Origin of the sequence: Fundidesulfovibrio putealis DSM 16056 (assembly GCF_000429325.1) — a bacterium.
Classification (GTDB): Bacteria; Desulfobacterota; Desulfovibrionia; order Desulfovibrionales; family Desulfovibrionaceae; genus Fundidesulfovibrio; species Fundidesulfovibrio putealis.
In genome coordinates, this window is the sequence record NZ_KE386885.1 from 1 (window position 1) to 95,089 (window position 95,089).

Consider the following 95,089-nt stretch of genomic DNA (forward strand, 5'->3'; position numbering starts at 1 on the left):
GCCACCGCCCGCACCGCCCCGTCGCGGCTCTCCAACTACTGCCAGATCCTTGAGGACTCCTTCAAGATCTCCGGCACCCTGGACGCCGTGACCCCCATGGGTCGCCAGCGCATCAAGCGCTACGAGTCCGACAAGAGCCTCAAGTACCTGAACACCGAACTGGAATACGCGGCCCTGAACAACGCCACCGCCAGCGCCGGTGACGCCGGGACCGCCCGGCAGATGAAGGGCATGGAAGGTTTCATCTCCACCAACGACAAGTCCTACGCCTCCTACGCCGCCGGCAACGACTTCTCCGAGGCCAAGCTCCTGGAGATGTCCCAGGCTTGCTACGAGGCGGGCGGCGAACCCAGCATGATCCTGGTGGGACCGGTGCAGGCCCGCAAGATCGCCAACTGGAACCAGGCCGGGCGCATCACCGTGAACACCTGATCCTCCGAGCAGATCGCCAGAGCTCTGGGCTATGGCCGTCATGGTGCTGGAGCCCCTCTTCGGGCACATGAGGGTCATCATCGACCGCTACCTGGCCAAGGACGACGACGCCGGGACCAAGTACGACCGCGTGTACGTCTACGACCCCAGCCGCTGCTCCATGGCAACCTCACTCACCTTCACGTTTGTGGAACAGGCCCAGACCGGCGACTCCATCACGTTTCAGTCCATCGTGGAGGCCACCTTCGTGAGCTTAGGCGAGAAGTCCGCCGCCAAGTGCAAGAAGTGCGCGACCGACTAACGGACTGATCAACACCTAACCCCAACGGGGCGGGCCGCATGGCCCGCCCCCCTCCCATAGGATGAGCGATGATAGAACACCGCATAACGTTTACCGAAGAAGAGTTGGTGGCCTCCGCCACTCAGGACAACCTGTCCATCCTGGCCCTGACCAAATTTCTGCGCAGCCTGCCCAGCGACCAGCGAGGGTTCTTCAAGGACTGCCGCATCGAGGCCGTGATCCCCATCTACATGCCGCGCACATCTGCGGAGCGAGTTCAGGCCTGTCTCTTCCATGGAAAGTGAGAGCGTGTGAGGGGAGGGCAACGAATACTCAAATGAGAGCGCAAAAAGAGAGAACGGGAGCGCCGAAGCGGCACTCCTTCCAGGGGTAAGACCTCTATCGAAATCCCGACCGACCGGATGAACCGACCGGGATCGACGGCGAGACCAATCAGCCGCGACGGCTTGAATAGTAGCCGAGAGCACCGGTGTGCTCATCCAACGGTGGCTGGAAGGATATGCCCATTTCGTTGAATTGGCTCCACATCACCATGTAGCTGACGCCTTTAAGGTACTTGTAATCGTAATGGTCGTCCTTCACGACACCCTGTTTTCCCGTGAGACTGCTCTCCGGGAAGCTGAGCAGCCTGAAGTTGGCCCCTCCCCGGCTGATGTCCATCAGCTGTGCGTTGTACAGTTGACCATCGATCTCAATGTCGTAGTCATAGCCGTTGGCGTGTCGTTGCGCGAAAGTGCGAGCATAAACCCTGCGTTCATTCATAGCGCCTCCTGTGCGCCGAGTGTGTCCGCCGTACAATCCTCTTTGCCCGTCGGTATCCACCCCAGAGCAAAGCCCATTGAAACGCAGCAAAATGCGAACCAATATCGCATAGAATTTTCACACACTATTTCAGCCGCATACTTAACATCGTACTGGAAACATGTCGCCATCTCCGACCTGACCGTCGAAGAATTTTACACTCTTTTGAATCATCTCCCAAACAGCCGCCTTGCCACAAAGTGGACCATCAGGATTTACCGAATGAATTATCCGCGATTCAACCTCCCTCCTTCTACATGCCTGGAACTCTGAGCCGACGACCTCCAGGCGTATTGCTCATTTTCCGCATTCCCTCTGGCAACGCCGCACGAAATCCCGTAAGGTAAGCGCAGAACCCCCTTAAGGAGACCATTATGCGAATCGGTTTGGCTGGCCTTGGCCGAATGGGAATGAACATGGTCCGCCGCCTGCTCCAGGGCGGCCACGAAGTCGTGGCCTACAACCGCACGCCCGCGAAAGTGGACGAGATCGCCTCCGAGGGGGCCATCGCCTCCTACTCGCTGGCCGAGATGGTCTCAAAGCTGGACGCGCCGCGCGTGGTCTGGCTGATGCTGCCCGCAGGGGCCGTCACCGAGGAGCACATCGAGGAATTGAAGCCCCTGCTCTCTCCCGGCGACATCGTGATCGAAGGCGGCAACTCCCGTTTCACCGACGACGTGCGCCGCGCTCCCGAGTTCGCCAAGCTCGGCGTCACCTACCTGGACGCTGGCGTGTCCGGCGGCGTCTGGGGCCTCAAGGTGGGCTACTGCACCATGGTGGGCGGCCCGCTCCCGGCCTTCACGCACATCGAGCCGATCTTGAAGACCCTGGCTCCGCCCGAAGGCTACATGCACTGCGGCGAGACCGGGTCCGGCCACTATGTGAAGATGATCCACAACGCCATCGAATACGGCATGATGCAGGCCTACGCCGAAGGCTTCGCCCTGCTGGACGCCTCGCGCTATTCCGAAGGGCTCGACTTCGCCAAGCTCTCGCACCTGTGGAACCAGGGCAGCGTGGTGCGCTCCTGGCTGCTGGAACTGTGCGAGGACATGTTCGCCAAGGACGCCCGCCTCTCCGGCCTCAAGGCCTACGTGGACGACTCGGGCGAGGGCCGTTGGAGCGTGCAGGAGGCCGTGGACAACGCCGTTCCCGCACCGGTGCTGACCCTGGCCCTGATGGAGCGGTTCCGATCCCGCAAGGAGAACGACTTCGGCGACCGGGTGCTGGCAGGCCTTCGCAACGAATTCGGCGGACACGCCGTAGTCAGGAAGGAGAAATAGCCGTGGCGTTCGATCTGAAGAGAGCCGACGACGCGCCGGGATGCCGGATGACCGAGCGCCCCGAAGACTGCACCATTGTCATCTTCGGCGCTTCCGGAGACCTCTCCTCGCGCAAGCTCTTCCCGGCGTTGTCTCGGCTCTTCGAGGTGGGCGGCCTGCCCGGCAACTTCGCCATAGTCGGCACGGCGCGCACCCAAATGAGTACGGACGAATTCCGCGAGAAGGTGCGCAGCTGGCTGGAAGCCAGCGGCAACCTGGCCTCCATGGACTGGAACGTCTTCGCCCCCAGGCTGTCCTACCAAGCCCTGGAATACGACGCCCCAGCCAGCTACCAGGAGCTGCGCGGCGCCATAGAGTCGGCGGAGACGCAGCTGGGCCTTCCCGGCAACCGCATGTTTTACCTGGCCATCCCGCCCACGCTCTACGAGAGCGTTTCCGGCATGCTGGGCGTCGCCGGACTTGCCAGGAAAAAATCCAAGGAACTCTGGACGCGCATCGTGGTGGAGAAGCCCTTCGGGCGCGACCTGGACTCCTCGCGCGTGCTGGATGCGGCCATGCACGAACACTTCGAGGAAGAGCAGATCTTCCGCATCGACCACTACCTGGCCAAGGAGACCGTCCAGAACGTCCTGCTGTTCCGCTTCGCCAACTCCGTGTTTGAGCCGGTCTGGAACCGCAACTTCGTGGACTACGTGTCCATCCTGGCCGCCGAGGAGCTGGGCGTAGAGCACCGCGCCGGATACTACGAAGAGGCCGGGGTGCTCCGGGACATGTTCCAGAACCACATGATGCAGCTTCTGGCCATGGCCGCCATGGAACCTCCCTCGGTGTTCAGGGCCAGGGAAGTGCTGGACGAAAAGACCAAGCTCTACAGGAGCCTGCGTCCGTTCGATCCGGCCAAGGGCTTCGGACAGCTTGTGCTGGGCCAGTACGCGGCGAGCGAGGACGGGTCCAAGATCGGCTACCGGCAGGAGCCGGGCGTCTCGCCCAAATCCAACACTCCGACTTTCGCCATGCTGAAGACTTACGTGGACAACTGGCGCTGGCAGGGAGTGCCGTTCTACATCTGCTCCGGCAAGCGCATGGAGCGCAAGATCACGCGCATCGTGGTGCAGTTCAAGGAAGTGCCCCACTCCATCTACCGCGACATCGTGGGCGAGCACGTCCAGGCCAACCGGCTGCTCATGGAGGTCTACCCCAACGAGACCATCAACCTGACGCTCCAGGCCAAGAAATCCGGCGAAGGCTTCTGCCTGCGCACGGCAACCATGAGCTTCAACTTCAAGGACGGCTACGAAGGCCCGCCGCTGGACTCCTATGAGAAGGTCATCCTGGACTGCATGCTGGGCGACCACATGCTCTTCTGGCGCCAGGACGGCGTGGAGCTCTCCTGGACCTACCTCACCCCCATCCTCCAGATGTGCGAGCAGTGCGAAACCATGGACGAGAACCTCAAGTTCTACCCGGCTGGCAGCTGGGGTCCCAGGGACGCCAACATGATCCACCTCAACTACCTGAAGGACCTGCTGATCAATGAACGCCGCAGAGCTTGAGCTGTTCCCGGACCTGGAATCCGCCTGCGCCCGCGCGTCGTCGCTTACGGCCCGCGCGGCCAGGGATGCGGTCGCAGCGCGAGGCCGCTTCACCCTGGCCCTGTCCGGCGGCTCCACCCCGGCCCGCTACTTCGAGCGTCTGGGCGCGCAGGACCTGCCCTGGCAGGCCGTTCACGTGTTCTGGGCGGACGAGCGGCTTGTGGCGCACGACGACCCGGCCAGCAACTACGCCCTGGCGCGCGCGCATCTGTTCACGCGCGCCCCCATCCCGGCGGAAAATATTCACCCCATGGCCGACCCCGCCCTGCCGCTCGAAGCACTGGAGGCCCAGGCGCAGGCCTGCGAGGCCATGTTGCGGAGCTTCTTCGGCGCAGGCGGCTTCCCGGCGTTCGACGCCGTCCATCTGGGAGTCGGCGATGACGGCCACACCGCATCGCTCTTTCCGGGACAACCCGCCCTGGACGAGAGCACGCGCTGGGTCCTGCCCGTGGTCTACGACAAGTCCAAGCCGCCTGTCCCGCGCCTGACGTTGACCCTGCCGGTGCTCAACGCGGCTCGGCTGGCCTTCTTCCTGGTGTCCGGGCAGGGCAAGACGGCGCTTGCCAGGGATATCCTCGAGGGACGCGGCGCGGGATATCCGGCGTCGCATGTGCGCCCGGCTGGGGAGCTTTTCTGGCTGGCAGGGGAATAAGACGAGCGGGCTGAACGTGATTCCTGCAGGGCGTGACGCCAACGGCGCCGGAATCATCAGGGACTATTGGACCGCCTTTGCGGCGATGGCAGGGCCGAGATGCGGCAGCACGGTTTCGCGCATGTCGTCGGGCGTGTTGGGCTTGCCGTCCGGACCGGCGGAGCCGATGGTGTCTTCGGGGCACCATGAACCGTATTTCCCGCAGCTCTGTTCGGACAGGTTCAGCATAAGCGGGGAATTCCACGGATCCCGAAGATTGGCCTCATCCAGCTTCGAGCCGCCTTCGCCGCTGGACAAGGTCCAGACCCTCTCCATGGCGCTCCGCAGGGTGGCGGCGCAGGGTGAATCCGCAGGAAGGGACCGAAGGTCCTCCAGACCGAGGCATTTGTCTTCAGTCCCGGTTATCCCAGGGATATCCGCGAGAAGTGCGTTTTGAGTCACCTTGGTCAGATAAAGAGCCAGTGACAACTGCTTGAGCCGCAGCCGGGCATCCATGACGGCGTCCGCATTCGCCTCAGCCCTGGTGGCGGCAGGCAGTCCCGCCAGGCGCGTCTCGCGCCAGCCAAGCCACCCCGCAGCGACCAGCAGCGCGCCGCACAGGCACAGCGCGTACAGGCGCACGCCGCGCAGGGCCGCGCGCTCCCGGCCGGATATCCACGCCGACAGCTCCATGACCTAGCTCTCCAGAACCTGCTTGATCCGGCACACCCCGCACATTTCCTGCGAGGACGGGAACCCGCAGTGCGAGCATTCGTTCAGCGGCGGGGCGCTCTCCTGGATGGCCTCGAAGGCGGGCTTTCCGCGCTCCAGGAAGTGGCCGTAGAACTGCATCTTCATGCCCGGGCTGTTCTCCTCCAGGCTGGCCAGCAGCTTCTTGTGCCCGGTGAAACTCGCGCCCCCGGAGTAGGGGCAGGCGGCCAGCACGTGCTCGATGCCCTTCAGGAAGCACCACACGGCGGTCTCGTATTCGGTCAGGCGGCACAGAGGCTTGACCTTCTTGACGAATTTCCCCTCGGCTGGCTTCACCGGTCCCTGCCCGGCCAGATAGGCCCGGTCCCAGCGCAGGGTGTTGGCGAACAGGCGGGCCACCTCGTCGTCCAGGTTGTGTCCCGTGGCCAGCACGTTGAACCCGTTCTCGTAGGCGAAGCGGTTGAACCAGTGGCGCTTTATCTTGCCGCACACCGAACAGATGGGGCGGTTAATGTGCTTCTTCACCAGGGGGATGGGCAGGCCTTTGCTGGCCGTCTCCAGGATGTGATACTCGATGCCGTGCTTTTGGCAGAACGCTTCCACGGTGGCGCGGGCGCACTCTGAGGACACGGGGATGCCCAGGTCGATGTGCAGGGCGGTGATGGAATAGCCCAGCTCCGTGAGCGCCAGCAGCAGGCCCAGGGAATCCTTGCCCCCGGACACGGCCAGCAGCACGCGGTCTTCCGTGGTGAACTGTTTGTGGTCGTGGATGCCGCGCTCCACCTGCTTCAGGAAATAGGTCTCGAAACAGGGCGCGCAAAATCCGGTGTGATGGCTGGGGAGGGCCACCTGGGCGACTTCCCCGCAACGGCGGCACTTCATGGACCTACCCCCTGGACACGACGTGGCGCACGCGGATCTCGCCCTCGTGTCCAATGGTGCGGTCCGGCGTGAGCAGTTCCCTGCCCCGGATGACCAGCACTTCGCCCGGCTTGAGTTTCAATTTGTTGAGCAGCTGCGTGACGGTGTTCAGACGGCGGAATTCCAGCCGTTCGCCCGTGGTTTCTATGAAGACGCTTACCATACGTCTGGCTCCTATCCCGACCGTCTCCGGAGGGCAAGCCTCCAGGAGGCCCGGAAACGTGTTGACCGCATCGGGGTTTTTGAGCATACCCTCAACATGTAAGAGCGCGATACGCGCCAAGCTTTGGAGGTTTCCATGACAGCGAAGAAGGTCCTTGTGGTGGACGACGAAAAGCACATCCGCATGCTCTACCAGGAGGAACTGGAGGGTGAGGGATATGTCGTGGCCACCTCTGACGGCGAGGAAGCCATATTGTCCGTGCTGGAGCGCGAGAAACCCGCAGTGGTTGTCCTTGACATCAAGCTCGGGCCTAACCGGTCGGGCCTGGACCTGCTCCAGGAGATTCGCGGCAAGGATCAGGCCATCCCGGTCATCCTGTCCACGGCCTACGACTCCTTCCAGCACGACCTCAAGTCCATCGCCGCGGACTATTATGTGGTCAAATCGGTGGACCTGACCGAACTCAAGGCCAAGGTGACCCTGGCCCTGGAAAAAGCAGCAGCCGGAGCCTAGCGTTGCCCCCTCAAGGCAAACACCGTTTATTTTGAGGATAATTATCTAGTTTTATTTCTCTTGTCCCAGAACGACAGTTCCAGATTGTTCCGGGACGCGACACGAGAGCCCGCCATGCACCGTCGGCCTGCCCCTGCGACCGCGCAGGCCGACCGGAACAGGCCGGGGCCGGCCCCAGGCCATCCGGGCCCCGGTCGCCGGGTCTGAAACATTTTGAGGTGCGCCTGCCGCACGCGTCGCGACGCGCCCTGCTCCCCTTGCCCTCACCTGGGCTTCGTGCTAGCCCCCCACCATGAATTTCGACGACCTGAGCCAGTTTCTCCTGAAGTTGGCCATCCTCGCTCCTCCCATGCTCATGGCCGTCACCTTCCACGAGGTCGCCCACGGCGCCGTGGCCGCCCTGCTGGGCGACCCCACCGCCAGGCTGGCCGGGAGGCTGACGCTCAACCCCATCAAGCACCTGGACCCCATGGGCCTTCTGGCCTTCGTGCTCACCCAGATGATCGGCTGGGCCAAGCCTGTTCCTGTGGACGGTCGCTATTTCAAGAACCCCCGCGTGGGCATGATCCTGGTCTCCGCCGCAGGCCCCGCCTCCAACTTCGTGCTGGCTGTGCTCTCCGCGCTGTTCCTGGGCGTCCTGGCCTTCATGCTGAAGTTGTGGCCCGGCGGGTTCTTCCAGGCCTACCTGCTGGCCCCGCTCTGGTTCATGACCAAGGCCAGCGTACAGGTGAACCTGGCCCTGGGCGTGTTCAACCTGCTGCCCATCCCGCCGCTCGACGGCGGCCATCTGCTCATGGGATTGCTCCCCAGGCGCTGGGCGTATGAACTCTCGCGCCTGGAGCGCTGGGGATTCGTCATCGTCATCCTGCTGGCCCTCACCGGGGTGCTCGGGCGTCTGCTCGGCCCCGTGGTGTCGTCACTGTACAACCTTCTGATCTAGCGAGCCTCCATGAAAGCCCTGAACCGCATCGTTTCCGGCATGCGCCCCACCGGCCCCCTGCACCTTGGACACTATTTCGGCGTCCTGGACAGCTGGGTGGAGTTGCACCAGGACCACCAGTGCTTCTTCTTCGTGGCCGACTGGCACGCCCTGACCACCGAATACGCCGAGCCCCAGAAGATCAAGGGCTTCGTTCCCGACCTGGTGAAGGACTGGGTGGCCGCAGGCCTGGACCCGGCCAAGTGCGTCATGTTCCAGCAGTCGCAGGTGAAGGAGCACGCGGAGCTGCACCTGCTGCTCTCCATGATCACCCCCGTGAGCTGGCTTGAGCGCAACCCCACCTACAAGGACGTGCGCGACCAGCTCGACGGCACCAAGGATCTCTCTACCTACGGCTTCCTGGGCTACCCGGTGCTCATGGGCTCGGACATCCTGATCTACAAGCCCAACCGCGTGCCCGTGGGACACGACCAGCTGCCCCACCTGGAGCTCACGCGTGAGATTGCCCGGCGCGCCAACTACCTCTGGGGCGACACCTTCCCCGAGCCCGAGGCCAAGCTCACCCAGGCCTCCAAGCTGCAGGGCCTGGACGGGCGCAAGATGTCCAAGAGCTACGGCAACGCCATCTCGCTTGGCGAAAATCTGGACGAGGTGCGCAAGAAGGTCTCCACCATGCTCACCTGCGCCAAGCGCATGCGCCTGAAAGACCCCGGCGAGCCCGACGAGTGCAACCTCTATCCGTACCACCTGCTGTTCACCCCCGCCGAGCAGAACGTGCAGATCGCCAAGGACTGCCGCACCGCCGCCATGGGCTGCGGGGACTGCAAGAAGATCATGGCCGACAACCTGATCAAATTCCTGGAGCCCTTCCAGGTGCGCCGCGCCGAGTTCGACCGCAACCCGGACCTGGCCTGGGATATCCTGCGCGACGGCAACGAAAAGGCCAGGGAAGCCGCCAGGGCCACCATGGATGAGCTGCGCTGCAAGCTGAATTTCAACTTCTAGCTTTTATGCGCCGGGGTGGTCGGGGGAATAGCCTCCGGCGGCCAAAGGGACGAGTCCCTTTGGAATCCCCTATTGGGCTCTGACGATGTGAGGCCGCTCCGAAGTGGCCAGGACGAAATAAAATGCAAAAGGCCGGGGAGACGTTCCCGGCCTTTTTTCATGCTTGCGTCAGCCCAGCTTTAACTTAGAAATAGCGTTTCAGTCCCACAGTCAATGTACATGCTACAAAGGACATTACTTTGAATTGATCGGCTTAGGCGGAACTGGTTTCGGAATTTGGGATCCACCCTTAATTCGCTCAAGCGGTGGAGGAGAGGGTGGAGGAGAGGGTTTACCCCCAAGATGTCTCATATTGGCTCCTGCTGTTTGCTTTTGATAGCTGAGAAGACACAAATAAAACGCACTTCCCTTAGAAGTTAACGCCCTCTCGGCGGAACAGGCCGTGGCCTAGGTGGCACTGGTCGTTCTATTCCCTCTCGTATGTGCTGCAGATCGGGAGGACTTGGCGGCGGCGGTGGCGTTGGTGGATTTGGGTTCTGAGCCACCCGAGAATGTACATACATGACATACCCCTATTGTAATTTTGCTGCCAACTGTGACAAAACAAAGCTACACATCAAACACAAAACAGACCCAATTGACCACTTATTAAAGTTATGCAACATATATGTTCTTTCTTTGTTCATAAACCCGTTATCTGTTGACGCAGTCACCATCCACTGGAAAATTTCCCCTTTGAGCTTATCTTCAACATATCGCTGACTACAAGCAATATCCTTATAGTACTCCACCATGTCTGCACGGTACTTTTCAATATGCGTCGGATATGGCAATACATAGTAAGAATTACTCACGTACGACCTTACAAAATAATAACAGCTGACAAGTATGCCGCCATTTCCAATAATAAACAGGATGGTCGACAGTGCAAACAAATTGTCAAATGCCCATTTATTAATCCCTGAAAAGATATACCCACTGAATGACAATAAACTTACGATAACAACAAGTGGAAACTGAAGCCGAGAATTATATTTCTCCTTTGTTTCAAGCTCATGAAAATACAACTTACTATAAAAATCAAACAGTTCATTTTTATCCATATACACCCCCGAAAACAAAGTACCCCCCTACGCAAAACGACGTCAACAAAAATCAAAAACCTCCCCCAAAATACTCAAAACAAATATAATAAGTCGAAACAACTACCACACCACTAGCAATGGTACGCAATCTCGAACAGCCAGTCGTGTTGCGACATGATTTGTTTAACCTCACAAATAAGCTGTGTGCGGCTACGCATGCGTAGCCGCACACAGCGACAGACTCTTATTTCGTTTCTCTTGCGCTCTCCGTTGGTTTCCAGGCCATCAACCCGGCAGAAGGCAGGCGGCGTAGCCCATGCGCAGGGCCGTGTTGCGGCGCTCCGTGGGCGTCAGGGTTGTCATTGCGACGTTTTCCCGCAGGCCGAGGGCCGTTTCCTGGCCGGGCGCGCGCGTCGTGGCCCGGACAAGGCCGAGCACTTTGGCCGAGCCGACCTCGTCGTCGTCATCCGCCGCAGCCTTCTGCTTCAAGTGCTCAGGCGCGGCCACGCGAATTCTCATCACATTCACTGCGAGCATTGCAGGTTCCTTCTCAAACAATCGCGCCGGGCTATTTCTCCGCCAGCGGCACATTGATCTCGGTCAGCAGTTCTTCGGGCGGCGTGGTCTGGGGGGAGTTCAGGTACACCTCGTAGCACGGCTTCGGGGAGGCCTCCCGCCCGGACTTGGGCAGCCATTCGCCGTACAGCCACATGTACGTCCGTTCCAGCTGCTCGTAAGGCCCCTTGTGGACCACCGTGGCGTATTCGCCGCCGGGAATTTCCGTAACGAAGCTTTCCGTGTCGTCCGTGCCAGGCTGGAAATCCGGCCCCACGGTGATGCAGGCGTCATAGCGGATGAGGTCCGGCGTGGTTGCGCCCGGATCGTCGTGCCCCACGCCGATGAAGCGCGTCTGCGGCCCGAAAAGCCCCTTGGGTCCGGCCCAGGCCATCATCTTGCCCCAGGCTTCCATGGACGACTCCCTGTACGGCCCGGTGGCCCGGATACACGCGACACGAACGGCTTGTTTGCGGCCTATGATCACATCCACGGCGATGGCTCCTGTCTGGTTGTGGTTGAGAAAGTCCTCGGGAAAGGGGAACAGCGCGGCCACCCGCTCCTTGCGGCGCAGGCGCGACAGTTCCCGGAAGTGGCTGGGCGATTCGCCGTAGTGGGCCTTGAAGGCCCGGCTGAAGGCCTCGGGGGCCTCGTACCCGGCTTCCATCCCGGCATCGGTCACGGACATGTCCGTGAATTCCATACGATACGCGGCGCGCGTCAGGCGCAGGCGGCGGATGTGCGCCCCGATGGTCTCCCCGGTCATGCCCAGGAAGATGCGGTGGAAATGGTAGGGCGAAAATCCGGCGATGCGCGCCAGGCCTTCCAGCGTCAGTTCCGCGTCCAGGTTGTCCTGGATGTGGGCCAGCACGGTGAGCATGCGGCGGCGGTAGCTTTTCCCGTTATCGATCATGGGGGGCTTCTATCGCATTCTGTTCGCGAATGCCTGACATTTTTTGCCCTTTCGCACCCGCGTTGCTGCGTCCAATTCTGAAAATCATCATCACGACTTCCCCATAAAGCCCGCAATGGTATACAGGCGCGCCATGAATCCCCAATCCGACGCCCACGGCGAAAAATCCGGCGCTGCGCTGAACTCCCTGTTCGCGGCGGTCTTCCTGACCGGCCTCAAGCTCGCGGTCGGGCTCTCCACCAACTCCCTGGGCATCCTCTCCGAGGCGGCCCACTCGGGGCTGGACCTCCTGGCCGCCGCAGTCACCTTTTTCGCCATCCGCTATTCGTCGCGTCCCGCTGACACGCGCCACCCCTACGGCCACGGCAAGATGGAGAACCTCTCGGCGCTGATCGAGACGCTCCTTTTGCTGGTCACCTGCGTGTACATCGTGCACGAGGCCCTGGACCGGCTCCTCTATCACCCCGAAGCCGTGGACGTGACCTGGTGGAGCTTCGGCGTGATGGCCGTGTCCATCGTCATCGACATCTCGCGCTCCCGCATGCTCAAACGCATGGCCGAGAAGCACAACAGCCAGGCCCTGGAGGCTGACGCCCTGCACTTCTCCACGGACATCTGGTCCTCGGCGGTGGTCATCCTGGGCCTTGGCTGCGTGTGGCTGGGGCGGACCATGCCCGAGGGCTCGGCCCTGCGGGGTGTCCTGGAGCGCGCCGACGCTGTGGCCGCGCTTGGCGTGTGCGTGATCGTGGTCTGGGTGAGCGTGCAGCTCGGGCGCAGGGCCATCGACGTGCTGCTGGACGGCGGCTCCGAAAACCTGACCGAGGACATCCGCGCGGCGCTGGCCGACATTCCCGGCGTTCGCGGCGCGGAGCAGGTGCGGGCCAGATTGTCCGGCCCTTCGGCCTTCGTGGACCTGACCCTGGACATCGACCGTCAGGCCAGCTTCGAGCAGGCCCACCAGATCGGGGCCAGGGCCGAGGAGGCCGTGAAGAGCGTCACCCCGGAAGCGGACGTGGTGGTGCACTTGAAGCCCGTGGCCTCCCAGGAGCGCGACCTGTTCGAGCTGGTGCGCGGGCTGGCCGCGCGCCACGCCTTGGGCGTGCATGGCCTGCGCGCCCATCAGACCCCCAAGGGGCTGCACTTGGAGATGCATGTGGAGGTGCCCGACGGGCTGAGTCTGGCCGTGGCCCACGAGAAGGTGACGGAGCTCGAGAACGCCGTGCGGGCTGCGCTTAACGAACCCGTAAGCATCGTCAGCCACATCGAGCCCGTGGGCGAGGCCGACCTGGGCAGGCTGCCGGAGGCGGACCTGTCCGAGTCCATCACCCTCCATGTGGAGCAGCTGGTGGGCAAGGCGGGCGGCGTCAGCGACTGCCACGGCGTGGCCGTGCACCGCGCGGACGGCAAATATTCGGTCAGCTTCCACTGCCGCATGGACCCGGCCATCCCCATCGGTGAAGCCCACGAGATGACCGCCCGCCTGGAGGACATGATCCGGGCCAACGTGGGGAACGTGGGCCGGGTGGTGATCCATGTGGAGCCGGAGTCCGGCAGCTCCGTGAAGGGCTACCCGGCCAAGGGGCCGTAAGCACGTAAGATTCAGCGCCTGGACGTGACGCGCGGACCGGTATCCGGGCTGTCCCACTCGGCGGTTATCGCCCCCTGATAGGCCGTGGAAAGCGGCTGCGCGCCGGACTGCTCCAGCGCCTGGACAATTTGCGGCGCGGGGAAGCCGAAGGTGTTACCGCGCCCGCAGCTGATGAGCGCCCATTTTGCCCCCACACGTGAGTAGAACCCTGGCGACAGGGCGCTGGCGCTGCCGTGATGCGCCGCCACCAGAACGTCTGCGGCCAGGGAGTCATCCGGCGAAGTCCCCGTCGCCAGCAAGTCCAGCACGGACTGGCCCGCGTCGCCGGGCAGCACGGCCAGCCCCCTGCCCTTCCAGACCAGGCGCAGCACCAGGGACGCGTCGTTGCCCCGCCTGGGATAGCCCGCCGACGGGTGGAACACCTCCAGGGCCAGATCGTCCCCCAGGTCAACGCGCTGTCCGGCCCGCCAGGTTTGCGGCGTCAGGCCGCTCTCGGCCAGGGCGGCCTGGAAATCCCCGGCCTGGGGCACCTCGCCGTTGCCCGCCAGAAATCCCACCCGGAACGAAGCCAGCAAGTACACCAGCCCCCCGGTGTGGTCGCGGTCCGCGTGGGACATCACCATGCCATCAAGATGCGGCAGCCGCCCCCAGGTCAGGGCCGGGGCCACCACGGCGCGCCCGATGTCGAATGTGCCCGACGTCGTCCCGCCGCCGTCCACCAGCCAGCGCCTGCCGCCGCGCGCCTCGATCAGCACGGCCTGGCCCTGCCCCACGTCCAGCACGGTCAGGCGCACCCGGTCCCGGCTCTGGTCCCAGACCCGGAACAGGCCCGGCCCGGTCAACAGCATAAGACACAGGAACAGCCAGCAGGCTCGCCGCCGCGCGTCGAAACTGCGAGCCCAGACCAGCCCGCCAAGCAGCACCACGTAACCCAGCACCTCGGGCTGCCAGGGCCGAAGCACCGGGTACACGGTCAGGAGGCCGCGCGCGTCCATGTCCCGCAGGCTTTCAAGCATCAGCGAGCAGACCCAGCCCGCCCCGGCCAGCAGTGCATTCCCAAGGCCAGGCAGCCACAGCACGGTCAGCGCCCCCAGGTAGGCCAGCGGTTGCGCCGCCCACTCCACCACCGGCACCCAGAGCAGGTTCAGGTACAGGTGCGGGCTGGCCTCGCCGAACACCGAGAACTGGATGGGCAGCACGGCCAGTTGCGCGGCCAAGGTCACCAGGAGCCAGCCCAGCGGGATGACCCCCAGCCAGCGCCACACGCTACGCTTCGGAAACAGGCCGAAGAGGGGGCGCGCCAAGGGCATGAGGAGAATCAGCCCTGCCACGGCGGCAGCCGAGAGTTGCAGGCCCACTTCGAAAACGCATAGCGGGTCCCAGACGAACATCAGGAGCAGCGCCGCGAACAGGCCGTCCAGCAGCACGCGCTCGCGCCCCATGAGCAAAAGCACCCCCCAGCAGGCGAACATCAGCCCGGCCCGGGTAAGCGACGGCTCGAAGCGCCCCAGCCACAGATAGCCAAGCGCCAACGGGAACCCGATGAGCGCCGCGAGCTTCGGCCTGGGCAGGCGCAGGTACGCGCCCGGCCAGACAATCCCGACCAGCCAGGCCGCTGCCCAGCCCATGGCCAAGACGGCGGCCAGGTTCATGCCGGACACTGCCAGGAGGTGCGAGAGCGACGCCCGGCGCACCCGGTCCAGATCACTGGTGCTGATGGCGAAGCGCTCGCCCGTGACCAGCCCCAGCGCCATCCCGGCTGCGGATGCGTTTTCGCCCCCCGCGCCCGCCAGCACGGCCTCGCGAAGGCGCACCCTCCAGGCTTCAATAGGCGACAGGGGAGCCTCGGATTCCACCCGTACGTTCTTGGCCCCCATGGTGAAGGTCCGCAGGAACACCCCCCGCGTGCGCCAGCGCCAGCCCCAGTCCGTTGTGCCGGGGTTGTCGAACCCGCCGGTGGCGTGCGGACGCGCGGCCAGGGCCACCCGGCTGCCCGGCGTCGGCCGCGAGGCCGGGTCCTGCCAGGTCCAGACCAGTGTGCCGGGAAGGGGAATGGGCTCCGGCGACAGACCGGATGGGCGGGCCGAGTCCTCGAAACGAAACCGCGCACCTTCCAGCATGATCTCCAGGCGGTTTCCCGGCTTCTCCTCCACGGAGGAGGCGGTGCCGGACAGCACGCCCTTGGGGCGCTGGTCTATCCACTCGGGCCACTCCAGCAACTCGGGCACAGCGGACAGACGCGCGAAAGCGTACCCCAGCCCCAGCAGGAAGGCTGCGGGGAAATAAAAAACGCGGGGCGTCGAACGCCCCGCGATCAGATTGCAGATGGCCACCACGGCCAGGGCCAGCCCCCCGGTCAGGGGGTCGTGCACGGCCCAGGCTCCGCAGGAGCAGGCAAGGAAAAGCGCCTGCCAGGGAAGGAGCCCCGGAACGGCTTTCACGGCGCGACACCGCCAGCGTCCCCGAGCGCATCGGCGACAATCCGTGCGGTAGTGCCGCTCGTGACGGATTCACGCTCCACGCTCCGTCTTGCGGCCCCGGAGGCGCTCATGCCCACGCAAACGGCCCCCATGGACGCGCCCAGCCAGTCCGGCCCGGCTATTCCTTGGCCCGCTTGATGCGCGCCCCCACGGACTGGAGCTTCACTTCCATGGCCTCGTAGCCCCGGTCCAGGTGGTAGATACGCTGCACTTCCGTCGTGCCGTGGGCGGCCAGACCGGCCACCACCAGCGAGGCGCTGGCCCGCAGGTCAGAAGCCATCACCGGCGCTCCGGTCAGGCGCGGCACGCCGTGCACGAAGGCGTTGCGGGAGCTCACCTGGATCTTCGCGCCCATGCGCACCAGCTCCGACACGTGCATGAAGCGGTTCTCGAAAATGGTCTCGCGGATGGTCCCCGCCCCGGAGGACACGCACATGAGCGCCATCACCTGGGCCTGCATGTCCGTGGGGAAGCCCGGATAGGGCATGGTGGTCACGTCCACGCAGGTCAGCTCGCCGCCCCGGCGCACGGAAAGGCCGTCGGCGCGCTCGTCGATGACAAGGCCCATCTCGCGCAGCTTGGAGAACACCGCGTCCATGGCGTCGCAGGGGCAGTTGTCCAGGATCAGCTCGCCCCCGGTCATGGCGGCGGCCACCAGATAGGTGCCTGCCTCGATGCGGTCGGACATGATGGAGTAGTCGCAGCCGTGCAGCGAGGTCACGCCCTCGATCTTGATGACGGGCGTGCCGTGGCCGGTAATTTTTGCACCGCAGGCGATGAGGAAGTTGGCCAGGTCGACCACCTCGGGCTCGCGCGCGGCGTTCTCAAGGATGGTCTCGCCCTCGGCCAGGGCGGCGGCCATGAGCAGGTTCTCGGTGCCGCCCACGGTGACCTGGTCGAACACGATCTTGGCCCCGTGCAGGCCGCTGGTCTTGCCCGCGATGTAGCCCGAGTCCAGGTCGAAGCGCGCGCCCATCTTTTCCAGGGCGGTCAGGTGCAGGTTCACGGGCCGGGCTCCGATGGCGCAGCCGCCGGGGAGCGCCACGCGGCCCTCGCCCAGGCGCGCCAAGAGCGGCCCGAGGCACAGCACCGAGGCACGCATGGTCTTCACCAGGTCGTAGGGGGCCTCCGGGTTCAGGGTCTGGCCGGGGCTGACCGTGGCCTGCCCGTTCTCGAAGGAGGTCTCAAGCCCCAGGATGTTCAGGAGCTTCAGGGTGGTGTGGATGTCGCGCAGGTTGGGCACGTTGGAATAGGTGACGGGCGTGTCCAGCAGGATGGACGCGAACAGGATGGGCAGGGCCGCGTTCTTGGAGCCGGAGACGCGCACGCGCCCGCGCAGGGGCAGTCCGCCTTCGATGATCAGTTTGTCCATGGGTCGCCTCGGAATGTGTAGGATGGCAAGGCGCATCTCTAGCCCGAAGCGGCCCCAGGCTCAAGAGCTCAGGGGCGTAAAAAGGTGTTGACCTGCCCATCCGGCTCCTGTACTGACCTCAGTTCGACGGTGGGTGTAGCTCAGTTGGCAGAGCACCAGGTTGTGGCCCTGGGGGCCGTGGGTTCAAGCCCCATCACTCACCCCATCGAAAACGACGAGATCCCGGACAGGCAACTGTCCGGGATTTTTTCGTTTCAACCGGTTTCAGCCCCGTTTCAGCCAGCTTCAGGGCATCAGCCGCTCAAGCCTTCTGCCGAGCGCGCCGGACAGGGGCAGGGGCACGACCTCCTCCCCCCGGCGGTCCATGGCCGAATCCACCAGCGCCTGTGCTTCCAAGCGCGAGAGCGCGCCTTCCCGCCGTGCGGCCACCCGCCGGGCGAGCAGCATGCGCGCATCGGCATTGGTTCCTTCTCTGGCCACTTCTCCCGAGAGAAGCTCCCGCGCCGCGACCCGCTCCCCCATGAAATAGCTCTTGCCAGCCAGATAATGCAGCACCGGCATATCCAGGGTCTGCACCGGACCGCGCAGAGGCGGCGGCGCGATCTCGCGCGCCAGCAGGCTCTCAAGCGACCCCAGGCCGATCTCCTCAAGCGAGCGGGCCACGGCAGCGTTGGAGGCAAGCGTCGCGGCGGCAGCCTCCAGGCGTGCGTCCGCGATATCCGCAGACGAGGCCAGCAGGATGAGGTCGTTGGCCTGGCTCATGAAAACGCGCACATGCGCGAACTCGGTCTTGAGCGTCTCCAGGACCGAGCCCAGCACCGTGGCCGAGGCGTCGTAGATGTGGATCCACTGCACGAAAAGACCATCCGGCGCGAGGCGTCCCCTGGCCAGACGGTAGAACTCCCTGGTGAACAGCGCGTCCACCCCCTGCACCCAGGGGTTGCTGGGCTCGGACACGATCAGGTCCCAGCGCTCAGCGGACCGGGCCAGGATGCGGAACGCGTCCCCGTGCAGGACCGCGTGCCTGGGGTCTTGGTGCACGTTCCCGGTGAAGGCCCCGAACAGGGGCAGCGCCTTGATCACCGACGACGAGATCTCCGCCGTGCCGATTCGGGCCACGTCCGGGTACAGGGCCAGCTGCCCGGAGGTGACCCCGGTGCCCATGCCGATCACCAGGGTCCGGGCGCGTCCAGGGGACAGGAGCGCGGGCAAATGCGCCAAAAGCCGCAAGGTGGCCATGTCGGCCACCGTGGAGGAATCGGACTTGCCGTTCACCATGATGGCCAGGGGCGCTTCGGGGTGCCAGGGCTGGCGTGGGGCGCGCACCACGGCGGCGGAGCACTCGGGGCCGTCCTCCAGGAACAGGCCCTGCGCGCCGTCCAGGAACTCCCGGTAGAACGCTCCGGGCGGCAGCTGCGAATAGATCAGGGGCGTCTGCACACGGAAGGTGCCCACCATGAAACGCTGCGGGTCGTAGGCCGGATTGGACGGTATCAGGGCCACGGCGCATGCTGCCGCCAGGGCCGTGCCCCAGCGGGCCGCGCGCGAAAGCTCCCAGGCGGCAAGCCAGGCCCCGAACAGGGCCAGCACCGCGCACAGAAGATATATCTGCCCATTGTTCAGAAACGGATGGAGCATGAGCCCGGCAATCAGGCTGCCGGAAAGGTTGCCTATGGTGTTGGCGCAGAGAATCCGGCCGCTCAGGGCTCCCACAGTGGCCAAGTCGCTGCGCAGACGGTTGAAGATGAGAGGCACGGCAGCGCCGATGAGCATGGCCGGAAGCCCCGCGACAAGGGCCAGCGCTGCGAACTCGGCAGCCTGGAAGCCCCAGAACCCGGCCAACGTCGGCGCGAACACGAGGCGCAGCCTGTGGGTCCAGTAGGGCCAGGTGTCCAGGGCGGGATACAGCAGCAGGAGCAGGGCCGCGATAAGAAGCTGGTTCACCCACATGGCCGAAAGACCCAGGCGGGAGAATCTCCCGGCCAGCAGCGCACCTGCGGCGATGGCCAGCACGAACATGCCCACCACCATGGTGAAGGCGTAGGTGGAGCCGCCCACGGACAGGGCCACGAACCGCACCAGCACGTTCTCCAGGCCCATGGCCTGGAAGCCGTTCAGCAGGGCCAGGGCCAGAAGCGCCGCCACGGGGGAGCGCCCTGCGGACATCTGCGGACGGGACTGCACCGGTACGGAGGTGAACGAGTGCGCGGGCGCGAGCCAGAACCAGCAGGCGGCCAGCAGGTTGAAGGCCGCCGCGAGCCTGAGGCTCCCGGGCAGGCCCAGCTCAGGCACGGCCACGTAGCCCGCCGCCACCGCCCCCAGGAAGGCCCCGGCGGTGTTCACGCCGTAGAGAACGGCATGGACCCGGCCCGAGGATTCCAGGTCCCGGCTCAGGGCCTGGGTCAGCAGAGGCACTGTCGCGCCCATGCACACCGCAGGCGGCCCGATGAGCACGGCGGCCAGCCCGAACCCCTGGAAGGCCAGCCCCAGGGGCGGCTCCAGGGCCAGCCCCGCGCTGGCTGACTCCACCAGGGAAAAAATGACGGGGAAGGCCAGTCCCCACAGCCCGATGAAGGCCTCGGCCAGGGCGTAGGCCCGAAAGGGCCTGGACACGCGACGGGCCAGGCGGCCAAAGGCCCAGTAGCCAAGCGACAGCCCGCCCAGGAACGCGGCCAGCACCACCGCGGTGGCGGCCGCGTCGCCGCCCAGGAGCCGGGCCAGATAGCGCTGCCAGACCACCTCGTCCATCATGGCGGACGCGCCGGTGAGAAACACCAGCGACGCAGTGGCCGCAGACGCCGGGAAAGACCGGGCGAGCGCCTTCATGGGCGCGTCCTTGCCCGGAGCAGGGCTGTGGCCAGCCGCATCGAAGCAACCATTCTGTATCCTTGCGAAAGTGGCCCCGCTTTTGCTCTACCGGGCATCCTTGCCCCGGGTCAAGGCCGAAACCTGCGGCATGATCCTGAATACAGGCAGGCTCCCTCCGGTCTCTCCCGGCCTGCGGGGGAGGCTCCGAATCCAGCGGCCCCCTGCAGAAGACTCAATGCCGGACGAATCGCTTTCTCGCATTTTCGTTTGACACAATCCCCGCCTCCGGTTGAGAGAATGGACGCAAACGGGCTTCACGCCCTGGCGATGCTCCAAGCAAAGGAGGTCCACGTGGACAGGTTGGAAATTCTCGCGCGCGCCTGGACGGTCGGGACCAACGTCGAAGGCCTGGACAAGGTGGACGCCATCCGCGCCATCCAGACCGCCGAAGGGTACGAAGCCTGCTTCGGGTGCGGCTGTTTCGCCACCTGCGGCCAACCCCACTGCGCCTTCCGGGCGGACTGCGAGCAGATCACGCTCATTGAGGACCCCTGTGAGGTGGTGGCCTGCGACATCGTCCCCCCCGGCAAGAAATAGTCCGACAACAGTCCGGGCGGATTGATTTTTCCCAAACAAGACTTGACCGGTCGTGTTTTTCTCCCTATATATTGAAAGCATTGTGGGCCGAGTGCCTGATTCAAGGGCTTATGCCCTTCATTCTGCAGCGCTCTCCCGTCCTGGACAATGTTGATTGAGTGCATATTTTCTATTGCGCTCGTTGTAGTAGTTTTGTTTTTTGCCAAACACGAGCGACAACCCGGAGATTTGCATGAACAACATTCGCGTCGGAGTCCGTCTTGTAACCGCATTCCTGCTCGTCGCCCTGCTGACAACTCTGATCGGCGTGCTGGGTTACACGGGTCTTAACTCCACCAAAGCCTACCTGGACAGCAGCAACAAGGACTCCATTCCGGGGATAACCTATCTGGCGACCATGCGCTTCCAGTTGCGCAACCTCGTAGTGGTGCAACGCACCCTGCTGAACGACAAGCTCCCCCCCCAGGAGCGCCAGCGCCAGCGCGACAACTTCGACGAATCCCGCAAGGCGTACCGTGAAGCCATGGAAGCCTATGAAAAGCTCCCGCTGAGCGCCGAGGAAGCGGTCGAATTCAGGGTTTTCAAGCAGAGCATCGAAGCCGGGCGCGTGATAAACGACCAGATCATGAAGCTCATCGGGGAGTGGGAAAAGGACCCCAAGAACGAAGCTCTCTTCTCTGCGCTCTCTGACCAGGTGATGGACAAGGGCGTCGCAGCCAACCGAGCCATCAATGACTCGGTGGGCAAACTCATGGCCATCAGCGTGAAGAACGCGCAGGCCGACACGGCCAAGGCGGACAAGGAGGTCGACTTCCTGTCTGCGGTGATGCTGGCCCTGGCCGTAGGCGCGCCCGTGGCCTCCATCCTGCTGGGCCTCTACATCACCCGCACCATCTCCCGGCCCCTGAAGCAGAACCTGGATTTCGCCGACTCCGTGGCCCAGGGGAACCTGAACGCGACGCTCAACGTGACCGGCTCGGACGAGACCGGCAAGCTGGCCGACGGCCTGCGCACCATGGTAGACACCCTCAAGAAGAAGATCGCCGAAGCCGAAGCCGCCAGCGCCCAGGCCCTGCGCGAAACCGAGAACGCCCGTCTGGCCACTGCCGAGGCCGAAAAAGCCAAGGAGATGGCCGAGCGCGCCAAGCAGGAGGGCATGCTCCAGGCCGCAGGGCGCATCGAAGGCGTGGTGGAGGTTGTCACATCGGCTTCCGAACAGCTTTCCGCGCAGATCGAACAGTCCAGCCGAGGCGCCGAGAATCAGGCCCAGCGAGTCGGCGAGACCGCAACCGCCATGGAAGAGATGAACGCCACGGTGCTGGAGGTTGCCCGCAGCGCTTCCCAGGCCGCCGAAACATCAGCAACCGCCAGGGAAAAGGCCGAGGAAGGCTCCAAAACCGTGGACCGGGCGATGCAGGGCATCGGCGAAGCGCAGCGGCAGGCTCTGGCCCTCAGAGACGGCATGACCGCCCTTGGCAAACAGGCTCAGGGCATCGGCCAAGTGATGAACGTCATCTCCGACATCGCCGACCAGACCAACCTCCTGGCCCTGAACGCGGCCATTGAAGCCGCCCGCGCGGGTGACGCCGGTCGCGGATTCGCCGTGGTGGCCGACGAGGTGCGAAAGCTCGCCGAAAAGACCATGACCGCCACCAAGGAAGTGGGTGACTCCATCGGCGCGGTTCAAGAGGGCACGCGAAACAACATCGCCAACGTTGACCGGGCCGTCAGCAAGATAGACGAAGCCACAGTGCTGGCCGGGGAATCCGGCGAGGCCCTGCGCGAGATCGTCTCCCTGGTGGAAGCGGCCTCGGACCAGGTGCGCTCCATCGCCACGGCCAGCGAGCAGCAGTCAGCCGCGAGCGAGGAGATCAACCGCGCCATCGAGGAGATCAGCCAGATCTCCTCCGAAACCTCGGAAGGCATGCGCCAGTCCGCCTTGGCCGTGTCCGAACTGGCCGATCAGGCCCAGGAACTCAAAGGTCTGGTGGACGAGATGAAGTCCGGCGACGATCACCATCATACGGCGCTGTCATCGGCGCGCGCCCACACTCGTCAGGCCTCCCTGCCTGCATCGCGCGTTCAACCGCGCCTGACAGGGAGCGCAAGCCCGCGCAGGCTCGGCTCATAGGAGCCGCTGTCCGCTTCTTTCAGAGGCCCGTCCGGAGTTGTCCGGGCGGGCCTTTTGCGTTTCAAGGAATGTTTCACGTTAAGTTTCAAGCTACGTCCCGGCTGCCTGCATGTGCCTCCTGGACTCGCGAAAGTCGGTTTTCCGCCCCCAAAAACGGATTTTCTACGCCTCCCGAGGGCCACGAGCCCCGCAAACCGTGGCAATTTCCCCACCAATACGATAGACATTCCCCCATGAGCCCAATCAGCACATCAGTCTTCGAACTGTTCAAGATCGGCCCCGGCCCTTCCAGCTCGCACACCATCGGCCCCATGCTGGCCGCCCATGATTTCCTGGAGGACGCCCGCAGCCTGCCGCCGGACCTCCTGGCGCGCGTGGCCTCGCTGGAGGTCCGCCTGTACGGTTCGCTGGCGGCAACGGGGCGCGGGCACGGGACGGTGCGGGCCGTGCTGGCCGGGCTCCTGGGCCATCGCCCGGAGACCTGCCCGCCGGACATCCTGGACGCCATGAGCCGCTTCGACTCCGGCGCGGTCAGCCTGGACGGACGCCAGATCGTCATCTCCGAAGACACCGTGGTGTTCGACTACCTCACCGTGCCCGACCACCATCCCAATACCATCCGACTGCGCCTCAAGGACGACTCCGGCGCGGTGCTGCATGAGCGCGAAGCCTACTCCGTGGGGGGAGGCTTCATCGAGTGGCAGGGCCAAGCCCCGCCGGAACGCCCTGAAGTGCCGCACCACTATTCCAACATGACCGAGTTGCTGGAGATCATCGCGAAAACAGGCCTCTCCCTGCCTGAGGTGCTCATGGCCAACGAGATGGCCCTCACCGGGCTTTCGCGCCAGGACATAGCAGGCAAGCTCGAGCACGTGATGCGCGTCATGGAGGACGCTGTGGAGCGCGGCCTGGAGGAGGAAGGCCCCCTGCCCGGCCCGCTCGGCCTGCACCGCAAGGCCAAGGCCCTGTTCGAGCGCTACCGCCAGGACCCCCAGATGCAGGACCGGCCCATCCTGGCCCTGTGCGCCTGCGCCTTCGCCGCCTCCGAGGAGAACGCCGCCGGGCACACCATCGTCACCGCGCCCACGGCGGGAGGCTCCGGTGTTCTGCCCGCCGTGCTGTACGTTACCAAGAACCTGCGCCCCACGGCGGGCGTATTCCGGAAGGACCTGCGCGAGGCCCTGCTGGCCGCTGCCGTGGTGGGCATGCTGGCCAAGCACAACGCCTCGGTGAGCGGCGCTGAAGTGGGCTGCCAGGGCGAAGTGGGCGTGGCCTCGGCCATGGCCGCAGCGTTTCTGGGACAGGTGTACGGCAATCCCGCCCACGTGATCGAGAACGCTGCCGAGACCGCGCTCGAGCACCACCTGGGCCTGACCTGCGACCCGGTGCAGGGCTACGTGCAGATCCCATGCATCGAGCGAAACGCCATGGGCGCGGTGAAAGCCTTCGCCGCCTACCAGATCGCCGCCGCAGAAGTGCCTGGGCACCACATGGTGGGCCTGGACCAGGCCATCAAGGCCATGGCCGAAACCGGGCGCGACATGTGCGCCAAATACAAGGAGACCGCCCAGGGCGGGCTGGCCGCCAGCGTCCGCTGCTGATTACGCAATCACGCCCGTGCCGGTTCCCCTGTGAACCGGCAATTTCATTTGTTCGACGCCTAAGCTTCACAGGGCCATGCTGGATAGGGAGATCACTTCACCCTATCCGGAGGTCCCCTCATGAACTTTTCCCCTGACCGCAGGCGCGTGCTGGCCCTCGGAGCCGCTGCCGGAGCCGTCCTGGCCGCCGGGGCGGTCCTGCCCGGCCACGTCCACGCCAAAACCACCCAGGCCACGCTGGATGAATGCCTGTCGCTCACTCCCGAGCAGATGGCCCGTAAATCCCCCCACGTGACCCACTCCTGGGATTACATCAAGAAGTCCGTGGGCGCCGTGAAGGACGCCGGGCTGCGCGCCAAGACCATGGCCATCCTGGACAACCCCGCGCCCTCCCTGGCCGCCCGCCTGGACGCCAAGTCCCGCGCCGAGGTCTTCGCTGAGCTTACGGCCAAGGGCTACCTGAAGGACTCCTCGGAACAAACCTTCCTGCCCGCCACCAAGGACCCGGCCAAGTCCTCCCAGCCGTTCCTGTCCGCCCCGGGCAGCGGCTACCAGAGCCACCACTCCTACCCCGGCGGCCTGGCCACCCACACCGCCGCCAACCTGATCATCGCCCTGGCCATCCACGACGCCTACAAGGACATCTACGGCTTCAGCCTGGACCGCGACGCCGTCGTTGTGTCCCAGGCCCTGCACGACCTGCACAAGCCCTGGGTGTTCCAGTGGGAGGCATCGGGCGAGTCGCGCAAGGAGAACCCCCTGGCCGGAACCGGCGAGCACCACGTGCTGGGCGTGGCCGAGAGCATCGTGCGCGGCCTGCCCGCCCAGGTGATCATGGCCCAGGCCTGCGCACACAACCATCCGGGCACGGATAAGGACGAGGCTGAAGTGGTCGGCTGGCTGAACGCCGCAGCCATCATCGCGGGCGTGGACCCGGTGAAGGCCGGGCTTCTGGCTCCCGGCGGCAAGACCCTGCCCGAACCCAGACGCATGGAAGGCTTCGTCACCCACCTGGGCGACCACGACTTCGTGCTCACCGTGCCTGCGGCCAAGTGGACCATCACGGCCATGCAGGACGTGGCGCGCAAGCAGTACGGCATGTCCGAAGCCGACCTCACGGGCGCGAAGTTCAACGCCCTGCGTAACTACGCCTTCTCCCAGGTGACCGTGGAAGCGCTGTACCGGGCCTACTCCACCAAGGGAGCAGACGGTCTGGCCGCCGCCGTGGGCAGCGCGGTCAAACCCGCGTAGTATTTCCGAAAGACGCGAGAGCCTGGGCGATCGCGCGCCGCATCCGGCGCACGTTTCCATAAAAACGCCGCCGGCCTCCCCGGAACTTCCGGGGCGGCGCGGCGGCGCGCTCTTTCCCAATATTCCCGGCTATCTTTTCTTGGGCGACAGCTTCGCGGAAATCCAGGCCGCATTGTCGTCCACGTAGGCGGCCACCTTCACGCTGAAATACCAGCCCAGCGCGCCCAGCACCACGAACTTGAGCCAGGGCGAGAACGAGGCCACGGGCACGTCCAGGTAGCTGAGTATCGGCTGGTGCAGGAGATAAATGGCGTAGGACGCGCCCGAGAGCCACAGCACCTTGGGGTGCGCCCCCAGGCGGGTGGCGAGCGGCAGGGCGAACAGCACCACGAACACGGCCAGGGTCCAGGCCACGTTGGCGAACCAGGGGCGCGGCACGCCAAGCATCCACAGGACAAGGCTCACGCCGCAGGCTCCGAAGATCAGCCCGCCGAGCTTGGCGTCAATGGGCCAGACCCGTTCGGGGCGTTCCTTCCAGAGCTCGGCCATCCACATGCCGATGAGAAACTCCGGCAGGCGCGACGGCAGGTTGAAGCTGGAGAGAAAGGCCAGGGTGTCGCCGATGCCGCCGGGAGCCGTGCGGCCCCAGATTTTCAGCGCCTCGGTGAGGGGCCAGACGACGAGCGTGACGGCGATGGTCAGTTTTGCCGCGCCGAATTTGCGGTACTGCTTGAGGAGCCACGGATAGGCCAGGGTGAACTGGATGAGCAGGCCCAGCCACCAGTAGGCTGCCGTGTTGGACATGAAGGACTGGGGCCTCAGCGGGTCCAGGAAGAAGATGTGCGACAGGGTCGAGGGCAGCCAGGCCGACAGGTCGATGACCCGGTAGACCACGGCGTTGCCCAGCACCACCAGCGCCACGGCGATGTAGTAGTGCGGGCACAGGCGCGCCAGGCGCTTGGGCAGGAAATCGCGCAGCGTGGGGATGGGGGCGGGGTTTGCGCCCACGTAGGGCATGGCCAGCAGGAAGCTGGTCATCACGTTGAAGACCACCACCCCAAGGGCCATGTCCAGGAAGGCCTCGCCGATGAGGGTCCCGGCCTGGGCGTCGCGCAGGGGGCCTATTCCTTGAAACAGATGGTGCAGGAAGATGCCCACCATGGCCACGGCACGGATGAAATGCAGTTGGGGAATGTCTCTCTTCACTGGGAACGCCTCCTGATGGTCTCCAGGGACGATACCCGAGCCCCCATACCCCTGCAAGGGCGACCTCCCGCAATGACGCTGGATTGTGAAATTTACAACAATGTAAGAATTATTCTTGCCATCGGTTTGTTCCCCGGATAAATCCGCCTACCATTGAGAAGTGGCGTTCCGGTCCGGCTGGGCAGCACGGACCTTGCCTTCACGGCAACGTCAGCGACAGGCAGCACGAGACACATTGCGACACCAGGTCACCCGGACGCGTCCCAACAGCGCGAACGGGCGAGTTTTGCCAAACGAAAATCCGCCCGAGGGCGGCTGGGAAGAGGTGCGTCCAGAGTGGTCACCATTGCGGAAGAATGGCTCAATTCGTGTTCGGGCTGCGAAATCGCCCTGCTGAACCTTGGCGAGACCCTGCTTGATCTCCTGCCGGACCTGTCCTTCGTGCACATCCCCGTGCTCGCAGACAACAAATACTACGGCCAGACCGGCGAGCGAAGCGCCCTGGAGATCCCCAAGGCCCAGGTGGGCATCATCTCCGGGGGCGTGCGCAACGAAGAGCACCTGGAAGTGCTGCACGTCATGCGCAAACAGACCGACATCCTGGTGGCCCTGGGAACCTGCGCCACCGAGGGCGGCATCCCGGCCCTGGCCAACCTGACCTCCACGGCCTCCATGCGCGAGATGGTCTATCGCGGCCAGCCCTCCACCGTGCCCGGCCCCGATCCGGACACCGAAGCCCACCACCTGCCGCGCATGCTGGAGCGCTGCGACGCCCTGCACCAGCACGTGGCCGTGGACCTGTCCATCCCCGGATGCCCGCCGCATCCCGACTGGATCGCCGAGGCCATCGGGGCGCTCCTGGCCGGACGCGCGCCGAAGTTGCCCAGCCGCTCGGTCTGCGACGGGTGCCCCACGTATCGCACCGGCAAAAGCAGCTCCCCCGCCCTGCACCGCCTGCTGGACCAGCCCGCTTACGACGCCGACCAGGGCCTGGACGCCATGCAGTGCCTGCTGGAGCAGGGCTTCATGTGCCTTGGCCCGGTGACCCGGCGCGGCTGCGGAGGCCGCACGGGCTCGCCGCGCTGCATAAGCGCGCGCGTGCCCTGCCGGGGCTGCTACGGGCGCATCTCCGCGCACACCATGCCCATGGTGGACTACGTGGGCGCGCTCACCTCGGTGGGCCAGAATTTCGCCGCCATGCCCGACAAGCAGGGGTATCTCTCCCGCTTCGACGGGTCCGAGGCCATCCTCAAGAAGTTGGAGGACTAGACCGACATGTCACAGACCATCCGCATCGCGCCGCTCACGCGCATAGAGGGCCACGCCGCCCTGGACATCCACCTGGACCAGGACGGCGACGTGTCCGAGGCCCGCATGACGGTCATGAGCCTGCGCGGGTTCGAGAAATTCGTGGTGGGACGCCCCGTGGAGGAGGTGCCGCGCATCGTCACCCGCATCTGCGGCATCTGCCCCTGGCAGCACCATCTGGCCTCCACCAAGGCCGCCGAGGCCTGCCTGGGGGTCACCCCCACGCCCACGGCCACCAAGCTGCGCGAGCTCTGCCAGATGCTGGCCACCATCCCCGACAAGATCCTGCACTTCTACTTTCTGGCCGCCCCGGACTTCGTGCTCGGCCCCGACTCCGACCCGGCGGGCCGCAACGTGGTCGGGCTGGTGGGCGCCGCGCCGGAGCTGGCCCGCAAGGCCGCGCTCATGCGCTACAAGACCCAGATGGGGCTCGAAAAGTTCGCGGGCAAGGTCATCCATCCGGTGGCCGTGCTGGTGGGCGGCTTCTCCAAGCCGCTCATGGAGGAAGACCGCCGAGAGCTGACCGCCCTGGCCCAGGAAGCCCTGGCCTTCAGCCTGGAGAGCGTGAAGCTGGCGCGCGAGCAGATTTTCCCCAAATACCTGAAGCTCTTCCAGGAGCTCGGCGAATACCCCAGCGCTTACCTGGGGCTCGTGAACCCAGACGACGGGGCCATGGCCCTCTACGACGGCATATTCCGCCTCATGGATCAGGACGGCTCCTACGACGAGTTCCCGGCTTCGGACTATCTGGCACACCTGGCCGAGAAGGTCGAACCCTGGAGCTACCTGAAATTCCCGTACATGCGAAAGTCCGGCAGGCTGGTCATGGACGAGAAAGCGCCCGTCGGCGTGTACCGCACCAACTGCCTGGCCCGCGTGAACGTGTGTGAGGGCATCTCCACCCCCCAGGCCCACGGCGAGCTGGAAATCTTCCGGCGCGAGTTCGGACGCCCCGCGCACCAGGCCTTCCTGTACCACTGGGCGCGGCTCATCGAGCTGGTGCACTGCTGCGAGCGGGCCCTGGAACTGTTGGCCGACCCGGAAATCATGGGCCGCGACATCCGCACCCAGCCCATCGCGCCCCGCGCGGGCGAAGGCGTCGGCTGCGTGGAGGCCCCGCGCGGCAGCCTGATCTATCATCTGAAGACCGACCACGAGGGCATGGTCACTGCCGCAAACCTGCTGGCCGGAACCACCCACAACAACGCGGGCATGAACCTCTCGCTCAAGCAGGCGGCCAAGACGGCCATCCGTGGCGGCGTGTACGACCAGGGCCTGTTGAACACCGTGGAGATGTGCGTGCGCGCCTACGACCCGTGAATGAGCTGCGCCACGCACCGCCTGGACGGCGGTGTCGACATGACCGTGCGGCTTCTGGATACCAAGGGCGAGGTGCTCGACGTGCTGAGGCGTTCCTGATGGACTGGTCCGCCATGTTCAGCGCGCCGGTCGTGGTGCTGGGCTGCGGCAACACCCTGTTCGGCGACGATGGCATCGGGCCGAGGGCCGTTGCCGAGCTGGCCGACGAATGCCATCCAGACAGTGGAGCCGTATTCCTGGACGCGGGCACCTCGGTGCGCACGCTGCTGGCCGACCTGCTGCTCTCGGGCGCGTCGCCCAGGCGGCTGATCGTGGTGGACGCGGTGATGGAGCCGGACCGCGAGCCGGGGAGCATCCTCGAGTGGCCCCTGCGCGACAGTTCAGACCCCGGCAAGCGCCCCGCCAGCCTGCATCAGGCCCCCACGCCGATGCTGCTGGAGGCGGTGCGCAGCCGCCTGGGCTGCGAGGTGCGGGTGCTGACCGTGCAAGCCGCGCGCATCCCCGAAGAGATGGACGAAACCATGAGCCCCGAGGCCCTGGCCGCTCTCCCAGAACTCAAGGCCGCCATCAGGCGGCTGTGCAGCGCTTCAAGGAGTGACGCATGAACCGCATCGACCATCCGTCCCTGTCCATGGACATGGACCGCCTGATTCACGACTTCTCCCTCTGCCACGGCTGCGGCCTGTGCGGAGAGGTCTGCCCGCGCGGGGCCATCACCGTGGACAGCGTGCGCGAGCCCTCCGGGGGCCTGGGCAAGCACCCCCACCTGGACGAGAGCGCCTGCATCCACTGCGGACGTTGCGGCTCGGTCTGCGCCAGCGGCGCAATCGGCCAGGAGAAGTTCACGGAGCTGGTGGAGCAGATGCAGGCCGGGAACGAGGATCATCTGGTGTTCTTCTGCCGCGCGCTCAACCTTGCCCAGCCAAGCATCCTGGAATCCGGCGAGTTCGGCCTGAACACGCCCCTGGTGAACGTGCGCAAGGTGCCCCAGCTCTCGCGGGTCGCGCTCCCTGACGGCGTCAAACTGGTGGACGTGCGCTGCACGGGACGCATCGGGGCGCGCACGCTGCTGTCGCTGTTGCTGGCCGGGGTGAAGGGCGTTTTGATCTTCGCCTGCCCACCCCACGACTGCGAATACGGCAGGGACACCTGTCTGGCCGCGCTGCACGTGGATGGTCTGCGCTCTCTGCTGAAGGCCTACGGCATGGGGGATTCGCGGGTGGAGATACTCTTCGAGCAGCCCGCCAGCCCGGCGGAGGTGGAAGCCGTGATCGAGCGATTCCGCCAGGGACGCCTGAAGGTGACCGGGCAGGCCCTCCGCAAGGACTCTTCAAACAACCGGGTCAGCGGCTTCTGAGCCCGACTTCGACGCACTGAAACCCGAAGCCCCTTTCCGGTCCGCCGGGCAGGGGCTTCGCTCTTTTGCGGCTTATTCGAACCGGATGACCACCAGGGTGACGTCGTCTTCCTGCGCGCCGCCGTCCAGGAACTCGCGCCAGTCTTCCGTGATGGCGTCCAGGATTTCCTGGGCGGACTTCCCAGCATCCTGAGCGGCGCTGCGCCTGATGACCTCGCGCAGGCGGTCCTTGCCGTACATCACCGAGCCGTCGGGGCTGAAGCTCTCCCACAGGCCGTCCGTGCCGAGCACCAGCACCTTGCCCTGGGGCCATTCCCCCAGGCGGCGGGCCATGTAGGAGCTCTCCTGGTCCACGGCCAGGGGCAGGCCGCGCCCCATCAGTTCAGAGAACTCGTCCGTGGCCGGGTCGTAGATCATGGCAGGGTCGTGCCCCGCGCGCACCCACTCCAGGCGCTTGTTCACCGGGTCCAGCACCAGCATGAACATGGTGATGAAGTGGCTGCTGGAGGCCACGTCGCGGGACAGGTGGCGGTTCAGGGTGGTCACGATGCGCGAGGTGTCCGACAGGCACAGCGCGGCCTGACGCAGGAATCCCCTGGCAGAGGCCATGAGCAGGGCCGAATCCACGCCGTGGCCGGATACGTCCGCCACCACCACGGCCAGATTGTCCCCGGCCAGCTCCAGAAAATCGTAGTAGTCGCCCCCGGTCTGGCCGGAATAGATGGCCGTGGCGGCCATCTCCATGCCGGGGCGCAGGGGGATCTTGCCCGGCAGCAGGCTTTGCTGCACGGCCTGGGCCTGATCCAGGGCCTTCATCAGCTCGGTGCGGTGCCGTAGCCCCTCGATCATGGCGTTGGTGCGCGCGGCGATCACCCCGAACTCGTCCGCCGTGGCCACGGGGATGAACTTGCTGAGGTCTCCCCGGCTGACGGCCTCCAGCACTGTGGTCTGCTCACCCAGGAGGCGACGCAGGTTCTCGGAGTAGCGCATCACCAGAAGGGCCACCGCCACCAGCAGAATCACCGTGACGTACACCACTTCCAAGGTCACGGCGCGCTTGGCCTCGGCCAGGGCCGCCGGGCTGCCGGTCTGCCCGGCCAGCCAGTCCACGCCGTTGGTCAGGATGACGGTCAGGAGCGCCGAAACCACCACGGCCGACCCCAGGCCCGCCACGGCGAACTTGCGGGCCATGGGGCGGATGCGCTCCGGCGGGATGCGCCAGTTCTTGGTGCAGGCCCGGTCGATTATGCGCCGCTGGCGCGACAGGGTGGAATCCATTGCCAGGAAAAAGGCCAGGGCGGCCATGCCGATCCACAGCTTCACCCCGCTGAACAGGGGGAAGTCCAGCACGATGGCCTCAAAGCTGAGGGCGAACGCCCCGCCCAGGAATCCAAGGCTGAAGTCCAGCACGAACTGCCAGCGGGGTTGATCGAAAATGTCGCGGCTCTCCACCAGGGCCTTTTCCAAAGGCGACCGGAAGAGCAGCGGCAGCGAGAAGCCGCCCAGGATGATCGCCCCCAGTTCCACGGGGGGCAGGGCATCCATGAAGGGTCAGACCCGGCCTCCGTAGATGGCCAGAAGAACCGACCCCAGCAGGTAGCCAAGCCAGAGGCGAAGCGTCGGAGACATTTTCATGCCCTTTCAGATACCCCAGAGCGCTGCGGTAGGGAATATCAAAATCATCCAGCCCCGCTCGTCTCAAGCCGTTCGCATGCCCCGCGAAGCCCACTGAGGGTCCAGGGGGATCATCCCCCTGGCGGGTCCAGGGCAGCGCCCTGGCGGGTCCGGGCGGAGCCCGGTGTGAATGAATCCGGCTTCTATCTGAAATTCTTGCTCTTTATATCGTCAAGAAAGCCTCCGGCGGCCAAAGGGCTTCGCCCTCTGGACACCCATATAGGAAGGCCGGGTTCTCTGCTGGTGTGCAAAGAACCCGGCCTGAACCGATACGTCAAGACGAGAAGCGTTTATGCGTGCGGTTAGCGTCCGGCCATGGCGCGCAGCCTGCGGATGCGCTCCTCGGTGGGCGGGTGGGTGGAGAACAGCCCGGCCACTCCGCCGCCGCTCAGGGGGCTTATGATGAACATGTTCTCCGTGGCCGGGTTCGCGCCATGCATGGGGATGGCGTGGGCGTAGTCGTCCAGCTTCTGGAGCGCTCCTGCCAGGGGCAGCGGGTTTCCGGCCAGCTTCGCGCCGGTCTCGTCGGCCAGGTACTCGCGCGAGCGCGAGATGGCCATCTGGATGAGCATGGCCGCGATGGGGGCCACGATGGCCATGAGGATGGCTCCGAAGGCTCCGCCTCCGCCGCCCTCCTCGTCGCTCGAGCGGCCCATGCCGAAGATCGCGCCCCACTGGAGCATGGTGGCCACGCTGGTGATGGCTCCGCCCACCACGGCGGCGATGGTCTGCACCAGAATGTCGCGGTTCTTGATGTGAGCCATCTCGTGGGCCAGGATGCCTGAGAGTTCCTCGGGCGACACCAGGCGCAGGAGCCCTTCGGTCACGGCCACGGCTGCGTTGGCGGGGTTTCGCCCGGTGGCGAAGGCGTTGGGCTGTTCCTGGGGAACAAGATAGAGCTTGGGCATGGGCAGGCCCGCGTTGGCCGCGAGCTGTCGCGTCAGGTCGAAGAGGCCCGGCGCGTCTTCCTCGGAGAGTTCCTGGGCGCGGTACATGGACAGGACGATCCTGTCCGAGAACCAATAGCTGCCCACGTTCATCACAACGGCCATCACCAGGGCTATCACCAGCCCGGTCTTGCCGCCCATGGCAGAGCCCATGAGCACCAGCACGGCGGTCAAAAGGCCGAGCAGAAGGCCCGTCTTCAACTGACTGGTCATCGTCTCCTCCCGATCCGGAAGCGGTCTTTCCTGAGTTTTTCGATACGGTCCGTCGCGCAGCGGGCCGCCCCGCCGCGTGGCGGACGGGGCGTCGCCCGAGGCGATCAAAGCCTAGAGAATCTGGATGCGCCGACAGCGGGCCTCGTGGCATTCCTTGGGCAGGGATATCTCCAGCAGGCCGTTCTTGAACACGGCTCCCACGGAGCTGCGGTCCACGCCCTTGGGCAGCACGAAGCGCCGGGCAAAGGGGCCGTAGGACCGCTCCAGCGAATGGTACACGGCTTCGGCCTCGCCCTCGCACCCTTTGGCGAAGCGGCGCTCCCCGTAGACCCACAAGGTGCGGGTCTTGACCTCCACGGCCACGTCCTCGCGCTCAACGCCGGGCAGTTCAACGGTGATGACGTAGGCGTCTGCGGTCTCCAGAACATCGGCGGCTGGCGCCCAGAAATACGCCTTCTCGCTCACGCCGCTTGGGGCGCGGCCCCTGCGGGCGGCCTCGGACATGACCCGTTCCACTTCGGCCTTCATGTCCGCCAGCCCCATCCAGGGATTCCAGTTCAGCTTGGCCATGCGTCACCACCTCGATCCATATGGGGATTCATCAGCATTCAGGGTATTTAACCAGAGCGCGCCCCATGTCAAGCATCAGGATTTGGCCTGGCGCTCTCCGGCCTGCCAGCGGGAAAGCTCCACGGCTTCCTCGATGAGCATGATGGGGATGTCTTCCCGGATGGGATAGACCACGGCGCACTTGGCGCAGACCAGGCCGTCGCCTTCGGGGGTGAGGGCGATGTCCGACTTGCATTTGGGACAGGCCAGGATTTCCAGCAGTTCAGGGGCGATTGGCATGCGAGCCTCCGTTTCGTTTGTGGATGTCATACGCGAGCTTGGCCCGCGCCTCAAGGCTTGCGTTGACGCTCGCGCCGATTGCCCCTACCCTTCCTGAACAATGACAATCATCGACCTGCACACCCATTCCAACGCGTCAGACGGCGAAATGGCCCCCGCCGAGGTCGTCCGGCTGGCCGCGAAGGCCGGTCTGGCCGCCGTGGCCCTCACCGACCACGACACCCTGGACGGCCTGGAACCGGCCCTGGCCGCCGGGGTGGAACATGGCATCGAGGTGATCCCCGGCTGCGAGCTCTCCGTGGTGGACGGCTCGCGCGAATTGCACATCCTGGGGCTGTGGGTCCGCCCCGGCGACGGGGAGCTTGAGAACATCCTGGAGTATCTGCGCGACGGCCGCGAGGAGCGCAACCGCATCATCGTGGACAAGCTGACCAAACAGGGCATCGCCATCGAGTACGAGCAGGTGCTGGATCTGGCCCAGGGCACGGTGGGCAGGCCGCACATCGCGAAAATCCTGGTGGAGCGCGGCATCGTGCGCACCTACGACGCGGCGTTCAAGCGCTTCCTCGGCCGCCAGGGCAGCGCCTTCGCGCCCAAGCGCGAGCTGGAACTGGGCACGGCGGTGGCAGCGCTGCGGGCAGTTGGAGCCACGGTGGCCCTGGCCCACCCGTACCTGCTGGGCGAGAACGGCAAGAAGCTGGAAGACCTGGTGCGCGGCTACAAGGAGCTCGGCGTGGACGCCATTGAGGCGCACTACACCGAGCACTCCGACCAGAAGACCAGGGAGTTCCTGGAACTGGCCCGCCGCCTGGACATGGGCGTGTGCGGCGGCTCGGACTACCACGGGGCCATCAAGCCCGGCATCAAGCTGGGCGTGGGCAAGGGCAGGCTGGCCGTGCCCGTGGCCGTGCTGGACGCCCTGAAGGACAGACGCCGGTCGCAGGGGCTGTGGGCCTGAACCGCGCAGGGCGCTCCCGAATCGTCAAACATCCTTCACTGCATCTCAATATCCGCGAGCTACCAAACCTCCCTACACTCTGAGGGAGGCGTCATGCTGCACACGTTTTTCCTGGGCAACCTGCCCTACCAGACCGACGAGGACATGATCCGCGAACTGTTTCGCCCTTACGGGACCGTGGACGCCGTCAACCTGGTGGGCGACCGCAAGAACGGCGTGTTCCGGGGCTTCGGGTTCCTGAAGATCGACACCCCCGACCCACAAGCCATCATCGCCAACCTGGACAACATGCCCCTGGGGCAGCAGCGGCTCATCGTGCAGGAGCTGCACAACACCGACGTGACCAGACCCGCCGCCGAGTAACGCAGCCCCGGAATGCAAAAGGGCGCGGACCTGCGCCCGCGCCCTTTTTGCGTTGTAATTGCCGCCCTAGCTGCCCGTTGAAGAAGTCGATTCTTGCCGCCTGTTCAAAAACCTCGCTGGCAAGGCGCAGGAAAAAGTCAAGCCCGATGCGTATTTGGCATACGTGAGGGTTTGGCTTTTTCCATGCAACGCAGCCAGCGAGGATTTTTCAACAGGCTGCTAGCGCAGCAGGTTGGCCACGAACTTCACCCCGCGCTGCTTGTGCGCGCAGGACGGGCAGAGCTCCTGGTCCATGCGCGCGCTCGAGGCCAGCTGCTCGCCCATGCGCTGGCGCAGGTGCTCCAGGTACTGTTCGGCGGGCAGGGGTTCGCCGCACTCCGCGCAATGCGGCGTATGGATCTCGCTGATGGCGTGGCCGGTGAAGGCGATGGCCGTCTCGCCCTTTTCCAGCACGAGGCGCATGGCCCCGGTGGGGCAGATGCGGGTGCAGGCCCCGCAGCCCACGCACTTCTCCGTGGGGCGGTCGAAATCCTCGAAAACAAGACGTCCGCCCACATCCTTGAAGCGCAGGGCGTCGCCCCCCGCCTCCGAACACACCAGCTGGCACAGGCCGCAGCCGATGCACACGTCGCAGCGCAGGCAACGCCGGGCCTCGGTCTCGGCCATGTCCTGGGTCAGGCCCAGCTCCACCTGGTCGAAGTTCAGGGCGCGCGCCGCCACCGTCATCATGGGGATTTCCGGTCGCACGTGCTCGGACCAGCCGCACCCGTGGGAGGAGCACAACAGTTCCTGCTCCCAGCGGGGTTTGGGCTCCACGCTGGCCGGGTCGAAAGGCTGGCCGGTCAGGAAGGCGTCGATGGCGTAGGCGGCACGCTTGCCATCGCGGATGGCCTCCACCACTGTGGCCGGTCCCTGGGCCGCGTCGCCGCCCGCGAACACGCCGGGGCGGTCCGTGGCCAGGGTGGCGGGGTCGATCTGGATGGTCTTCCACTTGGTCAGGCAGACGTCGCCCAGGGTGCCGTCGCTGCCCTGGCTGAAGGATTCGTCGCAGAACTGGCCGATGGCGGAGATGATCATGTCGCAGGCGATCACCCGCTCGGACCCGGCCTTGGGCTCCGGGCGGCGGCGGCCAGAGGAGTCGGGTTCTCCCAGGGCCATGGTGACCACCTCCATGCCGGTGAGCTTGCCGCCCTCGCCTTCCAGGCGCGTGGGCGCGGCCAGGAAGGTGAAGTGCACGCCCTCGTGTTCGGCCTCCTCCACTTCCTCTGGCGCGGCGGGCATCTCGGTGCGCGAGCGCCGATAGACCACGCGCACTTCCTCGGCCCCCAGTCGGATGGCCGTGCGGGCGCAGTCCATGGCGGTGTTGCCGCCGCCGACCACCACCACCTTGCGGCCCACGGCGGGCTTGCGGCCAAGGCCCAGCTCCACCAGGAACTCCGTGCCGGAGACCACCCCGGCCAGGATGCGCTCGCCCTCCAGGCCCAAGGCCCGGCTGGTCCACGCGCCAAGGCCCAGGAACACCGCCTCGAAACCCTGCGCGGCCAGGTCGTCCAGGGTGTAGTCGCGCCCCAGGGCCTTGTTCAGCACTACCTCCACGCCGTTGCCGGTCACGGTGGCGATCTCGGCGTCCAGGATGGCCTTGGGCAGGCGGTACTCGGGGATGCCGTAGCGCATCATGCCGCCGAGCGCGGGCATGGCCTCGAAGAGCGTCACTCCGTGCCCCTGCATGCCCAGGTACGACGCGCAGGCCAATCCGGCCGGGCCGCCGCCCACCACGGCTACGCGTTTCCCCGAGGCCGGAGCCTTCTGGCACACCGGGGGATAGCCGCCGGTGGCCTCCATCACGGCCCTGGTGGACACGGCCTTCATGGCCCGGATGTGGATGGGCTTGTCCACCTTGCCGCGCAGGCAGACCTTCTCGCAGGGGGCCGGGCAGATCAGGCCGCAGGCGTAGGGCAGCGGGTTGTCGCGCACCATGATGGACACGGCCTTGGAGTGCTCGCCCCGCCCCGTGAGGGACAAAAAGTTGGGGATGTCGATGCCTGCGGGGCAGCGTTCCTGACAGGGGGCCACGCGCCTGCCCCGGCAGGCTCCGGGGGTGCAGTTGCCCGCCGCGTGGTCGATCCATTGGGCGGAAAAGGACGCAAGCGAGCTGCGAAGCGTCCTGGCCGCCGCGAGCCCCGCCTCTTCCAGCAGATGCGCCGCCTGTTCCAGCTCGATCAGCTGTTCGGGGCCGCCGCGCCCCAGGGCAAGCTCCGTGGCCAGCCGGGCTGCGCGCGCCAGAAGCCCGCGATGGGGATGGCCTTCGCGCACCGCCGCCATGCGCCAGTGCTGGTACAGGGCCTGGCGGGCGAGATCCACCGGGCACTCCTTCGCGCCGATGGCCCGCACGCGGCTCACGCCCGGATTAAGCCCCAGCCCGTCCATGAGCTCCGGGTCCAGGGGCAAGGGGGCTCCTGCAGCCGAGAAACCGGAAAGTCCTTCGTCCAACGCAAGATCGCCGGTCTCTCCCAGAGCCTGGGCCAGATCGGCCCCCAGGGGGACCTCCACGGGCTTCTGGCCGTGCAGCAGAAATCCGGCGCGCGCGGCGTCCGCGCCGCAGGCTGCCGCCGAGGGCATCCGGCACCAGGCCCGAAGCCCCAGCCGCAGCTCAGAGGGGTCCAGGCAGGGGACGCCATACTCCGGCGATCCCGGCTCCGAGGCCACGATGAGCACGAGCCCGGAGCGTGATACGCCCGGCAGGCTGCGCGCCTGCTCCAGCCGCTCGGACAGTTCGCGGCCAAGGGCCTCGCGCCCCGGCGAGACCAGGATGCGCACCTGGCGTCTGCCCAGGGCCAGCCCGGCCAGGGTAAGAGCTTCCAGCAGCGCGAAGGGGACCGAGCGCAGCAGGTATTCCGGAAGCGGGTCTCCCTGGCAGGCATCGCGCGCGTCCACGACCAACATTCCCGAGCCCGCCTTCTGGACGCCAAGCGCCATGAACACGGGCCAGCAGGGCGCGCGGTCGTCCCGAAGGCCGCTTGCGCGCAGGGCCACGGCCAGCGCAGTGCGCGACAGTGCCTCGGAGCCGGACAGCGCGGAGAACCCTCCGGCGTCGAGGTAAACCTGGAGATCGGCTCCGGCGCGCGACTCGCACATGGTCAGAAAGGATGCCTGCGCGCAGGCGGAAGTGTTCCGTATATCGGACATGAAACCCCCCGGGGATGGTAGTTCTTTCGACATGTCAAGCGGATGCTGCTCCGGGAGCGGTCGGCGTCAATCGGGGGAGGACCGATCGGCGTCGCCGTTTCCGGGCATGGCGGCTGGCTGGCAATCAAGGCGGTATCGGCAGGCCTGCGCGCGTCGCGCCCGGGCCGGTCCTTTCCATCTGTCCGGTTTCAGCGCTTGTGGAACGCCACCCGGTTTCTTCCACCCTGCTTGGCCTGGTACAGGGCCTCGTCAGCGGCGTTGACCAGCCGCTGCTCCAGCATGTCGCTCCATTCGTCTTCCAGGCAGGCCACGCCCAGGCTGATGGTCAGCTTGACGCCGGATTCGAGAATCTCTCCGTCCACGTCGCGGATGACGAAGTCGTAGTTCTCCACGCGCATGCGGATATGCTCGGCCAGGGACATGGCCTGCTTGAGGGCCATGCCCTGGGCGATGACGGTGAACTCCTCGCCGCCGTAGCGGGCCGAGAAGATCTGGCCGCCCCGCTCCACCACCTGGCGCTGGCATTCGCGGATGACCGAGCCCACGGCGCTCAGGGCCTGGTCGCCCACCAGATGGCCGTGGCGGTCATTGAAAATCTTGAAGTGGTCCACGTCGGCCATGATGACGCACATGGGCCTTCCCGACCCGCGCGCCTGCCCCACGGCCTTGGCCAGCGCGTCCTCGAAGGCCCGGCGGTTGGAGAGGCCGGTCAGGGAGTCGGTGTAGCTCAGCTGTTCCAGCTTCTCGGCGTCCTGCTCCATCAGGCGGATGACGTCGTGAAAGCCCTGGCGGATCTCGCTCAGCATGGCCTCAAGGTCCTTGCCGCCCTGCACTGTGGCCACGGTGGTCGTTTCCAGCTGCTGGATGTCGCCCTTGCGCTTGCGCAGGATGCCCCGCGACTCGGAGATGGCGTGGGACAGGTCGTCCAGCGCGTTCTTGAGCTTGTCGCGCCACGGCCCGGAGAGGATCTCCTCGTTTCGCTGCGACATCTCGGAGAAACGCTCCTCGCTCAGGTCGCGGTCCTTCAACACCTCCACGACCAGCTCCTGCACCTGGCGCTTCTGCTCCGGGGTGTAGATGTCGTAGTCCCTGATGGAGCGCATGAACAGGATGAGCGCGCGCCACTTGGAGTTGCGCGGCACTCCCAGCTTGTTCATGGTCTCGCAGATGCCGTCGAAACAGTGCTGGGACGCGCCGGATCCGTGAGGGTGCTGATTCATGCGCAATCAAGTACCGGATACCAGCTTTGTTGCCAAGCCCTCCGCAGCAATCCTCAGCGCCATCCCAGGCGAATTCTGGCCGGGCCGCCCAGGGCCGCCACCACCACATTGCCGGGAGACTCGATGCGGGCGGCCTGACCGGCGCGCAACTGCACGTCCCTGCCCTCGGCCGGGCAGGTTATCCAGGCCGCTCCGGCCAGGCATTCCACCGTGGCCGGGAGGGCGCCGTCCAGGGCCAGGCACTGCCCCTTTTCCAGGGTGGCGCTCATCCGGCCTCCTTCGGTTCCAGGAGAAGCGGAGCCCTGGCCCCACATCGCAGCCAGGAACCTGCCAAGCCGCCCGAACAATCCGGCGCGCCGCACCGCGTCCGCCACGTCGTCCAACAATCCCCGGGGCTCCGACGGCCACCGGGAGGGTGTGCTGTCCTTGGACATGATGTCCTCCTTCTGTTCATTTGCCGACGCTTTTGCCTGCTGCCGGACATTCTCGAGGGTTTCCGGGCTTAAGCCGATATCGCGCATCAGCCGTTCGCAAAGGCTCCCCCCCAGCGCTTCCAGGTCCATCCTGCGTTCCATGCGGGCCCTGGGTCCGGGCCTTCCCGTGCGTGTCTTCTCCGGAGCCATGGGAGCCTCCTCGCTTTTTCCTGCTTCTCTTCAACCACTTGATCTGTTACCGGTACAGACACAGATTGCATAAAAATCAACCGGAACAGATACCATGCCATCCGAATCCTTCCGCTACGAGGCCGTGCGCCAGAGCGTCGTGGACCTGATCGAATCCGGCGCGCTGGGACCGGGCGACAAGGCCCCCTCCCTGAGAAACCTCGCCGCGCGCATGCGGGTGAGCCTGTCCACCGCGTCCCTGGCCTACGGCCAGCTGGAGAGCGAAGGCGTGCTGGAGGCGCGCCCCAAGTCGGGCTTCTTCGTGCGGGCCGCCCGCGCGGGCCTGCCGCCGCCCAGCGCCCCGGACTGCGAGGCCAAGACGCCCGAACCCCTCAACCGGGCCATGATCATCCACAAGGTGCTCGCGGACATGTCCCGCCAGGACATGGTGCCGCTTGGCGTTGCGCGCACCGCCGAGAGCCTTTTGCCCCTGGCCCAGCTGAACCGGATTCTGGCCCAGGTGCTGCGCGACGAGGGCGAAAAAGTGGGCTTTTACGGCTCCGTGCAGGGCCATGAGCCGCTGCGGCGCCAGATCGTGCTGCGCGCCCTGGAGGCCGGCATCGAGTGCGCCCTGCCCGAGACGCTCATCACCAGCGGGGCCATGGAGGCGCTCTACATCGCGCTGCGCTGCGTGGTGCGCACCGGGGACACGGTGGCCATCGCCTCGCCCACCTACTATTGCTTCCTGCAACTGCTGGAGAACCTGGGGCTTCGGGTCATCGAGATCCCCTCCCGCCCCGGCGAGGGCGTTCGCCCGGCGGATCTGGCCCAGGTGGTGGACCGCTTCCGGGTTTCGGCCTGCGTGCTGACCCCCAACTTCAACAATCCCGACGGCACGCTCATCCCGGACGGGGCCAAGGCCGAGATCGTGAGCCTCCTGGCCCGCCACGACATCCCCCTCATCGAGGACGACGTGTACGGGGACATCCACTTCGGCCCGGAGCGCCCCAAGTGCAGCAAGGCCTTCGACCGCAAGGGGCTGGTGCTCACCTGCGCGTCCTTCTCCAAGACCCTCGCGCCGGGCTACCGAGTGGGCTGGCTCCTGCCGGGGCGCTTCATGGACAAGGCCCTGGAGGTGAAGGCCACCACCAGCGTGTGCACGGCCACGCCCACCCAGATGGCCATCGCCGAGTACCTGGGGGCCGGGCACTACCACCGCCACCTGAAGCGCCTGCGCCCTGCGGCCAAGGCCCTGATGCTCTCCATGCACGACCTGGTGGGCCGCCACTTCCCGCCGGGAACCAGGGCCAGCAAGCCGGGCGGCGGCACGGTGATGTGGGTGGAGCTGCCCGGCAGGGGCGACGGCGTGGAGTTCATGCAGCGCGCCCTGGCCAAGGGCATCACGGCGGCTCCGGGCGCGATCTTCTCCTCGCAGGGGTGCTTCCGCCATTTCGTGCGCCTGAGCTCCTGCGTGCCCCAAGGCCCGGAGCTGACGCACGCCGTGCAGACGCTTGGGGCCATCGCCCAGGATTTGCTGGTCAAGGGACATGAGGACCGGATACCAGACCCCTGGGCGGACGATCCAATCGCAATGCCTGAAGTCTCACCCAAGGATTCGTGAAGACCATGGAACTCTACCACCTGCGCACCTTCGTCACCGTGGCCGAGGAGGGCAACCTGTCGCGCGCGGCCGAGCGCCTGCATCTGTCGCAGCCCGCCGTGAGCGCCCACGTGAAGTCGTTGGAAGAGGAGCTTGGCGTGAGCCTTTTCAGCCGCACCGCCAGGGGCATGGCGCTTACCGACAGCGGCAGGCGGCTGACCCTCACCGCCCGCGAGGCCCTGGGCTGCGCGCGCGACCTGATGGAGCAGGCCAGGGCCATGCGCCAGGGCATCTGCGGCGAGATAATCCTGACCCGCAACACCGACGCGGATTACCTGCGCCTGCCCCAGGTGCTGGACCATCTGTCCGGCGCGCACCCGGACTCGGTGGCCCGCGTGGACTGCCGCGACTCCTATGAAGTGGCGCGGGCGCTCAAGGACGGAGCCATGCACGCGGGCTTCGCCTACGGGGATTTCTCCGGCGACCCCCAGGTTACGGCCCTGCCCCTGGGCATGGCCTCGGTGCGGGTGGTCGGCCCGGCAGAGTGGGCGGACAGACTGCAAACCGCCACGGTGCGCGACCTGGCTGCGCTCCCCTGGGTGTGGTTCCACGAGAGCTGCCCCTTCGTGACCATGGCCGAGAAGCTGCTGGCCGAAGAGGGCGGCAAGCCCAAGACCGCCGCCGTGATAAACGACGAGCACACCATCCGCGCCCTGGTGGCCTCCGGGCGCGGCCTGTCGCTTCTGCGCGAGGACTTCGCCCGCGCCGACGTGCTGGGCTGCGAGCTGGCCGTGTGGCCGGGCGGCGCGCTGCCCATCGCCATCAGCCTGGTGGCCCTGACCAGCCGCCTGGGCGAGCCCGAGGTCAAGGCGGCCATGGACGCCGCCGCGTCGGCCTGGGGCCTGGGCCGGACCTTGGACGGCATCGTGAATGAAGGAGCCGCCCGGGCATGACGACCTTCCCCCACGGCGGCGACGTTCGCGGGCTGGCTCGCGCCCTGGGGTGCGACCCCGGCGACATCCTGGACTTTTCGGCCAGCATAAATCCCCTGGGGCCGCCCGAATGGCTCCGCCCGGCGATCTCGGCGGCGGTGTCGGAGCTGGTGCACTACCCGGACCCCCACTGCCGGGAGCTTCTGGAAGCGGCCAGCGTCCGACACGGGATCCCCACGGGCCAATTGCTGGCGGGCAACGGCACCAGCGAGCTGCTCTTCGCCCTGGCCCAGGCCTGCGGACACACGCGGGCCGTCATCCCCGTCCCGTCATACTGCGACTACCGCACCGCTGCCGAGCGCGCCGGGATGGCGGTAGAGCTCTTCCCCATGCGCGAGGCCGACGATTTCGTTCTGGACGTTCAGGCCCTGTCGCGCCGCCTGCACGAACTGCCCGGCCCGGCGGCGGTGTTTCTGGCCAGCCCCAACAACCCCACGGGGCGCACCGTTCCGGCTGTGGCCATCCGGGAACTCGCCGGGAACCATCCGGACTGCCTGCTGGTGGTGGACGAAGCCTTCGGCTCCTTCGTGGAGGGCTACCAGAGCCTGCTCGGAAACCGCCCGGCCAACACGGCCCTGCTCCTGTCGCTCACCAAGATGTTCGCCATCCCGGGGCTTCGCCTGGGGCTTAGCTGCGCGGACGAGACACTGGTGGAAGCCACGCGCCAGCGCATCGCGCCCTGGTCCGTGAACACGCTGGCCCAGGCCGTGGGGCTTCGCGCCGTGGCCGATGCGGACTTCGAGGCCCGCACCCGTCTGGCCGTGACCGGCCTGCGCGCCGGGATGGCCACGGAACTGGCGCAGATGCCGGGAGTCACGGTGTATCCGGGCGCGGCCAACTACCTGCTGTGCCGCCTGGACGAGCCCCGCGTGCCCGAACTGCGGGCGAAACTTCTGGAAAAACGCATGGCCATCCGGGACTGCTCCAACTTCGCGGGCCTGGACGGGCGCTTCTTCCGGCTGGCCGTGCGCGCAGAGGCGGACAACCAGCGTTTGCTGGACGCCATGCCCCAGGCTCTGGCCGGGGTGATGCCCGGATTCGGAAATGTGCCCCCGCGCGCGCCCAAAAAACGCCGCACCCCGGCCCTCATGATGCAGGGCACGTCCTCCAACGCGGGGAAATCCGTGCTCACGGCGGCGCTGTGCCGGATTCTGCGCCAGGACGGCGTGCGCGTGGCCCCGTTCAAGTCCCAGAACATGTCGCTCAACTCCTTCGTCACCGCCTGGGGCGAGGAGATGGGCCGCGCCCAGGTGCTCCAGGCCCAGGCCGCCGGGCTCACCCCCCAGGCGCGCATGAACCCCGTGCTCCTGAAACCCTGCTCGGACACCGGCTCCCAGGTGATCGTCATGGGAAAGCCTGTGGGCACCATGCGCGTGCGCGAGTACGTGGCCTACAAGCCCACGGCCTTCGAGGCGGCCAAACAGGCCTACGACTCCCTGGCCGATGAATTCGACGCCGTGATCCTGGAGGGCGCGGGCAGCCCGGCCGAGGTGAACCTCAAGTCCCACGACATGGTGAACATGGCCATGGCGGCCTACGCGCGCTCGCGGGTGCTGCTGGTGGGCGACATCGACCGGGGCGGCGTGTTCGCAGCCCTGGCCGGGACCATGGAGCTTTTGCCCGAGTCCGAGCGCGCCTTGGTGGGCGGCTACGTGCTGAACAGATTTCGAGGCGACCCCACGCTTCTGGACCCGGCGCTCTCCTTCATGCGCGAGCTTACCGGCAAGCCCGTGCTGGGCGTGATCCCCAACCTGAGCGACCTGGGCCTGCCCGAGGAGGATTCCGTCAGCTTCAAGGCGGGCGGCTTCGGCGCGGGCAAGCCCGGCTTCGCGCAATGCGACCTGGACATCGCGGTCCTCGACCTGCCCCACATCTCCAACTTCACGGACTTCGACGCCCTGGCCGCCGAGCCGGACGCGGGCCTTCGCGTGGTACGCCGCGCGGACGAACTGGGCCGCCCGGACGCTGTGCTGCTCCCCGGCAGCAAGAACACCCTGGCCGACCTGGCCGCGCTGCGCGAAGCGGGGCTTGACCGGGCGCTTGCGGCCCTGGCCGACACTGCGTGCGAGATCGTGGGCATCTGCGCCGGGCTCCAGATGCTGGGCGAGACGCTGCTGGACCCGCTGAAGCTCGAATCCGGCCTGGGTGCGGTTCCGGGCCTCGGGTTCCTGGCCCTGGAGACGGAGCTTTTGCAGGAAAAGACCCTGTTGCAGTCCACGGCCACGCATCTGCCGTCGGGCCTTGGCCTCACCGGCTACGAGATCCACCACGGCGTCACCCGCACGCTCCGTGACAACGCGGCGGCGCTGGCCGTCCGCCCGGACGGGCAAAGTGTCGCCTGGGGCCGTGCGGGGCGCGTCTGGGGGACCTATCTGCACGGGGTCTTCGACTCCGGGGAGTTCCGGCGCTGGTGGCTGAACGGCCTTCGCGAACGAAAAGGCCTGCCGCCGCTTCCCGCGTCCGGACCGGGCGTGGGCCTGGACGCAGCGTTGGAATCGGCCCTGGACCGACTGGCGGCCACGGTGCGCTCCAGCCTGGACATGGGCGCGGTGTATGCGCTTTTGGGCCTGTAGCCGCATCGACCGGGGCACGTGACGCTTGAACCCGGTCAGGGAAGAGTCTAAGGGAGTGTACAGGTCGAGCCTTGCTCGGCCCGCAACCACACCATGAACACCCAGACGCCGCGATCCACCCCGAGCCTTCTTTCGCGCCTCCCCGTGAGGCGGCTCCTGGCAGCAGCAGTGGTGCTGGTCGCGCTGGCCTACGCCCTGCCCCCGGCGGCCACGCGCGTCATCGGGCAGGAGGTCCTGCGCGCCCACGCCCAGGCCGCCCTGTCCGCCGCCCTGGACCGCAAGGTGGACGTCTCGGGTGACGTAAGCCTGACCATGGCGCCCTGGTTCGGGCTGCGCACCGGCCCGGTGACCATCCCCAACGATCCGGGCTTCGGGCCGAAACCGCTCCTGAGCGTCGACTCGATCACCATCGGGCTGGACCTGTCCGCCCTGATCACGCGCCGCATACTGGTGGACTCCATCTCACTGGCCCAGGCGGAGCTGAACCTGGGACGCGACGAGACAGGCCGGGAAAACTGGCGCATCCCCCCTCCCGAACCGGGCAGCCTGCCCCAGGCCCCCAGCGGTTGGAAGGTCGAAACCCTGCCCACTGGCCTTCGCCTCTGGAACGCCTCGCTCTCCTTCACCGACCGCATCACCGGACACACCGTGGAGGTGCGCCGCCTCAACCTGAACACAAGTCAGTCGCGCCCGTTCGATTTCTCCGTGTCCTGCGAAATCTCCGTGGATTCGCTGGGCGTCGCCGGGGAACTCCACGCCCAGGGCGTGGGCAGCTACGGCTCAGGCGGCGGCCACGTGCATGTTCACTCCTCCGACGCCGCCGGGTGGCTGACCCTGCCTCCAATGGACGGCATGCCCGCACAGCGCCTGGACATGTCCGCCAAGGTGATGGTGCACGGCGAGGCCGGGGCCTTCGAACTGGGAAATCTGGTGCTGGACGGTCTTGGCGTGCACCTGACCGGGCAGGTGAACGCGGCCGGCCTGTACGAAGCCCAGCCTTACGTCCACCTGAATCTGGCGGCCATGGGCGAACGGCTCGGGGCCTGGGCAAGGCTCCTGGGCGTGGCCCCCGCGCCGCCCGTGCGCCGACCCGTTTCGGGCGCAACTCCCTCCATCACTCTGCCGACCACGGCAGACCCCGTGCAGGCGGAGCTGGTGCTCTCTTCCACTCCCAGCGGCTGGCTGGCCAGCAAGGCCGTGCTGCGCGACGGCGCGGGGAGGCTCGAAGGTACGGCCAGGAACATCGGCGGACACCTCTCCTTCGACGTGACCGCCTCCGGCCTGGACATAAGCTCCTGGGTGCCAGGCCGGAACCTGCTGCAATTCGACAAGGCCACCGGCGTTTCAAGCGTCCGGGGCCGCTTCACCGGAAACTCCCTCAAGCTGGGCGAACTGGACATCCTGGACATGGAGGTCTCCACAAGCGGCGACAAGGGCGCGCTGCGCCTGTATCCCTTCACGGCCCGCAGCCATCTGGCGCTTTTGACCAGCGACATCCGGTTCAGGCCTTCGGGCGCGGCCACCGCGTTCTCCGGCACGGCCCGCGTGCAGGCCCTGCCCCCAGACGCGGCCCCGACAGCCGGACACACGCCGCCCGTGACCGTTCTGGAAGCCAGCCTGTCCGGCGAGGCCGGAGCCCGGGGCATTTCCGGCAAGGCCTCTGCCAAGGTTGCGGATTATTCCAGGCATTTCAAACCGGCCTGGCTCTCCGAGGACACCCTGAAAGCCTGGGAGCTTCTGGGCGGCGGCAGCGCCGGGGCTTCCTTCGCGGTGCAGGGCGGCGCGGACTCTTCCGGAGGGGCGGCCAGAGACCTGGCTTGGGAGATCACCGACCTGGACCTGAAGACCTCCGCCTCCCACATCACCGGCCGGGTTTCCGACGCCGGGAAGAGCGGGGACAAGCCCCGCAAGACCACCTTGGACCTCCAGGCAGACCGGCTGGAGCTTGCGCGCCTGCGCCAGTTCGCGGCCATCTTCGGGTATCAGGATACCGACGGCGGTTTCGCTCCCTGGCCCATCGACGCCAAAATCGCGGCCAAGCGCTTCGTGGCCCAGAACAACATCGCCATAGACGACCTCCAGGCAGCCGTGCAGGTGTCGCCGGACGCCATCAAGGTGTCGTCGCTGTCCGGCTCGACCCTGGGGGGCAAATTCACCGGCGGGGCGGACCTGGAGAACGCCGCCGGGCGCAGGACGCTCACGGCCACCCTGGCCCTGGCCGGAGTGCAGAGCGCCCACCTGCACCAGTTCTGGCCGGATCTCCCCAAGTCCAGCGGCCCGCTGGAGTGCCGCCTGGGTCTGGACGCCACTGTCCAGAACGACACGCCTCTGTGGCAGGCCATGCGCGGACAGGCTGAGCTCCAACTGGGCCAGGGGACCGTCACCTTCTCTCCGGATCAGGGCGATTCGCGGCCCTGGCCGGTGACCCGGAGCTCGGCCAGCCTGAAATTCTCCACCAAGCCTGTGCCCCCAAATCCCCAAGGCCAGGACAAACCGCGCGAAGCGGTGCTGGCCGACGTGGCCGGAACGCTGCGGGTGGATTCGCCCGGCGTGGTGCGCTCTTCACAGCTGGAGATCAAGGGCCAGGCCGGGCTGGACGGGACCGGAAAGCCCCTGTGGTACCGCCAGCCCCGCGTCGAGGGCGCGCACACACTGGCCCTGCCCTTCCTCCCGGCGGGCAGGTCCACGCGCGCAAGCTGGGCCGGACGCTTCGAGGCCGACATCGAGCGGGGAAGCTTCACCCTGGCCGGGTTGGAGCTGAACGTGGGGGGCGTTCCGGGCCGGGCCAGCCTGAACGGGCAGCCCGTGCAGGGCGCGACCGCGCTGACCGGCTCCCTGGACATCCCCGAGTTCAACCCGCGCGATGCGGCCCCCCGCCTGGGCCTGACCGTGCCCGAGCGCTCCGACCCCGCCCTGTGGCGGCGCGCGCGATTGTCCGCAGAATTCGGCGGCACCCTGAAGGAGGTGCGCGTGAACCATCTCCAGGCCGCCCTGGACGACATGACCATCACCGGACTGGCCGCAGTCAGCGGCCCCAGAACGCGCCTGGACCTGGCGGTCAACGCCCTGGACCTGGACCGCCTGGCTCCTGCCGCGCCCCAGAGCCCCAACCCGGCCAAACGTCCGGAGACGCCGCTGCCCCTGGCGGAGCTGCGCGAGCTGTCCCTGGACGCCAAGGTGCGCTTCGGGCGGCTGGTGAAGGACAAGCTGACCTGGGAGAACGCGCTAACCGAGTTTTCGGCGCAGGGTGGGCGCTTCCAGCTGCGCCAGACTTCGCCGCAGTTCTACGGCGGGCCGTACTCGCTGGACATCAGGGGGGACGCGCGCGGGCAGGAGATGAAGGCGCACATGGAACTCAAGCTGTCCGGGTTCTCGGCCACGAACCTCCTGCGCGATCTGGCCGGGGGCACCAGCCTCCAGCAGGGGCTGACCAACTTCTACGTGAACGTGGAGACCCACGGAGCCACGGACCGGGCGCTTCGCCGCCACGCTGACGGCAAGGCCGGATTCGAGGTGCTGGGCGGCAGGCTGTCGGTGCGCGAAGCCGGCGGCAGGAAGCAGAGCACGACCCCCGCGCCGGGCGTGATCAGCAACCGGGACGACGCCCCGCCTCCGTCTCCTCCCACGGACGGCCTGCCCTTCACGCGCATGGGCGCGGACTTCACCGTGCGCGGCGGACTGGCCATAACGCGGGACTTCGTGCTTGCGGGAACGGGAATCACCGCCAAGGGCGACGGCTGGGTGAACCTGGACGACGAGCGCATCGACCTGTACCTGAGCGCCACCGTGCCCGACGTGGGGGACATCCCGGTGCGCATCAGCGGCAACCTCTACGATCCCCACATGGACATCGACAAGTCCAAGATCCTCGGGGACACCATCGTGAACATATTCAAGGGCGTGTTCAGCATCCCCGGCGATGTGATGAATCAGCTGCGCAGCATTTTCTAACTCCCCGGTTTTATAACACGGGGAAAACCCGCCCCCTACATGTTCAGCTGGGCCAGCAGGTCGTCCACCTCTGACTGCGACACCTTGGCCTTGGCTTCCTTCTTCAACTCTTCCAGGGGCTGGGCCGGAGCCTTCTCCTTGGCCTTCATCAGGATGCCCGTGGACACGTAGAGCTCGGCCACCATGTCGCGCACCTTGCCCAGCATGTCGATGACCCGCTTGATGCGCTGGCCGGTGAGGTCCTGGAAGGACAGGCAGGTCATGATGCCCACCATGTCCTCGGAGAGCCTGCGGCACAGGGCGTCCGCCTTTTCACGCGCGGCGGGGTCGGCCACGTGTTGCTGGACCAGGGCCTGAAGCTCGTCGGGAGCGCCCATGTTGCGCTCCACCAGCTCGATGATTTCGAAAGTGGCCTTTTCCGTGGCCTGGATCACCTGGTCCAGCCGCTGGGAGGCCTCCACCATGAGCCCCTGGGCCTGGGCCACGTTCTCGGGGTTGCCCTGGACCCCGTTCGGGGTCTGGAAGGTGGATATCTCGCGGTAGATGTCCCCGAGGCTCCCCATGATCTCCTCGTTCAGGCGGCGGAAGAAGTCCTCGCCCGCGACCTCCTTCCCGGCGATCTGGGCGATCTCGGCGCGTACGGCCTCGCGCACGCCGGTCTGCACCACGTCGCACACCGTTTCCCGGATGAGGGGTTTCAGGGCCTGGGCCAGCTGCGCCGCCAGGGCGTCGAAAGATGCCGTGTCCATGCTCTCCCCCTCACTCGAAATAGTTGGATTCATTGTAGAAGGAGTAGCCGTTCTTGCCGGATTTCTTGGCCACGTACATGGCCTCGTCAGCCTTTTTCAGCAGGGTTTCCGGGTCGGAGCCGTCGGTGGGGGCAACGCTTATGCCAAGGCTCGCGCTCACGCTCACGGTCCTGCCTTCCCAGGCGATGGGCTGGGTGATGGCCTTTATGGTGCGGGTTCCGGTCAGGCCCGCGTGCAGGCCGTTCTTCAACTCCCCCAGCACCATGACGAACTCGTCGCCGCCGATGCGCGCGGCGGTGTCGTCGCTGCGCAGCACCGCCTGAAGCCGCCGTGCCGTGACCCGCAGCACCTCGTCGCCGCACTCGTGGCCGAAGGTGTCGTTTATGGGCTTGAAGCCGTCCAGGTCGATGAACATCACGGCGGCGAAATCCTGATGGCGCTTCACCCTGGCCAGGGTCTGGCTCAGGCGGTCCAGCAGCAGCACCCGGTTGGGCAGGCCGGTCAGGGCGTCGTGCAGGGCCATGTGCTCCACGCCCTCGGCCGGGATGAACGCCGCCGTGGGGCGCAGCACCAGCGCCAGGCGGCCGCTGTCCTCCAGGCGAAGACAGCGGGCCTCCATGGGCATGAAGACGCCGTCCCTGCCGCGCATTTTGAAACGCTTGAGCAGCGATTGCCCGCTCCCGGCGTTGCGCGATATCTCCAGGAAGCCGGATTGCCCGATGAGCCCCGGCAGGGTGACCCCGGCCAGATCGCCCGGCGAGAGGCCGAAAGCGTCCTGGAACGCCTCGTTCACAAAGAGCAGATGGCCGTTGGAATCGGCCAGACAGGCGGGATCAAAACTCAGGTTGAGGATTTCGCGAATAACCATGGCGGAACTCCGGCGGACAGATCGGACCGCGTGATGATGGCCGATTTTACAAGTCCTCGCAATGTCGGAATTGTTACGGTCACTCGCCAACGCTTCGGGAATGCGAGAAAACCCCGGCCCGCCTCAATCGCGACACGCGGCGACAGCCGCCTGCTTGCGAGCCACATCCTCAAGCAGGGTCTTTTCCAAGGCCTCGCGCATGGCAAGACGCGCCTGCTGCGGATGCTTGGCCGCCAATTTTCCCAGGTTTCCCCGGCTGTTGCCCGTGGCCTGCGCGTTCTGGTTGAGGAGCGCCCCCGAAAGCCGGGCGTGGCGCACCCCGCAGTGCCCCTGGCAGACCGCCGTAAGCCCGAGCGCGGCCATGCGCAGGTCGTGGTCCAGGTCGTCATACTGGGTGGGGGAGAAGCGGATGTCGAAATCGCCGCAGCGGCGCAGCATGTCTGCCCGAAACAGATGGAAGCACCCCGTGACCGACAGGCAGGGGCGCAGGGCGTCGAACTGACCGAAATCCAGGTCCTGCGAGCACAGCGTGGCAAAGGTCGGCTCCGGGCCGTCGTCGCCGTAGAGGTTGACCTCGGCGTGCTGGATGCGGCCCGGCGCGGCCAGGTCCACCACCTTGCAGCCCCAGACCCCGGCCTGGGGATACGCGCGCACAGCCTGGGCCAGACGCGCCTGCCAGTCCGGCGGGACCAGGGCGTCGTCGTCCAGGTAGGCCACGAAGTCGCGCCCGGCCACAGCCTCGTGGCGCATGAGCCAGTTGCGGGCGGCGGGCGCGCCGATGTTCACGGGAAGCGTGATGGCCGTGAGGGCCTCCCCCATGCGGTCCTTCCAGGCGGAGAGCACCTGGGGCGTGGCGTCGGGGCTTGCGTTATCCAGCACCACCACTACCGCGCCGCCCAAATCCGAGGCGAACAGGGCCGCAAGCGTGGCGTCCAGCTCCGAAGCCTTGCCGCTGGTGTACAGGCAGATGGCCGCGCTGCCGGGCAGGACGTCCCCGCCCGGCGCGTCCAGTCCGGCCAGCCGGTCATGCAGGCGCAGGAGCAGGTTCACGTTCCAGGGAGCCTGGGCCAGGGCCATGCGCCACTGCCCGGCAGCCTCGTCCGGACGTCCCATCCTGAAGAGGCTCTGGCCGCGCCGGAACAGGGCCGGTCGCAAAGGGCGCGCCGCAGCGTAGCGCCTCTCGGCTCCGGCGAAATCCCCCTGCTGGAACAGGACGTCGCCCCGGAAAGCCTCGCGCACTGCGGCCAGGGCTTCGGGCCAGGGGTCTGCCAGCGCGCTTTCGGCCCGCACCCAGTCGCAGAGCAGATAGGCCGTATCCAGCAGGTGTTGACGCCAGTACAGATTCTGCGGCTGCGCGCGCATGTTCACGTCCAACCAGTCCAGCAGGGCGGCGTGCTCGCGCCGGACCGCGTGGTCGGCCAGCACCGCGCCCGCCTGGGGCGGTTCGCTCCAGCTGGCTGCGGCGGCCTCGACCATGGCCCGCGCCCTCGGCGGCAGAAATCGCGCCCGCTGATCCATGGCGGCGAGCGCCCCGGCCAGCCCGCCGTCCAGCGGTCCGGCCTCCCAGGCGGCCAGCAGCAGGTCCAGGCCCAATCCCAGCGTGGCTGCATCGCCCAGGGCAGCCTGGGCCAACCCGGTCAGATGCGGCTTGCCCACGCCGCCAAGAAGCAGCCCGTAGCGCAGACTCTCCGGCAGCCCCTGCGCCCTTGTGCCCCAGTCGAAATCATTTCCCCGCACGCGCCGCCTCCTGCCAGACCTTGAAATATCCTTCGGCTCCGGCCCGCAGCCCCCAGTGGGCCAGCACCTCGGCCCTGGCGCGCTCTCCCATTTCCTGGCGCAGGGTTTTGTCCTCCACCAGCCGCATCAGGGCCTCCTCCCACAGGTCAGGATCAGCCCCGGCCTTGAGTCCGGTCTCCCCGTGGCGCACCGGGTCGTACGGCGCGAGGTCCGCGTACACGCCCGCCGCGCCAAGCGCCGAATACTCCAGCCACTTCACGGCGCTCTTGCAGCGGTTGAAGGGGGTGTTCTCCAAAGGGGCCAGGCCGATGTCCGGGGCCAGATTCTTCAGGTCGCGGGCGTAGGCGGCGTAGTCCTCGCTGAAGGGCAGCTCGCGGGCTTCCAGGCCTTCTGGCGGAGGGCACCCCAGGAACACCAGCTCCACCCCGCTGCCGCAGCGCTCCTTCACGCGGCGAAGCGCCGGAGCGATGCTCCTCACGTCGCCCGCGTGCGAGGGCGTGCCCGCGAACACCACGCGCACCGGCGCACCGGCTGCCGCCTCTTCGCGCTCGCGCGGCGCGCAAAGCCACAGCCGTTCCTCCAGGTAATTGGGCAGCACCGCCACGCGTTTCGCCAGCCCGGACACGGCCCGGGCCAGCTCCGCGCAGCTGACCGTGACCAGCGAGGCGCGCGACAGAAGCTCCCTGGCGTAAGGCTCCACCGGGTCCAGCCGCGCCTTCATGGGATGTTCGGACGGCACGGCCAGGAAGTTGTCGTCCACTTCGTAGATCACGGGGATTCCCGAGCCCAGGACCTGTTCCACCAGCGGCCAGGTTTCTTTCATGGGAAAATAGCGCTGGAACACCGCCGCGTCCGCGCCGTTCATGACCGAGGGATCGATGGCGTAGTCGCGGCCATTGCTGGCCGCGCCCCAGCGCAGGTCGATGCGCCCCCGCAGGGTCAGTGCCGGGGCGATCAGGCGCAGTCGTGCGCAGGCATAGGAGGGAAGGTCCAGGGAATAAGCGGCCAGTGTGAGCATATGCGTGGTCCCAGCTTGGATTCAATCTGTTTGCCTCCCTGGTACTCCCGCCCGCCCGCGAACGCCAGCGCCGCATGTGACAAGTCTCGCCCAAGCGTGTTAGAAGCTTGCTCAAAGGAGACGCCATGCACGCGTTCCGCTTCGAACTGAGCGACACGGAAAAAGAGTTCCTCAAGCGTCTGGTGCGCGAGAGCATCGCGGCAAAGCTGTCCGGCGACTCCGTCTGGCAGCCGCCCGAACCGCCCACGGACACCCTGCGACAGAACTACGGGGCCTTCGTCACCCTGACCCTGGACGAAAACCTGCGCGGCTGCATCGGCCATCTCGTCGGCGACCAGCCCCTGTACCTGACCATCGCCGGGATGGCCCAGGCGGCCGCCTTCGAGGACCCGCGCTTCCCGCCTCTGACCAGCGACGAGTTCAAGCGCATCCACATCGAGATTTCCATCCTCGGCCCCATCACCCCCTGCCCGGACCCGGAGCTGGTGGAAGTGGGACGCCACGGGCTCATCATGCGCCAGGGCCACCGGCAGGGCCTCCTGCTGCCGCAAGTGCCTGTGGAGTGGCGCTGGGACCGGGAGACCTTCCTGTCCCAGACCTGCCGCAAGGCGGGGCTGCCGCCCGACGCATGGAAAATGGACGCGACAGACATCTACTGGTTCGAGGCGGAGGTCTTTTGAACATGCCCGTGTTTTCCCGGCTGCTCCTGCTGCTCGCCGCGTCGCTCTTCCTGGCCGCCTGCCAGCACGGCCCCCGGAAACCGGCCCTGTATCAGTATTCCACCCTGGCCGCGCTCATGGCCGGAAACTACGAAGGCCAGGCCACGGTTGGCGATCTGGCCTCCAAAGGCGATTTCGGCCTGGGCACCTTCAACGGCCTGGACGGCGAGATGGTCGTGCTGGACGGGACCGTCCGGCGCGCCGACTCCGGCCTGCGCCTGAACACCGCCGCCGCAAACACGCTCGTCCCCTTCGCCAGCCTGGTGTTTTTTGCTCCACAAGGCCAAGCCCAACTTCCCGGCCTACCCGACCTGCCCGGCCTCTCCTCCTGGCTGGACACACAGATCGCCTCGTCGCGCCTGTTCGCCGCCGCCAAGGTCCAGGGCACATTCGCGCGCCTGACCATCCGCAGCGTGCCCGCCTTTTCACCGCCCTATCCGGGGTTAATGGAAGCCCTCAAAAGCCAGACCGTGCGCGAACTGTCGGACGCCTCCGGCACCCTGGTGGGCATCCGCGCACCAGCCGAAACATCCGGCACCGCCGTGCCCGGCTGGCATTTCCATTTCGTAAGCGCCGACGGAACCACCGGCGGACACGTGCTGGCCGCCACCCCCGCCGCCGTTCAGGCAGCCTGGATGAGCATGGACCGGATGGTGCTGGACATGCCGACCACCGGCAAGGCCGGGACGGCAGCCGAGATCCCCGGCGAGACCGTGGGCGGCGCTACGAAATAACTGGGAAGGCCTCCGGCGGCCAGAGAGGGCTCTGCCCTCTCTGGACTCTCCCGCCAGGGGGATGATCCCCCTGGACCCTCAAGTAGCTTCGCGCCGCATATCGTCCCTGCGGACGATATGCGGCGCGATGAATTTTAATCGTTCAACCCTGCCGAGTGCCTACTTGCCGTACTTCCTGTGGCAATACTGTTCGCACAGGTCGGTCGCGCCTTGGATGGTAGCGCGGCACTCCTCGCCAAGATACTGATTGTATTCCTGAAGCTGCAGCTTGTTGCAGGCGTCGGTGCATTCCTTCAGGCTCGCCTGCGTTCCCGTAATAATGGGCAGATAGTCGCTGCACACGGCCTGATCGTTGTCGCACTGATCGCGGCCTCCGGGGAATATGCACTCGCCCATGAAGCCTTCGGGAGTCATGGGTTTTGGCTGAACGCATCCTGAGACCAGCATCAACGCGACCAGGGCCATCCCAAGGGACGTAAATTTCATGCCTGCTCCCATATCCGTGGTGACCGCCGCTGCGTCACCAGCCTGAGGTTGACCGCCTCCACCGGGATACTTCAGCCCAAGCACACCAGTCTTCTTCCCCGGCAATACAAACGGTTTCCGACGCGAAGCTACTTAAAAGTTTTTGAAGGAGAGTCCAGAGAGGAAACTTTTTTCAAAAAGTTTCCTCTCTGGCCGCCGGAGGCATCTTAAACTCTTACTCTCCTACTCCCTCGTCCTACTGGGCCATCTTCCGAATCTCCACGGCGTACGCTTCTTTCAAATCACGCACGTACTGCGCGTCGATGGGCCCCTTCCAGGTGACGACTTCCAGATAGCGTTTGGGAATCGTCACCTGATCGGGGTCGAAGCCTGTGGCGAACTTGGTCTTCCAGCGCAGCTTCTGCACGGTGGACGACGCCGTGGACAGGTTGGCTGCCACCTCGGGATAGCCCATGACGTCCAGGGCCTTGCCGAGCGATTCCTCGGTGTAGGCGGAGCGCGCGAACAGACAGGAGACCATGCTGGTCAACACGCAGCGCTGGCGCTCGTCTTCCAGCATGAAGGCCACTGCCTTGGCCACGTCCTTGTCCGTGGCCTTCTGGTCGTAGGAGTAGCCTGCGCTGTCCAGGTGGGAGTGGCGCATGCCCATGGCCTGGGACACGAAGAAGACCTCGCCCGTGGCGTACCCGGCCATCTCCTGCCCCAGCACGCAGGCGTAGTCCTGGCCCTTGTAGCGCTCGGCGGCCACCAGGGTTCCCTGGGCCAACAGGGTGTAGAACTCATTGGGGGGCGTGCCCAGATGCTCCAGCGCCCTGCGATAGTTGGCGGAGTCCCCGAACTTGAGGGGCACCAGGGTCTCCGCCTCGGTGACCGCCCCCTTCTCCAGGGCCTCGGTGGCCCAGGCCAGGGCCACGCCGCCGGAGATGGCGTCCAGCCCCTGGCGCTCGATCTCGTCCAGCACGCCGAGCACGTCTGAGGCGCTGGTCATGCCGAGCATGGAGCCGGTGGCGAACACGGGCTCGTGGTCATAGGCCACCTGCCGGTAGAGCACGTCGTTCTGCTTGGCGAACTGCTCGCGCAAAAGGCCCACGTGGATGCAGCCCACGGGGCAGCCGGTGCAGGCGGTCTTTCGCAGGAGCAGCTCGCGGGCGAAGGTCTCGCCGGAGATGCGGTCGATGTTCTCGTCGTCGTGGGTGGTCTGCATGTTGCGCCAGGGCAGTGCGTGCAGCTTGTTCATCACGGCCATGTTGGAGGCGGTGCCCAGATCGTGGTACTTGGTCATCATCTGGGTGGTGGTGAGCTGCATGTGGATTTCCTTGTACAGGGCGGGGAAATCCTTGCCCTCGGGGGCGGGCATGGCCGAGCCGCCTTCCACCAGCACGGCCTTCAGGTTCTTGGAGCCCATCACCGCGCCCGCGCCCAGGCGTCCGAAGTGGCGGTAGGAGTCCACGTTGATGCAGGCGTAGGCCGAGAGGTTCTCGCCTGCAGGGCCGATGCGGATGATGCTGCGGTTTCCGGCCCCGCTCTTGTGCATCTTGCGCAGCATCTTGCCCGTGGTGAACACGTCCATGCCCTTAAGGTAGTGCACGTCGGAGATCTCGAACTGGCGAAGCCCTGCGGCCAGACTGGACAGCGTGGCCGCGCGGCCCTTGATGACCAGGGCGTCGATGTGCGCAAAACGCATGGACAGCGCCAGGCGGCCGCCCGCGTGGGACTCGGCGAAGCGTTCGTTGTAGGGCGACTTGAAGCCGCAGACCACCTTGCTCATCATGGGGAAGCAGCCGGTAAGCGGCCCGATGGCGAAAATGAGGGGCTGCTCCGGGGCCAGGGCGGGCAGGTCGGGCCTGCCGTACTCGGCGTACAGGGCAGCGGCCAGTCCGGAGCCGCCAAGCACCTCGCGCTTGTCTCCGAAGCGGCGGTATTCGCCCTTGCCTGCGGTCAGATCGGCCAGGAGGATGCGGAAGGAGTAATCAATCTGCATGGCTGGCCTCCTGCGCGGTCGCCTTGGGCGCGGGGTCCCGCTCGTCTTTATCTTCGTGGGGGGAGTTCACCATCTCCAGGCAGTTGAGGGGGCAGAAGGGCACACAGCGCCCGCAGTGGATGCACACGTAGGGCAGGTTTGTTTCCGGCTCCATGTAGATGGCGTCCACGGGGCAGGCCTTGGCGCACTCGCCGCAGCGGATGCACAGGGATTTATCCACCTTGACGCCGCCGGACTTGCGCTGGCTGTAGGACCCGGTGGGGCACGCCTTGACGCAGGGCGCGGGGTCGCAGGCCAGGCAGAGCTTGGCTTCGAAGCCGGTGGACAGCCCGCCGGACGATACGATGCGAATGCCCGCCGTGGACCAGGAAACCCGTTGATGCACCAGACGCGCGCAGGCCAGCGAACAGGACTGGCAGCCGATGCAGCGCTCGATGCGTGTTGGCCGCAGGATTTTCATGTTCTTCTCCGGTTTGGTATATATACGCGTGTAGGCTGGTTGCGCACGGCGGTCAACGGTTAGGGGGCCGATTCGTTGACGCATCGGGGCACGTTGGCCTAATGAATACGCAGAATCCGCCCAGAACTCGTTAAGGAGACTCCCATGACGACGCTTCGAGCCGCCCTTCTGCTGGCTTTGGTATTTGCCTTGGGCGCATGCGCCAGCCCCCCCTACTCCAAATCGGGCGTCTCCAGGGACGTCGCCATGGCCGACTACCAGGACTGCTACTCCATGGGAGCCCTGGAACACTTCACCCCCGAAATCCATGCAAGCATCAACAAGTCCACGCGCGCCTGCATGAAGGCCCGGGGCTACAGCGGCAGCCTGGACTTCCCCTGCTGGTAGCCGCCAGCGCGCATGCCACGCGACAACGAATGAAAAAACCCCGCCAGGATACGATCCCGGCGGGGTTTTGCCGTTGTTGCGGGCCGGATCAGAACGGCTGGCAGTGGTGCTTGATGGACACGCCCTTGACCACGAAGATGGCTCCCTCGGCGATGTTGGTGGAGAGGTCGCCCACGCGCTCCAGGGAGCGGGCCACCATGACCGTGCGGATGGCGCGGTCCAGGTTGGCCAGGCCGCAATCCTGGGATTCGGCCTCCATGGCGTCCTTGAGCACGCACATGTTGAGGTCGTCGGCGGCGGAGTCCATGGCGCAGACCTTGCGGGCCAGCTCGGCGTCCTGTTCGCGGAAGGAGCGAAGCGCCATGCGGTACATCTCCGTGACCTGCCCGCCCAGGGCGGCCACGTCGGGCACCAGCGCCTTCTGGGAGGCCTGGGAGAGCAGGATGGCCTGCTCGGCGATGTTCACGGCCTCGTCGCCGATGCGCTCCAGGTCCACCACCATGCGCATGCAGGACACGATGAAGCGAAGGTCCATGGCCACGGGCTGGTCCAGGGCCAGAAGCCGCAGGGACAGGGTGTCCACCTCGCACTCCATGGCGTTTATCTCGCGATCGGCGTCGATCACCTGGCGGGCCAGGTCCACGTCGCGGTTCAGGAGCGCGCCGAGCGCCTTTTCCAGTGCCCGGTCGGTGTAGGCCGCCATTTGCAGCACCTTGACCTTGAGCTGCTCCAGTTCTTTTTGAAATCTCGGGTCCATATGTTCCTCCCGCAGGCGCGCCCGCGCCGGGCGTGCGTCTTCTTCCTGTGCGTGCGCGCCAGGAGCATGCCGTCAGTTGTGGGTGAAGCCTCGTTGCGTGCCGGTGTCCATCAGCCGAAACGGCCGGTGATGTAGTCTTCCGTCTGCTTGTTGCTGGGACGGGTGAATATGGTTTCGGTCTGGTCCATCTCGATCAGCTTGCCCATGTAGAAGAAGCCGGTCATGTCCGAGACGCGGGCGGCCTGCTGCATGGAGTGGGTGACGATGATGATGGTCAGGTCCTTCTTGAGTTCGTGGATGAGCTCCTCGATCTTCTGGGTGGCGATGGGGTCCAGCGCCGAGGCCGGTTCGTCCATGAGCAGCACCTCCGGGTCCACGGCCAGGGCGCGCGCGATGCACAAGCGCTGCTGCTGGCCGCCGGAGAGGCCCAGGGCGTTGGTGTGCAGCCGGTCCTTCACCTCGTTCCACAGGGCGGCCTGCTTGAGGCTCTTTTCCACCTGGCGGGCGATCATGGCGTTGTCGCTCACGCCGTTGACGCGCAGTCCGTAGGCCACGTTCTCGAAGATGGTCTTGGGGAAGGGGTTGGGCTTCTGGAAGACCATGCCCACCCGGCGGCGCAGCTCCACCACGTCGATTTCGCCGCTGTAGATGTCCTGCTCGTCCAGGGTCAGCTCGCCCTGCACCCGCGCGATGTCGATCAGGTCATTCATGCGGTTCAGGCAGCGCAGGAAGGTGGACTTGCCGCATCCTGACGGGCCGATGAGCGCCGTGACCTGATTCATGAGGATGTCCATGGACACCGCATGCAGGGCTTGGAATTCGCCGTAGAAAAAATCCAGGTTCCTGGAGGTCATCTTCACTGGGGTCGTCATAAACCGATCCTTGTCTGATCCTTGCGAACTTTAAGACGCCTCTGGGAGGCTGAAGCAGAACGCCGCGCCGCTGGGGCCTTCCTGGGCCTGGTCCACCCAGATCCTGCCGCCGTGCCTTTCCACGATATGCTTGGCGATGGCCAGCCCGAGGCCGGTTCCGCCCTCGCCCTTGTTGCGCGGCCTGTCCACCCGGTAGAACCGTTCGAACACGCGCTGACGCTCGGCCTCAGGCACCCCGGGACCGGTATCTTCCACGCAAAAGGTGACATCCGCGTGTCCGGGATGGTGCGACACGATGACTCTGGAGCCTTCCGGGCCATATTTTATGGCGTTCTCCAGAAGATTGCGGAACACCTGGGTCAACTGCCCGGCATCGGCCAGGACCAGCGGCCCCGCGTCGGGCAGGCGGTTGTCCACGGTCACGTTGCGTTCTGCGGCCAGGGTGGCACACTCGCGCATGGCCCCGCGCAGGCTCTCGGAGGCCTTCACGCGGGACTTGCCGGGCGGCTGGCGGTCGTTCTCGATGCGCGCCAGGCTCAGGAGCTCGTCCACCATCCGGGACATGTGGTTGGCATTTTTTATGATGACGTCCAGGAAGCGCCGTTCCTGGCCGTCGCGAAACTTTTTCTCGCCCAGAAGCGTCTCGGCGTAGCCCTTGATGGAGGTCAGGGGCGTGCGCAGCTCGTGGGACACGTTGGCCACGAAGTCGCGCCGGACCTTGTCCAGGCGGCGGAACTCCGTCAGGTCGTGGAACACCAGCACCGCCCCAAGCCCCGAGGAGCGCTGCACCGGGCGCACCAGGCTCACGTCGAAGTAGCGGTCCTGGCCGGGTTCGATCTGCACGCTGACCACGGCCGGGCGCGAGTCGTCCTTCCAGTTGAGCACTGTGTCGGCGGCGTTCTGGAGTTCCGGGCAGGGCACGGCCTCGATGGGCAGCCTGCCCGCGCTGTCGGACGCCGTCGGAAATATTTCCTCGAAGGCCTTGTTCACCAGCATGATGCGCCCGTCCTCGCCGAGCACCATCAGGCCCTCGCGCATGCCGCCAAGCACGGTCTCCATGCGCATCTTCTCGGCCTCCAGGGAGGTGATCTGCGCCTCGATGCCGCTGGCCATGGCGTTGACGCTCTGGGCCAGCTCCTCCAGGGCCATGCCGGACTGCGGCCAGAGCCTGCGCCCGTAGTCGCCGTCGCCCACGGATTTGAGGACCTCGGCGCACTTGCGGATGAACCGGGCGTGCCTGACCGAGAGCGCGTAGCTGGACAGGGCGGAGCAGGCCAGCAGCACCCCGAAGGCCAGGGCCAGCTTCGAACCGTCGGCCTCGCCCCGGCCAAGCGCCAGGATGCCCAGGCTCCCCGCAACGAGGTGGGAGAGGAATATGCGAAGCCCCAGACCTATCATTCGTCCATCCTGGTGTTGAGTGCCCGGAATGCGTCCATCCACGCTGCGCGTCAGGCCGGGACGGAGCCTGACGGCTACAGGCCGGAGTTAGTCCTTGAAACGATAGCCCACGCCGCGCACGGTTTCCACCAGGGCGGCGTGGGAGCCGAGCTTCTGGCGCAAGCGGCGCACGTGGGTGTCCACGGTGCGGGCGTATCCCTCGAACTCGTAGCCCCAGACGGTGTTCAGGAGCTGGTCGCGGGTCTGCACCCGGCCAGGGCTCTTGAACAGCTCCGCGAGCAGCTTGAACTCGGTCGCGGTCAGGGGGATCTCTTCGCCGCCGGACTCGGCCTTGTGGGCGTCCATGTCCACGCTCAGGCCGTCGCGGCGCAGCACCTGCTTGGGTACGGCGTCCGGGTTCAGGCGCTTGAGCACCGCCCTGGCTCGCAGGATAAGCTCGCGCGGGCTGAAGGGCTTCACCACGTAGTCGTCCGCGCCAAGCTCCAGGCCCACTATGCGGTCCACTTCCTCGCCGCGAGCCGTGAGCATGATCACGGGCACCTGGGCTGTCTTGGGATCGCGCTTGATGCTCTTGCACACCTCGAAGCCGTCGGCTCCGGGCAGCATGATGTCCAGGAGCACCAGGTCGGGGCGCTGGCGGCGCAGCTTGGCCAGGGCGTCCAACCCGTCGCTGGCGGTGGTCACGTCGAAGCCCGCGTTCTGGAAATTATATTCGAGTAGCTGGAGGATGTCTTCGTCATCCTCGACAATAAGCACGCTCTCCTTGGTCATGGCCATATCCTCCGATGTGCCCAAAGATCACGGCCCGGTGACGAGGGCGTGATTGCTATGTTACAGTTCGGTGACATTTCCCCCGGCAAAGCGCAAGAACCCCCGCGCGTCCAGCCCGCCCATTGTGACAGCCCGCCCGGGGTCGCCTGTAACATGGCGAAATCCTCAATTGCCGTGTATGCTCCCGGCAACGCCTCATCACGACAACCGCTAACGGAGGACCTCATGCCCGAGCTCAAAGGAACCGAAACCGAAAAGAACCTTCTGGCCGCCTTCGCCGGAGAATGCCAGGCTCACGTCCGCTACGCCTTTTTCGCCAAGCAGGCAAAAAAGGACGGTTATGAACAGATCGCCCACATTTTCCTGGAGACGGCGGAACAGGAACGCGTCCACGCCCGCAGGTTCCACAAGCTCATGGACGGCCTGGATGCCGAGGTGACCCTGTCTTTGCGCTCTGCCGGAGTCGGGACCACGCTCGAGAACCTGAAGCGCTCAGCCGACGACGAGCAACGAGAGAGCGGACGCGACTACCCGACGGCAGCCGCCACGGCGCGGGAGGAAGGGTTCACCGAGGCGGCGCTGGTGTTCGAGAACATCGCCCTGGCCGAAGAGCGCCACCGCTCCCGCTTCCAGGCGCTGGCGGACAACATCGAGGCTGACAGGGTGTTCGTGCGGGACTCCCCGGTGCTGTGGCGCTGCCGCCACTGCGGCTGGGCGCGCGAAGCCAAGGGCGCGCCGGAGAGATGCCCGGCCTGCGCGCATCCCAAGGCGCATTTCGAGGTCAGCTCCGAGGACTGGTAGGCCTGCGGGGAGGGGGCTTGAGGCTTTGAAGGTGCCCGGCTGTAGGGGAACATTTGTCTTCAATCCAAAAGCCCCGGAGCAAAGCCATGAAAACGCTTGTAGGTTCTGCTCACGAGGCGGGAATCATTGTACCTGAAGCTCTTGAGGAATTTTCAAATCTCTGGGGGTTTTTGAAATATGATCGTTATCGTAGTAGCTCCAGGCTCTGAGAAGTCAGCAAGGATATCCCCATTCTGAGCTTTCGCCATGAGCATGGCTGAATATGTCCCGATTCCTGTCCCATTTCTCTTCCCGGATGTCACAAATTTATCAAAAAAAACGTTTCGTATTGTTTCTGGAACTTCACCAAAATTGTGTATTGAAATTTTACGGTGATCATTCTTTTCAAAAGCAACCTTAATCTCCGCCCCGACAGGGGAGGCCTCAATGGCATTGACTAGTAAATTATTCAAAATAATATTCGTCATGGACAAACAGCAGTAGATATAACATGTTTTAGCAACATGGCCATGTGCTCCAGATGGCGGAGGCAAGGAAAGTTGTTTATCATTTATAATTTTTTTGTTCTGAGAAATGACAGACATGACGACATCAACTGCATTGACGACTTCCAGTGCAACCTCAAAATCCCCACATTCTATTTTTGACAAAGACAAAAACATATCCACAAACCCGAGTATACTTACACCCGAAGCCTTTGCCTCTCTAAGTATTTGAACCCCTTGCTGTGACAATCCTGGTTCTGCGAGCAATAAATCCGCAGTATTGAGCCACATTACGATTGCACCTCGGATGTCATGATTTACAATATGATATTTGTCCTCAATTAATTTCATCTCGGCGGAGAGGGTGGATATTGTTTTCGAAAGACTCTCGACCTCTTGCATTAACATGGCTTCATGTTTTCTCTCTTCATGAATTGTATTTTGTTGCTGATATATTATGAGCTCGTGGGCAGAACTGTTGAATGCAAGCTCCTTAAAACGATGGTTTTGAACCGAGTCTTTGGTTTTCATTATATTTAATTGAGTCGTCAAAGACGCAATCAATTGCCGAGAATTAGCCAGCTCAGTCTGAAGCTCGGTAAGTAGCTGTTTCTTTACTATTTTTCTTGCTTCTTCCGTTTCTGATCCCATAATGACTCCTGATTGAAGCCACACCTCTTGATACATACTACTAGAAGCACACATTCATCTTACCAGCAAGAAATATTTTCTCCATACCTCTTCGATTTTCCTGTTTGCTTCCATTATTTCTTTCGCATGCAGCACGGAATGGCAACTATCTGCACGCCAACAGCATGATGATGGACGTGACCTGTCGGGAAAACGTCAGGTTGTAAATCCCAAACAAGCCTAATGCTTTTCACGAAACAGAGAAATGGCTGTCTTTGACCGGGTTCGAATACCCACTGAACGAAGGGAAGGGTATAAACTCAGGGAACAGACTGGAGCACGGCCGCCAGGGCCCCCGTGCTCACGGGCTTTTGCAGCACCGCGTCGGCCACGCCAAGCACCGCGCCGGACTCGTCCCGGTCCGTGAGCAGCACCAGCACCGCGTCCCGGCGCAGCTCCCGGCAGGACTTCAGGAAGCCCCGGCCCGACATGCCGTTCAGGTCCTCCCCGGCCAGCACCAGCCCGAAGCTATGCGGAGCACGTCCGAACGCCTTGAGGGCCTTGCCCGCGTCGCGCATCATGGCGCTCTTGTAGCCGAGCTCAGCCAGGGTCATGCCCAGGGCGCGGCGCGAAAATGCCTGGGTGTCCACCACCAGGGCGCGGCGCCGGAGCCCGCCCCGGTCCAGGTCCACGTCCGGCCCGGCCAGCGGCAGGTACACCTCGAACAGGCTGCCCTTGCCGAGCGAACTCTCCACCCGCACCGCGCCGCCCTGGGAGCGCGCGATGCCGTACACTGTGGACAGCCCCATGCCGGTGCCCTCGCCGGGCTTCTTGGTGGTGAAGAAGGGCGTGAAGATCCGGTCCAGAAGGGCCTGGTCCATGCCGTGCCCCGTGTCGGAGACCGCCAGCATGGCGTACTCGCCAGGACCGGGCGCGACTCCCCCGCTGCCCTCGCCCTTGGGCACCACGCGCTTCTCCAGGCGGATCTCCAGCCTGCCCCCGCGCACCTGCATGGCATGCAGGGCGTTGTCGGCCAGGTTGGTGACCATCTGGTGCACCAGGCTCGGGTCGGCCATCACCTCCAGCGGTTCTGCCCCGGCGTCGAAGCGCACCTCGACGTCCGGCGGCAGGGAGGAGCGCAGCAGGCGCAGCGCCTCCTGGACGATGGGCGCGAGCTCCATCCTGGCCGCGCGCAGGTCCCCCCTGCGGCTGAAGGCCAGTATCTGCTTGATGAGCTGCCGGGCGCGGCCCCCGGCCTGGATGATCTCCTCCAGGGGCCTTCGCAGGATATCCCCGCGCCCCAGGAGCTGCATGCCCACCTCGGCGTTGAGCAGGATGGGCGTGAGGATGTTGTTGAAGTCGTGCGCGATGCCCCCGGCCAGGGTGCCCACGGCTTCCAGCTTCTGGGCGCGGCGCAGGCGGTTCTCCAGGCGGTCCTGGTGGGAGACGTCGCGCAGGAGCACCACCGTGTTGCCCACGCGCCCGCAGTCGTCGCGAATGGGGGAAAAGACAGCCTCCACGGCCACGGGGCGCAAGTCAGGGCGCACGTCGCGGATGAGGCCGGTCCACTCCTGCCCGGCCAGCATGGCCTGCTGGATGTCGCGCGCCGGAACCGAGGTCCGGCGCGATCCGAAAAGTTCGAAGAACACGCTGCCCAGGAGCTCGGACCTCTCCAGGCCCAGGATGCGCCCGAAGGCGGGGTTGGCGTATTCCACGCGCCAGGTCCCGCCGGTGACGATGGCCATGCCCTCCCCGGCCTGCTCCACGGCAGTGGCCAGGAGCATACGCTCCGACTCGGCCATCTTACGGGCCGTGATGTCCTCCATGACGCCTTCGATGCGTTCCACCGCGCCGCCCTCGCCCATCACGGTCCACATGCTGAGCGACACCCATATGGCGTGGCCGTCGCGCCTGCGCAGGCGCACCTCGCGCCGCTCCAGGATTCCTTCCTGTTGCAGCGCGGTGAGCACCGCGTTGCGCGCACCGTCGTCGGCGTAGAACTGGCTTGCGATGTCGCGGATGAGCACGATCATCTCCGCCGGGGAAGTATACCCGAAAATGCGCGCGCAGGCCGGGTTCACCCACAGGAAGCGCCCCTGGGGCGTGGATTGGAAGATCCCCTCCACGGAGTTCTCGGAGATGCTGCGCAGTCGCGCCTCGGACTCGCGCAGGGCCTCTTCGGCCTGAACCCTGGCGGTGATGTCGCTGATGACGCAGAACAGCACGGTGCGCTCGCCCACATGGATGCGCGTGGTCCTGATGTCCACGTCGCGCACGCTGCCCTCGGCCACCCGGTGGCGGCACACGGCCTCGCGGCTCCCGGCCTCGCGGCAGACCTGCACCATCGCGTTGTGGCAGGCCGGGCCGTCCTGGCAGACCTGGCGGAAATTCATGGCGCGCAGCTCCTCCAGGCTCCAGCCGTAGAAGTGCAGCGCCGCGTGGTTGGCGTCCAGCAGGTCCAGGCTGTCGGGGTCCAGGAGGAGCATCACGGCCCGGTGTTCGCGGAACATGGCCTCGAACAGGGTCGCTTCCTGGCCGAGGACACGCTCCCGGAGCTTGCGGTCGTCGATGTCGTAGGCGCAGCCCACGATCTCCAGGGGTTTGCCGCCGGAGTCGCAACGCAGCACCACGTCGTCGCGTATCCAGCGCCACTGGCCGTCCTTGCGGCGCAGGCGGTACTCCAGGGATATTTCGCCCGCCTCGAACAGTCGGGGATAGATGCCGAAAACCTCCGGCGCGTCCTCGGGGTGCAGAAGCGACCGCCACAGACCCGGCGGCGCGAGGAACTCCTGGACCGTGTAGCCCAGTTCGCGCTCCACGTTGGAGCTCACAGTGGTGGTGTGCATGGTGGCCGGGTCCACGGTGTAGACCACCACCGGACCGTTGTGCATCAGGTGGCCCAGCGCCACGCCAGCGGAAGACGCCAGGTTATTCATGCGTCATGGGGGCCAGGGCCTGCCTGGCGGGTAAGACTCGAATGAAACACGAAGCTGGAGCGGATGTGGTTCTTCACGTAGTACATGGCCTCGTCGGCCTTCCTGACCAGCTCCCAGGGGTCCGTGCCGTCATCGGGGGCCAAGCTAATGCCGATGCTCCCGCCGGGTCCCTGCTCACCCTTGAGGCTCTCGTAGGGCAGGTGCAGGGCGGCGATGATCTTGCGCGCCACCTCGGACGCGCCCGATTCCCCCCGCTGGCCGGGCAGCACCACCACGAACTCGTCCCCGCCAACGCGGGCCACGGTGTCCGAGGCGCGCACCTGCCCAAGCACCCGTCCGGCAGCCTCCTTGAGCACAAGGTCGCCCACGGCGTGGCCCAGGCGGTCGTTGACGGGCTTGAAGTTGTCCAGGTCCAGAAACAGGACGGCCACCTTGGTCTGCTCCCGGCGAGACGCCTCCAGCACCCGCGAGAGCCGGTCGATCAGCAGCAGCCGGTTGGCGAGCCCGGTGAGCGGGTCGTGCAGCGAGGCGTGCTGGGCCTTCTCGGCCATGGTCTTGGCCTCGGTGACGTCCTGGATGATGCCGTCGTAGAAGGCCACGTGGCCGAACGCGTTGCGCCGGATCACCGGGGTGTTGCGCACCCATCGCTCGCTGCCGTCTTTGTGCAGGATGCGGTGGTCCAGGGGCTGGACGTCCTCGCCGCGAAGCAGGCGCTGGGCCTGCTCCAACACGGCGGAGCGGTCCTCCGGGTGGACCATGGAATACCAGAGGGTGGGGTCTGCGTCGAAGTCGCCCGGAGCATAGCCCGTGATCAGCTCGCACCCGTCTCCGTGGACCGTGGACACCGCGCGCCCGTCCTCCACCTTGACCGTGTAGATATAGCCGACCACCGTGCCCAGGAGCTTCCGGTAGCGCTCCTCGGACTCGCGCACCGACAGCCAGGCCTCCTCCAGCCTGTCCGCCCGGAGCCTCAGCTCGCCGATCTCGGCGAGAAGCTCCTCGGATGTCCGGCACGCTTCACTCATGGATTCCACGTTGCTCCAAGCGGCTTGTCCCGTCAACCAGGACCATTTTACGATTTGGTTTCAGGCGTAGGCATGTTACATCATCGTCAACGCAAAAGCAAAATACAGGAGACATCCATGAAAGACGCCCTCAAGCCCAAGCACTACGAGATCATGCGTTCCAAGTTCCCCGATTATATCCAGGCAGTGGAGACCCTGGGCAAGGCCGTGCGCGACGCCGGACCGCTGGACGAGAAGACGCTCCTGCTGGTGCAGCTTGGCGCGGCCTGCGCAACCCACTCCGAAGGGTCCGTGCTGTCCCACGCCCGCCGGGCCATGGCCGCCGGAGCCAGCCTGGACGAGATCAACCACGCCCTCATGGGACTGACCTCCACCATCGGCTTCCCCACCGTGGCCGCCGCCATCAGCTGGGTCAGGAAGAACCTCGAGAACGATTAAGCGAGCCCACGCACGACGGAGAAGAAGCCTCCGGCGGCCAAAGGGCTCCGCCCTTTGGAAACCCTTATACGCTTCGCGACTATCCCCCCACCGCCAGGATGGGGGCGATGGCCGCGAGGTCCCCAAGCCATGAGCCAAGAAGCCAGGAACCACTCCGCCTTCCTGCGCGACCCCGACCTGCCCTTCCTGGAATCGCGCGATTCCAGGATCGCGGGCAGCCCGTTCGGCGTCCACACCCACGAAACCTTCGCCATCTCCGTGGTGACGGGCGGCGCAACCATGCTGGACTGTCGGGGCGGGCAATGGCTCATCCCGGCGGGCTGCGTCGTGTTCCTGCCCCCCGGTGAACCCCACGCCTGCAACCCGCGTCCGGGCGGGGAATTCGTCTACCGCATGTTCTACGTGGAGCGGGCATGGTTCGAGGCCCGCTGCGCGAACGTGCCAAGGATGGGCGGCCTGGACCTTGAGCATCCCGCGCTTTTGGAAGATCCCGCCATGATCCGCACGTTTCTGGATTTCGCAACCTCCCAGGACCGGCGCGCCCAGGCCGCCGAGAAGCTGGCCCTGTGGGAACGCGCCATGGACGCGCTGCTGGGCTGCGCCCCCAGCCACGTCCTGACCGGAGGACAGGCCAGGGCCGAACGCCGGGCGGCCCGCATGGCTGCCGACGTCATCGCCGAGCGCCCGGCGGACCAGCTCAGCATGGCAGAGCTGGCCCAGGCCTGCGGCGTCTCCCCCACCCATCTGCCCCGCATCTTCCGCCAGACCCTGGGCCTGACCCCCCTGGCCTACCAGAACCAGCTGCGGGTGGAGCTGGCCAAGCGGCTGCTGGCCACGGGAACGCCCATCGCCCAGACGGCGGCCCAGGCCGGATTCGCCGACCAGAGCCACCTGAACCGGGTGTTCCGCCGCTACGCAGGGGCCACGCCGCGCCAGTACCTGCTCGGTTCGCGCCCCGGCTGACCTCTGCACCGGACCCGCTGCACGGTCTCTTCAGTCGGCCTTCGCCAACATTGCGCGGCAAGAACGCCGCGCGCAATTTCGTCCAAGAAATACCCCGCCAGCCGGGCTAAGCGTGCTCCCCATCCGACATCTGGGGAGATCGCATGCCACGCCATAACATAGCCGCCTACGCCGCGCTTTGCGCCTCGGTCCTCTTCTGGGGCCTGTCCTTCACGGCCACCAAGGTGGCCCTCACACACCTCGCGCCTTTCACCATCCTGTTTCTGCGCTTCGCCCTGGCCTGCTCCGTGCTGGTCCCCGTGGCCGCAGCCGGGAGGCTTCGCGGGCTTGGGCTCGCGGACCACGCCAGGATCTTCGGCATCTCCATCCTGTTTCCGGGCTGCTACTTCGCCCTGGAGACATTTGCCCTGCGCCTGACCTCGGCCACCAGCGCCTCGCTCATCTCGGCGGCCATCCCCATGGCGGTGCTGGCCCTCTGCGCGGCGGTGGCCAGGGAGAGGCCCCCCCTGCGAAACGTCCTGGGCGTGGCCGCCTCCCTTGCGGGGGTGTGCCTGCTGGTGGGGCTTCGCGGCGGCGCAGGGAGCCCCATGAACTCCGGGGACGCCCTGATGCTCGGGGCCGTGGCCTCGGCGGCGGCGTACATGGTGGCCGCGTCCCGCCTGTGCCGCAGCGTGTCGCCGCTGGCCCTCACCACGCTCCAGATGTTCTGGGGCACGCTCTTTTTCCTGCCCTTCTTCCTGGCGGACCTGCCCGAATGGGGGCTTGTCCCGGCTGCGCCGCTCCTGGCCGTGGCCAGCCTGGGCCTCTTCGCCACGGTGGGCGCGTTCCTGGCCTACAACTTCGCCCTGTCGCGCGTTCCGGCGCAGACGGCCTCGCTGTTCATCAACGCGGTGCCGGTGGTGGCGGTGTTCGGGGCGCACCTGGCGCTGAACGAGTCCGTGGCCGTGACCCAGCTGGCGGGCGGGGCGATGATCCTGGCCTCGGTTTACGCCACGGCCTCGCGACCGGCGCGGGAGCGGGTCTCCAACACTTCTTGACGCGACGGGGCATTTCACGCACACGGGACAAAACTGCGACGACAATTTCCCGCACCCGAGGTTTTTCCCATGATAATGGACTGCATGAAGACCGCCGATCCCGCGATGATCGAGATGTTCCGTCCCTTCGGCCTGAAGATGGAGGAGCAAGGCATTCCCCCCATCGTGATCAACGTCTTCAAGTGTTACTATTCCCGGCTGCTCTACGGCGCGCAGGGCAAGCTCCCCGAAGACGAGCTCCTGCCCCTGACCGACCGCGAGGCCCCGGACTACGAGTCCCTGTCCAGCTACGCGGAAGTGGGGCGCCAGGCCATGGGTCACGCCGTGGTCATCAAGCTGAACGGGGGCCTCGGGACCTCCATGGGCCTGGAAAAGGCCAAGAGCCTCATCACCGTGAAGAACGGCATGAGCTTTCTTGACCTGATCCTCGGCCAGATGCGGATGCTGCGCGAAAAACACGGCAAAAACATCCCGCTGCTCTTCATGAACAGCTTCAAGACCCACCTGGACACCATGCTCAAGGTGGAGGGCTTCGACAACGGACCCGGCGGACTGCCCCTGGCCTTCCTGCAGCACCGCTACCCCAAGATACTGCACAAGGACCTCTCCCCGGCCACCTGGCCGGGCAACCCGGAGCTTGAGTGGAACCCGCCGGGACACGGCGACCTGTACACAGCCCTGGTCACCTCCAAGGTGCTGCGAAAGCTCCTGGAGCGGGGCATCCACTACGCCTTCATCTCCAACTCGGACAACCTGGGCGCGGTGATGGACGAGCGGCTTCTGGGCTACATGGTCAAGGAGCAGGCCCCGTTCCTGATGGAAGTGGCCGGGCGCACCGCCTCCGACCGCAAGGGCGGCCATCTGGCGCGCCTTCGCACCAACGGGCGCATGGTCCTGCGCGAGATCGCCCAGTGCCCCGAGCGCGACCTGGACGCCTTCCAGGACATCGGGAAGCACCGCTTCTTCAACACCAACTCCCTGTGGGTTGACCTTCGGGCCATGGAGAAGGTGTTCGTGGCCAACGGCATGATGCCGCTTGACCTCATCCTGAACCCCAAGACCCTGGACCCGCGCAACCCCAAGTCCCCGGAGGTGATCCAGATCGAGACCGCCATGGGCTCGGCCGTGTCCGCCTTCGAGAACGCCCAGGCCGTGAAGGTCCCGCGCACCCGCTTCGCCCCGGTGAAGACCACCGGGGACCTCCTGGTGGTCATGTCCGACTGCTACGACATCAGCCCCGACAAGACCGTGGTGCCCTCCCCCTTGCGCACCGACCCCATGCCCGTGGTGCACCTGGACGCGCGCCACTACAAGAAGATCGACGACTTCACGGCGCGCTTCCCCTACGGAGCGCCGTCGCTCATCGGGTGCGAAAGCCTCGCCGTGAAGGGCGACGTGCTGTTCGAGGCTGGAGTGACCGTCACCGGCAAAGCCCATGTGGTGAACGATTCTGAGACGCAGGCCGTGGTGCGCCAGGGAACTGTCCTGGACGGCGAAGTGAGGCTCTAGTGCGCATCCTACTGGTGGAGGACGACCCTCAGGCTGCGGCCTATCTGGTCAAGGGCCTGAAAGAGCAGGGTCTGGCCGTGGACCACGTGGCCGACGGGCGCGAAGGCTTGTTCCGGGCCTCCGGCGGCGGCTACGACGCGATCATCCTGGACCGCATGTTGCCGAACATGGACGGCCTGTCCATCCTGAAGACCGTGCGCGCGGCCGGGGACAACACCCCGGTTCTGCTGCTCTCGGCCCTCTCCGACGTGGACGCCCGCGTGGAGGGCCTGCGCGCCGGGGGCGACGACTACCTCACCAAGCCCTTCGCCTTCGCGGAGCTCATGGCCCGCCTGGAGGCCCTGGGGCGGCGCGGACGGCCCGAGAAGCCCCTGACCGTGCTGACGCTTTCCGATCTGGAGCTGGACCTGACAGCGCGCACCGTGAAGCGCGCGGGAAAGCCCATCGACCTAAAGCCCAAGGAGTTCGCGCTGCTGGAATACTTCATGCGCCACGCCGGGCAGGTGGTCACCCGCACCATGCTGCTGGAGCGCGTCTGGGACTACGCCTTCGATCCCCAGACCAACGTCATCGACGTGCACGTGTCCAGGCTGCGCGGCAAGATCGACAAAGACTTCGAGAAACCCCTGCTGCATACGGTGCGCGGCGCGGGATACACGCTGCGTGATCCGTCCGAAGCTCCTTAAGACCTTCAGCTTCCGGCTGGCCCTGTGGTATGTGGGCCTGTTCGCCGTGTCCGCCACGGTGGTCTTCGGATTCATCTGGTGGGCCGCCGTGACCTTCATGCTGCGCCAGACCGAGGAGATCATCGAATCCGAGGTCTGGAGCCTGGTGGAGCAGTACGACGAACGCGGCCTGGCCGCGCTCTCCATGCAGATCTCTGGACGCCAGCGCAGCGAGGCCTCTCGCTCCAACATCTACCTGCTGGTGGACCGCGAATTCCATTATCTGGCGGGCAACATGCGCCAGTGGCCCCGCACCATCGAGCCCAAGGGCTTCCCCGAATGGCACACCATCCCCGTGGCCGCCGAGGACGACCCCAAGCCCCTGGAGGCCAGGGTGCGCGTGGTGACGCTGTTGGGCAAGGTGCACCTGCTCGTTGGGCGCGAGCTCTCGGACGTGTTGCGCGCGCGGGCCATCATGGCCATCGCCATGGCGCTTGGTATCTTCTTCACGGTGATCATGGGGCTCATCTGGGGCAACGTCATGAGCGTCAAGCTCCTGGCCCGCCTGGAGAACGTCAACCGGGCCAGCCGGGAGATCATCGCCGGAGCCATGTCGCGACGAATACCGCTCTCGGGCTCCGGCGACGAGTTCGACCGCCTGGCCGAGAACTTAAACGACATGCTCGACCGCATCGGCGAGCTTTTGACCACGGTCAGGCAGGTGTCGGACAACATCGCCCACGACCTGCGCAGCCCGCTCACGCGCCTGCGCTCGCGCCTGGAGCTGGCCCTGCTGGAGCAGCCCGACCCCGTCACCCAGCGCCAGGCCATGGAGGAGGCAATCGACCAGGCCGAGTCCATCATCGCCACCTTCAACGCCCTGCTGACCATCGCCCAGGCCGAATCCGCCGCCGCGCGCGGGGGCTTCGAAAAGCTGGACCTCACCATGCTGGTGCGAGACGCCGCCGAACTCTACGAACCCTTGGCCGAGGACAAGGACATCTGCGTCACCGTGGATGTGCAGGACGGCCTTGCGGTGATGGGCAACCGGCACCTGCTCTCCCAGGCCGTGGCCAACCTTCTGGACAACGCGGTGAAGTACACCCCGGAGGGCGGCGCGATCCGCGTGGAGGCCAGGCGCACGGCCGAGGGCGTGTCCATGAGCGTGGCGGATTCCGGCCCCGGCATCCCGGAGCAAGAGCGGGAAAACGTGCTCAGGCGCTTCTACCGCCTGGACGCCAGCCGCAACACGCCCGGCTCGGGCCTGGGGCTGTCGCTGGTGGCGGCGGTGGCGCGACTGCACGGGGCGCGGCTGGAACTATCGGACAACGCTCCCGGACTGCAAACCCGAATGGTCTTTACCGCATGAACTTCTGTTAATTCCCTGGAAATATCCCTGTCACGTAACTCCCCTATTTCTCAGCATCACGGAACGTGACCGCGTTCCCCACATCAGGAGAGAAGCAATGCACCGGACGAAATTCCTACGGAACACTCTTTTCAGCGCGCTCATCGTCCTCGTGGCCGCAACCCAGGCTCTGGCCGATCTGCCCAAGTTCGCGGACCTGGCCGAAAAGGCCGGCCCGGCCGTGGTGAACATCTTCACCGAGACCGCCCCCAAGCAGACCCCGGGCAAGCCCCGCATGCAGACCCCGCGCGGCACGCCCTTCGACGATTTCTTCGAGCAGTTCGACCAGTACTTCAACCAGCAGCAGCCACAGCGCCGTACCCGCTCGCTGGGTTCGGGCTTTTTGATCTCCGCCGACGGCTACATCCTCACCAACAACCACGTGGTGGAAAAAGCCGACAAGGTCAGCGTCAAGCTGCAAAAGGGCGAAAAGACCATCCAGGCCAAGGTCATCGGCACCGATCCTGAGACTGACCTGGCTCTCATCAAGATAGACAACGGCTCCTCCCTGCCCTTCCTGAAGCTGGGCGATTCCGCCAAGATGCGCGTGGGCGAATGGGTCATGGCCATCGGCAACCCCTTCGGGCTGTCCCACACCGTCACCCAGGGCATCATCTCCGCCAAGGGCCGCATCATCGGCGCCGGGCCGTATGACGACTTCATCCAGACCGACGCCTCCATCAACCCCGGCAACTCCGGCGGGCCGCTTCTGAACCTGGACGGCGAGGTCATCGGCATCAACACCGCCATCGTGGCCGCCGGGCAGGGCATCGGCTTCGCCGTCCCCGCCAACATCGCCAAGGACGTGGTCAACCAGCTCAAATCCAAGGGCAAGGTCAAGCGCGGCATGATGGGCGTGACCATCCAGCCCGTGGACGAGAACACCGCCAAGGCCCTGGGCCTCGCCGGAACCAAGGGCGCGCTGGTCAGCCAGGTCGGCCCCGGCAGCCCCGCCGAGAAGGCCGGACTGACCTCCGGCGACGTGATCACCGAAGTGAACGGCCAACCCGTCAGCGACGCCCACGAGCTGACCACCAAGGTCGGCGCCATGGCCCCCGGCGAGACCGTCACCGTCACCTTCCTGCGCAAGGGCCAGTCCAAGACGGCCAAGGTCACCCTGGTGGAGCGCGACGTGAAGCAGCTGGGCCAGGCCGGTGAAGAGTCCGGCGCGCAGGGCGACACCCTGGGCATGGCCCTCTCCACCACGGACCCGCGCACCAACAAGCCCGCTGGCGGCCTGATGGTGGTGGGTCTGGAGCAGGGATCCCCCGCAGCCGAAGCTGGCATCCGCAAGGGCGACGTCATCGTGGAAATCAACCAGAAGCCTGTCGCCACTCCCCAGGAAGCCGCCTCCATCATCGAGCAGGAAGGCAAGGCCAAGGGCGCGGTGGTAGTGCTTCTCAAGCGCCAGGGACAGCCGGTGTTCCGGTCCATCCCAGTGCAATAACAACTGTCTCATACGCTGGTCCGGGGAAATAAGCCGCCCCCGGACCGGTCCTCCTCCACCCTCGCATCAGCCCCCCCACCACCCTGGGGGGGTTGGTGTTTGTGGGGCCTGAACGAAAGAACGCCCGGCCTTCCCCTGGAAAGCCGGGCGTTCTTTCGTTCCTATTCCTGCGACGTCCGCCTACGGTTTCATCCCGCAGCCCGAGTACCAGCTCTCGCAGCTGGAGATGCAGGCCTCCACGTCGTAGCGGCTTTTGTTGTCCGGGTCGGATTTGCATTTGGCCACGCACTGCTGGTAGCGGTTGCGGCAATATTCCGGGGTCTCGACGGCGTTGGAGGGCGGGCGGCGTTCTCCCTTCACCGACGGCGGGGGCACCGGCGTGAGCGCTCCGTTTCCGTCCACCAGCCTGAGCCTTGCGGAGCAGACCATGTTGCAGTCCACGCACTCGTAGTTGCAGGTCACGCTCGGGTCGCCCGAGGTGTCCGTCACGGTGCACACCACGGTTCCGTCCGGCCTGACGCACTGGTAGACGTTCTGCTGCTGCGCATGGGCCGTGGCCGCCAGGCACAGCAATGCCACAAGAATGACAATCCGTTTCATACTCGCCTCCCTGGAATTTATGGGATATTCCGGAGCATAGCCCTCCTGGCGCGTCTGCGCAAGGCGGGAGGGGAATCTTCTCGTGCCGTTTGACATCGTTCCATGCGCAACGATAGGAACGTGCGTATGAGCACCCCTCACGGCCTTGAAACCTCCCACTCGAAAAGCACGCTTGTCATGGCGCTTGGCGCGCTGGGCGTTGTCTATGGCGACATCGGCACCTCGCCCCTCTACGCCGTGAAGGAGTGCTTCCACGGCCTGCACGCCATCGAGCTGACCACCGCCAACGTCATGGGCGTTCTCTCGCTGATTTTCTGGTCGCTGACCGTGGTCATCACGGTCAAGTACGTGTCCTTCATCCTGCGCGCGGACAACAAGGGAGAGGGCGGCATGTTCGCCCTGCTGGAGCTGTTGCCCGCCAAGAAGCTCGGCGCCAAGACCGTGGCCGTCACCATGCTGCTCGGCCTGTGCGGAGCGTCTCTTTTGTGCGGCGAGGCGGTGATCACTCCGGCCATCTCGGTGCTCTCGGCCATGGAGGGCCTGGAAGTGGCCACCAATCAGGCCGGGCCGCTGGTGGTTCCGCTGACGCTCATCATCCTGCTTGGGCTGTTCATGGTGCAGAAGCACGGCACGGCGGGCATCGGGCGCGTGTTCGGCCCGGTGATGATCGTGTGGTTCCTGGTGATCGGAGGCCTTGGGCTCGCGCAGATCATCGCGCACCCCGACGTGCTGCTGGCCTTGAACCCGGTCCACGCCGTGGACTTCTTCGCGCGCAACCACTTCCACGGCATCCTGGTGCTGGGCTCGGTGGTGCTGTGCATCACCGGCGGCGAGGCCCTCTATGCGGACATGGGGCACTTCGGAAAGCGCGCCATCAGGATGTCCTGGCTGTTCTACGCCTATCCGGGCCTGCTGCTGAACTATTTCGGGCAGGGCGCGGGGCTCATCGCCAGCCCCTCCATCGTGGCCAACCCCTTCTACGGCATCGTGCCCATGGCCTTCGTGTTCCCCATGGTCGCCCTGTCCACCATGGCCACCATCATCGCCTCCCAGGCCATGATCTCGGGCGTGTTCTCGCTGATACGCCAGGCCGTGCAGCTGGGGTATTTCCCTCGCGTGCGCATCGTGCACACCTCGCACCACATGGAAGGCCAGATCTACATCCCGGAGATCAACACCATGCTCATGTGGGCCTGCATCGCGCTGGTGCTCATCTTCAAGGAGTCCAGCCGTCTGGCCGCCGCCTACGGCATCGCCGTGACCGCCACCATGACCATCACCTCCTGCCTGTATTTCCTGGTGGCCACCAAACGCTGGAACTGGCCCGTCTGGAAGGCCGCCCCCATGCTGGCCCTGTTTCTGAGCTTCGATCTCTCCTTCTTCGGCTCCAACCTGCTGAAGATCTTCGACGGCGGCTGGATTCCAGTGGTCATCGCCACCGGAATCGTGGCCTGCATGAGCACCTGGAAGGCCGGACGCGCCGCCCTGAGCAGGGTGCTCAGCGCCGGGGCCGTGCCGCTGGAACTGTTCCTGGACGACGTGGCCGCCAAAAAGCCGCACCGGGCCAAGGGGGCGGCCGTGTTCCTGTCGGTGTCGCCAACCGGCACGCCGGTCACGCTGCTGCACTTCTTCAAGCACACCAAGATGCTCCACGAGAAGGTGGTCATCCTGTCCATCCAGTCGTCCAGCGACCCCTACTCCAACCTCGGGCAGAACCTTTCCATCTCCTGCCTGGGCGAGGGTTTCTACCGGGTGATCGCCACCTACGGCTTCATGCAGACCCCAGACGTGCCCCAGATACTGGACTTCGCCCGCAGCGCGGGCCTTGAGGCCGACCCTGCCGACACCACCTTCTTCCTGGGGCGAGAATCGCTCTTCACCACGGGCAGAAGCCACCTGCCCGGATGGCGCAAGCGGCTGTTCGAGTTCATGAGCCGCAACTCGCGCCCGGCGTCGTCATACTTCAACATCCCGCCGGGACGGGTGATGGAGATCGGCGTGCAGGTGGAGTTGTAGGCGCAAGGCGCGCCCGAAGCGGAGTTCCATCAGACGTCGCGGCAGGGGCGGACCGATACGCCAACAAGCCCTGGACCAAACTGCGCACACGAGCAACGCATACCCGCATGCGCGGCCAGACCAGCGGAGCCTCTCATCCTACGCGGACTTGAGCTCGTCTTCGGCGCAGGCCCCATCATCGGCTTGCGCACCGCCATCCGGTTCGGAGGCCGACGCGGGCGCAGGTCCCAGGCCGCCCGGCGGCAGCATGCCAAGCGCCCCCAGAAATACGGCCAGCAACTCGCTGTCCAGGGGCTTGGTCATGTAGTGGTCCGCGCCGCAGGCATACAGGGCATCTATCTTGGTGTCGCGCTCCTCCACGGAGGAGAGCATGATGATCTTGGGGCGCTGTTCCAGCGGGATGCGGCTCTCGTTGTAGCAATGCACGATCTCTCGCACGGTGGTCAGCCCGTCCAGTCCGGGCATCATCACGTCCATGAAAATCAGGTGATAGCCGTCCCCGGAGGCCAGGGATTCCTTCACGCGGGCCACGGCGTCCATGCCGGAATAGGCCATGCGCACCCTCCCCAACGGCTGGAGCAGCTGGTTGGCGTGAAACTGGGTCACCTCGTCGTCATCCACCGTGAGCACGTTCAGCATCGTACCCCCGCTTTTTCATGATTATGACCCACATTTCGCACAATTCACCGCCCCTCGCAACGCAAAAGGCCCCTTTCGGGGCCTCAAACGTCGCAAACAACAGTCGCTCAGAACGAAAGACCCGCAAGACGCTCCATTGTTTCGTGGTCGGTGAAGTCGAAACGCAGCGGGGTGAGCGTCATGAAGCCTTCCGTCAGCAGCGCCCTGTCCTGGCCGGGAAGAACCCGGTCCGTGGGGATGACGCCCGTGAGCCAGTAATAAGGGCGACCCCTGGGGTCCACGCGCGCGTCGTACCAGTCGTGGTAGGCGGCGTGGGTCTGGGGGCAGACCCTAAGGCCGCACACCTTATCCATGGGAAGGTCCGGGAAATTCATGTTCAGCACGCAGTTGCCGGGCAGGGCGTCCCAGTCGACTTTCGCCAGGAACGAGGCTGCGAAGTCCGCCTGCGCGGACAGGTCGCCGGGGCTGAAGCTGTCGTAGGAGAGCGCCAGGGCCGGAAAGCCCATGAGCGCGCCCTCGGTGGCGGCGGACACTGTGCCGGAATAGAGGATGTCCACGCCCACGTTGGCCCCGGCGTTGATGCCGGAGACAACCAGATCGGGCGGCGACGCAAGCAGCGTGGTCAGGCCGAGCTTCACGCAGTCCGCCGGGGTGCCGGATACGCCCTGGCCGTAAAAATCCTTTTCCTCGAAAATTTTTACGCGAAGCGGTGCAGCCAAGGTGACGGCGTGTCCCACGGCGCTCATCTCCGTGACCGGGGCCACCACCTGCACGTCGTGACCGGCGCGCACCAGCGCGTGATAGATGGAGCGCAGCCCGATGGCCTGGATTCCGTCGTCGTTGGTGAGAAGTATTTTCATGGGTTTCTTTCGCGATGCTCCGATATTTGTGCAGTTCGACGCGTGGGCGTCCCTTCCCCCCGCCGGGCCACTTGCCCCGGCCTTGGAAATCTGTAACTCTTTGCGTCAGTTGGACGCATACTAGATTACCCCTGTGAGGCTGGCAAGCCGGTGACCGAAAAACGCATCTTCGTACGTGACCTCTCCGTGGGCGACCAGGTGAGCGAATGCTTCCTGCTGGCGCAGGCATCCAAGGGCCAAGCCCGCAACGGCCCGTTCTGGTCGCTCAAGCTCCAGGACGCCTCCGGGGTCATCGAGGCCAAGCTCTGGTCGCCCGGCGCGGCCGCCATCGACGACCTCCCCGCCGGGCAGTTCGTCCTGGCCACGGGCACGGTCACCAGCTACCGCGACCAGCCCCAGCTCAACCTGGACCGCCTGGAACCCCTGGGAACATCCCCCGAGGGCGTGGACTTCAGCCACTTCCTGCCCGAGAGCGAGGAGAAGCCCGAGTCCATCTACGCGAAACTCGAAGAGTTCCTTTCGTCCAACATCGGCCACGCCCCCTGGCGGCGCTTCTGCCGCAAGGTGCTGGGCGACCCGGAAATCCGCGAGAAGCTGCTGGCCGCGCCCGGCGCGAAAGCCATGCACCACGCCTACCGGGGCGGGCTCCTGGAGCACACCCTGGCCGTGTGCAAGGTGGCCCAGGCGCTTTGCGAGCTCTACCCGGCCCTGGACCGCGACACCCTCCTGGCCGCCGCAGCCTTCCACGACATGGGCAAGGCCTGGGAGCTCTCCTCCGGCCTCACCCGCGACTACACCGACGAGGGCCAGATGCTCGGCCACATCGTGCTGTCGCTGACGCTCCTGGAGCCCTACCTGCGCAAAGCCAGGGACCTGGACCCGGGTCTGATCCTGCATTTCAAGCACATGCTCCTGAGCCACCACGGAGAGCTGGCCTACGGTTCCCCCAAGACGCCCATGACCCCCGAGGCCATGCTGCTGCACTTCGCGGACAACATCGACGCCAAGGTGCAGCAGTTCACCGGCGCGGTGGAGAATCCGGACAAGATCGGCGTGGCCGGTTTCGTGCGCGGCCTGGACCGCTATGTGTTCAACCCGGTGCGCGTGCGGCCCGAGGCCCCCGCTCCCAAGAAGCCCCAGGACAAAGGTCCCAGCCAATGTTCGTTACCTTTGAAGGTGTAGAGGGCGCGGGAAAGTCCACCCAGATCGCCCTGGCCGAGTCCTGGCTGCGCAGCCTGGGGCACACGGTGCTGACCACGCGCCAGCCCGGCGGCTGCGGCCTGGGCCTGACCCTTCGCGCCATCCTGCTGGACGCGCGCAACACCCACCTGGATTCCACGGCGGAACTGTTTCTCTATCTGGCCGACCGGGCCCAGCACGTGGCCGAGGTGATCCGCCCGGCCCTGGCCCAGGGCGCGGTGGTGCTGTGCGACCGCTACCATGATTCCACCGTGGCCTATCAGGGCTTCGGGCGTGGCCTGGACGTGGAGCGCCTGATTTCGCTTGGCGAGATGGCCACCGGGGGGCTCGCCCCGGACGTGACCGTGGTGCTGGACCTGCCCGTGGAGCAAGGGCTCGCGCGGGCCAGGAGCCGCAACTCGGGCGCAGGGGCCAGCCAGTCCGAAGGGAGATTCGAGGCGCTGGAGATGGCCTTCCACCAGCGGGTGCGGGACGGCTTTCTTACGCTGGCCGCGCGCGAGCCGCATCGCTTCGCCGTGGCCGACGCCACGGGCGATCCGCAAGCGGTGTTCAGCCGGGTGCAACGCGCCATCGGGCAGCGTCTGTAACAGGCGTGTCCCGAAGTGCCGCGCACAATTGAGAAAAGTCTTTCCTGCCGCGCTGCTTCTGGGCTAGAAGGAAGATATTCCCACGCACTTTCAGGAGGATTGCCATGCTTCGCAGGATAGTCTTCATCATGCTCGCCCTGGCCTTATGCGCCCAGGCCGCCCTGGCCCAGGCGCCTTTCGATATCGCCAAGCAGAGCCTGCTCACCGAGATAGTCAACCGTAAGAAACTGGTGGTGGGCATGGAGCTCAAGTATCCGCCCTTCGAGTCAACCGACACCAAGGGCCAGCCCGTGGGACTGGATGTCGAGCTCGCCCGCATGGCCGCCAAGGACCTGGGCGTGGAGCTTGAAATTAAGGACATGGAATGGACCGGCCTCATCCCGGCGCTGCAGACCGGCAAGATCGACCTGATCATCTCCGGCATCACCGGCACCCTGGAGCGCGCCAAGACCATCACCTTCACCAGCGCCTACTTCACCACCGGCCTGTGCGCCCTGCTTTCCAGCAAGCGCGCCGCCGACGTGACCTCCGTGGAACAGCTGGACGACCCCAAGCGCGTCATCGCGGTGAAGACCGGCACCACTTCAGACCTGCTGGCCGCAAAGCGCTTCCCCAAGGCCACCATCAACCGCTACAAGGACGAATCCGCCTGCGTGGCGGAAGTGGTCAACGGGCGCGCCGACGCCTTCATCTACGACCAGCTGTCCATCGCCAAGCACGCCAAGGAGTTCCCGGACGCCACCAAGGCCATCCTCCAGCCCTTCACCTACGAGCCCTTCTGCATCGCCATGCGCAAGGGCGACTTCGACCTCTGGAACTGGATGGAAATGTTCGTCACCCTTCGCCGCGCAGACGGCTCCCTGGAAGCGTTGCGCAAGCAGTTTGTCGGCCCCCTGCTGAAATAACCCTTCGGAACCGGCCCGGCGCGCCGCAACCGGCTGCCGGGCCGGACCGTTCTTTCCATGCACAATAAATACGCCGTCCGCCTCATACTGTTCAGCATCGGAACAGCCGCCCTGGTGGCCCTCTTGTCCACCATCCGCTACAACTGGAACTGGTGGGTGGTCTGGCAGTACCGCGATCTGTTCATAGAGGGCTTCGCCACCACCATCATGGTGTCCTGTGGGGCCATCACCCTGGGGCTGGTCATCGGCATACTGGGCGGCCTGGCCCGCGTGTCCGAGAACATCTGGCTGCGCGAGGCGGCCACGCTCTACGTCTGGGGCTTTCGCGGCACGCCCCTGCTCACCCAGATCTACATCTTCTATTTCTGCTTCGGCGTGGTGGTCCACGTGGACAGCCCGTTTCTCATCGGCATGGCCACCCTGGCCTTTTTCGCCGGGGCCTACATCACGGAGATGGTCCGCGCGGGCATCGAATCCATTTCGGACGGCCAGTGGGAGGCCGCGCGTTCCACGGGCCTGACCCACGCCCAGGCACTTCGGCACGTGGTCTTTCCCCAGGCGCTGCGGCGCATCATTGCGCCGGTCACGGGCCAGTTCGTTTCGCTCATCAAGGACTCCTCGCTGCTCTCGGTTATCGCCGTGCGCGAACTCACCAAGGGAGCGGAGATAGTAAACGCCGCAACATACAAGACTTTTGAGTCGTATCTGCCACTGGCGCTCTTTTATCTGCTGCTCACCTACCCGCTCTCCATCTTGACCTATCACCTGGAAAAGCGGATGAATTACCAGTCCACGCCGCGAACCAAGTCCGCCGCCACACTCAAAGGAGCCGTACCGAGATGAAAAACGTGAAGATCTACGCTCTCTCCACCTGCATCCACTGCAAGCACTGCAAGGAGTACCTTGACGAGCGCGGCCAGCCCTACGAATGCGTCTACGTGGACAGGCTTGCCGGGGAAGAGCGCAGCGAGACCATCGCATCCATCAAGAAGGTCAACCCGAACCTGTCCTTCCCCACGGTCATGGTCGGCAGCACGGTGATCGTCGGCTTCGACAAGGAGCAGCTGGAAAAGGCCCTGGAGGACTGAGCACATGGACGCCAAGGAACTTTACGGCAAGCTGAAGGATTTCCAGGAGAAGAAGGGCTATTATTTCAACCGCGACCAGAAGATGGTCATGGACCTTCTGGAGATGCTCCTGGTGAACAAGGAGCGCTACGGCCACATGGCCTGCCCCTGCCGCCTGGCCTCGGGCAACTTCGAAATGGACCGGGACATCGTCTGCCCCTGCCAGTACCGCGAGGCGGACGTGGCGGAATACGGCACCTGCTTCTGCGGCCTCTACGCAAGCAAGGAGTGGAACGACGAGAAGCGCCCCCTGCGCGTGGTGCCGGAGCGCCGCCCGCCCGAAAAGGTGCTGGCCGGACTCGGACTGGAGTAGGGTGGCATACTTGAAAAACATGAATATGTTTTTCAAGTGTAAACACCATAATTTCAGACAATTATCCTCAAAACAAGCGCATATTGATTTTGAGGAGCCATACTGAGAAAGGCGCGAAGCGTGCTGCTCAGGTAAGGCGTGTCGGAAGATTAGCCTCCGCAGGCCTTAGGGCTTCGCCCTTTGGAAACCCTCATTATTTTTGCGTTATCCGCGCCCTCGGCACGCGCCCGGACACGACACCACATCCCGCCCAGCCGCGCTCGGGCATCCGACAGATACTTCATTAGAAAACAAGAACGGGAGGCCCAAAGCCTCCCGTTTGTTTATTTGCTCGCCCGCAGTGTTGCAGGCTTTGCGGCCAGTTCCCTACTCGCCCTGCCTGGGCCTCATGCGCCTGTGCACGACGGCCATGATCGCCAGCCCCAGGCCGCCCAGGATCAGCGTTCCCGGCTCGGGATTGGGAACCGGGGCAGGGTCGGGGTTGCGCTGTTCATTGGGATCGGGAAGCACTTTCTCGAGTGGCGTGCCCATCAGGGGGTCGGCCTCGGGGACGAAAGAGGGCTGGGGGATATGGGTAGTCTGGGGCAGGATGCCGAAATCGTCATCGCTTGCCGGATTCTTGGAACCGCCGTTTCCCGCCTCTTCCAGGCCTGTCATCAGGCTGGCGAGGACCAGATTCTGGTCCAAGGTCCCGCCCGAGGAACCGGGATTGCTGCCGGAACCGCCTGAACTGCCCGAACCGGCCAAGCCGCCGCTGCCCGGGTTGCCCGAACCACCCGAACCGCTGCCCGGATTCCAGGACGAACCAGAGTGAATCGAGGCTGCCTGCTGGGAGTGCGCCGGGTTCCCGGCTCCGGACACGAACCCGCGAGCCTGGGGACCGGAGGGAGCGGAGTCCTGCGGGAACGTAAGCGACGCAGTCATGTCAGAGAGGTAACCCGCCTGGGCCACCTCGAAAAAGTCCTGGAACACTGCGGGGGACAAGCCCGTTCCGCCGTTCGGCACGGCTGACGAGCGCCGCTCGTCCTGGCGGGAAGGCTCAGCCTTCACCAGATTGGCGACATCCGGCTGCCTCTTGGATGAAGACTTATCGCTCAGGATATTCAACACCGTCTCAGGCAGAACGTTATGCCCCATGGCGCTGGCAATGCCAATGCAGGCAAGCACGGCAACGATCAAAAGCGGGAAGCCCAGACGGTATCTCATGGTCTTCAATCCTTCTGTTTGCGAACCGGCAGTTGCCTTCTGAAAATCGATTCAGGGGCGCAGCGCCGCAGGTTACACGCTCTGTAAAAAAAACTTACAATTTTCTTGGATTGTTGACACATGTCGGCCACAATCCGGTGATTCACACGAACGTCAGGCTTTGAAAGCAAGTCGTGTACCGAACAACACGTTGTTTTGACGGTCATTCGCATTTTCTTGGCCGAAGAGGCGCTCAGGGGTATCAGGGGGCGCAAAACGGAAAGGAGGCGAACGCCTGCACAAGGGACGACAAAAGCAGAAGGAGCAGCATAAGGGCGATACGCACAAGCATCACACACCCCCTTCCAGATAGTGTCGCGGGCCGCACGCCTCGGCTGGAACGCCCGCCTGCCGGAAACCTCGCCTCAACCTCACAAGACCCCTCAGGTGTAAACATTTCCGCCAGATGTCAAAATTTTTGACATTCTTTCAACATTTTCAAGGTGATGAGTGCACCTGCCACCGGATGCTAGCAAATATTGAGCCTGATGGACAATCCGTGGGCCTCGTCCGGCACAAAAAAAGGCCGGGACAACCCGGCCTTTGGTGGAAGCGAGAAGGAAACGCGATCTTATTCGTGGAAATTGAAGGTCTTGAAGCCTTCGCTGCGGCACATGTTGTCGCGCTCGGCGTCGCGCAGGTCGGCCTTGACCATCTCCGAGACCATCTGGTCGAAGGTGATGCGGGGCTTCCAGCCCAGCTTGGTGTGGGCCTTGGTGGGGTCGCCAAGCAGGGTCTCCACCTCGGTGGGACGGAAGTAGCGCGGGTCCACGGCCACCAGGCACTTGCCGGTTTGGGCGTGGTAGGCCTTCTCGTCTACGCCCTGTCCCTCGAAACGCAGGGGAATGCCGAGCTCCGCAGCGGCGGCCTCCACGAACTGGCGCACGCTGTACTGCTTGCCCGTGGCGATGACGTAATCATCCGGGGTGTCCTGCTGGAGCATGAGCCACATCATCTCCACGTAGTCGCGGGCGTGGCCCCAGTCGCGCTTGGCGTCCAGGTTGCCCAGGAACAGGCAGTCCTGCAGGCCCAGCTTGATGCGCGCCATGGCCCTGGTGATCTTGCGGGTGACGAAGGTCTCGCCGCGCAGGGGGGACTCGTGGTTGAAGAGGATGCCGTTGCAGGCGTACATGTTGTAGGCCTCGCGGTAGTTCACCGTGATCCAGTAGCCGTAGAGCTTGGCCACGGCGTAGGGGCTGCGTGGGTAGAACGGGGTCTTTTCGGTCTGGGGGGTCTCCTGCACAAGGCCGAAGAGCTCGGAGGTGGAGGCCTGGTACACGCGGGTCTTTTCAGTCAGCCCCAGGATGCGGATGGCCTCCAGGATGCGCAGGGTTCCGAGCGCGTCGCAGTTGGCGGTGTACTCCGGGGTCTCGAAGGACACGGCCACGTGGGACTGGGCGGCCAGGTTGTACAATTCGTCCGGCTGCACCAGCTGGATCACCCGGATCAGGTTGGTGGAGTCGGTCAGATCGCCGTAGTGCAGGATGAACTTGCGCCCCGTGACGTGGGGGTCCTGGTACAGGTGGTCGATGCGGTCCGTATTGAACAGCGAGGAGCGGCGCTTGAGGCCGTGGACCTCGTAGCCCTTCTCCAAAAGCATCTCGGCCAGATAGGCCCCGTCCTGCCCGGTGGTTCCGGTGATGAGGGCGACCTTCTTCTTCATATGCAGCGCTCCTTGGCGGACAACATCTCCCGTTCGGCCCCGATCATGGCCCGGACCACCTCCGGCATGGCCATGCTGGCCTGCCAGTCCAGAAGCTCGCGCGCCTTGGAGGGGTCCGTGCGGCTGTAGAGGATGTCCGAGGGCCTGAACAGGCCGGGGTTGGTGTCCACGTGTTCGGTATGGTCAAGTCCCAGCTCCGCGAAGACCTGGGCCGTAAAATCCTGAAGGGAAAAGCTCTTGCCCGTGGCGATGACGAAATCGCCCGGATCGTCCTGCTGGAGCATGCGCCACATGGCGTCCACGTACTCCTCGGCCCAGCCCCAGTCGCGCACCACGTTGGTGGACCCGAGCGAGAGGCGCTCGCCGGACCCCGCCGCGATGCGGCACGCCGTGGACACGATCTTGCGGGTGACGAAGCGGGCCGGACGCAAGGGCGACTCGTGGTTGGAGAGGATGCCCGAGCAGGCGTACAGGCCGTAGGCTTCGCGGTAGTTGGACACGGCCCAGCAGGCGGCGGCCTTGGCCACGGCGTAGGGGCTGCGCGGCCTGAAGGGGGTCTCCTCGCTGGCAGGCTCGGGGGCGTTGCCGAAGCATTCCGTGGAGCAGGCGTTGTAGAGGCGCACGGGCTTGCCCAGAAGGCGCAGCAGCTCAAGGATGTTTATGGTGGCCACGGCCACGGACTCGAACGTCTCCAGGGGCTGCTCGAAGGAGAGGCCCACGGAGCTCTGCCCGGCCAGATTGTAGATTTCCTGCGGCTCCACCTTCTCGATCACCTGCCAGAGGCCGCGAAAATCCGTCAGCGACGCCGAATGCAGGCTCACCATGTCGGCCACGCCGAGGGCGGCGAGGCTTCCGAGGTTGGCCATCTGGGCGTCGCGCGAGGTTCCGGCCACGGCGTAGCCCTTCTCCAGCAGCAGCCTGGTGAGGTACGCGCCGTCTTGGCCGGTTATGCCGAGTATCAGGGCGGATTTCATGGGTGTTCCGGGATCGTATTCGTAAGCGGCCTTACATGTTCCAAAGCCTCGCCCCTGTCAATGCGCGTCACATTTCTCCCAAGTGCGGGTACGTGCACGTGCATGTGCAAAAGGCTGCACATGCACATTGCAATTGGCACACGCCACACAACAACATACTTATTTTATTCATAAAAACTATTGGCACGGATGCTGCTTAATGTCGGCAAAGAGCAGCCACGCGCTGCACGGAGGCACCATGAAACAGTTCACTCTCATTCTGCTGATGCTGGGCGTAGCCCTGGCAGGCATGGTTTCCATGGCCGAAGCGCGCGGCATGGGTCGCGGCGGCAACGCCAACTGCCCGGCCTGGAGCAACGCATCGTACACGCCTGGCGTGAACGCCGGAAACGGCATGCCCATGATGCGCGGAGCCGGGTACGGACACGGGTATGCCCAAGGCGCTGGCCACGGATACGGATACGGATGGATGCGCGGCGCGACCGCCCCGACCCAGGCCGTCCCCGCAGTACCTGCTCAGTCTCAGCAGTAACACATAGAAACGACCCTCATTCCATTCAGGAGAACCGCTCATGAAATCCCGTCTGATGATCCTGTCCGTCGCCCTGGTGGCCATGCTGGCCGCCGCCTCCCTGGCCATGGCCAACCCCTACGGGCGCGGCCCCGGCGCGTGGATGCCCGACATCCCGCAGGAGAAGCAGGAGCAGGTGGCGAAGCTGTACCGCGAAGGCCGCCAGACCCTCTACGAGCTTGAGGCCCGCAAATGGGCCAAGCAGGCCGAGCTGAACGCCATCCTGGCCGCGCCCAAGCCCGACAGCTCCAAGATCGAGGCCCTGGCCAAGGAGATCGGCACCCTGAGCTCCATGGTGTACCAGGAGCGCGTGGCCCTGCAGCAGCGCATCTTCAAGGAGACCGGCGTCAACCTGCCCCTGGCGGGTGGTCCCGGCTTCGGCCCCGGCGGTTGCCCCATGATGGGCGGCCAGGGCGTCGGCCCCAAGGGCGGCAACGCCCAGGCCCCCTGCTGCCAGTAACCCCTGAAACCACAACGTTCATAGTTCCATAGCCTCTACCTCCTCACCTCAGGAACCCCGCCCCCACCGGCGGGGTTCCGCCATTTTCAGGCGCATTGCCTTGCTTGCGCATGCGGTGATAATAGAAGAGGAAGACGGGCCGGGGCGCTGCCCCGTGCCGTGCAGAGGCGCGTGATTCACGCGTGAGCGCCAAGGTGCCTTTCGGACGCCGGACGCTTGCGGGGGGACGAGCGCCTCCACCTTGCCTTCTTCAGGAGCAAACGATGCTGCGCCGTATTTTCTGGTTGTTGTTCGCCTTCTCCCTGGCCGGGATGGCGGCCTCCTCCCTGGCCCTGTTCGCCGGGCCGTCCACCGAGGTGGCCTTGTGGTCGGACTGGAGCTTTCTTGGACTGTCGCGCCCCCGCTGGGAGGCCCTGCACTACGGCATGGGCCTTCTGCTGACACTCTCCGGGCTGATCAGCCTGTTCACGGGCGCGTCCCGGATGATGGCCCTGCCCACGGGCGACGCCGAGGACCGCTACGGCGCGCAGACCGCCAAGGCCTGGCTGACCGCCATCGTCATTTTCGTGGTGCTCCTGCTGGCAAGCGTGCTCATGCTGCCGCCGGGCGGAACCCTGGTGCACATGGCCTCCGGGCTCAAGTCCTGGCACGCCAAGAGCTTCGGCGAACCGCCGCTGGCGGGCGCGGCGTCCATGACCCCCACGGAGCTGGCCAAGCGCCTGAGCCTGGACCCGGCCAAGGCGCTGACCAATCTGGCGGCCCACAACGTGAAGCTGTCCTCCCCCGACGCCACCATCACCGAGATCGCCCGGCAGAATGGGCTGGCCCCGGCAGCCGTGTACGAGACCCTGCGCGGCGGCAAGGACCCCAGGCTCCCGGCCGCCCCAGCCGCTCCAGTTGCTGAAGCCCCCAAGCCCCAGGCCGCGCCCGCGCCGCCCCAGCTCCCCGCCGACCCGCCGCCGGGCCTGGGCAGGCTGAAGCTGGCCGACGTGTGCGAGCAGTACGGGCTGAATCTCAATGGCGCGGTGGACAAGCTGGCCAAGTCCGGCATCAAGGCCTCCGGAGACATGACGCTGCGCCAGATCGCGCAATCGAACCTGATGCTGCCCATCGAGGTGTACGACGCGTTGCGCGGCGCACCGGCCCAGACCCAGGCTCCGGTCTCTGCGCCTGCGGCTCCCGCGCCTGTTCCTGCCCCCCCCGTCCCGGCGACCCCGGCCCTTCCGGCGACGCCTCCGGTCGTCGAGCAGCCTCAGCCGGGCACGGCTCCCGGCGCGCCTGCGCCAGTCCCCGGACAGGTGACGCAACCCGGCACGCCCCAGGCTCCTGCGCCCGCCGCGCCAATCGTGGCTCCCGAGGGCCTCGAACGCATGACCCTGGCCGCCTTCTGCCGCGACCACACCATCGACACGGCCCAGGCCCTGGCCAAGCTCAAGGCCAAGGGCATCGTGGCCTTCTCGGACATGACCTTCCGGGAACTGGCCGTGGAGAACAACCTCACCGCGCAGCAGGTCATGGACCTCATCGTCAAGTAACTCCAGCAAGGCAGCGGCGTCCGGCCTCGCAGCCGGTCGCCGCGCCCTGCGCATAACCAAGGCTCACGCGAACAGCATGGACATCTCCACCCCGCGCACATCCCGGAGCCTTCTGGCCCTGGCCGCCCTGGCCCTGGTGCTCCTGGGCGCGGCCCTGTCCGCCGTCACCTGGCGCAATCTCGTGGATCAGCGCAGGCTGATCGACCAGCACGTTCTCTTCGCGTCCCGCACCATCCTGCGCGGCGTGGAGTCCAACCTCATGCGGATCATGCCCATGCTTGGCCGCATGCAGCCCGAGGTGGCCCGCGAACGCCTGGAGGAAGTCTTCCGGGAGATCGCCGATACGGGCGACCTGATCTTCCTGGGCGTGTACGACGCGCAAGGACGCCTGGTTCTCTCCTCCGCCCCCAAGGAAGCCAAGGACATGCTGGACGCCCCACTGGACCAGCTGGCGCTCTCCGACCTGGCCGTCACCGGCGAATGGTTCGGCACGCTGCCCATGGGCGGCACCACCATACTTGGCTACGCTGCGCTCATGCGCCCCGGCATGGCCCAGTTCTGCCCCTGCGACGCCACGCCGGAGCAAGGGGAGCAAGGCGAATCCGGGCAGCCACAAACGCCGCCCGCTCCCCCCCTGGCCGAGCCGCCCGCGCGCCAAGCCCAGCCCGAAAGGTCCGACCGGCCCGGCATGCCCGGCCGCGGCCACCGGGGGCCGCCCTCCCGGCAGGCTCCCGCCGTCCATGCCCCCACCTTGTACTTCCTGGTGGGCATGGACCTGGAACAGCACTACGCCCAGTACACCAACTTCCGTAACGCCGCCCTCATGCAGACCGGCTTCGTGCTGGGCACTGCGGCGCTGCTCTGGGTGACGCTTTTGGCCTACCTGCGCCGCCGCGAGCAGGGCCGAAGGCTCACGCGCCTGGAGAGCTTCCACTCCAAGCTCCTGGACGCGCTGCCCGAGGGGTTGCTCACCGTGGACGCTGCCGGGATGGTCTCCGCCGTGAACCCGGCGGCCAAGGCCATTCTGGGGGTCGGGGGAGCCGGGGGCGTCGAGGGGGCCGGGCTGGTGGGCCGGCCCGCGTCGGAGCTGCCCCTGGGGCAGAACCTCTCCGACGGGTCCGACGGGCGCGATCCCGAGGCCTTCTCCTGGCAGCAGGTGGAGCACGGCGGGCGCTGTCTGGAGACCCTGGCCGTCCCCCTGGACGGAGAGACCATGATCCTGGTGCGCGACCGTACCAAGCTGCGCTCCCTGGAGCACGACCTGGAGCAGACGCGCCATCTGGCCGCCGTGGGACGCCTCGCCGCAGGCGTGGCCCACGAGATTCGAAACCCCCTGAGCGCCCTGCGCGGGTTCGCCCAGTTCTTCGCGGCCAAGCTCAAGGGCAAGGACCCCGAGCAGTCCTACGCCGAGACCATGGTGCAGGAGGCCGACCGCCTGGGCCGGGTGGTCACGGACCTCCTCTATCTGGCGCGTCCCAGGCCCATGGAGCCGCAGGCCGTGGACCTCGCCACCCTGGCGGGCGAACTCTCGCGCCTGTTGCGCTTCGACATGGAGCGCGCCAAGGCCAGCCTGGATCTGAACCTCCAATCTCCCTCGGTCCTGGCCGACGCCGACGGCCTCAAGCAGGCGCTCATCAACCTGATCCTCAACTCGCTGGCCGCACTGCCCGAGGACGGGGGCGTGATCACGCTCTCCAGTTTCGAGCATGACGGCAGCATAAGCGTCAGCCTGTCCGACACAGGGCGCGGCATGAGCGAGGAAGAGCGCGCCCGCGCCCTGGAGCCGTTCTTCACCACGCGCAAGGAAGGCTCGGGCCTGGGGCTGGCCATCGTGCACAAGATCATCCGCGACCACCGGGGCGAGCTGGACATCGCAAGCACCCCCGGACGCGGCACCACCGTGACTCTCCGCTTCTCAGGAGCAGCGCCCCGATGACGCAGAAACTTTTGGTGATCGACGACGAGCCCGGCCATCGCCTGATGGTGCGGGCGGTCATGGAGGACGCGGGCTGGCGCGTTGCCGAGGCCGGTTCCGCCGAGGACGGCCTGCGCCAGCTGCGCGCCTGCACCCAGCCGGACTGTCCTTCCGTGATCCTCCTGGACATGAGAATGCCCGGCATGGACGGCATGCAGGCCCTGGCCGCCATCCACGAGCTGTACCCCGGCCTGCCCGTGGTGCTGCTCACCGCATACGGCACGGTCGGTTCCGCCGTGGAGGCCATGAAGCGCGGAGCCTTCGACTACCTCACCAAGCCCTCGGACAATGAGGAGCTCAAGGCCGTGCTGCACCGGGCCAGCGAATTCGGACGCCTTGTCTCAGAGAACCGCGAGCTGCGCCGCAAGGTCGGCCAGTCGGACGCCTCCTCCCGCATGATCGGCAAGAGCCGCGCCATGCGCCAGGTGCGTGAACTGGCCGAGCAGGTCGGCCCCGCCGAGGCCACCGTGCTCATCCTGGGCGAATCCGGCACCGGCAAGGAGCTGGTGGCCGAACTCGTACACGCGGTCAGCCCCCGGCGCGACCATCCGCTCATCAAGGTCAACTGCGCGGCCCTGCCCGGAGACCTCCTCGAAAGCGAGCTTTTCGGCTACGTCAAGGGAGCCTTCACCGGGGCCATCAAGGACAAGCCCGGGCGCTTCCAGCTGGCCCACGGCGGCACGCTCTTCCTGGACGAAGTGGGCGAGCTGCCCATAGGCCTCCAGGCCAAGCTGCTGCGCGCCCTGCAGGAGCGCATCGTGGAGCCGCTCGGGTCGGTCAAGCCCGTGGTCACCGACGTGCGCATCCTGGCCGCCACCAACCGCGACCTGCGCGCCGAAGTCGCCAAGGGGACCTTCCGCGAAGACCTCTACTTCCGCCTCGCGGTGCTGGAGATCGCCATCCCGCCGCTGCGCGAGCGCCTGGACGACCTACCCGAACTCACCGCGCATCTGCTGGACAAGCTTGGCACGCGCAACAAAAAGACCGTGCGCGCCGTGAGCCCCGCCTTCCTGGACGTGCTCTCGCGCTACCCCTGGCCCGGCAACGTGCGCGAGCTGGAGAACGTGCTGGAGCGCGCCGTGATTCTGGCCCGCTCCGACACCCTCACTCCCGATCTCCTTCCCCCGCATCTGTGCACGCCAGACAACGCCGCCTGCCGCATCGTCCCGGATTCCACGCCTGCCAACGGAGCCTCCCCCGCCAGCTTCGAGGAAGCCGAACGCCAGACCATCCTGGCCGCCCTGGACGCCAACGAGGGACACCGCGAACGCACCGCCGACGCGCTGGGCATCAGCCGCCGCACGCTGCAATACAAGCTCAAGCGCTTCGGGCTGGCCAAACGATGACCGGCTCGCCGCTCGCCGCCGTCCCCCCCGCCCTGGTTCCGCTGTTGGGGGAACTCTGCGACGCCCTGCGCCAGACCCTGGCCGATGCCCGCGACGCCCTCACCAGCAGCGACATGCAAACACTACGAGAATCCGCGCACGCCCTGAAAGGCGCGGCCATGCGCTTCGGCCTGCCCACACTGGCTGACGCCGCCGCCCGCGCCGAGGAAGCAGCCTCGCGCGGCAATCTCGAGGGCATGGAGGCTATTTTGAGTGAGTTCGAGAAAGGCCTGGACGAACTCGCCGCGCTTGTTTGAGCGGGTGATGCTGGGGCTTCGCCCCAGACCCCACCAGGGCTCCGCCCTGGACCCGCCAGGGGGATGATCCCCCTGGACCCTCAGTGAGCTTCGCGTAACGAGGCGATAGGCTTCAGATAACTCGCAAGAAAGCCCAGAAACGCGCAAAGCCGCGTTTCTGGGCTGTTATTTTTGGGTCTTATCTGGCCGGAGGCTGGGGCTGGTGGCTGTCACGGTCGGGTTCTGGCGGGCGGGCGACGAATCGTCTTCAAATCGGTTCGAGCCCGCCCGCCAGGACACGAACGGGAGAGCCATCAGCCCCAGCCGAAAGCACGGTGTGCCGTATATAAACATGGTCGGGAGTTTCCGGAGCAGCGCATCCCGGCTGCAAGCCAGCGTCGACCACGGTTTGTAATAAATAAAGACCGGAAGCGCGGCTTTGCGCGCTTCAGGTCTTTATTTTGGCGAAATGCTGTTTCGTAGCAGGGCGATACGCGAAGCGAATAGCCGGGTCCAGGGGAGGC

General features: G+C 65.7%; 86 protein-coding genes and 1 tRNA gene. 49 read left to right on the forward strand and 38 right to left on the reverse strand.

From position 1 onward, the window contains the following. From G453_RS29060 to G453_RS0116790, 3 genes are all read left to right on the forward strand, one after another. Nucleotides 1-432, forward strand: a 432-nt coding sequence (locus G453_RS29060) for an SU10 major capsid protein (protein ID WP_027191973.1), incomplete at its 5' end; no start/stop codon positions are given. A 31-nt stretch (nucleotides 433-463) separates the two neighbouring features. Continuing rightward, complete coding sequence (locus G453_RS29065) at nucleotides 464-733, forward strand: SU10 major capsid protein (RefSeq protein WP_027191974.1); 270 nt, start codon at nucleotides 464-466, stop codon at nucleotides 731-733. A 68-nt stretch (nucleotides 734-801) separates the two neighbouring features. Further along, nucleotides 802-1,017, forward strand: a complete 216-nt coding sequence (locus tag G453_RS0116790) for a hypothetical protein (RefSeq protein ID WP_027191975.1) — start codon at nucleotides 802-804, stop codon at nucleotides 1,015-1,017. 148 nt (nucleotides 1,018-1,165) lie between these two features. On the opposite strand, the gene G453_RS0116795 is transcribed toward G453_RS0116790, so the two are convergent. After that, the gene (locus G453_RS0116795) at nucleotides 1,166-1,495 is read right to left on the reverse strand and encodes a PilZ domain-containing protein (RefSeq protein ID WP_027191976.1); all 330 of its coding nucleotides are present in this window, start codon (nucleotides 1,493-1,495) and stop codon (nucleotides 1,166-1,168) included. Between the two features lie 413 nt (nucleotides 1,496-1,908). Between G453_RS0116795 and gnd the strand changes: the two genes are divergently transcribed. The 3 genes from gnd to pgl are packed head-to-tail and all read left to right on the forward strand — an operon-like array spanning nucleotide 1,909 to nucleotide 5,061. Then, complete coding sequence (gnd, locus tag G453_RS0116800; protein ID WP_027191977.1) at nucleotides 1,909-2,817, forward strand: phosphogluconate dehydrogenase (NAD(+)-dependent, decarboxylating); 909 nt, start codon at nucleotides 1,909-1,911, stop codon at nucleotides 2,815-2,817. 2 nt (nucleotides 2,818-2,819) lie between these two features. Continuing rightward, a complete protein-coding gene (zwf, locus tag G453_RS24780) occupies nucleotides 2,820-4,370 on the forward strand; it encodes a glucose-6-phosphate dehydrogenase (protein ID WP_235731795.1) in 1,551 nt (516 codons plus the stop codon). Beyond that, nucleotides 4,351-5,061: a 6-phosphogluconolactonase gene (gene pgl / locus G453_RS0116810; RefSeq protein ID WP_027191978.1), complete on the forward strand. Its 711-nt coding sequence runs from the start codon at nucleotides 4,351-4,353 to the stop codon at nucleotides 5,059-5,061. Before zwf ends, pgl begins: the two co-directional genes overlap by 20 nt. 63 nt (nucleotides 5,062-5,124) lie before the next feature. On the opposite strand, the gene G453_RS0116815 is transcribed toward pgl, so the two are convergent. Genes G453_RS0116815 through G453_RS0116825 form a run of 3 tightly spaced genes read right to left on the reverse strand, consistent with a single transcriptional unit; the run spans nucleotide 5,125 to nucleotide 6,835 of the window. Next, nucleotides 5,125-5,733, reverse strand: a complete 609-nt coding sequence (locus tag G453_RS0116815) for a hypothetical protein (protein WP_027191979.1) — start codon at nucleotides 5,731-5,733, stop codon at nucleotides 5,125-5,127. Nucleotides 5,734-5,736: 3 nt separating this feature from the next. Continuing rightward, the gene (locus G453_RS0116820) at nucleotides 5,737-6,633 is read right to left on the reverse strand and encodes a TIGR00269 family protein (protein ID WP_027191980.1); all 897 of its coding nucleotides are present in this window, start codon (nucleotides 6,631-6,633) and stop codon (nucleotides 5,737-5,739) included. Between the two features lie 4 nt (nucleotides 6,634-6,637). Continuing rightward, nucleotides 6,638-6,835: a ubiquitin family protein gene (locus G453_RS0116825; protein WP_027191981.1), complete on the reverse strand. Its 198-nt coding sequence runs from the start codon at nucleotides 6,833-6,835 to the stop codon at nucleotides 6,638-6,640. 135 nt (nucleotides 6,836-6,970) lie between these two features. On the opposite strand from G453_RS0116825, the gene G453_RS0116830 reads away from it, so the two are divergent. The 3 genes from G453_RS0116830 to trpS all read left to right on the forward strand — a co-directional run bounded on the left by G453_RS0116830 (nucleotide 6,971) and on the right by trpS (nucleotide 9,293). Further along, nucleotides 6,971-7,348 (forward strand): response regulator, encoded by a 378-nt coding sequence (locus G453_RS0116830; protein ID WP_027191982.1) that lies wholly within the window; start codon nucleotides 6,971-6,973, stop codon nucleotides 7,346-7,348. 292 nt (nucleotides 7,349-7,640) lie between these two features. Next, nucleotides 7,641-8,288 carry a site-2 protease family protein gene (locus tag G453_RS0116835; protein WP_043646281.1) on the forward strand — a complete coding sequence of 216 codons (648 nt, stop codon included), beginning with the start codon at nucleotides 7,641-7,643 and terminating at the stop codon, nucleotides 8,286-8,288. Nucleotides 8,289-8,297: 9 nt separating this feature from the next. Continuing rightward, nucleotides 8,298-9,293, forward strand: a complete 996-nt coding sequence (gene trpS / locus G453_RS0116840; RefSeq protein WP_027191984.1) for a tryptophan--tRNA ligase — start codon at nucleotides 8,298-8,300, stop codon at nucleotides 9,291-9,293. A 572-nt stretch (nucleotides 9,294-9,865) separates the two neighbouring features. Here trpS and G453_RS28175 read toward each other — a convergent pair. The 3 genes from G453_RS28175 to G453_RS0116850 form a co-directional block, all read right to left on the reverse strand. Beyond that, on the reverse strand, nucleotides 9,866-10,396 hold the full coding sequence (locus G453_RS28175) for a hypothetical protein (RefSeq protein ID WP_156920993.1): 531 nt from the start codon (nucleotides 10,394-10,396) through the stop codon (nucleotides 9,866-9,868). A gap of 267 nt (nucleotides 10,397-10,663) precedes the next feature. Next, entirely contained in the window at nucleotides 10,664-10,915 is a 252-nt protein-coding gene (locus G453_RS0116845) for a hypothetical protein (RefSeq protein ID WP_027191985.1), read from the reverse strand. A 31-nt stretch (nucleotides 10,916-10,946) separates the two neighbouring features. Then, nucleotides 10,947-11,846: an AraC family transcriptional regulator gene (locus G453_RS0116850; RefSeq protein ID WP_027191986.1), complete on the reverse strand. Its 900-nt coding sequence runs from the start codon at nucleotides 11,844-11,846 to the stop codon at nucleotides 10,947-10,949. Nucleotides 11,847-11,979: 133 nt separating this feature from the next. Between G453_RS0116850 and G453_RS0116855 the strand changes: the two genes are divergently transcribed. Beyond that, entirely contained in the window at nucleotides 11,980-13,434 is a 1,455-nt protein-coding gene (locus G453_RS0116855; RefSeq protein ID WP_027191987.1) for a cation-efflux pump, read from the forward strand. Nucleotides 13,435-13,445: 11 nt separating this feature from the next. Here G453_RS0116855 and G453_RS24785 read toward each other — a convergent pair whose 3' ends face one another. Then, entirely contained in the window at nucleotides 13,446-15,875 is a 2,430-nt protein-coding gene (locus G453_RS24785; RefSeq protein ID WP_051272542.1) for a DNA internalization-related competence protein ComEC/Rec2, read from the reverse strand. A 157-nt stretch (nucleotides 15,876-16,032) separates the two neighbouring features. Next, on the reverse strand, nucleotides 16,033-17,286 hold the full coding sequence (murA, locus tag G453_RS0116870; RefSeq protein WP_027191988.1) for a UDP-N-acetylglucosamine 1-carboxyvinyltransferase: 1,254 nt from the start codon (nucleotides 17,284-17,286) through the stop codon (nucleotides 16,033-16,035). Nucleotides 17,287-17,415: 129 nt separating this feature from the next. Here murA and G453_RS0116875 point away from each other — a divergent pair. Then, a tRNA-His gene (locus G453_RS0116875) sits at nucleotides 17,416-17,491 on the forward strand. An 80-nt stretch (nucleotides 17,492-17,571) separates the two neighbouring features. Here the strand turns inward: G453_RS0116875 and G453_RS0116880 are convergent. Then, nucleotides 17,572-20,112, reverse strand: coding sequence for a fused MFS/spermidine synthase (locus G453_RS0116880; protein WP_027191989.1), 2,541 nt, complete (start codon nucleotides 20,110-20,112; stop codon nucleotides 17,572-17,574). Between the two features lie 333 nt (nucleotides 20,113-20,445). Here G453_RS0116880 and G453_RS28180 point away from each other — a divergent pair, with 333 nt between their 5' ends. From G453_RS28180 to G453_RS0116900, 4 genes are all read left to right on the forward strand, one after another. Next, nucleotides 20,446-20,691: a hypothetical protein gene (locus tag G453_RS28180; RefSeq protein WP_205620082.1), complete on the forward strand. Its 246-nt coding sequence runs from the start codon at nucleotides 20,446-20,448 to the stop codon at nucleotides 20,689-20,691. Nucleotides 20,692-20,923: 232 nt separating this feature from the next. Further along, the gene (locus G453_RS24795) at nucleotides 20,924-22,822 is read left to right on the forward strand and encodes a methyl-accepting chemotaxis protein (RefSeq protein ID WP_084502470.1); all 1,899 of its coding nucleotides are present in this window, start codon (nucleotides 20,924-20,926) and stop codon (nucleotides 22,820-22,822) included. A gap of 233 nt (nucleotides 22,823-23,055) precedes the next feature. Further along, entirely contained in the window at nucleotides 23,056-24,423 is a 1,368-nt protein-coding gene (locus tag G453_RS0116895) for an L-serine ammonia-lyase (protein WP_027191990.1), read from the forward strand. A gap of 120 nt (nucleotides 24,424-24,543) precedes the next feature. Next, a complete protein-coding gene (locus G453_RS0116900; RefSeq protein WP_027191991.1) occupies nucleotides 24,544-25,674 on the forward strand; it encodes a hypothetical protein in 1,131 nt (376 codons plus the stop codon). A gap of 129 nt (nucleotides 25,675-25,803) precedes the next feature. Here the strand turns inward: G453_RS0116900 and G453_RS24800 are convergent, their stop codons facing one another. After that, nucleotides 25,804-26,880 carry an acyltransferase family protein gene (locus tag G453_RS24800; RefSeq protein WP_051272543.1) on the reverse strand — a complete coding sequence of 359 codons (1,077 nt, stop codon included), beginning with the start codon at nucleotides 26,878-26,880 and terminating at the stop codon, nucleotides 25,804-25,806. Between the two features lie 336 nt (nucleotides 26,881-27,216). Here G453_RS24800 and G453_RS0116910 point away from each other — a divergent pair, with 336 nt between their 5' ends. The 4 genes from G453_RS0116910 to G453_RS0116930 all read left to right on the forward strand — a co-directional run bounded on the left by G453_RS0116910 (nucleotide 27,217) and on the right by G453_RS0116930 (nucleotide 30,865). Continuing rightward, nucleotides 27,217-28,149 carry an NADH-quinone oxidoreductase subunit B family protein gene (locus tag G453_RS0116910; protein WP_027191992.1) on the forward strand — a complete coding sequence of 311 codons (933 nt, stop codon included), beginning with the start codon at nucleotides 27,217-27,219 and terminating at the stop codon, nucleotides 28,147-28,149. Nucleotides 28,150-28,155: 6 nt separating this feature from the next. Continuing rightward, nucleotides 28,156-29,508 (forward strand): Ni/Fe hydrogenase subunit alpha, encoded by a 1,353-nt coding sequence (locus G453_RS0116915; RefSeq protein ID WP_027191993.1) that lies wholly within the window; start codon nucleotides 28,156-28,158, stop codon nucleotides 29,506-29,508. Between the two features lie 98 nt (nucleotides 29,509-29,606). Next, complete coding sequence (locus G453_RS0116925; protein ID WP_027191994.1) at nucleotides 29,607-30,113, forward strand: hydrogenase maturation protease; 507 nt, start codon at nucleotides 29,607-29,609, stop codon at nucleotides 30,111-30,113. Further along, complete coding sequence (locus G453_RS0116930) at nucleotides 30,110-30,865, forward strand: hydrogenase iron-sulfur subunit (RefSeq protein WP_027191995.1); 756 nt, start codon at nucleotides 30,110-30,112, stop codon at nucleotides 30,863-30,865. The genes G453_RS0116925 and G453_RS0116930 overlap by 4 nt, the downstream gene beginning before the upstream one ends. 72 nt (nucleotides 30,866-30,937) lie before the next feature. On the opposite strand, the gene G453_RS26630 is transcribed toward G453_RS0116930, so the two are convergent. The 4 genes from G453_RS26630 to G453_RS0116950 form a co-directional block, all read right to left on the reverse strand. Next, nucleotides 30,938-32,410: a PP2C family protein-serine/threonine phosphatase gene (locus tag G453_RS26630; protein ID WP_051272544.1), complete on the reverse strand. Its 1,473-nt coding sequence runs from the start codon at nucleotides 32,408-32,410 to the stop codon at nucleotides 30,938-30,940. A gap of 431 nt (nucleotides 32,411-32,841) precedes the next feature. Beyond that, nucleotides 32,842-33,699, reverse strand: coding sequence for a zinc metalloprotease HtpX (htpX, locus tag G453_RS0116940; RefSeq protein ID WP_027191996.1), 858 nt, complete (start codon nucleotides 33,697-33,699; stop codon nucleotides 32,842-32,844). Nucleotides 33,700-33,810: 111 nt separating this feature from the next. Further along, nucleotides 33,811-34,269, reverse strand: coding sequence for an Hsp20/alpha crystallin family protein (locus tag G453_RS0116945; protein ID WP_027191997.1), 459 nt, complete (start codon nucleotides 34,267-34,269; stop codon nucleotides 33,811-33,813). A gap of 75 nt (nucleotides 34,270-34,344) precedes the next feature. Beyond that, nucleotides 34,345-34,548 (reverse strand): Trm112 family protein, encoded by a 204-nt coding sequence (locus G453_RS0116950; RefSeq protein WP_027191998.1) that lies wholly within the window; start codon nucleotides 34,546-34,548, stop codon nucleotides 34,345-34,347. Between the two features lie 100 nt (nucleotides 34,549-34,648). On the opposite strand from G453_RS0116950, the gene G453_RS0116955 reads away from it, so the two are divergent. Together G453_RS0116955 and G453_RS24810 are read left to right on the forward strand one after the other, a co-directional pair. Beyond that, nucleotides 34,649-35,506 carry a PHP domain-containing protein gene (locus G453_RS0116955; RefSeq protein ID WP_027191999.1) on the forward strand — a complete coding sequence of 286 codons (858 nt, stop codon included), beginning with the start codon at nucleotides 34,649-34,651 and terminating at the stop codon, nucleotides 35,504-35,506. Nucleotides 35,507-35,599: 93 nt separating this feature from the next. Beyond that, entirely contained in the window at nucleotides 35,600-35,869 is a 270-nt protein-coding gene (locus tag G453_RS24810) for an RNA recognition motif domain-containing protein (RefSeq protein WP_051272545.1), read from the forward strand. A 219-nt stretch (nucleotides 35,870-36,088) separates the two neighbouring features. Here G453_RS24810 and G453_RS26635 read toward each other — a convergent pair whose 3' ends face one another. The 3 genes from G453_RS26635 to G453_RS24820 all read right to left on the reverse strand — a co-directional run bounded on the left by G453_RS26635 (nucleotide 36,089) and on the right by G453_RS24820 (nucleotide 40,898). Next, nucleotides 36,089-39,055, reverse strand: a complete 2,967-nt coding sequence (locus G453_RS26635; protein WP_051272546.1) for an FAD-dependent oxidoreductase — start codon at nucleotides 39,053-39,055, stop codon at nucleotides 36,089-36,091. A 188-nt stretch (nucleotides 39,056-39,243) separates the two neighbouring features. Beyond that, complete coding sequence (locus tag G453_RS0116970) at nucleotides 39,244-40,275, reverse strand: GGDEF domain-containing protein (RefSeq protein WP_027192000.1); 1,032 nt, start codon at nucleotides 40,273-40,275, stop codon at nucleotides 39,244-39,246. 53 nt (nucleotides 40,276-40,328) lie between these two features. Then, nucleotides 40,329-40,898, reverse strand: a complete 570-nt coding sequence (locus G453_RS24820; RefSeq protein WP_043646287.1) for a DUF2917 domain-containing protein — start codon at nucleotides 40,896-40,898, stop codon at nucleotides 40,329-40,331. Between the two features lie 94 nt (nucleotides 40,899-40,992). Between G453_RS24820 and G453_RS24825 the strand changes: the two genes are divergently transcribed. The 4 genes from G453_RS24825 (at nucleotide 40,993) to G453_RS0116995 (ending at nucleotide 49,993) form a co-directional block, all read left to right on the forward strand. After that, nucleotides 40,993-42,498: an aminotransferase-like domain-containing protein gene (locus G453_RS24825; RefSeq protein ID WP_051272548.1), complete on the forward strand. Its 1,506-nt coding sequence runs from the start codon at nucleotides 40,993-40,995 to the stop codon at nucleotides 42,496-42,498. A gap of 5 nt (nucleotides 42,499-42,503) precedes the next feature. After that, entirely contained in the window at nucleotides 42,504-43,430 is a 927-nt protein-coding gene (locus G453_RS24830; RefSeq protein WP_156920994.1) for a LysR family transcriptional regulator, read from the forward strand. Further along, the gene (locus G453_RS0116990; protein WP_027192001.1) at nucleotides 43,427-46,042 is read left to right on the forward strand and encodes a cobyric acid synthase; all 2,616 of its coding nucleotides are present in this window, start codon (nucleotides 43,427-43,429) and stop codon (nucleotides 46,040-46,042) included. The genes G453_RS24830 and G453_RS0116990 overlap by 4 nt, the downstream gene beginning before the upstream one ends. Nucleotides 46,043-46,135: 93 nt before the next feature. Further along, nucleotides 46,136-49,993 carry an AsmA family protein gene (locus G453_RS0116995; RefSeq protein ID WP_084502475.1) on the forward strand — a complete coding sequence of 1,286 codons (3,858 nt, stop codon included), beginning with the start codon at nucleotides 46,136-46,138 and terminating at the stop codon, nucleotides 49,991-49,993. Nucleotides 49,994-50,028: 35 nt separating this feature from the next. Here the strand turns inward: G453_RS0116995 and G453_RS0117000 are convergent, their stop codons facing one another. From G453_RS0117000 to G453_RS0117015, 4 genes are all read right to left on the reverse strand, one after another. Next, nucleotides 50,029-50,742 carry a protein phosphatase CheZ gene (locus G453_RS0117000; protein WP_051272550.1) on the reverse strand — a complete coding sequence of 238 codons (714 nt, stop codon included), beginning with the start codon at nucleotides 50,740-50,742 and terminating at the stop codon, nucleotides 50,029-50,031. Between the two features lie 10 nt (nucleotides 50,743-50,752). Next, a complete protein-coding gene (locus tag G453_RS24835) occupies nucleotides 50,753-51,610 on the reverse strand; it encodes a sensor domain-containing diguanylate cyclase (RefSeq protein WP_051272551.1) in 858 nt (285 codons plus the stop codon). Between the two features lie 123 nt (nucleotides 51,611-51,733). Further along, complete coding sequence (locus tag G453_RS0117010) at nucleotides 51,734-53,347, reverse strand: glycosyltransferase (RefSeq protein ID WP_051272552.1); 1,614 nt, start codon at nucleotides 53,345-53,347, stop codon at nucleotides 51,734-51,736. Continuing rightward, a complete protein-coding gene (locus G453_RS0117015) occupies nucleotides 53,334-54,365 on the reverse strand; it encodes a glycosyltransferase family protein (RefSeq protein WP_043646288.1) in 1,032 nt (343 codons plus the stop codon). The genes G453_RS0117010 and G453_RS0117015 overlap by 14 nt, the downstream gene beginning before the upstream one ends. Before the next feature lie 125 nt (nucleotides 54,366-54,490). Here G453_RS0117015 and amrA point away from each other — a divergent pair, with 125 nt between their 5' ends. Further along, nucleotides 54,491-55,045 carry an AmmeMemoRadiSam system protein A gene (gene amrA, locus G453_RS0117020; protein WP_027192006.1) on the forward strand — a complete coding sequence of 185 codons (555 nt, stop codon included), beginning with the start codon at nucleotides 54,491-54,493 and terminating at the stop codon, nucleotides 55,043-55,045. A 2-nt stretch (nucleotides 55,046-55,047) separates the two neighbouring features. Beyond that, on the forward strand, nucleotides 55,048-55,818 hold the full coding sequence (locus G453_RS24840; RefSeq protein WP_051272553.1) for an acetolactate decarboxylase: 771 nt from the start codon (nucleotides 55,048-55,050) through the stop codon (nucleotides 55,816-55,818). Nucleotides 55,819-55,977: 159 nt separating this feature from the next. Here G453_RS24840 and G453_RS24845 read toward each other — a convergent pair whose 3' ends face one another. The 3 genes from G453_RS24845 to G453_RS24850 all read right to left on the reverse strand — a co-directional run bounded on the left by G453_RS24845 (nucleotide 55,978) and on the right by G453_RS24850 (nucleotide 58,745). After that, on the reverse strand, nucleotides 55,978-56,304 hold the full coding sequence (locus G453_RS24845) for a hypothetical protein (RefSeq protein WP_043646290.1): 327 nt from the start codon (nucleotides 56,302-56,304) through the stop codon (nucleotides 55,978-55,980). A gap of 235 nt (nucleotides 56,305-56,539) precedes the next feature. After that, a complete protein-coding gene (locus G453_RS0117035) occupies nucleotides 56,540-58,285 on the reverse strand; it encodes an aldehyde ferredoxin oxidoreductase N-terminal domain-containing protein (protein WP_027192008.1) in 1,746 nt (581 codons plus the stop codon). After that, entirely contained in the window at nucleotides 58,275-58,745 is a 471-nt protein-coding gene (locus G453_RS24850; RefSeq protein ID WP_051272554.1) for a 4Fe-4S binding protein, read from the reverse strand. The genes G453_RS0117035 and G453_RS24850 overlap by 11 nt, the downstream gene beginning before the upstream one ends. 144 nt (nucleotides 58,746-58,889) lie before the next feature. Here G453_RS24850 and G453_RS24855 point away from each other — a divergent pair, with 144 nt between their 5' ends. Continuing rightward, nucleotides 58,890-59,132: a hypothetical protein gene (locus tag G453_RS24855; protein ID WP_043646293.1), complete on the forward strand. Its 243-nt coding sequence runs from the start codon at nucleotides 58,890-58,892 to the stop codon at nucleotides 59,130-59,132. An 88-nt stretch (nucleotides 59,133-59,220) separates the two neighbouring features. On the opposite strand, the gene phoU is transcribed toward G453_RS24855, so the two are convergent. From phoU to G453_RS0117065, 4 genes are all read right to left on the reverse strand, one after another. Beyond that, a complete protein-coding gene (gene phoU, locus G453_RS0117050; protein WP_027192009.1) occupies nucleotides 59,221-59,889 on the reverse strand; it encodes a phosphate signaling complex protein PhoU in 669 nt (222 codons plus the stop codon). A 110-nt stretch (nucleotides 59,890-59,999) separates the two neighbouring features. Continuing rightward, a complete protein-coding gene (pstB, locus tag G453_RS0117055; RefSeq protein ID WP_027192010.1) occupies nucleotides 60,000-60,761 on the reverse strand; it encodes a phosphate ABC transporter ATP-binding protein PstB in 762 nt (253 codons plus the stop codon). A 30-nt stretch (nucleotides 60,762-60,791) separates the two neighbouring features. Then, nucleotides 60,792-62,159 carry a sensor histidine kinase gene (locus G453_RS24860; protein WP_051272555.1) on the reverse strand — a complete coding sequence of 456 codons (1,368 nt, stop codon included), beginning with the start codon at nucleotides 62,157-62,159 and terminating at the stop codon, nucleotides 60,792-60,794. Nucleotides 62,160-62,246: 87 nt separating this feature from the next. Then, nucleotides 62,247-62,930: a response regulator gene (locus tag G453_RS0117065; RefSeq protein WP_027192011.1), complete on the reverse strand. Its 684-nt coding sequence runs from the start codon at nucleotides 62,928-62,930 to the stop codon at nucleotides 62,247-62,249. Nucleotides 62,931-63,155: 225 nt separating this feature from the next. Here G453_RS0117065 and rbr point away from each other — a divergent pair, with 225 nt between their 5' ends. Continuing rightward, a complete protein-coding gene (gene rbr, locus G453_RS0117070; protein ID WP_027192012.1) occupies nucleotides 63,156-63,731 on the forward strand; it encodes a rubrerythrin in 576 nt (191 codons plus the stop codon). A gap of 152 nt (nucleotides 63,732-63,883) precedes the next feature. On the opposite strand, the gene G453_RS0117075 is transcribed toward rbr, so the two are convergent. From G453_RS0117075 to G453_RS24870, 3 genes are all read right to left on the reverse strand, one after another. Further along, the gene (locus G453_RS0117075; protein ID WP_027192013.1) at nucleotides 63,884-64,867 is read right to left on the reverse strand and encodes a sensor histidine kinase; all 984 of its coding nucleotides are present in this window, start codon (nucleotides 64,865-64,867) and stop codon (nucleotides 63,884-63,886) included. A gap of 299 nt (nucleotides 64,868-65,166) precedes the next feature. Then, a complete protein-coding gene (locus G453_RS26640) occupies nucleotides 65,167-67,782 on the reverse strand; it encodes a PAS domain S-box protein (RefSeq protein WP_051272556.1) in 2,616 nt (871 codons plus the stop codon). Further along, nucleotides 67,779-68,807 carry a sensor domain-containing diguanylate cyclase gene (locus G453_RS24870; protein ID WP_051272681.1) on the reverse strand — a complete coding sequence of 343 codons (1,029 nt, stop codon included), beginning with the start codon at nucleotides 68,805-68,807 and terminating at the stop codon, nucleotides 67,779-67,781. Before G453_RS24870 ends, G453_RS26640 begins: the two co-directional genes overlap by 4 nt. A 117-nt stretch (nucleotides 68,808-68,924) precedes the next feature. Between G453_RS24870 and G453_RS0117090 the strand changes: the two genes are divergently transcribed. The 7 genes from G453_RS0117090 to G453_RS0117130 all read left to right on the forward strand — a co-directional run bounded on the left by G453_RS0117090 (nucleotide 68,925) and on the right by G453_RS0117130 (nucleotide 76,274). Continuing rightward, nucleotides 68,925-69,245 (forward strand): carboxymuconolactone decarboxylase family protein, encoded by a 321-nt coding sequence (locus tag G453_RS0117090; RefSeq protein WP_027192014.1) that lies wholly within the window; start codon nucleotides 68,925-68,927, stop codon nucleotides 69,243-69,245. Nucleotides 69,246-69,374: 129 nt separating this feature from the next. After that, nucleotides 69,375-70,208, forward strand: coding sequence for a helix-turn-helix transcriptional regulator (locus G453_RS26645; RefSeq protein ID WP_051272557.1), 834 nt, complete (start codon nucleotides 69,375-69,377; stop codon nucleotides 70,206-70,208). Between the two features lie 143 nt (nucleotides 70,209-70,351). Beyond that, entirely contained in the window at nucleotides 70,352-71,245 is an 894-nt protein-coding gene (locus G453_RS26650) for a DMT family transporter (protein ID WP_051272558.1), read from the forward strand. Between the two features lie 69 nt (nucleotides 71,246-71,314). Next, nucleotides 71,315-72,754, forward strand: coding sequence for a UTP--glucose-1-phosphate uridylyltransferase (locus tag G453_RS0117115; protein WP_051272559.1), 1,440 nt, complete (start codon nucleotides 71,315-71,317; stop codon nucleotides 72,752-72,754). Then, the gene (locus tag G453_RS0117120) at nucleotides 72,754-73,440 is read left to right on the forward strand and encodes a winged helix-turn-helix domain-containing protein (RefSeq protein WP_027192018.1); all 687 of its coding nucleotides are present in this window, start codon (nucleotides 72,754-72,756) and stop codon (nucleotides 73,438-73,440) included. The genes G453_RS0117115 and G453_RS0117120 overlap by 1 nt, the downstream gene beginning before the upstream one ends. Continuing rightward, nucleotides 73,418-74,788, forward strand: a complete 1,371-nt coding sequence (locus tag G453_RS0117125; RefSeq protein WP_027192019.1) for a sensor histidine kinase — start codon at nucleotides 73,418-73,420, stop codon at nucleotides 74,786-74,788. The genes G453_RS0117120 and G453_RS0117125 overlap by 23 nt, the downstream gene beginning before the upstream one ends. A 97-nt stretch (nucleotides 74,789-74,885) precedes the next feature. Further along, on the forward strand, nucleotides 74,886-76,274 hold the full coding sequence (locus G453_RS0117130; RefSeq protein ID WP_027192020.1) for a DegQ family serine endoprotease: 1,389 nt from the start codon (nucleotides 74,886-74,888) through the stop codon (nucleotides 76,272-76,274). Nucleotides 76,275-76,454: 180 nt separating this feature from the next. On the opposite strand, the gene G453_RS0117135 is transcribed toward G453_RS0117130, so the two are convergent. Continuing rightward, nucleotides 76,455-76,874 carry a hypothetical protein gene (locus tag G453_RS0117135; RefSeq protein WP_027192021.1) on the reverse strand — a complete coding sequence of 140 codons (420 nt, stop codon included), beginning with the start codon at nucleotides 76,872-76,874 and terminating at the stop codon, nucleotides 76,455-76,457. Between the two features lie 126 nt (nucleotides 76,875-77,000). Between G453_RS0117135 and G453_RS0117140 the strand changes: the two genes are divergently transcribed. Further along, complete coding sequence (locus G453_RS0117140; RefSeq protein WP_027192022.1) at nucleotides 77,001-78,890, forward strand: potassium transporter Kup; 1,890 nt, start codon at nucleotides 77,001-77,003, stop codon at nucleotides 78,888-78,890. 138 nt (nucleotides 78,891-79,028) lie between these two features. Here G453_RS0117140 and G453_RS0117145 read toward each other — a convergent pair whose 3' ends face one another. Both G453_RS0117145 and surE read right to left on the reverse strand, forming a co-directional pair. After that, complete coding sequence (locus tag G453_RS0117145) at nucleotides 79,029-79,529, reverse strand: response regulator (protein ID WP_027192023.1); 501 nt, start codon at nucleotides 79,527-79,529, stop codon at nucleotides 79,029-79,031. 107 nt (nucleotides 79,530-79,636) lie between these two features. Beyond that, nucleotides 79,637-80,389 (reverse strand): 5'/3'-nucleotidase SurE, encoded by a 753-nt coding sequence (gene surE, locus G453_RS0117150; protein WP_027192024.1) that lies wholly within the window; start codon nucleotides 80,387-80,389, stop codon nucleotides 79,637-79,639. A 150-nt stretch (nucleotides 80,390-80,539) separates the two neighbouring features. On the opposite strand from surE, the gene G453_RS0117155 reads away from it, so the two are divergent. The 6 genes from G453_RS0117155 to G453_RS0117180 all read left to right on the forward strand — a co-directional run bounded on the left by G453_RS0117155 (nucleotide 80,540) and on the right by G453_RS0117180 (nucleotide 84,521). After that, on the forward strand, nucleotides 80,540-81,571 hold the full coding sequence (locus tag G453_RS0117155) for a 3'-5' exoribonuclease YhaM family protein (protein ID WP_027192025.1): 1,032 nt from the start codon (nucleotides 80,540-80,542) through the stop codon (nucleotides 81,569-81,571). Further along, the gene (gene tmk / locus G453_RS0117160) at nucleotides 81,547-82,176 is read left to right on the forward strand and encodes a dTMP kinase (protein ID WP_027192483.1); all 630 of its coding nucleotides are present in this window, start codon (nucleotides 81,547-81,549) and stop codon (nucleotides 82,174-82,176) included. The genes G453_RS0117155 and tmk overlap by 25 nt, the downstream gene beginning before the upstream one ends. A gap of 104 nt (nucleotides 82,177-82,280) precedes the next feature. Next, complete coding sequence (locus G453_RS0117165) at nucleotides 82,281-83,081, forward strand: transporter substrate-binding domain-containing protein (protein ID WP_027192026.1); 801 nt, start codon at nucleotides 82,281-82,283, stop codon at nucleotides 83,079-83,081. 57 nt (nucleotides 83,082-83,138) lie between these two features. Next, nucleotides 83,139-83,924 (forward strand): amino acid ABC transporter permease, encoded by a 786-nt coding sequence (locus G453_RS24885; protein ID WP_051272560.1) that lies wholly within the window; start codon nucleotides 83,139-83,141, stop codon nucleotides 83,922-83,924. Next, nucleotides 83,921-84,169, forward strand: a complete 249-nt coding sequence (locus G453_RS0117175) for a glutaredoxin family protein (protein ID WP_027192027.1) — start codon at nucleotides 83,921-83,923, stop codon at nucleotides 84,167-84,169. The genes G453_RS24885 and G453_RS0117175 overlap by 4 nt, the downstream gene beginning before the upstream one ends. A 4-nt stretch (nucleotides 84,170-84,173) precedes the next feature. Continuing rightward, the gene (locus G453_RS0117180; RefSeq protein ID WP_027192028.1) at nucleotides 84,174-84,521 is read left to right on the forward strand and encodes a ferredoxin-thioredoxin reductase catalytic domain-containing protein; all 348 of its coding nucleotides are present in this window, start codon (nucleotides 84,174-84,176) and stop codon (nucleotides 84,519-84,521) included. 366 nt (nucleotides 84,522-84,887) lie between these two features. Here the strand turns inward: G453_RS0117180 and G453_RS0117185 are convergent, their stop codons facing one another. The 3 genes from G453_RS0117185 to G453_RS0117200 all read right to left on the reverse strand — a co-directional run bounded on the left by G453_RS0117185 (nucleotide 84,888) and on the right by G453_RS0117200 (nucleotide 88,403). Beyond that, nucleotides 84,888-85,727 (reverse strand): hypothetical protein, encoded by an 840-nt coding sequence (locus tag G453_RS0117185; RefSeq protein ID WP_027192029.1) that lies wholly within the window; start codon nucleotides 85,725-85,727, stop codon nucleotides 84,888-84,890. A 610-nt stretch (nucleotides 85,728-86,337) separates the two neighbouring features. Continuing rightward, nucleotides 86,338-87,429 carry a GDP-mannose 4,6-dehydratase gene (gmd, locus tag G453_RS0117195; protein WP_027192030.1) on the reverse strand — a complete coding sequence of 364 codons (1,092 nt, stop codon included), beginning with the start codon at nucleotides 87,427-87,429 and terminating at the stop codon, nucleotides 86,338-86,340. Then, on the reverse strand, nucleotides 87,426-88,403 hold the full coding sequence (locus G453_RS0117200; protein ID WP_027192031.1) for a GDP-mannose 4,6-dehydratase: 978 nt from the start codon (nucleotides 88,401-88,403) through the stop codon (nucleotides 87,426-87,428). Before G453_RS0117200 ends, gmd begins: the two co-directional genes overlap by 4 nt. Nucleotides 88,404-88,641: 238 nt before the next feature. Here G453_RS0117200 and G453_RS0117205 point away from each other — a divergent pair, with 238 nt between their 5' ends. From G453_RS0117205 to G453_RS24900, 6 genes are all read left to right on the forward strand, one after another. Then, complete coding sequence (locus tag G453_RS0117205) at nucleotides 88,642-88,935, forward strand: hypothetical protein (RefSeq protein ID WP_156920996.1); 294 nt, start codon at nucleotides 88,642-88,644, stop codon at nucleotides 88,933-88,935. 40 nt (nucleotides 88,936-88,975) lie between these two features. After that, on the forward strand, nucleotides 88,976-89,434 hold the full coding sequence (locus G453_RS26655; RefSeq protein ID WP_051272561.1) for a periplasmic heavy metal sensor: 459 nt from the start codon (nucleotides 88,976-88,978) through the stop codon (nucleotides 89,432-89,434). 263 nt (nucleotides 89,435-89,697) lie between these two features. Then, a complete protein-coding gene (locus tag G453_RS24895) occupies nucleotides 89,698-90,969 on the forward strand; it encodes a hypothetical protein (protein ID WP_043646300.1) in 1,272 nt (423 codons plus the stop codon). Nucleotides 90,970-91,045: 76 nt separating this feature from the next. Beyond that, nucleotides 91,046-92,905 carry a two-component system sensor histidine kinase NtrB gene (locus tag G453_RS0117220; protein ID WP_027192033.1) on the forward strand — a complete coding sequence of 620 codons (1,860 nt, stop codon included), beginning with the start codon at nucleotides 91,046-91,048 and terminating at the stop codon, nucleotides 92,903-92,905. Continuing rightward, a complete protein-coding gene (locus G453_RS0117225; protein WP_027192034.1) occupies nucleotides 92,902-94,290 on the forward strand; it encodes a sigma-54-dependent transcriptional regulator in 1,389 nt (462 codons plus the stop codon). Before G453_RS0117220 ends, G453_RS0117225 begins: the two co-directional genes overlap by 4 nt. Beyond that, entirely contained in the window at nucleotides 94,287-94,586 is a 300-nt protein-coding gene (locus G453_RS24900) for an Hpt domain-containing protein (protein ID WP_043646302.1), read from the forward strand. Before G453_RS0117225 ends, G453_RS24900 begins: the two co-directional genes overlap by 4 nt. Nucleotides 94,587-95,089: the final 503 nt, after the last annotated feature.

Bases quoted from the DNA above. Each gene is read 5' to 3' on its own strand.
- G453_RS24850 (WP_051272554.1), bottom strand. From the start codon at position 58,745: ATGAAAATCCTGCGGCCAACACGCATCGAGCGCTGCATCGGCTGCCAG.
- G453_RS0116895 (WP_027191990.1), top strand. From the start codon at position 23,056: ATGAGCCCAATCAGCACATCAGTCTTCGAACTGTTCAAGATCGGCCCC.
- G453_RS24845 (WP_043646290.1), bottom strand. From the start codon at position 56,304: ATGAAATTTACGTCCCTTGGGATGGCCCTGGTCGCGTTGATGCTGGTC.
- G453_RS0117175 (WP_027192027.1), top strand. From the start codon at position 83,921: ATGAAAAACGTGAAGATCTACGCTCTCTCCACCTGCATCCACTGCAAG.
- trpS (WP_027191984.1), top strand. From the start codon at position 8,298: ATGAAAGCCCTGAACCGCATCGTTTCCGGCATGCGCCCCACCGGCCCC.
- G453_RS0117130 (WP_027192020.1), top strand. From the start codon at position 74,886: ATGCACCGGACGAAATTCCTACGGAACACTCTTTTCAGCGCGCTCATC.
- tmk (WP_027192483.1), top strand. From the start codon at position 81,547: ATGTTCGTTACCTTTGAAGGTGTAGAGGGCGCGGGAAAGTCCACCCAG.
- gnd (WP_027191977.1), top strand. From the start codon at position 1,909: ATGCGAATCGGTTTGGCTGGCCTTGGCCGAATGGGAATGAACATGGTC.
- surE (WP_027192024.1), bottom strand. From the start codon at position 80,389: ATGAAAATACTTCTCACCAACGACGACGGAATCCAGGCCATCGGGCTG.
- G453_RS0117200 (WP_027192031.1), bottom strand. From the start codon at position 88,403: ATGAAATCCGCCCTGATACTCGGCATAACCGGCCAAGACGGCGCGTAC.
- rbr (WP_027192012.1), top strand. From the start codon at position 63,156: ATGCCCGAGCTCAAAGGAACCGAAACCGAAAAGAACCTTCTGGCCGCC.
- G453_RS0117205 (WP_156920996.1), top strand. From the start codon at position 88,642: ATGAAACAGTTCACTCTCATTCTGCTGATGCTGGGCGTAGCCCTGGCA.
- G453_RS24835 (WP_051272551.1), bottom strand. From the start codon at position 51,610: ATGGTTATTCGCGAAATCCTCAACCTGAGTTTTGATCCCGCCTGTCTG.
- G453_RS0116830 (WP_027191982.1), top strand. From the start codon at position 6,971: ATGACAGCGAAGAAGGTCCTTGTGGTGGACGACGAAAAGCACATCCGC.
- G453_RS0116835 (WP_043646281.1), top strand. From the start codon at position 7,641: ATGAATTTCGACGACCTGAGCCAGTTTCTCCTGAAGTTGGCCATCCTC.
- G453_RS24870 (WP_051272681.1), bottom strand. From the start codon at position 68,807: ATGAGTGAAGCGTGCCGGACATCCGAGGAGCTTCTCGCCGAGATCGGC.
- G453_RS0117185 (WP_027192029.1), bottom strand. From the start codon at position 85,727: ATGAGATACCGTCTGGGCTTCCCGCTTTTGATCGTTGCCGTGCTTGCC.
- G453_RS0117000 (WP_051272550.1), bottom strand. From the start codon at position 50,742: ATGGACACGGCATCTTTCGACGCCCTGGCGGCGCAGCTGGCCCAGGCC.
- G453_RS24855 (WP_043646293.1), top strand. From the start codon at position 58,890: ATGACGACGCTTCGAGCCGCCCTTCTGCTGGCTTTGGTATTTGCCTTG.
- G453_RS0116790 (WP_027191975.1), top strand. From the start codon at position 802: ATGATAGAACACCGCATAACGTTTACCGAAGAAGAGTTGGTGGCCTCC.
- G453_RS0116925 (WP_027191994.1), top strand. From the start codon at position 29,607: ATGGACTGGTCCGCCATGTTCAGCGCGCCGGTCGTGGTGCTGGGCTGC.
- G453_RS0117135 (WP_027192021.1), bottom strand. From the start codon at position 76,874: ATGAAACGGATTGTCATTCTTGTGGCATTGCTGTGCCTGGCGGCCACG.
- G453_RS24830 (WP_156920994.1), top strand. From the start codon at position 42,504: ATGGAACTCTACCACCTGCGCACCTTCGTCACCGTGGCCGAGGAGGGC.
- G453_RS0116855 (WP_027191987.1), top strand. From the start codon at position 11,980: ATGAATCCCCAATCCGACGCCCACGGCGAAAAATCCGGCGCTGCGCTG.
- G453_RS0116955 (WP_027191999.1), top strand. From the start codon at position 34,649: ATGACAATCATCGACCTGCACACCCATTCCAACGCGTCAGACGGCGAA.
- G453_RS0116930 (WP_027191995.1), top strand. From the start codon at position 30,110: ATGAACCGCATCGACCATCCGTCCCTGTCCATGGACATGGACCGCCTG.
- G453_RS24900 (WP_043646302.1), top strand. From the start codon at position 94,287: ATGACCGGCTCGCCGCTCGCCGCCGTCCCCCCCGCCCTGGTTCCGCTG.
- G453_RS26650 (WP_051272558.1), top strand. From the start codon at position 70,352: ATGCCACGCCATAACATAGCCGCCTACGCCGCGCTTTGCGCCTCGGTC.
- G453_RS0117145 (WP_027192023.1), bottom strand. From the start codon at position 79,529: ATGCTGAACGTGCTCACGGTGGATGACGACGAGGTGACCCAGTTTCAC.
- G453_RS24820 (WP_043646287.1), bottom strand. From the start codon at position 40,898: ATGGCTCCGGAGAAGACACGCACGGGAAGGCCCGGACCCAGGGCCCGC.
- G453_RS0117090 (WP_027192014.1), top strand. From the start codon at position 68,925: ATGAAAGACGCCCTCAAGCCCAAGCACTACGAGATCATGCGTTCCAAG.
- G453_RS0116815 (WP_027191979.1), bottom strand. From the start codon at position 5,733: ATGGAGCTGTCGGCGTGGATATCCGGCCGGGAGCGCGCGGCCCTGCGC.
- G453_RS0116945 (WP_027191997.1), bottom strand. From the start codon at position 34,269: ATGGCCAAGCTGAACTGGAATCCCTGGATGGGGCTGGCGGACATGAAG.
- G453_RS28175 (WP_156920993.1), bottom strand. From the start codon at position 10,396: ATGGATAAAAATGAACTGTTTGATTTTTATAGTAAGTTGTATTTTCAT.
- G453_RS26630 (WP_051272544.1), bottom strand. From the start codon at position 32,410: ATGGATGCCCTGCCCCCCGTGGAACTGGGGGCGATCATCCTGGGCGGC.
- G453_RS24810 (WP_051272545.1), top strand. From the start codon at position 35,600: ATGCTGCACACGTTTTTCCTGGGCAACCTGCCCTACCAGACCGACGAG.
- G453_RS0117180 (WP_027192028.1), top strand. From the start codon at position 84,174: ATGGACGCCAAGGAACTTTACGGCAAGCTGAAGGATTTCCAGGAGAAG.
- G453_RS0116900 (WP_027191991.1), top strand. From the start codon at position 24,544: ATGAACTTTTCCCCTGACCGCAGGCGCGTGCTGGCCCTCGGAGCCGCT.
- G453_RS0116880 (WP_027191989.1), bottom strand. From the start codon at position 20,112: ATGAAGGCGCTCGCCCGGTCTTTCCCGGCGTCTGCGGCCACTGCGTCG.
- pstB (WP_027192010.1), bottom strand. From the start codon at position 60,761: ATGACGACCCCAGTGAAGATGACCTCCAGGAACCTGGATTTTTTCTAC.
- amrA (WP_027192006.1), top strand. From the start codon at position 54,491: ATGCACGCGTTCCGCTTCGAACTGAGCGACACGGAAAAAGAGTTCCTC.
- G453_RS0117220 (WP_027192033.1), top strand. From the start codon at position 91,046: ATGGACATCTCCACCCCGCGCACATCCCGGAGCCTTCTGGCCCTGGCC.
- G453_RS24885 (WP_051272560.1), top strand. From the start codon at position 83,139: ATGCACAATAAATACGCCGTCCGCCTCATACTGTTCAGCATCGGAACA.
- gmd (WP_027192030.1), bottom strand. From the start codon at position 87,429: ATGAAGAAGAAGGTCGCCCTCATCACCGGAACCACCGGGCAGGACGGG.
- pgl (WP_027191978.1), top strand. From the start codon at position 4,351: ATGAACGCCGCAGAGCTTGAGCTGTTCCCGGACCTGGAATCCGCCTGC.
- G453_RS24795 (WP_084502470.1), top strand. From the start codon at position 20,924: ATGAACAACATTCGCGTCGGAGTCCGTCTTGTAACCGCATTCCTGCTC.
- murA (WP_027191988.1), bottom strand. From the start codon at position 17,286: ATGGACAAACTGATCATCGAAGGCGGACTGCCCCTGCGCGGGCGCGTG.
- G453_RS0116845 (WP_027191985.1), bottom strand. From the start codon at position 10,915: ATGCTCGCAGTGAATGTGATGAGAATTCGCGTGGCCGCGCCTGAGCAC.
- G453_RS0116970 (WP_027192000.1), bottom strand. From the start codon at position 40,275: ATGAATCAGCACCCTCACGGATCCGGCGCGTCCCAGCACTGTTTCGAC.
- G453_RS0117065 (WP_027192011.1), bottom strand. From the start codon at position 62,930: ATGACCAAGGAGAGCGTGCTTATTGTCGAGGATGACGAAGACATCCTC.
- G453_RS0116850 (WP_027191986.1), bottom strand. From the start codon at position 11,846: ATGATCGATAACGGGAAAAGCTACCGCCGCCGCATGCTCACCGTGCTG.
- G453_RS26655 (WP_051272561.1), top strand. From the start codon at position 88,976: ATGAAATCCCGTCTGATGATCCTGTCCGTCGCCCTGGTGGCCATGCTG.
- G453_RS0117165 (WP_027192026.1), top strand. From the start codon at position 82,281: ATGCTTCGCAGGATAGTCTTCATCATGCTCGCCCTGGCCTTATGCGCC.
- G453_RS0117075 (WP_027192013.1), bottom strand. From the start codon at position 64,867: ATGGGATCAGAAACGGAAGAAGCAAGAAAAATAGTAAAGAAACAGCTA.
- G453_RS0117115 (WP_051272559.1), top strand. From the start codon at position 71,315: ATGATAATGGACTGCATGAAGACCGCCGATCCCGCGATGATCGAGATG.
- G453_RS0116825 (WP_027191981.1), bottom strand. From the start codon at position 6,835: ATGGTAAGCGTCTTCATAGAAACCACGGGCGAACGGCTGGAATTCCGC.
- G453_RS24825 (WP_051272548.1), top strand. From the start codon at position 40,993: ATGCCATCCGAATCCTTCCGCTACGAGGCCGTGCGCCAGAGCGTCGTG.
- G453_RS26640 (WP_051272556.1), bottom strand. From the start codon at position 67,782: ATGAATAACCTGGCGTCTTCCGCTGGCGTGGCGCTGGGCCACCTGATG.
- G453_RS0116990 (WP_027192001.1), top strand. From the start codon at position 43,427: ATGACGACCTTCCCCCACGGCGGCGACGTTCGCGGGCTGGCTCGCGCC.
- G453_RS24840 (WP_051272553.1), top strand. From the start codon at position 55,048: ATGCCCGTGTTTTCCCGGCTGCTCCTGCTGCTCGCCGCGTCGCTCTTC.
- G453_RS0117035 (WP_027192008.1), bottom strand. From the start codon at position 58,285: ATGCAGATTGATTACTCCTTCCGCATCCTCCTGGCCGATCTGACCGCA.
- htpX (WP_027191996.1), bottom strand. From the start codon at position 33,699: ATGACCAGTCAGTTGAAGACGGGCCTTCTGCTCGGCCTTTTGACCGCC.
- G453_RS0116915 (WP_027191993.1), top strand. From the start codon at position 28,156: ATGTCACAGACCATCCGCATCGCGCCGCTCACGCGCATAGAGGGCCAC.
- G453_RS0116820 (WP_027191980.1), bottom strand. From the start codon at position 6,633: ATGAAGTGCCGCCGTTGCGGGGAAGTCGCCCAGGTGGCCCTCCCCAGC.
- G453_RS0116950 (WP_027191998.1), bottom strand. From the start codon at position 34,548: ATGCCAATCGCCCCTGAACTGCTGGAAATCCTGGCCTGTCCCAAATGC.
- G453_RS29065 (WP_027191974.1), top strand. From the start codon at position 464: ATGGCCGTCATGGTGCTGGAGCCCCTCTTCGGGCACATGAGGGTCATC.
- G453_RS0117225 (WP_027192034.1), top strand. From the start codon at position 92,902: ATGACGCAGAAACTTTTGGTGATCGACGACGAGCCCGGCCATCGCCTG.
- G453_RS0117140 (WP_027192022.1), top strand. From the start codon at position 77,001: ATGAGCACCCCTCACGGCCTTGAAACCTCCCACTCGAAAAGCACGCTT.
- phoU (WP_027192009.1), bottom strand. From the start codon at position 59,889: ATGGACCCGAGATTTCAAAAAGAACTGGAGCAGCTCAAGGTCAAGGTG.
- G453_RS0116795 (WP_027191976.1), bottom strand. From the start codon at position 1,495: ATGAATGAACGCAGGGTTTATGCTCGCACTTTCGCGCAACGACACGCC.
- G453_RS24895 (WP_043646300.1), top strand. From the start codon at position 89,698: ATGCTGCGCCGTATTTTCTGGTTGTTGTTCGCCTTCTCCCTGGCCGGG.
- G453_RS24860 (WP_051272555.1), bottom strand. From the start codon at position 62,159: ATGATAGGTCTGGGGCTTCGCATATTCCTCTCCCACCTCGTTGCGGGG.
- G453_RS0116995 (WP_084502475.1), top strand. From the start codon at position 46,136: ATGAACACCCAGACGCCGCGATCCACCCCGAGCCTTCTTTCGCGCCTC.
- G453_RS0117015 (WP_043646288.1), bottom strand. From the start codon at position 54,365: ATGCTCACACTGGCCGCTTATTCCCTGGACCTTCCCTCCTATGCCTGC.
- G453_RS26645 (WP_051272557.1), top strand. From the start codon at position 69,375: ATGAGCCAAGAAGCCAGGAACCACTCCGCCTTCCTGCGCGACCCCGAC.
- G453_RS26635 (WP_051272546.1), bottom strand. From the start codon at position 39,055: ATGTCCGATATACGGAACACTTCCGCCTGCGCGCAGGCATCCTTTCTG.